This is a genomic window from Klebsiella sp. BIGb0138, from assembly GCF_004342285.1.
GTDB lineage: Bacteria > Pseudomonadota > Gammaproteobacteria > Enterobacterales > Enterobacteriaceae > Klebsiella.
In genome coordinates this window covers 1-109,598 of record NZ_SMCV01000015.1, presented here as the reverse complement: position 1 = coordinate 109,598, position 109,598 = coordinate 1, and the positions used below count along the sequence as shown (strand labels likewise).

The window sequence follows — 109,598 nt, the reverse complement described above, 5'->3', positions numbered from 1 at the left end:
AGAGACTTGGTATTCATTTTTCGTCCGAAGACGTTAAGAATCCATGTCACTTTGAGTGCCCACACAGATTGTCTGATAAATTGTTAAAGAGCAGTTGCGACGCGCTTTAGCGCTCTGTCGCGAGGTGGCGTATATTACGCTTTCCTCTTGCAGAGTCAACCCTGAATTTCAGGATTTTTTCTCTGCCGACCCGGCTTACTCTGTGAACTCGTTCACATGTGCCGTGTCAGTGGGAGCGCATTATAGGGATCCCAGTTTTTTGCACAAGCCTTTTATCGATCTTTTTTTTCAAGTGATGGTTTTTCACCCTTTTCGTCGCGTTATTGTCCAGTTTGCTCAATTTTCACCACAATAAAGGGTTGCAGATGGCGGAAAAAGCCACCAAAGTCTTCGTACAACTCCGGTTTATTGAGGTAATCATGTCCGCCAATTTACGTCCTTATAAAGATTTATTCCCACAAACAGGCCTGCGGGTGATGATCGATGCCACCAGCGTGGCAATCGGCGATGTCAGAATGGCTGATGATGTCAGTATCTGGCCACTGGTCGCCATTCGCGGCGATGTTAACTATGTGGAAATCGGTGCCCGTACCAATATTCAGGACGGTAGCGTTCTGCACGTTACGCATAAATCTGCTTATAACCCGCAAGGCAATCCACTGATCGTTGGCAACGATGTCACCGTCGGTCATAAGGTGATGCTGCATGGCTGCACTATCGGCGATCGGGTGCTGGTAGGGATGGGTTCCATTTTGCTGGATGGCGTAGTGGTAGAAGATGATGTCATGATTGGCGCCGGCAGCCTTGTACCGCAGAACAAGCGGCTGGAAAGCGGCTATCTCTATTTTGGCAACCCGGTTAAGCAAATCCGCCCCCTGACGGAAGCGGAGCGGGCGGGACTGCTCTATTCAGCAAACAACTATGTGCAATGGAAAAACGATTATCTGGCTCAGGAGAACCAAACCCAGCCTTGATCGTCCTCCTGCTGCTCGCGGATCAATTCGTCAGCCTCTTCTTCCAGATCCCAGCGATGCTCGCGAAACACGGCCAGCCACTGCGTGGGATCTTCCCCCCCAAAGCGCTGGCCTAATATTTCACCTTTGATAGCGCAGGTGAGTTGCATACCATTAACCAGCACCGGGAAGGTGACGCATTGCCGCCCGGCATCCCACTCTTCACGGTCAGGAAACTGAATGGCCTGATTCACGTATTCAGTTCCTTGTGCAACGCATGAATCACCGGCGCAATATCCGGCAGAACGCCATGCCACAGCAGCACCGCGTGGGCAGCCTGGGCCACCAGCATCCCTAACCCATCAGCACACATTTTAGCTCCGTGCTCCTGGCACCAGCTCAAAAACGGCGTATTGCCCTTCTGATAAAACATGTCATAGCAATAGACATGCGGGCCGATTAAAGGGGACGGGATGGCCGGCACTTCACCACCAATACCGCTGGAGGTCGCATTAATAATGAGATCGAACTCGAGCCCGGCCAGCGACGCCATTTCCACGGCACAAACGCTACCGGTATGGGCAAACAGCGTTGCCAGCTGATGCGCACGGGAGCTGGTGCGGTTGACGATAGTGACCGCGCAATCCAGCGATAAAAGCGGCAGCAACACGCCGCGCGATGCGCCACCGGCGCCAATAAGCAATACCCGGCAACCCGGTTTAATAAAACCAAGCCGCTCCAGATCGCTCAGTAGCCCAATACCATCGGTATTGTCCCCCAGCAAACGCCCGTCTTCCAGCCGCTTGAGAGTATTGACCGCCCCCGCCAACGCCGCTCGTTCGGTCAGTTCATCCGCGCGGGAAAACGCCTCTTCCTTGAACGGGACGGTAACGTTGGCCCCCTTTCCCCCTTCAGCAAAGAAAGTATTCAGCGTACTGGTAAATTCATCCAGCGGTGCCAGTATGCGCCCATACGGGTGTGTAATTTGCAACTGCTGCGCAAAGTGCTGGTGAATAGCGGGGGACTTACTGTGGGCGATCGGGTTTCCGAAGACTGCGTAGGTTTCCATAACTTATCCCTGGCGAAAGAGTTCGCCCGTCAGGGCATCGCGAATTTCAGACGGGTTTTGACGACCGCCCGTTGCACCATCGACCACCGGGAAACCGGCGCCGAACTGAGCCTGCACTTCGGCAGTAGTACGGCAAGGTGGCTGGCCGGACAGATTCGCGCTGGTTGAGACCAGCGGTTTACCATAGGCCTTGCACAGTTCAACCACCAGCGGATGATCGCTCACGCGAACCGCCAGGGAGTCAAAGCGCCCGGTCAACCAGCGCGGCGTCGTGGCGCGAGCCGGGAAGACAAAGGTCACCGGCCCCGGCCAGCAGGAGAAAATTACGGCTCGTTGTTCATCGCTGAGCTGCGAATCATCAATATAGGGTGTCAGCTGTTCAAAGCTGGCGGCGATCAGAATCAGTCCCTTATCAACGGGGCGCTGTTTGAGCTCAAGCAGGCGCATAACCGCCGTTTCGCTGTCAGGATCGCAGCCAACGCCAAAAACGGCTTCCGTCGGATAGGCGATGACATGTTCATTATGCAAAACCGCCACGGCATGGGCGACGGTTTCTGAGTGCAGGTTATTATTCACTGATTTGTTCCGCCGGGATCGGCTTTCCACATTGTTTACTGGCACAGAAGCGTCTGACGCCCTGCGCCGTTTTCTTTTCGATTAATAGCGGATAATGGCATTCCGGGCATTCACCCGCTACCGGTGTGAAGTTGATAACGAACTGGCAATCGGGGTAACGATCGCAGGAATGAAAGGTTTTTCCGAAACGGGAACGGCGCTGGACCAGCTGCCCCTGGCCACACTGCGGACACGCAATCGCCGTTTCATCGGGCTTATCAATAGTTTCAGTATGTTCACATTCCGGATAACGGCTACAGCCAATGAACATACCAAAGCGCCCCTGGCGTAGCACCATTACAGCGCCGCAGGACGGGCACTCTTGCCCCTCCAGCACTTTTACGATATGTCCGTCCGCCTGACTTTTCAGAGGACGGACATAGTCACAGTCCGGATAGTGGGAGCAGCCGAGAAACGGCCCGTGTTTCCCGGAGCGGATTACCAGTTCAGCCCCGCACTGCGGGCAGGGCTCGTTTTTACGCACCGAAAACAGTGCTGATTTGGTCATAACAACTCGATGTTGCTGCAATAAGATTAATGCAGCATACCTTCATTTACTTCGAAGAGTAATTCTTCCATTTGCTGATAGGCATTTTCGCAGCCTGGAATATTAAACAGTACCATCAGGATCACCCATTTCAGGTCCTCCAGATCGAATTCTGCTGTATCCAGCGCCAGCACGCGCTCAATCACCATTTCTCGCGTTTCGAGGTTCAACACCTGAATTTGCTCGAGGAATAGCAAAAATCCTCGGCAACTGGCATCCAGACGCAGGCACTCTTCTTCGGTGTAAATCCGCAAAGAGAGCGGGTCAGAAGCAAGCTGCATGGGTGCGACGAGACCTTCCTGATAATCAGCCAGTTTCTCGAGCCACATCAGCGCATTATAGATATCTTCCCGATCGAATCCTGCATCGGTCAGATCCCGGGTCAGTCGATCCTGATCCACACGCATTTCTGCTTCGTTTTGGATGTAAGTCTCAAACAAATACATCAGTACGTCGAACATGGCTTGCCCTCCTTAATCGGACATAGCCGCCGGGTACAGCTGCGATCCAGCCTGCTAACTCCAGTTCAAGTAGCTGAGCTACGGTCACTGGCACAGATTGGCCGGCACGTTCAGCGACAACGTCAACAGGTGTTACCTCATCTCCTACGTTAGCCAGGAGCTCTGGAAATGGCAATGCTACAGGAGGCTGATCCATGCAATTATTTCTGTTGTCAGGCACATCCGGGAGCCATCTCAGCACCTGCTGACAATATTCAACGATATCTTCCGCGGAAGTGACGGGAATGGCGCCTTGCTTCATTAACCAATGTGGCCCCTCGGAACCAGGACTCCCCACGGGTCCAGGCAGTGCAAAAACGTCTCGTCCTTGATCCAATGCGCAGCGTACGGTCACCAGCGAGCCGCTTTTCAACGCCGCCTCGATCACCAGCACCCCCATGCTGAGCCCGCTGATGATCCGGTTACGACGCGGGAAGTTCCCCGGCAGAGGAGAGGCGGCCAGAGGGAACTCAGAAAGCAATGCGCCTCCGCTCTCCACGATCTGTTGTGCTAATGCGGTATGGCGACGCGGATAAACCGAGCCCAGTCCATTCCCGAGCACGGCAACGGTTTTCCCGTTTGCCTCAAGCGCCCCCCGGTGAGCGACGCCATCAATACCGATCGCCAGACCGCTGGTAATTGTTATACCGTGATGTGCCAGGATGGCGCTGAACTGTTTACCCCAATGTGCCCCATACCAGGAATGTGAACGGCTGCCGACAATAGCCAGCTGCACACTGCTCAGAACAGCCAAATCCCCGCGAACCAGCAGCGCGCCAGGATAATCGCTAATCGCGCGCAGCTGCGGGGGATAGCGGGAGTCATCCGCCAGCAGCAGATGGTGTTCAGGCTGCTCCAGCCACACTAATGTCGAATCGATATCATGTTGGCTGCAGCTCAGAAATTGCGTCGCCTGCGCCACACTCAGCCCGCAGGTACGCAACATTTCACTATCAAGCGCAGGGGCTGTACACATCCGCCGGGCAGCCATCACCATATTGTCGCCGTACAGGTTATTCACCATCATCAGGCGCAGCCAAATCTCTGTGGGCGTCATCCTTATCCCCCTGCCATAAGCGGCTTTGACAATCTTTGCGATTGGACAGCGAGACTGTCAATTGCAGGGGGTTTTGTCTAGAATAGAGGTAATAATCTTATCAACTCCTGAATACGACTCTGGATCTTTATGGCAGTTTTGCAAGTGTTACATATCCCGGACGAGCGCCTTCGCAAAGTCGCTGAACCGGTTAAAGAAGTGAATGCGGAAATTCAGCGTATCGTCGATGATATGTTCGAGACGATGTACGCCGAAGAAGGTATTGGTCTGGCTGCAACGCAGGTGGATATCCATCAGCGCATTATCGTCATCGATGTTTCCGAAAACCGTGAACAGCAGCTGGTATTAATTAACCCGGAACTGTTGGAAAAAGACGGTGAGACGGGCATTGAAGAGGGCTGCTTATCCATTCCGGAACAGCGTGCGCTGGTGCCGCGTGCTGAAACCGTGAAGATTCGCGCATTGAATCGTGAAGGACAGTCCTTTGAGCTGGCAGCTGATGGCCTTCTGGCTATCTGCATCCAGCATGAAATGGATCACCTGGTAGGCAAACTATTTATCGATTATCTGTCGCCGCTGAAACAACAGCGTATTCGCCAGAAAGTTGAAAAACTGGATCGTTTGCGTACGCGTGCCTGAGGACAAGGACTAACGTGCCACAATCACTACGTATTATCTTTGCGGGAACCCCCGATTTTGCAGCGCGTCATCTTGATGCGCTGTTGTCGTCCGAGCACCAGGTGGTTGGCGTGTTTACTCAGCCCGATCGCCCTGCCGGTCGCGGCAAAAAGCTGATGCCCAGCCCGGTCAAAGTCCTCGCAGAAGCTCATAATTTGCCGGTATTCCAGCCCGCATCTTTGCGCCCGCAGGAAAACCAGCAGCTGGTTGCCTCGCTTAATGCCGATGTCATGGTCGTCGTGGCCTATGGGCTCATTCTGCCAGAGGCGGTTCTCGATATGCCGCGTCAGGGTTGCATCAACGTCCACGGTTCTTTGTTGCCCCGCTGGCGTGGTGCTGCGCCGATTCAGCGTTCACTCTGGGCGGGTGATGCCGAAACCGGCGTCACCATCATGCAGATGGATGTCGGTCTGGATACCGGTGATATGCTGTATAAACTCTCCTGCCCCATCACTTCGGAAGATACCAGCGCCAGTCTGTATGACAAACTGGCCGCTCTCGGCCCACAAGGGTTGCTGGAAACCCTGGCCCAGGTAGCAAGCGGGGTCGCTCAGCCTGAAGTCCAGGATGAAGCCTTAGCCACTTATGCTGAGAAGCTCAGTAAAGAAGAAGCCCGTCTCGACTGGTCACTTTCCGCAGCACAGCTTGAGCGCTGCATCCGGGCGTTCAACCCATGGCCAATGAGCTGGCTGGAAATTGATCAACAACCGGTGAAAGTCTGGCAGGCATCCGTCATCGCCGACACCAGCAGCGCTGAGCCTGGCACAATTGTCGCCGCCGGCAAGCAAGGTATCCAGGTTGCAACCGGCAATGGCATTCTGAACCTGGAATCGCTGCAGCCTGCGGGTAAAAAAGCGATGAGCGCTCAGGATCTGCTAAATTCTCGTCGGGAGTGGTTTATCCCCGGTAACCGTCTTTCCTGACGGTCGTCACTTCTAAAGCCCGGATTTACCGGGCATTTTTATTTTTGCGGTTATGAAAAAAAATCTTAATTTACGCAGTCTGGCGGCGCAAGCCGTTGAGCAGGTTGTCGAACAAGGACAGTCACTCAGCAACGTTCTTCCGCCGTTACAGCAAAAAGTGGGTGAAAAGGACAAAGCGCTGCTGCAGGAACTTTGCTTTGGCGTCCTGCGTACTCTTAGCCAACTGGAATGGCTGGTTAACAAGCTGATGGCTCGCCCGATGGCCGGCAAACAGCGCACCATTCACTATTTGATTATGGTGGGATTTTATCAGCTGCTGTACACCCGCATTCCCCCCCATGCCGCGCTGGCTGAGACCGTGGAAGGCGCGGTAGCCATCAAGCGCCCGCAGCTGAAAGGGCTGATCAACGGTGTTTTACGTCAGTTTCAGCGTCAGCAGGAAACATTGCTGGCTGAATTTGCCCAAAGCGACAGCCGTTTTCTCCATCCGGCATGGCTGCTCAAGCGTCTGCAGAAATCCTGGCCACAGCAATGGCAGGCGATTGTGGAAGCTAATAACCAGCGTCCACCGATGTGGCTGCGGGTTAACCGTCATCACCATTCGCGCGATGAGTGGCTTAAGCTGCTGGCAGAGGCCGGTTTACAAGGTTTTGCCCATCCTGATTATCCCGATGCTGTTCGCCTGGCAACGCCAGCGCCCGTTCATGCATTACCCGGTTTCGACCAGGGCTGGGTCACTGTACAGGATGCGTCAGCCCAGGGCTGCATGCGCTATCTGACACCGGAAAACGGAGAGAGAATCCTCGATCTTTGTGCCGCCCCCGGGGGCAAAACGACGCATATTCTGGAAGTCGCACCGCAGGCGAGCGTGCTGGCGGTAGATATTGATGAGCAGCGCCTGTCCCGCGTCTACGATAATCTGAAACGCCTCGGCATGAAGGCGCAGGTTAAACAAGGCGATGGCCGCTATCCAGCCCAATGGTGCGAGGATGAACAATTCGACCGGATTCTGCTCGATGCTCCCTGCTCGGCGACCGGAGTTATCCGTCGTCACCCGGATATTAAATGGTTACGACGCGATCGCGATATCGCTGAACTGGCCCAGCTACAGGCGGAGATTCTCGATGCAATATGGTCACACCTGAAACCTGGCGGAACCCTGGTCTATGCGACCTGTTCCATCCTCCCGGAAGAAAACAGCCAGCAGATTGCCGCCTTCCTGAAGCGGACGCCTGATGCGGAACTCAGCACCACCGGCTCGCCTGAACAACCCGGCGTGCAAAATTTGCCTGGGGCAGAAGAAGGTGATGGCTTCTTTTACGCTAAGCTGATCAAACATCGGAAATAATGGATCACAGCTGATGAAGATTATTATTCTGGGCGCCGGACAGGTAGGCGGAACTCTCGCGGAAAACCTCGTCGGAGAGAACAACGACATCACCTTAGTCGACACCAATGGTGACCGCCTGCGCAGCCTGCAGGATAAATTTGACCTTCGTGTGGTCCAGGGACACGGTTCTCATCCCCGTGTTCTACGCGAAGCCGGTGCCGATGATGCGGATATGCTGGTGGCGGTAACCAGTTCAGATGAAACCAATATGGTGGCCTGCCAGGTCGCCTATTCTCTGTTTAATACGCCTAATCGTATCGCCCGCATTCGTTCTCCGGACTACGTACGTGACGCCGAAAAACTGTTCCATTCAGAAGCGGTGCCTATCGACCATCTGATTGCACCGGAACAGTTAGTTATCGACAGTATCTACCGGCTTATTGAGTACCCTGGCGCACTGCAGGTGGTTAACTTTGCCGAGGGGAAAGTCAGCCTGGCGGTCGTGAAAGCTTACTATGGCGGCCCCCTGGTCGGTAATGCGCTCTCGACAATGCGCGAGCATATGCCGCATATCGATACCCGCGTAGCCGCTATTTTCCGTCACGACAGGCCTATTCGCCCGCAGGGTTCAACGATTGTTGAAGCCGGGGACGAAGTGTTCTTTATTGCCGCCTCGCAGCACATCCGTGCCGTAATGAGCGAACTGCAACGTCTCGAAAAACCCTATAAACGCATCATGCTGGTTGGCGGTGGAAACATCGGCGCGGGGCTCGCCCATCGGCTGGAGAAGGATTACAGCGTTAAGCTTATCGAGCGCGATCAACAACGTGCCGCTGAGCTGGCCGAGAAACTGCAAAATACCATCGTCTTTTATGGTGACGCCTCGGATCAGGAGTTACTGGCGGAAGAGCATATCGATCAAGTCGATCTGTTCATTGCCGTCACTAACGATGACGAAGCGAACATCATGTCCGCCATGCTAGCCAAGCGAATGGGCGCCAAAAAAGTGATGGTGTTGATTCAGCGGAAAGCGTATGTCGATCTGGTTCAGGGGAGTGTTATTGATATTGCGATCTCGCCTCAGCAAGCCACCATTTCTGCGCTGCTCAGCCATGTGCGTAAAGCCGATATTGTTGGCGTCTCTTCCCTGCGCCGCGGGGTAGCGGAGGCCATCGAAGCGGTTGCCCACGGCGATGAGAGTACCTCGAGGGTAGTGGGCCGCTCGATCGATGAGATCAAGCTGCCACCTGGGACGATCATTGGCGCCGTCGTGCGTGGCAATGATGTGATGATCGCCAATAATAATCTGCGTATCGAACAGGGCGATCATGTCATTATGTTTTTGACCGACAAAAAATTTATATCCGACGTCGAACGTCTTTTCCAGCCGAGTCCTTTCTTCCTGTAATTGCTTTCGGGCGCCTATATGGCGCCCATTTTCATTACCCTTTATTTATCAATGGATAATATTTTTTAGCAATTATTCAACAGCAATGGAAAATAGAAATACATTTGATAAACTTATCCTGTCAGCTGGTTCAAGGAGAGTAGAATGAGTATTTTAAAAGAGTTTCGCGACTTCGCGATGCGCGGGAATGTTGTTGATTTGGCAGTGGGTGTCATCATTGGTGCGGCTTTCGGTAAAATTGTATCGTCTTTAGTTGCCGATATTATTATGCCGCCGCTTGGTCTGCTCATTGGCGGAATTGATTTTAAATCGTTCGCCTTCACCTTACGCGATGCCCAGGGCGATGTCCCGGCTGTCGTGATGCACTACGGGGTATTTATTCAGAACGTCTTTGATTTCGTGATCGTGGCATTTGCCATTTTCATGGCCATCAAACTGATGAATAACCTGAACCGTAAAAAGCAGGAGGCCCCAGCTGAGCCGCCGGCGCCGACGAAAGAAGAAGTGCTGTTAAGTGAGATTCGTGACCTGTTGAAAGAACAGAATAACCGTTCTTAATCAAACGACAGAAAGCAGAAAGCCAGTGGTAAAAAAGTGAATCACTCTTTTGCCACTGGCCTCCCGGTCATTCCGACCTGCATGTTTATCTTTACGCTGGTAGCTTCCTTTCCCCTTCCGATTTTTCTCAACTCTTTGTCTGAATAACGGGTCATGCAACAGTGCTTCGATGGCATTATCTTTTATTTGCCCTTTCGTATGCTGATAGCGACTCATCGTTTCTCCTGGTAGTAAATGAAATCGACGCGAGTGTAGATCCGCGCGGTGAAAAAATCAACGCCCTGTAGCGCCACTGCTGGCCCCCTGTTCAAGCGCCTCGAGAATAGAGCAATACACGCTGCTGTGAGCGCTGCCGCAACATGCATCGTTGAGTCTTTGTAAGGAGCGCCGCATCGTCTGTAATTCTTTAATCCGCGCTTCAACTTCACTCAGCCGCGCCTGTACGATGCCTTTTGATTCCTGGCAGGTATGATGTTCAGGATCGACACGGATCGAAAGCAGTTCGCGGATCGCTTCCAGAGTAAAGCCCAACTGCCGGGCATAGCGGATAAAACGCAGGCGCTGAAGATCGTTATCGGTATAGAGGCGAAATCCCCCTTCGGTACGCACGTCATGAGCCATCATCTGCTGCTTTTCATAGTAGCGGATGGTATCAGGCGTTACATCAGCAAGCTTCGCCAGTTCACCAATACGGTACATGCTTACTCCTTATCAATCTTAGTGTGAAGCCTGTCGGCATATTCGCCGCGCAGAAAGTCGGTATTAAGTCCGGCCTGACGCAGCTTGAGCTCAAGCAGGGCAAGTCGACGGCTAAGTTCGGCGTATTGTGGGTCATCTGGACGCACGGCTTTAAGTAAATCAACCAGCGCCACCGCTTCTTTACGCTGCTCAAGTTCGGGAGGTAAACAGCCGGCGTTTTTGAGCAACCGATAGCCGGCGCGTAATTCAGGCGGTATATTGAGGTCGTCATCCAACGTTAGCGGTTCGCCGCGGCCAGGAAGATCGTCGAAATCGCCTTTGCTTTGGGCATCAAGGATATGGCGTTCTGCCCACTGATCCAGTAACCACATAATACGCCTCCGGGAATGAACAAAAAGAATACAGATATTGTAGTGAAGCAGGGATAACGAGGATATAAAAAAACCCGCCGAGGCGGGTTTTTTTACGTTACTACAGATTACTCTGCAGCAGCTTCTGCTTTCAGCTCAGCACGATCAACCAGCTCGATGTATGCCATCGGCGCGTTGTCGCCTGCACGGAAGCCACACTTCAGAATGCGAGTGTAACCACCGGCGCGGCTCGCGAAACGCGGGCCCAGCTCGTTAAACAGTTTTGCCACGATCTCGTTATCACGAGTACGGGCGAATGCCAGACGACGATTAGCTACGCTATCAGTCTTGGCAAGAGTAATCAGCGGCTCAACTACGCGACGCAGTTCTTTCGCTTTCGGCAGGGTCGTCTTGATGATTTCATGACGAACCAGCGAACCAGCCATGTTACGGAACATAGCCTGGCGATGGCTGCTGTTGCGGTTCAGTTGACGACCACTCTTACGATGGCGCATGACCTTATCCTTCTCAGTAAAACCTTAACCTGTGATCCGGTTACTCGTCAGCAATGCTTGCCGGTGGCCAGTTTTCCAGGCGCATGCCCAGAGACAGACCACGTGAAGCCAGCACGTCTTTAATCTCAGTAAGAGATTTTTTACCCAGGTTCGGCGTTTTCAGCAACTCAACCTCGGTACGCTGTACCAGATCACCGATATAGTGGATAGCTTCTGCCTTGAGGCAGTTAGCAGAGCGGACAGTCAATTCGAGATCGTCAACAGGGCGCAGCAGGATCGGATCGAATTCTGGTTTCTCTTCTTTCACTTCCGGCTGACGTACATCACGTAAGTCAACGAAAGCTTCCAGTTGTTCTGCCAGGATGGTAGCCGCACGACGAATCGCCTCTTCAGGATCGATTGTGCCGTTGGTTTCCATTTCGATGACCAGCTTGTCCAGGTCGGTACGCTGTTCTACACGCGCTGCTTCAACATTGTAGGCAATACGCTCTACCGGGCTGTAGCATGCGTCGACCAGCAGACGGCCGATTGGGCGCTCATCTTCTTCCGAATGAATTCGGGCAGAAGCCGGCACATAACCGCGACCGCGCTGAACTTTGATACGCATGCTAATCGCAGCGTTCTCATCGGTCAGGTGGCAGATCACATGTTGCGGCTTGACGATTTCGACATCACCGTCATGGGTAATGTCGGCTGCGGTCACAGGGCCAATGCCAGATTTATTCAAAGTAAGGATAACTTCATCTTTACCCTGAACTCTCACCGCAAGCCCTTTCAGGTTGAGCAGGATTTCAAGGATATCTTCCTGAACGCCTTCTTTGGTGCTGTACTCGTGCAGTACACCATCAATCTCAACCTCGGTCACCGCGCAACCCGGCATCGATGAGAGCAGAATACGGCGCAGTGCGTTACCCAGAGTATGGCCAAAGCCACGCTCTAAAGGCTCAAGGGTCACCTTGGCGTGCGTCGAACTCACTTGCTCGATATCGACCAGGCGCGGTTTTAGAAACTCTGTCACAGAACCCTGCATTGTGTCCTCTCTTTGGTACTAAGCTTTACTTGGAGTAAAGCTCGACGATCAGGTGTTCGTTAATGTCCGCAGACAGATCAGAACGTTCCGGCTGACGCTTGAACGTACCTTCCATCTTGCCAGCATCAACTTCCAGCCAGGTTGGCTTTTCACGCTGCTCAGCCAGCTCCAGAGCGGCTTTCACGCGAGATTGCTTTTTCGCTTTCTCACGAATGCTAACAACGTCGTTCGCTTTAACCTGATAAGAAGCAATGTTAACAACACGACCGTTTACCATGATAGCTTTGTGGCTAACCAGCTGACGTGATTCAGCACGAGTCGCGCCGAAGCCCATACGGTATACAACGTTGTCCAGACGGCCTTCCAGCAGAGCCAACAGGTTTTCACCGGTGTTGCCTTTCAGACGAGCTGCTTCTTTATAGTAGTTACGGAACTGACGCTCCAGCACACCGTACATACGGCGAACTTTTTGCTTTTCACGCAACTGCACACCATAGTCAGACAGACGCGGCTTACGCGCACCGTGCTGGCCAGGAGCTTGTTCAATTTTACACTTGGTATCGATCGCGCGAACGCCAGACTTAAGGAACAGGTCTGTGCCCTCACGACGGCTCAGCTTGAGCTTAGGACCCAAATATCTTGCCATTTTCTTTCTCCAACAATCCTAGAAACGAACGCGTTATACGCGACGTTTTTTCGGCGGACGACAACCGTTATGAGGGATCGGAGTCACATCAGTAATATTAGTGATGCGGAAACCAGCGGCGTTCAGTGCACGAATGGTAGATTCGCGACCCGGACCCGGACCTTTGACCATAACTTCCAGATTCTTGATGCCGTATTCTTTTACGGCTTCAGCGCAACGCTCTGCTGCAACCTGAGCTGCGAACGGAGTGGATTTGCGAGAACCACGGAAACCGGAACCACCGGCTGTTGCCCAACCCAGTGCGTTACCCTGACGATCGGTAATGGTAACGATGGTGTTGTTAAAAGAAGCATGGACATGAGCCACGCCATCAGAGACTTGTTTTCTTACACGCTTACGTGCACGAACTGGTGCCTTTGCCATTATTCAATCACCCCGATTATTTCTTGATCGGTTTACGCGGACCCTTACGGGTACGTGCGTTGGTCTTAGTACGCTGACCGCGAACCGGAAGACCACGACGATGGCGTAAACCACGATAGCAACCAAGGTCCATCAGACGCTTGATGCTCAGGGTGATTTCACGGCGCAGATCACCTTCAACGACAAATTTACCTACTGCTTCACGCAGGGATTCAATTTGTTCTTCAGACAGCTCACTGATCTTAACATTTTCAGCGATACCCGTGTCAGCACAGATGGCTTTAGAACGGGTCTTGCCGATACCGAAAATAGCAGTTAACGCGATTACGGTATGTTTCTGATCAGGAATGTTAATGCCTGCTATACGGGCCACTATGCACTCCTACTATTTAATATGTACGCACCATGCTGAAAAGCCCGTTTTCAGGATACTCAAATGGAAACGTACAGACATACAAAAGATTGGCTGGCTAATCTAGCCAGCTCAATCCAACTTTGCAAGAAAAATATGCGAAAAAATCAGCCTTGGCGCTGTTTATGCTTTGGCTCGGCACTGCAAATCACGCGGATGACGCCATCACGCTTAACGATTTTGCAGTTACGGCATAATTTCTTGACGGAAGCACGAACTTTCATTTTTACTCTCCGTAACTTCTCGGGCGACCAATTATCGGCCGTAGCCTTTCAGGTTCGCCTTCTTCAATGCAGACTCGTACTGACTTGACATCATCAGAGTTTGCACTTGAGCCATAAAGTCCATAATCACAACGACAACAATAAGCAGCGAGGTTCCACCAAAGTAGAACGGCACTTTCATTGCATCACGCATGAACTCCGGGATCAGGCAGATAAAGGTAATGTATAACGCACCAACCAAAGTCAGGCGAGTCATTACTTTATCGATATACTTCGCCGTTTGCTCTCCCGGACGAATTCCTGGTACAAATGCACCGGACTTCTTCAGGTTATCTGCTGTTTCACGTGGGTTGAAAACCAACGCCGTATAGAAGAAACAGAAGAAGATGATTGCAGACGCATAGAGTAACACATAAAGCGGTTGCCCAGGCTGCAAATACAGCGAAATTGTTGTCAGCCAGTTCCAACCGGTACCGCCCCCGAACCATGACGCGATGGTCGCTGGGAACAGAATAATACTGGAAGCGAAGATTGCCGGGATGACCCCTGCCATATTCACTTTCAGCGGTAAATGTGTGCTCTGTGCAGCATAGACGCGACGACCCTGTTGACGCTTAGCGTAGTTCACCACAATGCGGCGTTGACCACGTTCAACGAATACAACAAAGAAAGTCACGGCAAATACTAATACTGCAACCAACAGCAACAGGAGGAAGTGCAGGTCGCCTTGACGCGCTTGCTCGATAGTGTGGGCGATGGCTGGCGGGAGACCCGCAACGATACCAGCGAAGATAATGATCGAGATACCGTTACCGATACCACGTTCAGTAATCTGTTCGCCGAGCCACATCAGGAACATGGTTCCTGTGACCAGACTTACAACAGCGGTGAAATAGAATGCAAAGCCTGGATTCATCACCAGGCCCTGCATACCAGGCATATTCGGCAGACCGGTAGCAATACCGATCGACTGGAATATCGCCAGCACCAGAGTACCGTAGCGGGTGTACTGGCTGATCTTACGACGACCAGACTCCCCTTCTTTCTTCAGCTCTGCTAACGGCTGATAAACAACCGTCAGCAGCTGGACTATGATCGATGCCGAAATATACGGCATGATACCCAAAGCAAAGATAGAAGCACGGCTGAGAGCACCACCAGAGAACATGTTGAACATTTCAATGATGGTGCCTCGCTGTTGCTCAAGCAGTTTGGCAAGTACAGCGGCATCAATACCAGGGATCGGAATAAAAGAACCAATACGGAACACAATCAGCGCACCGATAACAAACAGAAGTCTGCGTTTCAGTTCGCCAAGTCCACCTTTGGCACTTTGAAAATCTAATCCCGGTTGCTTAGCCATCTGCTACTTATTCCTCAATTTTACCGCCAGCAGCTTCGATAGCAGCACGAGCACCTTTAGTCACGCGCAGGCCACGAACAGTTACCGGACGAGCTACCTCGCCAGAAAGGATCACTTTCGCGAACTCAATCTGAATACCGATAATGTTAGCTGCTTTCAGCGTGTTCAGGTCGACTACATCGCCTTCTACGTGGGCCAGATCAGACAGACGAACTTCTGCAGTGATCATAGCTTTACGAGAAGTGAAGCCGAATTTCGGCAGACGACGGTACAGAGGCATCTGACCACCTTCGAAACCGCGACGTACGCCACCGCCAGAACGAGAGTTCTGACCTTTGTGACCACGACCACCGGTTTTACCGAGGCCAGAACCGATACCACGACCCAGGCGTTTACCCGCCTTTTTGGAGCCTTCGGCCGGAGACAGAGTATTTAAACGCATCTCTTACTCCTCAACTTTAACCATAAAGGAAACCGCGTTGACCATACCACGAACGGCAGGAGTATCCTCGCGTTCTACGGTGTGACCAATACGACGCAGACCCAGGCCAAGCAGCGTTGCCTTGTGTTTCGGCAGACGACCGATTGCACTGCGGGTTTGAGTAATTTTAATAGTCTTTGCCATGGTTTATTTCCCCAGAATTTCTTCAACGGATTTACCACGCTTGGCAGCGACCATTTCTGGAGAATTCATATTTTCCAGGCCATCAATAGTTGCACGAACCACGTTGATCGGGTTGGTGGAACCATATGCTTTAGCCAGAACGTTATGAACTCCAGCAACTTCCAGAACGGCGCGCATTGCACCACCGGCGATGATACCGGTACCTTCGGAAGCTGGCTGCATGAATACACGAGAACCCGTGTGAACACCTTTAACCGGGTGCTGCAGGGTGCCGTGGTTCAGCGCGACGTTAATCATATTGCGACGGGCTTTTTCCATCGCTTTCTGGATCGCTGCTGGAACTTCACGCGCTTTACCGTAACCAAAACCTACGCGGCCATTACCGTCGCCAACTACAGTCAGAGCTGTGAAGGAGAAAATACGACCACCTTTAACGGTTTTAGATACGCGGTTAACCGCGATCAGCTTTTCCTGCAGTTCGCCAGCTTGTTTTTCGATGTGAGCCATCTTACACCTCTACCTTAGAACTGAAGGCCAGCTTCACGGGCAGCATCTGCCAGTGCCTGGACACGACCATGATATTGGAACCCGGAACGGTCAAAGGAAACATCTTTGATGCCTTTTTCCAGAGCGCGTTCAGCAACAGCTTTACCCACAGCTGCAGCCGCGTCTTTGTTACCGGTGTACTTCAGTTGTTCAGCGATAGCTTTTTCTACAGTAGAAGCAGCTACCAGAACTTCAGAACCGTTTGGTGCAATGACCTGTGCGTAAATATGACGCGGGGTACGATGTACAACCAGGCGAGTTGCACCCAGCTCCTGGAGCTTGCGGCGTGCGCGGGTCGCACGACGGATACGAGCAGATTTCTTATCCATAGTGTTACCTTACTTCTTCTTAGCCTCTTTGGTACGCACGACTTCGTCGGCGTAACGAACACCCTTGCCTTTATAAGGCTCAGGACGACGGTAGGCGCGCAGATCTGCTGCAACCTGACCGATCACCTGCTTATCAGCGCCTTTCAGCACGATTTCAGTTTGAGTCGGGCATTCTGCAGTGATACCGGCCGGCAGCTTATGCTCAACAGGATGAGAGAAACCTAAAGCCAGGTTTACTACATCCCCTTTGACCGCTGCACGATAACCTACACCAACCAGCTGAAGCTTTTTAGTGAAGCCTTCGGTAACACCGATAACTACTGAGTTAAGCAGGGCACGCGCGGTACCAGCCTGAGCCCAACCGTCTGCGAAACCATCACGCGGACCGAAGGTCAGTGCATTATCTGCATGTTTAACTTCAACAGCATCGTTGAGAGTACGAGTCAGCTCGCCATTCTTACCTTTGATCGTAATAACCTGACCGTTGATTTTTACATCAACGCCGGCAGGAACAACGACCGGTGCTTTAGCAACACGAGACATTTTTTCCTCCGATTAGGCTACGTAGCAGATAATTTCGCCACCAAGACCAGCCTGGCGCGCTGCACGATCAGTCATAACACCTTTAGAGGTAGAAATAACTGCGATACCCAGACCCGCCATAACTTTAGGCAGCTCATCTTTACGTTTGTAGATGCGCAGACCTGGGCGGCTGACACGCTGAATGCTTTCTACAACAGCTTTACCCTGGAAATACTTAAGAGTCAGTTCCAGTTCCGGCTTGATGTCGCCTTCAACTTTAAAATCTTCAATAAAGCCTTCTTCCTTCAGCACGTTGGCAATTGCCACTTTCAGCTTGGAGGAAGGCATGGTGACCGCAGCTTTATTCGCGGCCTGACCGTTACGGATACGGGTCAGCATATCCGCGATCGGATCTTGCATGCTCATCTGTCTTTACTCCCGTGATTCAATTGGTGACAATTACCAGCTAGCCTTTTTCAGACCCGGGATTTCACCGCGCATGGCGGCTTCACGGACCTTGATACGGCTCAACCCGAACTTCCGCAGGAAACCATGCGGACGACCTGTTTGACGGCAGCGGTTACGCTGACGAGACGGGCTGGAATCACGCGGCAGAGTCTGCAGCTTGAGAACAGCATTCCAACGATCTTCGTCGGTTGCGTTCACATCAGAGATGATAGCTTTCAGTTCAGCGCGTTTAGCGAAGAATTTATCAGCTAAAGCCACGCGCTTTACTTCGCGTGCTTTCATTGATTGCTTAGCCATTAAGTAACCCTACCTTACTTGCGGAACGGGAAGTCAAAGGCAGCCAGCAGAGCGCGGCCTTCTTCATCAGATTTCGCAGTAGTGGTAATGGTAATATCCAAACCACGAACGCGGTCGACTTTATCGTAGTCGATTTCTGGGAAGATGATCTGCTCACGGACACCCATGCTGTAGTTACCACGACCGTCGAAAGACTTGGCGGACAAGCCACGGAAGTCACGGATACGCGGTACAGCAATAGTGATCAGGCGCTCAAAGAACTCCCACATGCGTTCGCCACGCAGAGTTACTTTACAGCCGATCGGATAGCCCTGACGGATTTTGAAGCCTGCAACTGATTTGCGTGCTTTGGTGATCAACGGCTTTTGACCGGAGATTGCTGTCAGGTCAGCTGCTGCGTTATCCAGCAGTTTCTTGTCAGCGATCGCTTCACCAACACCCATGTTCAGGGTGATCTTCTCGACCCGAGGGACTTGCATGACAGAATTGTAGTTAAACTCAGTCATGAGTTTCTTAACTACTTCGTCTTTGTAGTAATCATGCAGTTTCGCCATCGTACTACTCCAAATTACTTGATAGTTTCGCTGTTAGACTTGAAGAAACGGACTTTTTTGCCGTCTTCGAATCTAAAGCCTACACGGTCAGCCTTGCCGGTTGCCGCATTGAAGATTGCAACGTTAGAAACCTGAATAGCAGCTTCTTTTTCAACGATGCCGCCTGGTTGGTTCAGAGCCGGAACCGGCTTCTGGTGTTTCTTAACCAGGTTGATACCTTCAACAATGAGCTTGCCGGAAGACAAGACATTCTTAACTTTACCGCGTTTACCTTTATCTTTACCGGTTAACACGATAACTTCGTCATCACGACGGATTTTCGCTGCCATGATTCGCTCCTTAGAGTACTTCTGGTGCCAGAGAGATAATTTTCATGAACTTCTCGGTACGAAGCTCACGAGTTACCGGCCCAAAAATACGCGTACCGATGGGCTGCTCGCTGTTATTGTTCAGAATAACGCATGCATTACCATCGAAGCGAATGACAGAACCGTCCGGGCGACGAACACCCTTCTTGGTGCGCACCACTACCGCCTTCAGCACATCACCTTTTTTGACCTTACCACGCGGAATTGCTTCCTTGATGGTGATCTTGATGATGTCGCCTACGCCTGCGTAGCGACGGTGCGAGCCACCCAGAACCTTGATACACATTACGCGACGTGCACCGGAGTTGTCGGCGACGTTCAGCATAGTCTGTTCTTGGATCATTTTAGTGCTCCGCTAATGTCAACTACTACTGAGACCCAAAATCGGGCCGTTAAAAATCCCCATATCGAGGGCGCGGCATTATAACACCGGAAATCGGATATGGGTAGAAAAAATAAACGGCTCATCGCTGAGCCGTTTATTCGTTGAGAATGCAGGCTCTATTACAGAACCGCTTTCTCTACAACGCGAACCAGCGTCCAGGACTTAGTCTTGGACAGCGGACGGCATTCGTGGATTTCGACCACGTCACCGATACCGCATTCGTTGTTCTCGTCATGTACGTGCAGTTTGGTCGTACGCTTGATGAATTTACCGTAGATCGGGTGTTTCACAAAACGTTCGATAGCAACAACGATGGATTTCTCCATTTTATTGCTAACTACGCGACCTTGCAGAGTACGGATTTTATCGGTCATTACGCACCCGCCTTCTCAGTCAGTAAAGTCTTAACGCGTGCAACATCGCGACGCACTTGCTTCAGCAGATGAGTCTGTTGCAGCTGGCCACTCGCAGCCTGCATACGCAGGTTGAACTGCTCACGCAGCAGGTTCAGCAGCTCAGCGTTCAGCTCTTCAACGCTTTTTTCACGCAGCTCTTTTGCTTTCATTACATCACCGTCTTAGTTACAAAGGTGGTTTTGATAGGCAGTTTCGCTGCTGCCAGGCCGAAGGCTTCACGGGCCAGCTCTTCCGGTACGCCGTCCATTTCATAAAGGACTTTACCCGGCTGAATCAAGGCAACCCAGTACTCCACGTTACCTTTACCTTTACCCATACGAACTTCCAGCGGCTTCTCGGTGATCGGTTTGTCCGGGAATACACGGATCCAGATCTTACCTTGACGCTTAACTGCACGGGTCATAGCACGACGTGCTGCTTCGATCTGACGTGCAGTCAGACGACCACGGCCAACAGCTTTCAGACCGAAAGTGCCGAAGCTAACATCCGTACCCTGCGCCAGACCACGGTTGCGGCCTTTGTGCACTTTACGGAATTTTGTACGCTTTGGTTGTAACATCAGCGACGCTCCTTATTTACGGCCTTTACGCTGCTGCTTTTTAGGTTGAGCAGCCGGTTCCGGTTGTTCAACAGCAGCCATACCACCCAGGATCTCGCCTTTGAAGATCCATACCTTAACGCCGATTACACCGTAAGTGGTGTGCGCTTCAGAGGTGTTGTAGTCGATGTCAGCACGCAGAGTGTGCAGCGGTACGCGACCTTCACGGTACCATTCGGTACGTGCGATTTCCGCGCCGCCCAGACGGCCGCTAACTTCAACTTTAATACCTTTAGCGCCCAGACGCATTGCGTTCTGTACAGCACGCTTCATCGCACGACGGAACATAACGCGACGTTCCAGCTGAGAAGTGATGCTGTCAGCAACCAATTTAGCGTCCAGTTCTGGCTTACGAACTTCGGCGATATTGATCTGTGCAGGAACGCCAGCGATATCCGCGACGACCTTGCGCAGTTTTTCTACGTCTTCACCTTTCTTACCGATAACGATGCCCGGGCGAGCAGTGTGAATGGTCACACGGATGCTCTTAGCCGGACGCTCGATAACGATACGAGATACGGACGCTTTAGCCAGTTCTTTAGTCAGGAACTGACGTACTTTAAAATCGCTGTCCAGGTTGTCAGCGAATTCTTTGGTGTTCGCGAACCAGGTAGAGTTCCATGGTTTGACAATACCCAGGCGAATACCATTAGGATGTACTTTCTGACCCATTGCTAGTCTCCAGAGTCTCAGCGATCGGACACAACCACAGTGATGTGGCTGGTGCGCTTCAGGATGCGATCTGCACGACCTTTCGCACGCGGCATAATGCGCTTCATGCTCGGGCCTTCGTCTACGAAAATTTTCGCAACTTTCAGATCGTCAATGTCAGCGCCATCGTTGTGTTCAGCGTTAGCAATGGCAGATTCCAGTACCTTCTTGACCAGTACAGCAGCTTTCTTGTTGGTGTAGGTCAGAATATCCAGGGCCTGCGACACTTTCTTACCGCGAATCAGGTCAGCGACAAGGCGAACCTTCTGAGCAGAAGAACGAGCATGGCGATGTTGAGCTAAAGTTTCCATCTCTTCCTCCTACCTTATTTCTTCTTCGCTTTTTTATCAGCAGCGTGGCCGCGATAAGTACGAGTCGGTGCGAATTCACCCAGTTTGTGACCAACCATTTCGTCGGAAACAAAAACTGGAACGTGCTGACGACCATTATGGACAGCGATGGTCAAACCGATCATGTTAGGAAAGATCGTTGAACGACGGGACCAAGTGCGCAGGGGCTTCTTGTCTCCGCTTTCCACCGCTTTCTCTACCTTCTTCAGCAAGTGCAGGTCAATAAAAGGACCTTTCTTGAGAGAACGTGGCATGGCTTATCCTCTAAAATTATTTGCTACGGCGACGTACGATGAATTTATCAGTACGCTTGTTGCTGCGGGTCTTCTTACCTTTGGTCTGCAGGCCCCACGGGGATACCGGGTGCTTACCAAAGTTACGACCTTCACCACCACCATGTGGGTGGTCGACTGGGTTCATCGCAGTACCGCGAACGGTAGGACGAACACCACGCCAGCGTGCAGCACCTGCTTTACCCAGTACGCGCAGCATATGCTCAGCATTGCCAACTTCGCCCAGAGTAGCGCGGCAGTCTGCTTCGACTTTACGCATTTCACCAGAACGCAGACGCAGGGTGACATAAGCACCGTCACGAGCAACGATCTGAACGTAAGTACCAGCGGAACGAGCCAGCTGACCGCCTTTACCTGGTTTCATTTCTACGTTGTGAACGGTAGAACCAACCGGGATATTGCGCATCGGCAGGGTGTTGCCTGCTTTGATTGCAGCATCAACGCCAGACTGAATCTGGTCGCCAGCTTTCAGGCCTTTAGGGGCCAGGATGTAACGGCGCTCGCCATCTTTGTACAGAACCAGCGCGATGTTCGCGGAACGGTTCGGATCGTACTCAAGACGCTCAACAACTGCCGGGATACCATCTTTGTTGCGTTTGAAGTCAACAATACGGTAAGCCTGCTTGTGGCCACCACCGATATGACGGGTGGTGATACGGCCATTGTTGTTACGACCACCGGATTTGCTGTTTTTTTCCAGCAACGGAGCAAAAGGTTTGCCCTTGTGCAGCTCAGGGTTAACCACTTTAACAACGTGGCGACGACCCGGAGATGTCGGTTTACATTTAACAACTGCCATTGTATTACTCCTCCGACTTACTCAGCGCCGCCAACGAAGTCCAGATTCTGGCCTTCTTTCAGGGTGACGTAAGCTTTTTTCCAGTCGCTACGACGACCGATACGCTGTCCGTGACGTTTAACTTTCCCTTTAACGACCAGGGTGTTAACGACTTCGACTTCGACTTCAAACAGTTTCTGCACAGCAGCTTTGATTTCTGCTTTGGTCGCGTCTTTAGCAACTTTGAGAACGATGGTGTTTGTTTTTTCCATCGCAGCAGACGCTTTTTCAGAAACGTGCGGTGCGCGCAGCACCTTCAGCAGACGTTCTTCACGAATCATGCCAGCATCTCCTCAACTTGCTTAACAGCATCAGCAGTCATTACGACTTTGTCGAAGGCGATCAGGCTAACCGGGTCGATACCAGTTGCATCGCGTACGTCAACCTTGTGCAGGTTGCGCGCAGCCAGGAACAGGTTTTCGTCCAGCTCACCGGTGATGATCAGCACATCTTCCAGAGCCATGTCTTTCAGTTTCTGTGCCAGCAGCTTAGTTTTAGGCGCTTCAACAGAGAACTTCTCGACAACGATCAGACGATCCTGACGTACCAGTTCGGACAGAATGCTTTTCAGCGCGCCGCGGTACATCTTTTTGTTAACTTTTTGACTGTGGTCCTGCGGACGCGCAGCGAAGGTTACGCCACCAGAACGCCAGATCGGGCTCTTGATAGAACCTGAACGCGCACGGCCGGTACCTTTCTGGCGCCACGGCTTTTTGCCTGAACCAGTTACTTCAGCACGAGTCTTCTGAGCACGAGTACCCTGACGAGCACCAGCTGCATAAGCAACAACAACCTGGTGTACCAGCGCTTCGTTGAAATCACGACCGAAGGTAGTTTCGGAAACAGTCAGCGCGCTCTGCGCGTCTTTCAATACTAATTCCATTGCTATCTCCTCACGCCTTCACAGCTGGTTTAACGATCAGGTCGCTACCGGTTGCACCCGGGACAGCACCTTTAACCAGCAGCAGGTTGCGCTCAGCGTCAACACGTACTACGTCCAGGCTCTGAACGGTGACACGCTCATTACCCAGCTGACCTGCCATTTTCTTGCCTTTGAACACTTTGCCCGGAGTCTGGTTCTGACCGATAGAACCCGGAACGCGGTGAGACAAGGAGTTACCGTGAGTCGCGTCCTGGGTACGGAAGTTCCAGCGCTTAACGGTACCAGCAAAACCTTTACCTTTAGAGGTACCGGTTACGTCAACTTTTTTAACGTCAGCAAACAGTTCAACGCTAATGCTCTGACCTACGGTGAATTCTTCGCCGTCAGCAAGACGGAATTCCCACAGACCACGGCCAGCTTCTACGCCAGCTTTAGCGAAGTGACCAGCTTCCGGCTTGGTTACACGGTTAGCTTTTTTAGCACCGGTGGTAACCTGAATTGCGCGGTAACCATCGTTAGCCAGGTCTTTGACCTGAGCAACACGGTTTGCTTCAACTTCGATTACGGTTACTGGGATAGATACGCCATCTTCAGTGAAGATGCGGGTCATGCCCACTTTTTTACCGACTAAACCAATCATTGTTTCAACCTCTCAATCGCTCGATGACCTGATTAACCCAGGCTGATCTGCACGTCTACACCGGCAGCCAGATCCAGACGCATCAGAGCATCAACGGTTTTCTCAGTTGGCTCAACGATGTCAACCAGACGCTTGTGAGTGCGGATTTCGTACTGATCGCGCGCATCTTTGTTGACGTGCGGAGAAATCAGAACGGTAAAGCGCTCTTTGCGGGTCGGCAGCGGGATCGGACCACGGACCTGCGCACCAGTGCGCTTGGCAGTCTCGACGATTTCCGCGGTTGATTGATCGATCAGACGATGATCAAACGCTTTAAGACGGATACGGATTCTTTGGTTCTGCATGAGACCAGAGCTCCAATTATTTATAGACGAAATGGTTACTCCTCATACCCATTACGATTGATGGGAGAGTGTAACCGTTCTTACATAGTTCCCCAATTGGGAACATTGTTTGATAGCCAAAAGCACTACCAGGGTTCATATCGAACCGGCCTGCCAATTTTGGCAGGCCCGCGCATTATACGCAAATTCAGACCCGAAGCAAGTGCTGCGTAGAAAATCGGCAATCATTTTTGCGTACGCCGGCGAGCGGGGACTGTCGCTGATGGAAAACAGGTAAACACCGTGGATGGTCTCTCGCAATAGTGGGCTCTGCTCTTTGCCGCCGCCCCCCTTTCTCCATCACACTCTGCACATGCGACCTCACGCCAGGAGCCCCCACAGATATGACTCTCCCCTTCTTACTCTTCTACAGCGGATTATCATTGGCGCTCTGCTGGTGCGATCTGCGCGACGGGGTACTTCCCGACCGCCTGACCTGTCCCCTGCTCTGGGGCGGGCTGCTTTATTATCTTTGTCTCGACCCGGCGCACCTCGAGCTTGCCGCCTGGGGCGCTATTGGCGGCTATCTGGCTTTTGCATGCCTCTACTGGCTCTACCGTGGGATCCGCGGCTATGAAGGGTTAGGCTATGGTGATGTGAAATTACTGGCGGCGCTCGGCGCATGGCATGGCTGGCGGGTACTGCCGCAGCTGGTGCTGATGGCCACGCTTCTGGCCGGCGGGGTAATAGTGTTGAGGGTTATTTTCGCCAGGACCCGCAGGTCATTGAGCAACCCGCTGCCGTTTGGCCCTTTTTTGGCTGCAGCGGGTTTTTGGTGTGAGTGGCAAACGCTGGTCAGTCAGCCACTTTGATCTGCGACTGAAGATAGTTTTGCAGCCCAATTTTACCAATCAGCTCCAGTTCGGTCTCCAGCCAGTCAATATGGCCTTCCTCGTCAGTGAGGATTTCAATGAGCATATCACGGCTGACATAGTCGTGGACGCTGTCGGCGTAAGCGATAGCTTCGCGCAGATCTTTTGCGCCTTCCAGTTCCAGTCTCAGATCCGATTGCAACATCTCTTCGACATCTTCACCGATGCCCAGTCTTCCGAGATCCTGCAGGTTGGGGATGCCTTCAAGAAATAAAATGCGCTCGATGTATTTATCGGCGTGTTTCATTTCATCGATGGACTCATGATATTCAACATCGTTGAGGCGCATCAGGCCCCAGTTTTTGAACATTCTGGCATGAAGAAAGTACTGATTTATCGCGACAAGCTCATTTCCCAATAATTTATTGAGATAACTTATGATTTTGACATCACCTTTCATTATATAGTCCCTCCGCTTCCACTTATTGAAGCGTAGTTCGGGCTATATAGATGTCAAAGAAAAGCCTGAGCGCTTAGGCGATCTCCTGGTATTCCGGCATGCGGGTTAATTCATCTTCCATAATCTCGCGGGCGACACGGACGCACTTACCGCATTGATTTCCAACAGGAATGAACTTTCGCAATTGCTGAAAAGATTGAGGATGAAATTGACGTACGGCCTGACGAATTTTTTTATCGTTTACACCATTACACAAACAAACGTACATACCGACTCCCGTTCAATTTATGCTCAAAAGTGTAAATGAGAATAGTTATGATTACAATAGTCGGTTTATTAAATATTCGTAGCTGAGCACTTTTATAGTATTAACGCAGTGCTGATCAATACCAAATTGCAGGCAGCAAAAAGGGCGCCTGAGCGCCCTTTTTAATTCAGAACTAACGGATTAGCTCAGAACTTTAGCAACAACGCCCGCGCCAACGGTACGGCCGCCTTCACGGATTGCGAAACGCAGACCATCGTCCATCGCGATCGGGTGAATCAGGGTAACAACCATTTTGATGTTGTCGCCCGGCATGACCATCTCTACGCCTTCCGGCAGTTCGATGGTGCCAGTCACGTCAGTTGTACGGAAGTAGAACTGCGGACGGTAGCCTTTGAAGAACGGAGTATGACGGCCGCCTTCGTCTTTGGACAGGATATAAACTTCAGATTCGAATTTGGTGTGCGGCTTGATGGAACCCGGCTTAGCCAGTACCTGACCACGTTCGATTTCTTCACGTTTGATACCACGCAGCAGAACACCAACGTTCTCACCCGCACGGCCTTCGTCCAGCAGTTTGCGGAACATTTCAACGCCGGTACAGGTAGACTTAGCAGTCTCTTTGATACCAACGATTTCAACTTCTTCACCCACTTTGATGATACCGCGCTCTACACGACCGGTAACAACGGTACCACGACCGGAGATGGAGAATACGTCTTCGATCGGCAGCAGGAACGGCTTGTCAATCGCACGCTCTGGTTCCGGGATGTAGGAATCCAGGAAGCCAGCCAGTTCAACGATTTTCGCTTCCCACTCTGCGTCGCCTTCCAGCGCTTTCAGAGCGGAACCACGGATGATCGGAGTGTCGTCGCCCGGGAAATCGTACTGAGACAGCAGTTCACGAACTTCCATCTCAACCAGTTCCAGCAGCTCTTCGTCATCAACCATGTCGCATTTGTTCAGGAACACGATGATGTACGGAACGCCTACCTGACGACCCAGCAGGATGTGCTCACGGGTCTGCGGCATCGGGCCGTCAGTCGCAGCAACAACCAGGATCGCGCCATCCATCTGAGCAGCACCGGTGATCATGTTTTTAACATAGTCGGCGTGGCCCGGGCAGTCTACGTGTGCGTAGTGGCGAGTCGGGGTGTCATATTCAACGTGGGAAGTGTTGATGGTGATACCACGAGCTTTTTCTTCCGGCGCGTTATCGATCTGGTCGAATGCGCGAGCAGAACCACCGTAGGTTTTAGCCAGAACGGTAGTGATTGCAGCGGTCAGAGTAGTTTTACCATGGTCAACGTGGCCGATAGTACCGACGTTGACGTGCGGTTTTGTACGTTCAAATTTTTCTTTAGACACGGCTATATTCCTTACTATAGCGCTCTCCCCATCAGGAGAGAGCACGGGATTTTGGTTTTAACCCTACGGCTTATTTACCACGGGCTTCAATTACGGCCTGAGCAACGTTGTTCGGCGCGTCATCATACTTCAGGAACTCCATGGAGTAAGAAGCACGACCTTTGGTCAGAGAACGCAGCTGAGTTGCATATCCGAACATTTCAGACAGCGGAACTTCAGCGTGAATCACAACGCCAGTCACGTTGGATTCTTGACCACGCAGCATACCACGACGACGGCTAAGGTCACCGATGACGTCACCAGTGTTCTCTTCCGGAGTTTCTACTTCAACCTTCATGATCGGCTCAAGCAGAACTGGTTTCGCTTTCTTAAAGCCATCTTTGAAGGCAATAGAAGCGGCCAGTTTAAACGCCAGTTCAGAGGAGTCAACGTCGTGGTAAGAACCGAAGTGCAGACGCACACCGAGGTCAACTACCGGGTAACCCGCCAGCGGACCAGCTTTCAGCTGTTCCTGGATACCTTTATCAACGGCCGGGATGTATTCGCCAGGAATTACACCACCTTTGATGTCGTTGATGAACTCGTAACCTTTCGGATTTGAGCCCGGCTCCAGTGGGTACATGTCGATCACAACGTGACCATACTGACCGCGACCACCAGACTGCTTGGCGTGTTTACCTTCGATATCGGTAACTTTCGCGCGAATCGCTTCGCGGTAAGCAACCTGAGGTTTACCGACGTTCGCTTCAACGTTGAATTCACGCTTCATACGGTCAACGATGATGTCGAGGTGCAGCTCACCCATACCGGCGATAATAGTCTGGTTAGATTCTTCGTCAGTCCATACGCGGAAAGACGGGTCTTCTTTAGCCAGACGGCCCAGAGCCAGACCCATTTTTTCCTGGTCAGCTTTGGTTTTCGGTTCAACGGCGATGGAGATTACCGGCTCAGGGAATTCCATACGCTCCAGAATGATCGGCGCATCTGGGTTACACAGGGTATCACCAGTAGTGACGTCTTTCAGACCGATAGCTGCAGCGATGTCGCCCGCGCGAACTTCTTTGATCTCTTCACGTTTGTTAGCGTGCATCTGAACGATACGACCGAAACGCTCACGTGCAGATTTCACGGAGTTCAGGATGGTATCACCAGAGTTAACCACACCGGAGTACACACGGAAGAAGGTCAGGTTACCCACGAACGGGTCGGTAGCAATTTTAAATGCCAGAGCAGCAAACGGCTCTTCATCGCTAGCGTGACGTTCGGCCGGCGTGTCTTTACCGTCGTCCAGAATACCGTTGATCGCAGGAACATCAACCGGGGATGGCAGGTAATCAATTACCGCATCCAGCATCGCCTGCACACCTTTGTTCTTGAACGCAGAACCACAGGTTACCAGGATGATTTCATTGTTCAGAACGCGCTGACGCAGAGCTTTCTTGATCTCTTCTTCAGTCAGTTCTTCACCACCCAGGTATTTCTCCATCAGCTCTTCAGAAGCTTCTGCAGCGGACTCGATCAGGTTCTGGTGCCATTCTTCAGCCAGTTCCTGCATGTCTGCCGGGATATCTTCATAAGTGAAGGTGACGCCTGCGTCTTCTTCGTTCCAGTTGATGGCTTTCATTTTCACCAGGTCAACAACACCGGTGAAACCTTCTTCAGCACCAATTGCCAGCTGCAGCGGAACCGGGTTCGCGCCCAGACGGGTTTTGATCTGACCAACAACTTTCAGGAAGTTCGCACCCATGCGGTCCATTTTGTTAACGAACGCAATGCGCGGAACTTTATATTTGTTTGCCTGACGCCATACGGTTTCAGACTGCGGCTGAACACCACCAACTGCGCAGTAAACCATTACTGCACCATCAAGAACACGCATGGAACGTTCTACTTCGATAGTGAAGTCAACGTGCCCCGGGGTGTCGATGATGTTAACGCGATGCGGTTCATACTGCTTAGCCATACCAGACCAGAATGCAGTAGTCGCTGCGGAGGTGATGGTAATACCACGCTCCTGCTCCTGCTCCATCCAGTCCATGGTTGCTGCGCCGTCATGAACTTCACCGATTTTGTGGTTTACACCGGTGTAGAACAGAATACGTTCGGTAGTAGTGGTTTTACCGGCGTCGATGTGCGCACTGATACCGATGTTACGGTAGCGTGCGATGGGTGTTGTACGAGCCATTTGATTCCTCGTTTGTTTCTTTAGGCGTTCAGTTAAGTTATCCAGCACGGGCGACTTACCTGAAGCGCCCGCCTGGTGACTATGACTCCGAAGGGATTACCAACGGTAGTGTGCGAACGCCTTGTTGGCTTCTGCCATGCGGTGAACGTCTTCACGTTTCTTAACTGCAGTACCTTTGTTGTCTGCAGCATCAGAAAGTTCGTTCGCCAGACGCAGAGCCATGGATTTATCACCACGTTTACGAGCAGCTTCTACGATCCAACGCATTGCCAGGGCATTACGACGAACCGGACGGACTTCAACTGGAACCTGGTAAGTAGAACCACCTACGCGGCGGGACTTAACTTCGACGGTCGGACGAACGTTGTCCAGAGCGACTTCGAAAGCTTCCAGTTCATTTTTACCAGAGCGCTGAGCCAGGGTCTCCAGCGCGCTGTATACGATTGCTTCTGCAGTAGATTTTTTACCATCTACCATCAGGATATTGACGAATTTTGCCAGCAGTTCTGATCCGAACTTAGGATCTGGAAGGATTTTACGCTGACCAATGACGCGACGACGTGGCATGGAAATACTCCGTTGTTAATTCAGGATTGTCCAAAACTCAAAGAGTTTAGTTTGACATTAATTTAAAACGTTTGGCCTTACTTAACGGAGAACCATTAAGCCTTAGGACGCTTCACGCCATACTTGGAGCGAGCTTGCTTACGGTCTTTAACGCCGGAGCAGTCAAGCGCACCACGAACGGTGTGGTAACGAACACCCGGAAGGTCTTTTACACGACCGCCACGGATCAGGATCACGGAGTGTTCCTGCAGGTTGTGACCTTCACCACCGATGTAGGAGGTGACTTCGAAACCGTTAGTCAGACGAACACGGCAAACTTTACGCAGTGCGGAGTTCGGTTTTTTAGGAGTGGTAGTATATACGCGAGTACATACGCCACGTTTCTGCGGGCAGGCTTCCAGTGCAGGCACGTTGCTCTTTGCAACTTTGCGTGCGCGTGGTTTGCGTACCAGCTGGTTAATTGTTGCCATTAAATAGCTCCTGGTTTTAGCTTTTGCTTCGTAAACACGTAATAAATCGCCTCATGTAATATGAGGACGCAGAATTTTAGGGCGGTGCCGAAAAGGTGTCAAGAAATATACAACGATCCCGCCATTACCAGGACAACTGACCTGGATGTTTGACCGATAGTCTGACGAAATCAGTATAGCCAACCCTGACGACACTGTCCGCAATTTGACCAGCCAGCCCGCGGGCATTGATATCGTCCTGCAGAGCATGAATGGTTATGGGGGCAGACTGCAGGATTTCAAGGAACTGTCCACCGGCGATAGCCGCGATGACGCCATCGGAAAGCAGCAGAAGATCGTCACCATCCTTGACCAGGCGCAGCATTGCGCGCAGATCGGTATGCCACGGGGAAGTGCTGAGAGTGTGGAGCATTCAGGCCTCAGAAACGCAAGATCACATTGAAATCATCGAGTCGGGCGCGCAGCGCTTCGGGTTCCAGCCACGCGGCATCAACCACCAGTGCGGCGGAAGGGCTCAGGCCGCGTTCACGGGCCGAAGCGGCGCACATCCAGCACTGTTCAATATCATACAGCGGCAGAAGCTTAAAGGTGGCGATATAGTCGCGCGCAAGCACCGTCGATGGTTGCTGCCCCGCCAGAATCTGGAATACCCCATCGCCGACAAAGAAAACGCCGAGCTCATCGGTCAGGGCTGAGGTTGCCAGCAGCGCATCCAGACCTTCCCTACCCGCGGCGCTCCCGTGAGGGGCGGAAGTAAAAACAAAGGCTACGCGTTTCATCAGAACTGCACCATCCGATCGCAGGTTAACGAGGCTTCAGCCAGCGCGCCCAGGCCGCTCAGCGTGAATCCAGGTTGCAGGTTATGACCCGCTAAGCCCAGTTGCCTGGCTTCCCGCTCATCGGTCACCCCGCGGCGCAACGCTGCCGCCACGCAGATGTGCAACGCAACCGCATGCTCGTCATGCAGCCGCTGCCAGGCGCGTACCAGGTCGAACTCATCGCTGGCTGGCGCCGTCAGCTGGTTGGCGTTGTAGACGCCTTCGCGATAGAAGAACACGCAGCTTAACTCGTGCCCCTCCTGGACAACCGCCTGGGCAAACTGCCAGGCGCTGCTGGCCTGCTGCGTACCGTAGGCCGGCCCCGTCACCGTGATGGCAAAACGCATTACTTATCGAGCCCCTGGAAATCGCCGCTCTTGAACTGGCGGATATAGAGGTACACCGTGTGTTTAGAGATATTCAGCCGATCGGCGACCTGGTTGATGGCGTCTTTGATATCAAAGATCCCTTTCTCGTAGAGGTTCAGCACAATCTGACGATTTTTAGCATTATTGGACACGTTGCGATCGGCATTCACTTCTTCAATCGTGAATTCCAGCGTTTGTGCGACCAGGTCGTCGACAGACGAGGCAAAGTTGACCTGAGAGTTCACCTCCGGCGTTTCCGGCGGAATAAAGGTGCTCATTATCTGGGAGAACGGGACATCAAGATTCATGTTGATGCACAGCAGGCCGATCACCCGATGTTCGCGGTTGCGAATCGCGATCGTCACAGACTTCATCAGGACGCCGCTTTTGGCGCGCGTAAAGTAGCATTTGGACACGCTGCTATCGGCGCCCGTCATATCATGCAGCATACGCAGTGCGAGATCGGTGATAGGCGAGCCGATTTGACGACCGGTATGTTCACCGTTGGCGATGCGGATAGCGGAGCATTTCAGATCCTGTAAAGAATGCAACACGATCTCACAATGGGAACCAATGAGCATCGCTAACCCGTCCACCACCGCTTCATAGGATTTTAGGATATCGAAGTCGGTCTGGTCGAAAGGACGTTGATCCAGCAGGTCAAGCTCACTGGTTTCGTTGGTTAAAAGCGACCTGGACATGAAAAAAAGCACTCCTTTTCAGGAGCCTGTCATTTTTTACACCAAACCGTTCAAGGTGCGTTGAGGCGGCAAGTCTGAGACAAATTCGTCAATAACGAATTTGACCAGCCGGCGGCTGGTTGCGGTAAGAGACAAGGTTATCTCTTATCCATTCCCAGGGCTGATTCCAGTGGGTTGCCGGAATAAGCGGATGCAGCCAACGTAGGGGCAGCTTGAAGGATGAAGTGTAGCTTGTCAGGGCAGGCTCATCATCATTATTAAGATTAAGCTATCTAAAGTAATACAGCGCTTGAGGCACTTTCCAGTTTTAATTATATCTGCCCCAAATAAAAAAGCCGCCGCCTGTAAGGGCGGCGGCTTAAACCAGATTACTTCTTAGCGTCTGCGCCTTGTGCTTCAGCGGCGGCTTCCGGCTTGGCATCGGCTTTCGGTGCCGGTTTGATATCCAGCAGTTCTACGTCGAAGACCAGCGTGGAGTTAGCCGGAATACCCGGTACGCCGGTTTTGCCGTAAGCCAGATCCGGCGGAATCACCAGCTGGATTTTCCCGCCTTTCTTGATATTTTTCAGGCCTTCGGTCCAGCCTGGGATCACGCCATCCAGACGGAAGGAGAGCGGCTCGCCACGGGTGTAGGAGTTGTCGAACTCTTTACCGTCAATCAGCGTACCTTTGTAGTTCACGACCACCGTATCGCTGTCTTTCGGCGCATCACCGGTACCTTCTTTCTCAACTTTGTACAGCAGGCCGGATTTAGACGTTTTCACGCCCTTCTGTTTCGCGAAGGTGTCGCGATAGGCTTTGCCTTTAGCATCGTTCTCAGAAGCGTCTTTTTCCATTTTCTGCTGGGCAGCGGTTTTTACGCGAGTCTCGAAGGTTTGCAGAGTCTGTTCGATCTCCTGGTCGGACAGCTTGCTCTTATTAGCAAAAGCGTCCTGTACGCCCGCGATCAGCTGATCTTTATCCAGCTTGATGCCCAGTTTTTCTTGTTCAGTCAGGGAGTTTTCCATGTAACGTCCCAGGGATGCACCTAGCGCATAAGCGGATTTTTGATCGTCATTTTTAAATGCCGCTTTGCTATCCGTTGCAGGGGCCGTCTTCGCAGCAGTATCAGCCGCAAAGGTCAGCGGTGCATTCAGGGCGACAGCCATCGTGGTCGCCAGCAGCGTTACTTTAAACAGTGATTTCATCCATTTCTCCAGGGCCGGGGCATCTCACCCCAGGTTATCTTAAAAAGCAAAAAACGTACTATAGAACGTTGCAGGACAAATCTACATACGGACCTTCCTGAATATCGCCACTTTTCAGACTATTTTTGTATAAATTAGTTTCCTGTCTTACGTTACCTTACTGCACGGATGGTGAAAGTTCAGTAGAATCCGCCCGCGAGATAAGACAGAAGAGGTTACTCATGCACAACAGTACACTGGAGAGTCGCCTGGCGGAGCTGGAAAGCCGGCTGGCGTTTCAGGAAATCACCATTGAAGACCTCAACAAGACCGTCACCGCCCATGAGATCGAAATGGCGAAGATGCGGGAACATATGCGACTGATGGTTGAAAAATTGAAAGCCACCCAATCATCGCACATCGCATCACAGGCTGAAGAAACACCCCCTCCGCATTATTGAGATTGAGGCGTAAAAAAAGCGGGTTTCCCCGCTTTTTTATATCCGGCAGCGCTACCTCTACCGGATTGCATACCCTAAAAATTTCGAGTCACAGGCAGGCGGCAGCTTAACAATCCCCGCAAGCATAGCGAACTATGTCACCGGCGGCTGAAAGCAAAGCCTACGCGCCTGCGGCTTGAAAGACGACGGGTATTAGTGGCAGCCGCAGCCGCCGTTACCACAACCGCCTTTACCATGTTCGTGACCGTGGTCGTGATCATGGCCGTGACCGCCGCAGCAACCATCATGATCGTGGTCATGATCGTGGCCGTGGGCACCGTGGACGTGGCCGTGCTCCAGCTCTTCCGCCGTCGCTTCGCGAATTGCGACCACTTCAACGTTGAACTTCAGGTTCTGGCCAGCCAGCATGTGGTTACCGTCAACCACCACGTGGTCGTCATCAACTTCGGTGATTTCAACCGGAACCGGACCCTGGTCGGTTTCCGCCAGGAAACGCATACCGACCTGCAGTTCATCAACGCCCATGAAGACGTCTTTAGGAACACGCTGAACCAGGTTTTCGTCGTACTGGCCGTACGCATCGTTAGCGCCGACTTCGACGTCAAATTTGTCGCCCACTTCATGACCATCCAGCGCGTTTTCCAGGCCGGAAATCAGGGAGCCGTGACCATGCAGGTAGTCCAGCGGCGCGCTTACCGGAGACTCATCAACCAACACACCGTCTTCTGTACGTACCTGATAGGCCAGGCTGACCACCAGGTCTTTTGCTACTTTCATGATATCTCCTGAGCATGGGAAGAATAGTGGCGCAGATTGTAGCGGAATTCTGCAGCCGTGTACCCTCTAGCTTAAAAAAAGGCGGCCGATAACGCTAGTCCGGATGAAAAATGCCAATCACCTGCTCATCTTTGCGTACGTGCTCGCGCGCCTCTTTATCCGCCTCGCGCATCTGGTGGCCACACTTAACACACTCAACAATATCGACATTATTCTCACGCCACATCGCCAGTGAATCCTGCGCCTGGCACGCCGGACACTTTGCGCCGGCAATAAAACGTTTACGCACTGCCATAATCATTTGACCCTTTATTCAAACTCATCCCAGCCGTCAAGCTGCCTGCTCTCTTTCTGCATCTCGCGCTGGAAAATCTCTTCCAGCTCCCGGCGAGCTTCCCGGACGCGTGATACCTGCAGAGTATCAGTATTGACCGGCATTAACTCACGAAGCATTCGCATATCCAGCCGACGAAAGTGCAGCTGCGCACGCTGCGCCTGGTGTGGATGCATACCTACGCTAATCAACGCCTTACGCCCCAGCTCTAACGCACTGGAAAACGTTTCACGTGAGAATTGCACGACGCCGGCCTGCAGCAGCTCATGGGCCTCAACGCGACCACGCGCGCGCGCCAGGATATTCAGATGCGGGAAATGCTGCTGGCACATCTCCACCAGCTTCATGGTATCTTCCGGCTCGTTACAGGTGATAACGATCGACTGCGCATCTTCCGCTCCCGCCGAGCGCAGCAGCTCCAGCTGCGTCGCGTCGCCAAAATAGACTTTATAGCCATACTTGCGCATCAGGTTAACCGCACTGATATCGCGCTCCAGCACGGTAATACGCATTTTATTGGCCATCAACAAACGGCCGATTACCTGCCCGAAGCGGCCAAACCCGACAATAATGACCTGCGGTTTATCGTCTTCGACCCACGGGACCTCATCTTCCTCCTCCGACGGGTTAAAGCGCCGGGAGAGGACGTTATCGATGAGTGTCATCAGCAACGGCGTGGTCATCATCGACAGCGTAACCGTCACCAGCAACAACGCCATCTGATCGTTTTCAAAGAGCCGCAGCGAGGCGGGCATCGAGAATAGCACAAAGGCGAATTCGCCCCCCTGGCTCAACACTCCGGCAAACTGCATCCGTTCCGAGCTCCGCAGACCATATACCCGCGCCAGGACATACAGCACCAGGCTTTTTACCGCCACCAGCGCGGCGACGCTAGCCGCCACCCAAAGTAAATGGGTGTACAGCACGCCCAGATTCAACGCCATCCCGACGGAGATAAAGAATAACCCGAGCAACAGCCCTTTAAACGGCTCAATGGCGATCTCCAGCTCGTGGCGATATTCACTCTCAGCCAACAGGACGCCGGCGATAAAGGTGCCCAGCGCCATCGACAGGCCGAGCGCATCCATAAACAGAGCCGAACCCAGCACCAGCAGCAGCGTCGCGGCGGTAAATACCTCGCGAACGCCGGAAGCGGCGATAAAACGGAACACCGGTCGGAGCAGGTAACGGCCGCCAACCAGCATGCCTGCGAAGGCCAGCACCTTCATCCCAATCTTAACCCAATCAAAATGGTCGTCGCCGGAACCGGCTAACAGCGGTACCAGAGCCAGGGCAGGAATTACGGCAAGATCCTGAAACAGCAGCACCGAAAACCCCAGTTGCCCGGATTCGCTACGGCTCATTCCTTTCTCGCGCATCAGCTGCAGCGCCATCGCCGTTGACGACATCGCCAGGCCAATACCGCCAACCACCGCCGCTTGCCAGGTAAAACCGGTGAGGATCAGCAGGCCGCCGAGGATCCCCGCGCTTAATACCACCTGCGCCGCCCCGACGCCAAAGATAGAACTTCTCAGGCGCCAGAGTTTCGCCGGGTTGAGCTCAAGCCCGATGATAAACATCAGAAACACGACGCCCAGTTCGGAGAAATGCAAAATCTCATCGACATCGCTGATAAATCCCAGCCCCCACGGGCCAATCGCAATACCGGCCAGCAGATAGCCTAACACCGCGCCGATGCCGAGCCTGGCGGCCAGCGGCACCGCAACCACGGCAGAAAACAGAAATAGCACTCCAGCTAACAGCAGATCAGCTCCCGCCATTATTCCCTCCTGCCGCGATGGGGTTAGCCAGCCAGTCACGATAAGCACGCGCATGGCTTTTCAGGTCGTCAGGCGATTGCCGACGGGCCCAGTAGACAATAATCGGGCTCATCCAGTGCATCCGGCACATGCCGGCGGTCAGTTCAAAAGGACGCAGAATATCGTTCATTGGATAACGGTTGGCGTCACGTCGGTAGGCGCTCTCCGGCTCCCCGGTAGTAATCACGCTGCGCCAGTACTTTCCCGCGAGCTGATTCCCTCCGGCGCCGCTGGCAAAGCCGCGGGTCAGGACTCTGTCCAGCCACTCTTTCAGCAGCGCCGGACAGCTCCACGTATAGAGCGGATGCTGAAAAACGATCACCTCATGCTGACGCAGGAGATCCTGCTCATGGGCAATATCGATAAAAAAATCTGGGTAGTGCGCATAAAGGTCGTGCACGGTGACGTTTGGCAACTGTAATGCCGGTTCAAGTAAAACCCGGTTGGCCACGGAATCCTGAGATTCTGGGTGGGCATACAGCAGCAAAACCTTCGCTGTCTGAGACATCATTCCCCTCCCGAATGTCTTCTGGTGGCCTGTATAACGGCTGCGTCCCGACGCAACCAGAATGACTTTGTGTATCGTCTTCGTTTTGGGCTACCATTGCGGCCCGGTGGAGCAACTTGCTGCCACATTACATTATCATAATGACAAACTAACATAGTCAGAACATACGGCGCCTTATGATTGTTTTCTCCTCGTTACAAATTCGTCGCGGCGTACGGGTCCTTCTGGACAACGCCACCGCCACCATCAACCCTGGACAGAAGGTCGGTCTGGTGGGTAAAAACGGCTGCGGTAAATCCACGCTGCTATCGCTTTTGAAAAACGAGATTAGCGCCGACGGCGGCAGTATGACCTTTCCGGGCACCTGGCAACTGGCGTGGGTGAATCAGGAAACCCCGGCCCTGGCGCAGCCGGCCATTGAGTATGTCATCGACGGCGATCGCGAATACCGCCAGTTCGAGGCCGATTTACATCAGGCCAATGAGCGTAATGATGGCCATGCCATCGCGACGGTGCACGGTAAGCTGGATGCCATCGATGCCTGGACCATCCGCGCGCGCGCGGCCAGCCTGCTGTACGGACTCGGCTTCAGCAATGAACAGCTCGAACGCCCGGTCAGCGACTTTTCCGGCGGCTGGCGTATGCGCCTGAACCTTGCGCAGGCGCTGATTTGCCGCTCCGATCTGCTGCTGCTTGATGAACCAACCAACCACCTCGATCTCGACGCGGTCATCTGGCTGGAAAAATGGCTTAAAGGCTATACCGGCACGTTGATTCTGATCTCGCACGATCGCGACTTCCTCGATCCGATCGTTGATAAAATTATTCATATCGAACAGCAAACGATGTTCGAATACACCGGCAACTACAGCTCGTTTGAAGTGCAGCGCGCCACCCGCCTGTCACAGCAGCAGTCAATGTATGAAAGCCAGCAGCTGCGCGTCGCCCATCTGCAAAGCTACATTGACCGTTTTCGCGCCAAAGCCACCAAGGCCAAGCAGGCGCAAAGCCGTATTAAGATGCTGGAGCGCATGGAGCTTATCGCCCCGGCGCACGTTGATAACCCGTTCCACTTTAGCTTCCGCGCTCCGGAGAGCCTGCCCAACCCGCTGCTGAAAATGGAAAAGGTCAGCGCCGGTTATGGTGAGCGTATCATTCTGGATTCCATCAAGCTGAATCTGGTCCCCGGTTCGCGGATCGGGTTGTTAGGCCGCAACGGTGCCGGTAAATCAACGCTGATCAAGCTGCTGGCCGGTGAACTCCAGCCGCTGCACGGTGAGATTGGCCTGGCGAAAGGCATCAAGCTTGGCTACTTTGCCCAGCATCAGCTGGAGTTCCTGCGGGCGGACGAATCGCCATTGCAGCATCTGGCGCGGCTGGCGCCGCAGGAGCTGGAGCAGAAGCTACGCGACTACCTCGGCGGTTTTGGCTTCCAGAGTGACAAGGTCAACGAAGAGACGCAGCGCTTCTCCGGCGGTGAAAAAGCGCGTCTGGTGCTGGCGTTAATCGTCTGGCAGCGCCCTAACCTCCTGCTGCTGGATGAACCGACCAACCACCTCGACCTCGATATGCGCCAGGCTTTAACCGAAGCGCTGATTGATTTCGAAGGCGCGCTGGTGGTGGTCTCGCACGATCGCCATCTGATACGTTCCACCACCGACGATCTCTACCTCGTACACGACGGTAAAGTCGAACAGTTCGATGGCGACCTCGAGGACTATCAGCAGTGGCTCAGCGATTCGCAAAAGCAGGAAAGCCCGTCGTCAGAAGCCGTAAAAGATAACGGCAACAGCGCTCAGGCCCGTAAAGACCAGAAGCGCCGGGAAGCCGAACTGCGGACCCTCACCCAGCCGCTACGCAAAGAGATTGCCCGCCTCGAAAAAGAGATGGATAAGCTTAACGCCCGGCTCGCCGAGGCAGAAGAGAAGTTAGGCGACAGCGGCCTGTATGACGCCTCCCGCAAAGCGGAGCTGACCGCCTGTCTGCAGCAGCAGGCCAGCGCGAAATCCGGGCTGGAAGAGTGCGAAATGGCCTGGCTGGATGCCCAGGAGCAGCTGGAACAGATGCTGATGGAAGGCTGAGGCGGCCTATGCTAAGACAAGAGTTTAAACGCAACGGCGCGGTTTATGGCAGCGCGCCGTTATTGGCCCCTGCCAACGACCGCCACTCATCTGCGAAGAGGAATTGCCATGGTTAAAAAAACGCTTATCTCCCTCTCACTCCTTTGCGCCCTGAGCCATACCGCCTTTGCCGCCTACACCGGGAGTGAATTAAAGAATAAAGAAAATGTCATCGCTTTTTATAATAAGGCGCTGAACGATAAAGACTTTGATGCCGCTAAAACCTACCTCGGCAAGGAGTATATCCAGCACAACCCCGGTGCGCAGAACGGACCCGAAGGCTTTCGCCAGTTTATCGCCTTTCTGAAAGATAAGTTCCCGAACTCCCATAGCGAAATTAAGCGGGTGATTGTCGACGGCGACTATGTGGTTCTGCACGTTGCCTCCACCGGTCGCGAGCCAGGAGTGACCCGCGCGATAATCGATATTTTCCGCCTCGATGCGCAAAACAAGATCGTTGAGCACTGGGACGTTATCCAGACCGTTCCGGAAAAAACGGCCAGCGGTAACAGCATGTTTTAAGCCCATCGCGCAGCCATCTTTCGTCAGATGGCTGTTTCTCCGGCGCGGTTCTCCGCCATAGCCTGCAGGGCGTTATCGCCCTGATAAACGCAATACAGGCGTGGCAACTGGCGGCTAATCAACGTGGTCACCTGATGAAAACGCGGTGGCATTTTTTGCAAACTGCAGGAGATCGCTTTCGACAGTACAGGTTTGATCTCTCCCGGCAGAGCGACCCGCAACCTGTAGACTCCCGGCGGCGTTAATTACTGACAGCGCGCACGCCAGTCATCACCCGGCTCAATTTCGTGTAACCTATAGCGCTGGCGACAAGACCACATATCGTCTAACCTGCGCACTTCATGCGCGGTATAATGTTCTCAAGTTTCTTAATTGCTCTGGTGCTATGGTTGAAATCACCCCTACAGAAATGACTCCCCCCGCCGATGATTCGCGCGAGTTTCACCCGATGCGCGGCGTGGGCAATCGTCATCTGCAAACCATGCTGCCACGCCTGATCCGCCGTAAGCTAGGCTTCACGCCGCACTGGCAGCGTCTCGAGCTGCCGGACGGTGATTTTGTCGATCTGGCGTGGAGCGAAAACCCCGTTCAGGCGCAGCACAAACCGCGGCTGGTCGTGTTTCATGGTCTGGAAGGCAGCTTGCATAGCCCGTATGCCCACGGCCTTATTCATGCGGCGATGCAGCGCGGCTGGCTCGGCGTGGTCATGCATTTTCGCGGCTGTAGCGGCGAACCTAACCGTAACAACCGCATCTATCATTCAGGCGAAACCGAGGATGGCACCTGGTTCCTGCACTGGCTGCGCCGCGAGTTCGGCGTCGTCCCTACCGCCGCGGTCGGTTATTCGCTGGGGGGGAATATGCTGGGCTGCCTGCTGGCCAAAGAAGGGGATAACGTTCCGCTCGATGCGGCGGTGATCGTATCGGCCCCCTTCATGCTGGAAGCCTGCAGCTACCATATGGATAAGGGCTTCTCCCGGGTCTATCAGCGCTACCTGCTTAACCTGCTAAAGGCCAACGCCGCGCGTAAGCTAAAGGCTTATCCTGGCTCACTGCCGGTTGATTTACGTCAGCTTAAAGGCATGCGCCGTATCCGTGAGTTTGACGATATGATTACCGCCAAAATTCACGGTTTTGCGGATGCGCTGGACTACTACCGCCAGTGCAGTGCGATGCCGCGCTTAAGCGATATCACCAGGCCGACGCTGATCATTCACGCCAAGGACGATCCTTTTATGGATCACCACTCCATCCCGCCGCAGGAACGGCTGCCGGCTAATGTGGAATATCAGCTGACGGAGCAAGGCGGCCACGTCGGGTTTGTCGGCGGCACGCTACGCAAGCCGGAAATGTGGCTGGAAAAACGGATTCCGGACTGGTTAACCCGTTGGTTAGGAGCACAAAAATGATTATTCCCTGGCACGATCTGGATCCCGAAACGCTGGATAACCTGATCGAAAGCTTTGTGTTGCGCGAAGGCACCGATTATGGTGAACATGAACGCTCGCTGGCGGATAAAGTCGCCGACGTCAAACAACAATTGAGAAGCGGAGAAGCCGTGCTGGTGTGGTCAGAACTGCACGAGACGGTCAACATCATGCCCCGCAAGCAGTTTCACGGCTAAGGCGGCGCCACACCATCGTTTAATCTGGGAGTTGTTATGTCTGCCAAACATCCGGTGATTGCCGTCACAGGCTCCAGCGGCGCGGGAACCACGACCACCAGCCTCGCCTTTCGTAAAATCTTCGCGCAGCTGAACCTGCGCGCCGCCGAAGTAGAAGGCGATAGCTTTCATCGCTATACCCGCCCGGAAATGGACATGGCGATCCGCAAAGCGCGCGATCAGGGAAAGCACATCAGCTATTTCGGTCCGGAAGCGAACGACTTCAGCCTGCTCGAAAATACCTTTCTCGAATACGGGCGCAACGGCACCGGCCAGTCGCGGAAATATCTGCATACCTATGATGAAGCGGTGCCGTGGAATCAGGTGCCAGGTACGTTTACGCCATGGCAGCCGCTACCGGAACCTACCGATATCCTGTTTTATGAGGGCCTGCACGGTGGCGTGGTAACGCCGCAGCACAACGTGGCACAGCATGTCGACCTGCTGGTCGGCGTAGTGCCGATCGTCAATCTGGAGTGGATTCAGAAGCTGATCCGCGATACCAGCGAACGCGGCCATTCCCGTGAAGCGGTGATGGACTCCGTGGTGCGTTCGATGGAAGACTATATCAACTTCATCACCCCGCAGTTCTCGCGTACCCATATCAACTTCCAGCGCGTCCCCACCGTCGATACTTCCAACCCGTTTGCGGCGAAAGGCATCCCGTCGCTGGATGAAAGCTTTGTGGTGATTCATTTCCGCAATCTGCAGGATATCGATTTCCCGTGGCTGTTAGCGATGCTGCAGGGGTCGTTTATCTCGCATATCAATACGCTGGTGGTGCCGGGCGGAAAGATGGGGCTGGCAATGGAGCTCATCATGGCGCCGCTGGTCGAACGGCTGATGGAAGGGAAGAAAATCAGTTAACCACGTTAAAAAACCCCGGGCGCCTGGCGCTAAGCGGGGTTTTCGTCCTTCACTCACGGCTCCCGGATAAGGCGTTTGCGCCGCTCTCCGGGAAAGGCTGCTTAGCCTTCCACCACTTCATAGGTGTGGGTGATATTCACCGCTTTTTGCAGCATCAGCGCCACCGAGCAGTATTTCTCCGCCGACAGGTCCACCGCACGAGCGACGGCCGCCTCTTTCAGCTCATTTCCGGTGACGATAAAATGCATGTTGATATGGGTAAACAGGCGCGGCGCCTCTTCCCGGCGTTCAGACGTCAGCTTCACTTCACAGTTGCTCACATTGTGACGCCCTTTCTGCAAAATCGACACCACATCGATCGCGCTGCATCCGCCCGCCGCCATCAGCACCATCTCCATCGGGCTTGGCGCTTTATCCCCGGAGTTACCGTCCATCAGAACCTGGTGGCCTGACGCGGACTCTCCGATGAAGGTTAACCCTTCAACCCATTTCACACGAGCTTGCATAAAATTTAACTCCAAGGTTGCAATTTTCCTGACAGATTACGCGCACATAACAATTCTCGCAACGGAAGGCGACCTGCGTCATGCTGAAGCGAGACACCAGGAGACATGCGGCGAAAGCTATGCTAAAACAGTCGGGATGCTACAGTATTACATTGATGTACTGCATGTATGCAGAGGAGTTCACATTACAGGCTGAAGAAAACTCACCAGCCGTTTCCCAGGCATAGGGAAACAATACGATTGCATGCCCGGATGCCGTGTAGTGTCGGCACCCGGAGATAGCTTATAACAGAGGATAACCGCGCATGGTGCTTGGCAAACCGCAAACAGACCCTACCCTCGAATGGTTCTTGTCTCATTGCCATATTCATAAGTACCCATCTAAAAGCACGCTGATCCACCAGGGTGAAAAAGCAGAAACGTTGTACTACATCGTCAAAGGCTCTGTGGCTGTGCTCATCAAGGATGAAGAGGGTAAAGAGATGATCCTCTCTTACCTCAACCAGGGCGATTTCATCGGTGAATTAGGCTTGTTTGAAGAAGGCCAGGAGCGTAGCGCCTGGGTACGTGCGAAAACCGCATGTGAAGTGGCCGAAATCTCCTACAAAAAATTCCGTCAGCTGATCCAGGTAAACCCGGATATTCTGATGCGTCTGTCATCGCAGATGGCTCGTCGTCTGCAGGTAACCTCAGAAAAAGTGGGTAACCTCGCCTTCCTCGACGTTACCGGCCGTATCGCTCAGACGCTGCTGAACCTGGCGAAACAACCGGACGCCATGACCCACCCGGACGGGATGCAAATTAAAATTACCCGTCAGGAAATCGGTCAGATCGTGGGCTGTTCCCGTGAAACCGTTGGCCGTATTCTGAAGATGCTGGAAGATCAGAATCTGATCTCTGCGCACGGTAAAACCATCGTCGTTTACGGTACCCGTTAAGTCGATAAAACGGCGTGTTGTACCCACAATACGCCGTTTTTGTTTCCCCTCGATGTGGCGCAGGCTGATTTACCACCCGGAAGTCAACTATGCACTGCGGCAAACGCTGGTGCTGTGCTTGCCTGTCGCAATCGGACTCCTGCTCGGTCATTTACAACAGGGTCTGCTGTTCTCGCTGGTGCCTGCCTGTTGCAACGTCGCCGGTCTGGACACGCCGCATAAGCGCTTTTTTAAACGCCTGATCGTCGGCGGCTCCCTGTTTGCCGGCTGTAGTCTGGTCGTCCAGCTGCTGCTGCAGCAGGATATCCCGTTACCGTTAATTCTCAGCGGCCTGGCGCTACTCCTTGGCGTCACGGCAGAAATCAGCTCCCTGCACGCCAGACTCTTGCCCGCCTCGCTGATTGCCGCGATCTTCACTCTGAGCCTTGCCGGGAATATGCCTGTCTGGGAGCCGCTGCTGATCTATGCTCTCGGCACGTTGTGGTACGGCCTGTTTAACTGGTTTTGGTTCTGGCTTTGGCGCGAACAGCCGCTACGTGAATCGCTAAGCCTGCTCTATCGCGAGCTGGCCAACTACTGCGAAGCCAAATACAGCCTGTTGACTCAGCATATCGATCCGGCCACCTCGCTGCCGCCGCTGCTCATCCGCCAGCAGAAGGTCGTGGACCTGATCACCCAGTGCTATCAGCAGATGCATATGCTGGCGGCAAATCAACACAATGACCACAAACGCCTGCTGCGGGCGTTTCAGGTGGCGCTGGATCTTCAGGAACATATCTCCGTCAGCCTGCATCAGCCCGAAGAAGTACAAAAGCTGGTGGAACGCAGCCATGCGGAAGCGGTGATTCGCTGGAATGCGCAAACCGTTGCCGCCCGCCTGCGGGTACTGGCGGATGACATCCTTTATCATCGTTATCCGCAGCGCTTTAATATGGACAAGCAAATCGGCGCGCTGGAGAAAATCGCCTCGCAGCATCCCGATAACCCGGTCGGGCAGTTCTGCGCCTGGCACTTTAGCCGTATTGCCCGGGTGCTAAGAACCCAGCGCCCGCTGTATGCCCGTAATCTGATGGCCGATAAAGAACGCCGTCTGCCGTTACTGCCGGCGCTGAGGAACTACCTCTCGTTGAAATCGCCGGCGCTGCGCAACGCCGCGCGCATCTGCGTCATGCTCACCGCCGCCAGCCTGATGGGTAGCGCCCTGAACCTGCCCAAACCCTACTGGATTCTGATGACGGTGCTTTTCGTCACCCAAAACGGCTACGGCGCGACGCGGGTGCGTATTGTTCATCGGGCGGCGGGTACCCTCGCCGGGCTGGCGATTGCCGGCCTGACGCTGCACTTTCACGTTCCGGAAGGCTATACGCTGACCGCGATGCTGATCGTCACGCTGCTGAGCTATCTGATTATTCGTAAGCATTATGGCTGGGCGATGGTGGGCTTTACCGTCACCGCGGTGTATACCCTGCAGCTGCTGACGCTAAACGGTGAACAGTTTATTGTCGCCAGACTTATCGATACCCTCATCGGCTGTCTTATCGCCTTTGGCGGAATGGTGTGGCTGTGGCCGCAGTGGCAAAGCGGGCTGTTGCGTAAAAATGCCCATGACGCGCTGGAGGCCGATCAGGATGCCATCAGGCTTATCCTGAGCGACGACCACCAGGCACCGGCACTGGCCTATCAGCGCATGCGCGTCAATCAGGCGCATAACTCGCTGTATAATTCGTTGAACCAGGCGATGCAGGAACCGGGTTTTAACGCGCAATACCTCGACGACATGAAACTGTGGGTCACCCACAGTCAGTTTATTGTCGAGCATATCAACGCGATGACCACCCTCGCCCGCGAGCACAACATGCTGACCCCGGAGCTGGCCCGGCGTTATCTGGAATCCTGTGAGATTGCGCTCCAGCGCTGTCAACAGCGGCTGGACTCTGACGGTCCCGGCAGCGCGGGCGATGTCAATATTATGGAGTCGCAGAATGCGGAAGTGCCCCATGGCCCGTTAAGCACCATGGAGCAGCATCTGCAGCGGATCCTCGATCATCTGAACACTATGCACACCATCTCCTCGGTGGCATGGCGTCAGCGTCCGCATCATGGCATCTGGCTACGCGCGGTTAAGCGCTAAGTACCCGCTGTACCGCCTGAGCGAAACGGGCCATCCCTTCGGCAATATCGTTTTCGTCAATCACCAGTGAAGGAACAAAGCGCATCACGTCAGGCCCGGCGTTTAATACCATCACCCCGGCATCCGCCGCCGCATAGAGGAAATCGCGGGCCCGGCCTTGATGCTGCGGCTTAAGCTCGGCGCCAATCAACAGCCCCATCCCGCGGATGTCGCTGAACAGATCAAACTGCGCGTCAATCTGCTGCAGGTGCTGCACAAACAGCGCGTGCTTCGCGTTGACGCCTTCCAGCACCTCAGGGGTATTGATCAGATCGAACGCCGCCCCGGCCACGGCGCAGGCCAGCGGGTTACCGCCGTAGGTCGAACCGTGGGAGCCGGCATGGAACGCGCTGGCGATGTCGTTTGTCGTCAGGACGGCGCTAATCGGGAAACCGCCGCCCAGCGCTTTGGCGCTGGTGAGGATATCCGGCGTCACGCCGTAATGCATATACGCGAACAGCGAACCGGTACGCCCCATGCCGCACTGCACTTCATCAAACACCAGCAGCGCCTGGTGCTCATCGCACAGCTCGCGCAGCCCCTTAAGGAACTCCGGCGTCGCGGCCATCACCCCGCCTTCCCCCTGAATTGGCTCAACCACTACCGCACAGGTATGGTCGTCCATCACCGCTTTCACCGCATGCAGATCGTTAAACGGCACGTGGACGATATCCGCCGGTTTCGGGCCGAAGCCATCGGAATATTTGGGCTGCCCGCCCACGGAGACCGTAAACAGCGACCGGCCGTGGAAGGCGTTATGGAAGGCGATGATTTTGGTCTTATACGGACTGTGGCGGGTAATGGTGTAATGGCGCGCCAGCTTGAATGCGGTTTCGTTGGCTTCGGTGCCGGAGTTCATAAACACCACGCGTTCGGCAAAGGTGGCATCGACCAGCTTGCGCCCGAGGCGCAACGCCGGTTCGTTGGTAAAAACGTTGCTGGTGTGCCACAGGGTTTCGCCCTGCTCATGCAGCGCCGCGACCAGAGCCGGATGACAATGACCTAATGCCGTCACCGCAATCCCGCCCGCGAAATCAACGTACTCTTTGCCCTGCTGATCCCATACGCGGCTACCTTTACCTTTTACCGGGATGAATTCTGCAGGTGCATAAATCGGCAGAATAACTTCATCGAATGTGGCGCGGGTAATTACCGGTTGCTCAGTTGCCATGTCATGCCATCCTTCTTCGTTATGCAGTCATTATTGTGATAATCTACTCACAAAATATGCATAAAAAATCAATCAATGGCAACTACAAATCACCGGTTGAGGAAGTTTGCCAGCAGCTGATGCCCCTGCTCGCTAAGAATGCTCTCCGGGTGGAACTGTACCCCTTCGAGATCCCACTCACGGTGGCGGATCGCCATAATCTCACCGCTGTCGCTGCGGGCCGTGACCTCAAAGCAATCCGGGAGCGTCGCCGGGTCAATCAACAGCGAGTGGTAGCGGGTAACGGTCAGCGGATTATTCAGCCCCTGGAATACCCCTTGCCCGTTGTGGTGAATGGGCGAGGTCTTGCCGTGCATCACTTTGGCTGCCCGCACGATCGTGGCGCCAAAGACCTGGGCGATGGCCTGGTGACCAAGGCACACCCCCAGCAGCGGAATCTGGCCGGCATAGTGTGCAATCACCGCCAGGGAGATACCTGACTCATCCGGGGTGCACGGACCTGGCGAGATCACGATTTTCTCCGGCGCCAGCGCCGCTATCTCCTCGAGCGTCAGCTCATCATTACGCCTGACCAGCACCTCGGCACCCAGTTCGCAGAAGTACTGGTACAAATTCCAGGTGAAAGAGTCATAGTTGTCGATAAGCAGGATCATGGTGGCTCCGGAAAAAACAAAACCGGGCTATTCTACTCAGATTCGCACGCTTCGCTTACCACTTTGCTAAAGATCCGTTCGAGAGGTTGTGGATCGCCCATCGCCCCCAGCTGATTAGCCTGGCTCCAGGCGTCGGGATCGATATCGCGCCAGTCGAGTACAAAGCCGGCGTGCAGGGCCAGCTGTTCAAAGAAAATCCGCTGCGCCAGGCCGCTCCCCAGGCGGAACGGATGCAGGACATTGATTTCGCCGTAGTACCAGCTCAGACGCTCAACGAACCCATCGCGAGTAAGCCCGCTGAGGTAATTCTCCTCTTCAAGCGCGCGCATCAGCGCATTGCCCTCTTTTTCTATCCACGCAAAATGGCAAAAAGGGGTGTCGCCCCGGTAAATATCGACTTCTCTGAAGCGCCCCGCCCAGTCAAAAATATCCTGATAAAGCTGATGATGGATGAAACAGAGATAGGGCAACCCGCGCACGCGCGGCCCCAGCGCCAGCGTTGCCGCCCGCAGGGAGGTGAATTCCCACGCCGCCTCCTCCAGACGCTGGGCCTGACGAATGCCAAGGCGGTTGCGCATCACGTTAAGAGCGGGATAAAGATAAGGGTCGCGATCGTCGCCGTATTTATTGCTCATAGCGCCTCCTCAGCTCAGCAAGATGCGCCAACGCCAGCTCGGCGCTCAGCGTTACCAGCGGGATCGCCACGCCCTCCAGGCGACGGCTGGCCTGAAAATTCACATTGCGGGTCTGTTCCCAGAGTTGGGATTTTTGCTTATCGGTGAGTGAACGCATGGTCGCCTCCCTTATCGTCCCCCGTTTGCCACAAGTATAAGCAGCAATTTCAGGTTACGCAGAGCGGCCAGCAGCGCGGGCGATGTCGCCCGCGCGCAGAGAGGAGATTACGGCAGAACTTTCGCTGACAGGATCACGACGGGTTTGGACGGTACATTCTGGTACGGCCCCACGTTGTGCGTCTGCACCTGAGAAATTTTATCCGCCACGTCCATCCCCTTCACCACTTTGCCGAAGACCGCGTAGCCAAAATCACGCTGTCCGTGGTCAAGGAAGGCGTTGTCCGCAATGTTGATAAAGAACTGGCTGGTGGCGCTGTCCTGATCGGCGGTCCGCGCCATGGCGATCGTGCCGCGGGTATTACGCAGGCCGTTATCAGCTTCGTTTTTAATCGGCGGGTTCGGCTGCTTTTGCTGCATCTGTTCATTAAAGCCGCCGCCCTGCACCATGAAGCCTGGGATCACGCGATGGAAGGTGGTGTTGTTATAGAAGCCGCTGTTAACGTACTTGAGGAAGTTATCCACGGAAATCGGTGCTTTCTGGCTATTTAACTCCAGCTCAATATTGCCCGCAGACGTCGTCAGCAGCACGTGCGGATCGCCCTTCGCTGCCATAGCCGGAGAGAAAGCTGAAATAGCGAAAACGGCTACCACCGCCGCCAGAGTTGATTTGAGCATGGGAATTCCTTAACGGAGCAGAATAAAAAGCAAGTGCCTTGATTCTAAAGAGCCTTTGCATCCTGGGCCAGCCTTTTACCTAATTTTACGTAGCTGAAATAGTTGTTACCAGACGCTCATTCATCTATTCGCAAGATAAAAGCGATCTGCATCACATTAATCTATGCAAATAATGACACATTGCATAATAAACGTTTGCTTACATCACTCGAATGAATAAAATCTGTCCGCCCTGGCGCAGTCAATGCGCTTTACATTTTTATTCACAGGCCAGTCATGACTAACAGCAACCGTATCAAGCTCACATGGATTAGCTTTTTCTCCTACGCCCTCACCGGCGCGTTGGTGATCGTCACCGGGATGGTGATGGGGAACATCGCCGATTATTTCCATCTGCCCGTCTCCAGTATGAGCAACACCTTTACATTCCTCAACGCCGGTATCCTGATCTCTATCTTCCTGAACGCCTGGCTGATGGAGATCGTGCCGCTGAAAACTCAGCTGCGTTTTGGCTTTATCCTGATGGTGCTGGCCGTTGCCGGGCTGATGTTCAGCCACAGTCTGGCCCTGTTCTCCGCGTCCATGTTCGTGCTGGGGCTGGTCAGCGGGATCACCATGTCGATCGGGACTTTCCTGATCACCCATATGTATGAAGGCCGTCAGCGCGGCGCGCGTCTGCTGTTCACCGACTCCTTCTTCAGCATGGCGGGAATGATCTTCCCGATGGTCGCCGCCTTCCTGCTGGCGCGCAGCATTGAGTGGTACTGGGTATATGCCTGCATTGGCCTGGTTTATGTGGCCATTTTTATTCTGACTTTTGGCTGTGATTTTCCGGTACTGGGTAAAAAAGCGCAGCACGACAGCCAGCCGGTGGTGAAAGAAAAATGGGGCATCGGCGTGCTGTTCCTGTCCATCGCCGCGCTGTGCTACATCCTCGGCCAGCTGGGCTTTATCTCCTGGGTACCGGAGTATGCCAAGACGCTGGGTATGAGCCTTGCCGATGGCGGTAAGCTGGTCAGCGATTTCTGGATGTCGTACATGATTGGCATGTGGTCATTCAGCTTCATCCTGCGCTTCTTCGATCTGCAACGTATTCTGACGGTGCTCGCTGGCCTGGCAACGGTGCTGATGTACCTGTTTATCAACGGTTCGCCGGAGCATATGCCGTGGTTTATCCTGACCCTCGGCTTCTTCTCCAGCGCTATCTACACCTCGCTCATCACCCTCGGTTCGCTGCAAACCAAAGTCGCCTCGCCGAAACTGGTGAACTTTGTCCTGACCTGCGGCACCATCGGCACGATGCTGACCTTCGTGGTGACCGGCCCGATCGTTGCCGCCAGTGGCCCGCTGGCAGCACTGCACACCGCCAACGGTCTCTACGCCGTCGTCTTTATCATGTGCATTATTCTCGGCTTTGTCTCTCGCCACCGCCAGCACAACGCGGCAGCGGCCTCTCACTAAACCTGTGGCCCCTTTGCATCAGCAAAGGGGCTATTGCGCGTAAAGAACAGCTCCTCTCCCCCGCGGTCAGTCTGGATCCACGTCTGTGCCAGCTGCGTAGTGGCAATCACTCTTCCCTGACGAATCGACCAACGCACCGGCACCTGGCAACGTACCGCTTCAAAACCATTTTCCGCCGGCAGAATAATCAGGTTCGCCGGATGACCCGTGACAATGCCGTAATCGCTCAGGCCAAAGGTACGGGCGCTGTTATCGGTAATCAGCTTCAGGCCATCGTTAATCTGCTGATAGCCCATCAGCTGGCAGACGTGCAGCCCCATATGCAGCACCTGCAGCATATTACCGGTGCCGAGCGGATACCACGGGTCAAACACGTCATCGTGGCCGAAGCAGACGTTAATCCCCGCCGCCATCAGCTCTTTCACCCGGGTAATCCCGCGCCGCTTCGGATAATCGTCAAACCGCCCCTGAAGATGAATGTTCACCAGCGGGTTGGCGACAAAGTTGATTCCCGCAAGCTTCAGCAGACGAAACAGCCGTGAAGTGTAAGCGCCGTTATAGGAGTGCATCGCCGTGGTGTGGCTGGCCGTGACCCGTGGGCCAATCCCCTCTTTTAACGCCAGCGCCGCCACCGTTTCGACAAAGCGCGACTGCTCATCGTCGATTTCATCGCAGTGAATGTCCAGCGGTCGCTGGTATTGCTGCGCCAGACGGAAGGCAATATGCAAAGATTCAACGCCATACTCGCGGGTGAATTCAAAGTGAGGAATCGCTCCCACCACGTCGGCCCCAAGCCGTAGCGCCTCTTCAAGCAGCGCCTCCCCATCGGGGTAGGATAAAATCCCCTCCTGGGGGAAGGCGACGATCTGCAGGTCTACCCACGGCGCGACCTCCTGCTTGACTTCCAGCATCGCCTTTAATGCCGTCAGCGTCGGGTCAGAGACGTCAACATGGGTGCGGACATACTGAATTCCGTTGGCAATTTGCCACTTCAGGGTTTTCCACGCCCGGGCTTTCACATCCTCGTGACTCAGCAGCGCTTTACGTTCCGCCCAGCGTTCAATGCCCTCAAACAGCGTTCCGGACTGGTTCCAGCGGGGTTCACCGGCGGTTTGCGTCGTATCCAGGTGAATATGCGGCTCAATAAACGGCGGGATAGCCAACCCGCCGCGGGCGTTAAGCACTTCATAACTTTCGCTGTGCGCTGCGCCCATCGGAGTGATATCGCCAAAACAGCCTTTATCTATTGCTATCTGCCATAACCCGTCGCGATCCGGCAGGCGTACGTTCTGAATCAACCAAAGCGGAACTGCTGTCATCGTGATGACTCCCGTTAAAAGTACCGATTTTTCACTCCGGACATACGACTTTCCTCTCGTTCATTTTGTACACAAAAGCAACAAAAAGGAAAAGCGTGAGTTTTCCATAACTTATAAAAATCCAGAAAAATCATAGCCATACCCATTAAGTGGTAGGCCGGAGTGAAATTGATTTGTATCAATAAGCCTCCTGGCTGAATCGTTAAGGTAGGCGGTAATAGAAAAGAAATCGAGGCAAAAATGAGCAAAGTCAGAATCGCTATTATCGGTAACGGCATGGTTGGCCATCGCTTTATCGAAGAGCTTCTTGATAAGGCGCCTGCCGGACAGTTCGACATTACCGTGTTCTGTGAAGAACCCCGTATCGCTTACGACCGCGTCCACCTGTCGTCTTACTTCTCCCATCACACCGCCGAAGAACTCTCGCTGGTCCGTGAAGGTTTTTACGAGAAACATGGCGTTAAAGTCCTGATCGGTGAACGCGCTATTACCATTAACCGCCAGGAGAAAGTCATTCACTCCAGCGCGGGACGTACCGTATTTTACGACAAGCTGATCATGGCAACGGGGTCTTATCCGTGGATCCCGCCGATCAAAGGCGCAGACACTCAGGATTGTTTCGTCTACCGCACCATTGAAGATCTGAACGCTATCGAAGCCTGCGCCCGTCGCAGCAAACGCGGCGCCGTGGTCGGCGGCGGTCTGTTAGGTCTCGAAGCCGCCGGCGCGCTGAAAAACCTCGGCGTCGAAACCCACGTGATCGAATTTGCCCCAATGCTGATGGCTGAGCAGCTCGACAACATGGGTGGCGAGCAGCTGAAGCGTAAAATCGAAAGCATGGGCGTAAAGGTTCATACCAGCAAAAATACCAAAGAGATTGTCCAGCAGGGCAGCGAAGCGCGCAAAACCATGCAATTCGCCGACGGTAGCGAGCTGCAGGTCGATTTTATCGTCTTCTCCACCGGTATCCGCCCACGTGATAAGCTGGCCACCCAATGCGGTCTGGCGGTCGCTCAGCGCGGCGGTATCGTGGTGAATGATACCTGTCAAACTTCTGACCCGGACATCTATGCCATCGGCGAGTGCGCCAGCTGGAATAACCGCGTCTATGGTCTGGTGGCACCGGGCTATAAAATGGCGCAGGTCACCGTCGATCATCTCCTCGGCAACGACAACCGCTTTACCGGGGCGGACCTCAGCGCCAAGCTGAAGCTGCTCGGCGTCGACGTTGGCGGTATTGGCGATGCCCATGGCCGTACGCCAGGCGCGCGTAGCTACGTCTATCTTGATGAAAGCAAAGAAGTCTATAAACGTCTGATCGTCAGTGAAGACAACAAAACCCTGCTCGGCGCGGTACTGGTCGGGGATACCAGCGACTACGGCAATCTGCTGCAGCTGGTGCTGAACACCATCGAACTGCCGGAAAACCCGGACTCGCTGATCCTGCCGGCCCACGCAGGCAGCGGCAAACCGGCGATTGGCGTCGATAAACTGCCGGACAGTGCGCAGATCTGTTCCTGCTTCGACGTCACCAAAGGTATGCTGATTTCCGCGATCAACAAGGGCTGCCATACCGTCGCCGCGCTGAAAGCAGAAACCAAAGCCGGAACCGGCTGCGGCGGCTGTATCCCGCTGGTGACCCAGGTACTCAACGCCGAACTGGCGAAACAGGGGATCGAAGTCAACCATAACCTGTGTGAGCACTTCGCCTATTCTCGTCAGGAGCTGTTCCACCTTATTCGCGTGGAAGGCATTAAAAGCTTCGAAGAGCTGCTGGAAAAACACGGTAAAGGCTACGGCTGCGAAGTGTGTAAGCCGACCGTCGGCTCCCTGCTGGCCTCCTGCTGGAATGAGTACATCCTTAAGCCGCAGCATACGCCGCTGCAGGATACTAACGATAACTTCCTCGCCAATATCCAGAAAGATGGCACCTATTCGGTCATTCCGCGTTCCGCTGGCGGCGAAATTACGCCGGAAGGCCTGCTGGCCGTAGGCCGCATCGCCCGCGAATATAACCTCTACACCAAGATCACCGGTTCACAGCGTATCGGCCTGTTCGGCGCGCAAAAAGACGATCTGCCGGAAATCTGGCGTCAGCTGATTGAAGCGGGTTTTGAAACCGGCCACGCCTATGCGAAAGCGCTGCGTATGGCCAAAACCTGCGTCGGTAGCACCTGGTGCCGTTACGGCGTGGGTGACAGCGTGGGCTTCGGCGTCGAGCTGGAAAATCGCTACAAAGGGATCCGAACCCCGCACAAAATGAAGTTTGGCGTCTCCGGCTGCACCCGTGAATGTGCGGAAGCGCAGGGGAAAGATGTCGGCATTATCGCTACCGAGAAAGGCTGGAACCTGTACGTCTGCGGTAACGGCGGGATGAAACCTCGCCACGCCGATCTGCTGGCCGCCGACCTCGATCGTGAAACGCTGCTCAGATATCTCGATCGCTTCATGATGTTCTACATCCGCACCGCCGATAAGCTGACGCGTACCGCGCCGTGGTTAGACAACATGGAAGGCGGTATCGATTACCTGCGTAGCGTCATTATCGACGACAAGCTGGGCCTCAACGCGCATCTGGAAGAAGAGCTGGCGCGCCTGCGTGATGCTTTCGCCTGCGAATGGAGCGAAACGGTCAACAACCCGGCGGCGCAAACCCGCTTCAAACACTTTATCAACAGCAACCTGCGCGACCCAAATGTGCAGATTGTCGCGGAACGCGAGCAGCATCGCCCGGCCACGCCGTACGAACGTATCCCGGTCACTCTGGTGGAGGAAAACGCATGAGCCAGTGGATAAACATCTGCAAGATTGACGATATCCTGCCGGCAACCGGCGTCTGCGCGCTGCTTGGTCAGCAACAGGTCGCCCTGTTCCGGCCTTACCATGACGATCGGGTCTTTGCGATCGACAATATTGACCCCTTCTTCAACGCCAGCGTACTGTCACGCGGCATCATTGCCGAACACGACGGTGACCTGTGGGTCGCCAGCCCGCTGAAAAAGCAGCGCTTTCGCCTGCGTGACGGCCGGTGCATGGAAGATGAAAGCCACTCCGTTGCCCATTTCGAGGCTCGCGTGAAAGACGGCACCGTTCAGCTGAAGGCATGATGCCCTGAGGTTCCCGCCGCGCCACGGCGGGAACCATATTCTCTTCTTATGCCAACTAAGCGGTAGGCAGCCGAAAATTCATATATTGTGCCAACCCTCTGCTGTTATGCTACGACCGCTTACCCTCTCCCACTGCTTTACTGCGAGGACGTTCCGTGGATCACTTACCTATTTTCTGCCAATTGCGCAACCGCGACTGCTTACTGGTCGGCGGCGGTGACGTTGCCGAACGCAAAGCGCGTCTGCTGCTGGATGCCGGGGCCAGATTAACGGTCAATGCGCTGGACTTCTCGCCGCAGTTCCAGGTGTGGGCGGATTCGCAGATGCTGACGCTGGCAAAAGGCCGGTTTAACCCCGCGCTCCTCGACGCCTGCTGGCTGGCTATCGCCGCCACCGATGATGAAGAGGTAAACCAGCAGGTCAGCGACGCCGCAGAGGCGCGACGGATATTCTGCAACGTGGTGGATGCGCCGCAGCAGGCCAGCTTTATTATGCCGTCCATTATCGATCGCTCGCCGCTGATGGTGGCCGTATCATCCGGCGGCACCTCGCCGGTGCTGGCACGACTGCTGCGGGAGAAGCTGGAATCCATTCTGCCGCTCCATTTAGGCCAGCTCGCGCACTATGCCGGCCAGCTGCGTTCGCGGGTGAAACAACAGTTTGCGACGGTTGGCGAACGTCGACGTTTCTGGGAGAAGTTGTTCGTCAACGACCGCCTGGCGCAGTCGCTGGCCAACGAAGACCGCCAGGCCGTTGCCGATACCACCGAACAGCTGCTGACAGAACCGCTGGATCATCGCGGCGAAGTGGTGCTGGTTGGCGCCGGCCCCGGCGACGCCGGGCTGTTGACCCTCAAAGGGCTGCAGCAGATTCAGCAGGCGGACGTCGTGGTGTATGACCGCCTGGTTTCCGACGATATTATGAATCTGGTGCGTCGCGACGCCGATCGGGTTTTCGTCGGTAAACGCGCCGGCTACCACTGCGTGCCGCAGGAAGAGATCAACCAGATTCTGCTGCGTGAAGCTCAGAACGGACGTCGCGTGGTGCGCCTGAAAGGCGGCGACCCCTTTATCTTCGGGCGCGGCGGCGAAGAGCTGGAAACCCTGTGCAACGCCGGCATCCCCTTCTCGGTGGTGCCGGGGATTACCGCCGCTTCCGGCTGTTCGGCCTATTCCGGTATTCCGCTCACCCATCGCGATTTCGCCCAGGGCGTGCGCCTGGTCACCGGACACCTGAAAACCGGCGGCGAGCTGGATTGGGCCAACCTGGCGGTAGAAAAGCAGACCCTGGTGTTTTATATGGGGCTCAATCAGGCGCCGGCGATCAGAGAGCAGCTCATCGCTCACGGCATGGCGGCAGATATGCCGGCAGCCATTGTGGAAAACGGCACGGCGGTCAGTCAAAAAGTGGTGGTCGGTACGCTCGATCGGCTGGATATTCTGGCGCAACAGATGGCCAGCCCGGCGCTGATTATCGTCGGCCGGGTGGTCAGCCTACGCGATAAGCTCAACTGGTTCTCACATCACTGACGGCGTTGTCCGCATACAGGCCGGCAAACGCCAGATAGCAAAAGGGCGGGATTCACCCCGCCCTTGTTGTTACCGGTACGCCTTTCGCTTACGGTTTCGCGACAAAGCCGATCGCTTCGTATACCGCTTTCAGCGTTTGAGAGGCACGGGCGCTGGCTTTTTCGGCGCCGTCTCTCATCACCTGGTTAAGGAACGCTTCGTCGTTACGGAAGCGGTTATAACGCTCCTGCAGCTCCAGCAGCATACCGGAGACCGCATCGGCAACTTCGCCTTTCAGGTGGCCATACATTTTACCTGCAAAATGCTGCTCCAGCTCCGCAATGCTCTGGCCGGTAACGCCGGAAAGAATATCCAGCAGGTTGGAGACGCCGGCCTTATTCTGCTGGTCGTAGCGCACAACCGGCGGCTCGTCGGAGTCGGTCACGGCACGCTTAATCTTTTTCACCACCGATTTCGGATCTTCCAGCAGGCCAATCACGTTATTGCGGTTGTCGTCCGACTTGGACATCTTTTTCGTCGGCTCAAGCAGGGACATCACGCGGGCGCCGGATTTAGGAATAAACGGCTCAGGAACTTTAAATACGTCGCCGTAGATGGCATTGAAGCGCTGCGCGATATCGCGGCTCAGCTCCAGGTGCTGTTTCTGATCTTCGCCAACCGGAACCTGGTGAGTCTGATACAGCAGAATGTCCGCCGCCATCAGCACCGGGTAGTCGAACAGGCCGGCATTGATGTTTTCGGCATAGCGCGCGGACTTGTCTTTAAACTGCGTCATGCGGCTCAGTTCGCCGAAATAGGTATAGCAGTTCAACGCCCACCCTAGCTGCGCGTGCTCCGGCACGTGTGACTGCACAAAAATCGTGCTTTTTTGCGGGTCGATACCGCAGGCCAGATACAGCGCGAGCGTATCCAGCGTCGCTTTACGCAGCTGCTGCGGGTCCTGGCGGACGGTAATCGCATGCTGGTCAACGATGCAGTAAATACAGTGATAGTCATCCTGCATGTTTACCCATTGACGCAGCGCACCCATATAGTTGCCAATGGTCAATTCACCTGAGGGCTGTGCGCCACTAAAAACGATGGGCTTAGTCATTTTTCAATTCCTGATTTTCACTGTACGGTAGCCCGAGAGCGGGCAAAAGTTCATTAAATTGGTCGAAGATATAGTCCGGTTCGCTGAGCGCAATCGACTCACCGTAGTTATAACCGTAGGTCAGGCCGATTGAGCAGCAGCCCGCCGCTTTGGCCGCCTGAATATCATTGCGTGAATCGCCGACGAACAGCAGCTCATCGGGCGCCAGCCCCAGTTTCTGCGCCACCAGCAGCAGCGGCTCCGGATGCGGCTTTTTGTTCTGCACATCATCGCCGCCGATCACGACGCTAAAATATTTAGCGATATCCAACGCTTCCAGCATCGGCGCGACGAACGGCGTCGGTTTGTTGGTCACCAGCGCCAGCGGCAGACCTTTCGCATGCAGGGCGCCGAGCGTATCGGCCACCGCCGGGAACAGGAAGCTTCCCTCCTCCGCGGCCTCGGCATAGAACCGGTCAAACAGTTTACGCAGCAGCGTGAGCTGCTCTGCCTGCGGGATATCATCATGATCGACAGAAGGTTTGCCCATCGCAGCGCGCTGCGTTGCGCGTTCCTGACGCGCCCAGTCCAGCGCGCGCGCCATCAGAACATCCGCACCGTTGCCGATCCAGGTGACAACACGCGCCTCACCCGCCACCGGCAGCTCCAGCGCATAGAGGGCGCTATCGACCGCGGCGGTCAAACCCGGCGCGCTGTCTACCAGGGTGCCGTCAAGGTCAAAGGCGACGCCGCGAACAGAGAGTAATTTATCCATGACTAACCTTTGCTAATTCACTGCGCATAAGATCGATAACCTGTTTATAGTCCGGCTGGCCGAAAATCGCCGAACCGGCGACAAACATATCCGCGCCCGCCGCCGCAATATCGGCAATGTTGCTGGCCTTCACGCCGCCGTCGACCTCCAGGCGAATATCGTAACCCGACGCATCGATGCGCTGACGGACTTCGCGGAGTTTATCCAGGGTCTGCGGAATGAAAGACTGGCCGCCAAAACCGGGGTTTACGGACATCAGCAGAATGACATCCAGCTTATCCATCACGTAATCAAGGTAGCTCAGCGGCGTGGCGGGATTAAACACCAGACCTGCTTTACAGCCCTGCTCTTTGATTAGCTGCAGGCTGCGGTCGACATGTTCGGAAGCTTCCGGATGGAAGGTAATGATGCTGGCGCCCGCCGCGGCGAAATCAGGGATGATGCGATCGACCGGCTTCACCATCAGATGCACATCGATAGGGGCGGTGATGCCATAGTCGCGTAGCGCTTTGAGCACCATAGGGCCGATGGTCAGATTCGGCACGTAGTGGTTGTCCATGACGTCAAAGTGCACGACATCGGCACCCGCTGCCAACGCTTTGGCGGTATCTTCACCCAGACGGGCAAAATCAGCCGACAGAATCGAAGGGGCAATCAAATACTGCTTCATCCGCATCTCCTTGAATTATTTAGTCTTGGGCGGACGGTAAAGAGCCAGAAGCTCGTCCACCTTCTTTCGGGTACCACCGTTGCTGCTGATACTGCGTCGCACTTTGACGACGTGCAGTTTCGCCTGACGATACCATTCGCGCGTGAGCGCCGTATCGTGGTTGGAAATCAGAACCGGAACCCGCTGTTCGAGCAGGCCTTCCGCCAGCTGCGCCAGATGGGCCTGCTGCTCGGAGTTAAAGCTGTTCGTATGATAAGCCGTAAAATTGGCAGTGGACGACAGCGGCGCATACGGCGGGTCGCAATAGACCACCGACGAACCATCTGCTCGCGCCATGCTGTCGGCATACGACTCGCAGTAGAAGTACGCATTCTGCGCCTTCTGGGCAAAATGATACAGCTCGGCTTCGGGGAAGTAGGGCTTCTTATAACGGCCGAACGGTACGTTAAACTCACCGCGCAGATTGTAGCGACACAGGCCATTGTAGCCATGACGATTCAGGTACAGGAATAGCACCGCACGACGCAGCGGATCCTGGCTTTGGTTGAATTCAGCACGGAACTGGTAGTATTGCTCTGCCGCGTTGTTCTCGGGCGTAAACATTTCACGCGCCGCGCTAACATACTCATCCGTCCGCGATTTGACGATGTTGTAAAGACCGATCAGATCGCTGTTAATGTCCGCCAGAATATAACGAGAAAAGTCGGTATTGAGAAATACCGACCCTGCGCCCACAAAGGGCTCAATCAGACAATCGCCCTGCGGCAAGTGTTTTTTTATATCGTCAAGCAGGGGGTATTTCCCCCCTGCCCATTTCAGAAAAGCGCGATTCTTTTTCATGCTGCCTAACTAATTACACATTCTCCGGCTGTGGAGAAAGCTCCGACAGCACCCTGCGCTTAAGACTACACCGCGCTTATTTCAGGTCAGCCTGGACCTGATGCAGCGGTTTTGCCCACGGGTTTTTCGCCTGCACGTCAGCTGGCAGAGTGGCGACAGCACGTTTCGCTTCATCTTTCGAAGCGTAAATGCCGCTGACCAGTACATACCATGGCTGACCGTTACGGGTGGTCTCGTAGACAACATACTTATCCAGCTTCTCTTTCTTCGCCCAGCTATTCAGATTGTTATAGTTGGAGGAGCTGCTGAGCTGCAGGGTATAGTTGCCAGACGGCGCAGACTTCATCGAGCTCACATCGCCGGTGGTTTTACCGCCAGCGACAGCCGCTGGCGCCGCAGTCGCTGCGCTCGCCGTAGCCGCAGGCGTCGCCGAAGCAGCAGGTGCAGTCGCAGCAGCAGGTGCAGCAGGTGCAGCAGGTGCAGCAGGTTTAGTCTGTGCGGTTGCCACAGGCTTGCTCGGCTGAGCGACAGGCGCTTTCGCAGGGGCGGCGACGGTGCTTTCAACACCTTTCGGCTGTACCGGCTTCGCTTCAACAGGCGCTTTCGCTACCGGCTTCGGCTCAATGACCGTGTGCTTACGCTCTACCGGACGCGGAGCGGCGGCAGTCTGGCGCTCAGCGGTGGCCTGACGCGGAGCGGTACCGTTGCGGACAGGGGCAACGGTCGCAGGCTCGGTCGGCAACGTGGAGTTCGCCACCGCGCTGTCAATCTGGCCCTGCTGTTGCGTCAGCGCATTATTCAGATCGCCCTGCACCTCAACGCGCTGCTGTCCTTCCGGCTCAGCCACGGTCTGACCCTGAGTCGGGTTAGAGGCAATCGGCGGCAGCGAAACGTCCTGCTGCGGATTGTTAGCCGCGGTCTGGTCCTGAGCGGCAGGTTGACCATTACCATCAGACCCATCGCCTGAGAGGTTAATGCTCTTCTCGCCTGATGCGGTTTGTTCACTGGAGGAGGATGGCGACTTAAGTGCGGAACCGATGCCCACGATCAGCAACAGCAGCACGAGAATCCCCACCCCCATCATAATATACTGGCGCGAGGCTGGCTTCGCGGGCGCTTTCTTACGCTTACGCGGACGGCGCTCGACCTGTGGCTCTTCGGACTCGTCATCCTCTGCAGACTCTACGTCCTCTTCATACTCTTCTTCATCGCGCTCACGGCGTGCCTTGCTGGCGCGCGTCGGACGGCTGTCGTCCGCCTCAAGATCGACATCATCAAAATTGATCTGCGGATCGCTATCACGCTCGGAAGACTGACGGGAACGACCAGTTCGACGATCGTTGCGATCGGCTTTCAGATCGTCTTCTGGTTTGAATTCATCCATTTAACACCCCACTAAAAGGCTTATGCTCACGACTATTGCATGTCACCTGAAATGATAACGCCGCGCGAACGCGGCTAGACCTTCTTATTGTTGCGCTAGCTGAGTATCAGCGATCGCGCCAAGAACTACATCATGCGACACTCCGCCGCGGACTTCGCTTTTCCCTATTGCGAGCGGTAGCACCAGTCGCATTTCGCCCGCCAGTACCTTTTTATCACGCATCATGTGGGGCAGATACGCTTGTGCCGTCATTTCCTGCGGCCCACGTACCGGCAAGCCCGCACGCTGCAGCAGCGTGATGATACGCTGCGTATCCTGAGCGCTGAACTGCCCTAATCGTTCGGAGGTGTGTGCGGCCATCACCATCCCGGCAGCGACGGCTTCACCATGTAACCAGTTACCGTAGCCCATTTCAGCTTCAATCGCATGACCAAAAGTATGCCCAAGATTGAGTAAAGCACGTAACCCGGTTTCACGCTCGTCGGCGGCAACAACTTCGGCTTTCAGCTCACAACAACGACGAATACAGTACGCCATCGCCTTCTCATCCAGCGCCATCAGCGCATCGATGTTGCTTTCCAGCCAGTTGAAGAATTCACCGTCGAGGATAATGCCGTATTTAATGACTTCGGCCAGCCCGGAAGAGAGTTCACGTGGCGGCAACGTCCTGAGACAGTTAAGATCGACGACCACGGACACGGGCTGCCAGAAGGCACCAATCATGTTTTTACCGAGGGGATGATTGACGGCCGTTTTGCCGCCAACCGAGGAATCTACCTGCGACAACAGGGTAGTTGGAACCTGGATAAACCGTACGCCACGCTGATAGCTGGCTGCAGCAAAACCGGTTAAATCACCGACGACGCCGCCGCCGAGCGCCACCAGGGTGGTGTCACGGCCGTGCGGTTTTTGCAGCAGAGCGGTAAAAACGGTATCCATCACCGTCAGGCTTTTATACTGCTCGCCGTCGGGTAGAATGACACTGTCTACGTTGACTCCCGCCTGCTCCAGCACGGAACGGACGTTATCCAGATAAAGCGGCGCCAGCGTCTCATTGGTGACCAGCATAACCTGGTCGCCTGATTTCAGTGGCTGGAAGGAAGCTGGATCGTTAAACAAACCAGCCGCGATGGTAATCGGGTAACTACGTTCCCCGAGGGTTACAGTAAGCCTCTCCATAACGCGACGTCCACCTCAGTTGCTTTATTACTCTGACGCTCTTTATTAAGCCAGAATCAATTGCTTTCCAGCATATGAATAATCTGGTTTGCCACCACTTTCGCGCTCTGATCGTCGGTACGGATAGTGACGTCAGCAATCTCTTCATACAATGGGTTGCGTTCGTCAGCCAACGCTTCAAGGACTTCGCGAGGCGGCGCTTCAACTTGTAATAGAGGACGCTTTTTATCACGCTGCGTACGGGCAAGCTGCTTTTCGATCGTTGTTTCCAGGTAGACCACCACGCCGCGGGCGGAGAGACGGTTACGCGTTTCACGGGATTTTACAGAGCCGCCGCCAGTCGCCAGCACAATTCCCTGTTTTTCCGTCAACTCATTGATGATCTTTTCTTCACGGTCGCGGAAGCCGTCTTCACCTTCGACATCGAAAACCCAGCCCACATCTGCGCCAGTGCGTTTCTCAATCTCTTGATCAGAATCGTAAAATTCCATATTGAGCTGTTGGGCTAACTGGCGCCCAATAGTGCTTTTGCCGGCACCCATAGGCCCAACCAGAAAGATATTGCGTTTCTCTGCCATTTTTTCGGTACTACTAAGACTATTCGTTAATGGTAAACCCGCTTTGCGAACACCCAGCGCAGCAGGACATGAACTGAAACCTCATATGCAATAGAGCGAGAGTCAGACTAAAAATTATCTCAATACTCAGGCAGGTTTGGCAACTGAATATACTCGTCATTATGCAAACTACCTCGCCGTCGGCTGCACTTATCCGCCTCCGGATGCATAGTTATCTATGTTTCCGGGGGGAGACCAGCTTACCGCCTCGACGCATCCTGAATGATCTTGTGGATAAATCACCGGACAAAAAGGGAGGATTGATGCCGAACCCGACTCTCAAATCGGTACCCCTTGTATGCTAAATCCGTCCCCACGTCAAACACCTGAAACGTGTTTAGCAAGAAAAAGGGCTTAATTCACTGCCAGAATTCGTGGGGTAATGAAGACAACCAGTTCACGCCGTTCATTATCTTTACCGTCCCGACGAAACAGCTGGCCGAGGAGCGGGATATCGCCAAGCAGCGGAATACTGTCGCGGGCAGATTTCTTTTTTTGCGAAAATATGCCGCCCAGAGCCAGCGTTTCACCGCTTTTTACTTCCACCTGCGTCTCAATTTCCTGTTTATCGATGGCTAGCACCTCGCCATTTTCCTGTTTCAGGACCTGGCCGGGCGTATTTTCGCTAATCCTCAGCTTCAGGCGCACGCGATTCTGCTGCAGCACCGTAGGCGTTACCTCCATTCCCAGTACCGCCTCTTTAAACTCAACCGCCGTGGCGCCGCTTTCGCCGCTGGAGACCTGGTAGGGAATTTCGCTACCCTGCTTGATGCTGGCGGGCTGCATATGGGAAGCCAGCAGTCGCGGGCTGGCGATGATTTCCACCTGCTGCTTTTGCTCCAGCGCCGAAAGCTCAAGCTCCAGCAATCGCCCGCTCAGGCGGCCGATATTAAACCCCACGCGAGTGCTGGCATCGGTCACCGCCTGCTGGCTGCTTAAGGTCGTCAGCTTACCGGAAGCCGGCGCGCTGCTGGCCTCGGCCATGCTCCATTTCACCCCCAGTTCACGCAGGCTGGTTTCACTCATGGAGACGATATGTGCCGCCAGCTCGACCTGCCCGACCGGCAGATCCATCTCCTGGGCCCACGCTGTCAGCGCCGACAGATGAGCGGCATCGTCGAGAATGAACAGGCGATTGGTGCGTTTATCCACCGTCAGGCTTCCCCGCGGGCTGAGTAACTTATCCCCGGCCTTTGCCAGCTCGCTCGCATCGGCATACTGCAGCATCACGCTCTGCCGCTGCAAAGGCAGATTCTGCAATTGCTTCGCGCGCGCCGCCTCTTGTTGCGCCTGCCGCGTATTTTGCCAGGCCAGCGTATGCACATGCAGCACCGTGCCCTGCTGGCTAAACATCAGCCCGGCGCTATCAATCACCGACCGTAGCGCCTGCTGCCAGGGAACATTTTTCAGCTGTAGCGAGACCGTGCCGCTGACATCCGGCGCCACCACCAGATTCATTTGCTGAATCTCCGCCAGGCTCTGCAACACCTGGGCGACCGGAACTTCATCGACCATCAACGATACCGGTTGATCATTTTTTGCCGCCGTGACCAGCCCAGGCAGCAGAAACAGCAGGCTTATCCATCGCACCATTTTTATCGCCCTCCGCACGCAGCCACGCCCAATGCAGCGGCTCGCATTCCGGCCCTGTCGTTATTTCGATTTTCTCCGTCGTCAGCTGACGGATCCGCCAGCCGGCCGGCAAAGACTCACCGCCCCTCACCCGGCGCCATTTCCCGCCGGGGTCTCGTAGAAGACCGACCCAGCGCTGCGGATTTCCCACCGCCCCGCCGTAATGCCATTGCGCCAGCTGCGCCGTCTGACAGCGATCCTCCGGCGGCAGGAAAGGATCGCGATCGTCAGCCAGCAGGGAAAGCGGCAGCAGCCATAGCAAATACCAGCCCTTACTCCGCATCTTCGGCCTCCAGCTGTAGCGTCAGCTGCAGGGTGCCCTTTTCAGGGCGCAGCGAAAACGCCGTTGCGCGCATCCCGCAGTCAGCCAGCCAGGAAAACAGCGCCGGTACCGCCTGCCAGCGCACTGCCAGTAACATCTCTCCGCTTCTTCCCGCGGGACGCCAGGCCATTAGCGTCGCGCCAGCAACCGGCAGCGTAATGGGGGAAAATATTGGCGTCTTCGGCTCATCAGCGATATCGCTTTGTAAAGCAGCCTGCAGCGGTATCAGCCTGAGCCACTGCTGGCGCAGGCCAGGATGCCCATCGCCGGCAAGCGGCGGAGACGGCGCTGACAGCCAGAAATCGCCAGCGATCAGCAATACCAGAATGAGCGGCAGCGCGACTCGCCCACCGCGTACCGAGGCAGCGGCCGCCAGCCAGCGTTCAATGTATGCCTTCATCGGCGCCATCTCCGGCCAGGGAAAAACTAAACTGCCAGCGCCCCTGCGCATCGCGACGCGTTTCACCGGCTGTGGCGGGCCGAAAACCCATGACCTGACTCAGCCCCTTCTCCAGGCTCGCTAAGGCCTGCAGATTCAACGCCAGTCCCTGTAACGTCAGGGCATTGTGCTGGTACTCCAGCCGGGTTAACCAGGCGTGGTCCGGAAGGCGCGTCGCGATAATCCGTAATCTTGGCTGCCAGGCAGCGGTCAGCGCTCTCTTCTGCTGTCGCAGACGTCGCTGTTCGAGCTGCTGCCGTTGTTCCCGCATCACGCTTTCACGCTGCCGGAGCGCGGAATAAAGCTGGCTTTCGCCCGCAGATCTCGCCGCAGCGAGCACCTCATCAGCATGACGCGTCGCCCGGTTTGCCAGCGCGATGGTCGACAGCGCCAGCAGGAACCCGACGGCATACAGCAGCCCGATACGGCGCTGCTGGCGTCGGCGCGTTGCACGCCATGGGAGAAAATTGATTGCTCTGGTCATGATGAATGACGCCCTAACGCCAGGCCAAGCGCAATGGCAAAGCGCTCGCCGCTGCGGGGAAGCGGTGGCTGCAGACGGTGAATCACGCTCCAGGGATCAAAACAGGGTTCAGCGGCCGAACGATCGCTACAAAGCCAAAGGGGCCCGACGTTTATCAATGATGAAAGTTGAGACGCGGAGGGGGCTTCAGCACATGCCGCGCTGCCCCATCCCTCCAGGGTTGCCCACAGCCAATGCGGGCCATTGCGCCAGGCCAGACCTGGCGAGTCGGAGGGTAGCCAGGGTAAAAACGCGGCGAGCGCGCTGGCATCAGGAACAATGGCCACGACCTTCAGCGTTAAGCGCTCTGCGAGCTGACGCAGCCGGTCAATATCCGGACGCTGCGCCGCGGTGACCCGCCACTCTTTGTCTGCCGGGGCGGCGGTATAATCGACGCACAGTGCGGAAGCGGGCATTTCCAGCTGCTGCGACATCACGCTGGCTATCCACGTCGCCTGTTCGCTCTCGCTCAGCGCGAGCTGAGGACGCGGCAGCCTTTTTTGTAACGTGCGTCCGGCCGGAAACGCAATGCTCACCCGATGCTGCAGCGGCAGCTCTCGCCGCCAGCTCTGCAACGCTTTAGCCAGCGCCGCGACATCGACCACCATCCCCTGACGTACGATCCCGGGCGCGAGGGGGATATGCCACCAGCGGCACAACGCCCAACGGGAACGCGCGTAGCGCAGCGCCACCAGAAACACCGCATCCTGCTGAATATGCATTCCTATTCGCCAGTTACTGAAAGCCATGCTTACGATCTCCTTGTCCGCCATTACGGCTCGACTCTATCAATGCACCAGGCTTGCCTTTATACTACCGCGCGTTTGTTTATAAACTGCCCAAATTAAACTAGATGGGAAATCTCCGGTGAAGTTCGTAAAGTATCTATTGATCCTTGCAGTCTGTTGCGTTCTGCTGGGTGCAGGCTCGATTTTTGGCCTTTATAAATATATTGAGCCGCAGCTCCCCGACGTCGCGACCTTGAAGGATGTGCGCCTGCAGATCCCGATGCAGGTCTATAGCGCGGATGGCGAGCTTATCGCGCAATATGGCGAGAAACGCCGTATTCCCGTCACCTTGCAGCAAATGCCGCCTGAACTGGTAAAAGCGTTTATTGCCACCGAAGACAGCCGTTTCTATGAACATCATGGCGTCGATCCGGTCGGTATCTTCCGTGCAGCCAGCATCGCCATGTTCTCTGGCCATGCTTCACAGGGCGCCAGTACGATCACGCAACAGTTAGCGCGTAACTTCTTCCTGAGTCCGGAGAAGACGCTGATGCGTAAGATCAAAGAAGCTTTCCTGGCGATCCGGATCGAGCAGTTGCTGAATAAAGACGAAATCCTTGAGCTGTACCTGAATAAAATCTATCTCGGCTACCGCGCCTATGGCGTCGGCGCAGCGGCGCAGGTCTATTTTGGTAAATCTGTCGACCAGCTTAGCCTGAGCGAAATGGCGGTGATTGCCGGTCTGCCCAAAGCCCCCTCGACGTTTAACCCGCTGTACTCGCTGGACCGGGCGACCGCTCGTCGCAACGTCGTGCTGGCGCGGATGTTGAGCGAAGGCTATATCACGCAAACCGAGTACGATCGCGCGCGTAGCGAAGCGATCGATGCGCGTTACCATGCGCCGGAAATCGCCTTCTCCGCACCTTATCTCAGCGAAATGGTCCGTCAGGAGATGGTCAGCCGCTACGGGGAACAGGCGTATGAAGATGGCTACCGCGTTTACACCACCATCACCCGCAAAAACCAGCAGTCTGCACAGCAGGCGGTACGCAATAACGTGCTGGATTACGATATGCGCCACGGCTATCGCGGCCCGGCGAACGCGTTGTGGAAGGTGGGCGAGACGCCATGGGATAACGCCAGAATCATCGCCTCGCTGAAAAACCAGCCCAGCTACGGCCCGCTCTCACCGGCCGTCGTGACCTCGGCGAATGCGCAGGAAGCGGTCGCATTGTTAAGTAACGGAACGTCGGTGGCGCTGAATATGGAGGGAGTCCGCTGGGCGCGACGCTTTATCTCCGATACTCAACAGGGCGCCACGCCGCGTAAAGTGACCGATGTCCTGCAGGCCGGACAGCAGATTTGGGTTCGCCAGGTGGGCAGCAGCTGGTGGCTATCGCAGGTACCGGATGTGAATTCGGCGCTGGTTTCCATCAACCCGCAAAACGGCGCTATTATCGCGCTGGTCGGGGGGTTCGATTTTAATCAGAGTAAATTCAACCGTGCGACGCAGGCCCTGCGCCAGGTAGGTTCCAACATTAAGCCCTTCCTCTACACGGCGGCGATGGATAAAGGTTTAACCCTGGCGAGTATGTTGAACGACGTTCCGATTTCGCGCTGGGATGCCGGTGCCGGTTCTGACTGGCGGCCGAAAAACTCACCGCCGCAGTATGCTGGCCCTATTCGTCTGCGTCAGGGGCTGGGGCAATCGAAAAACGTGGTGATGGTTCGCGCCATGCGCGCGATGGGCGTGGATTACGCCGCGGAATACCTGCAGCGCTTCGGCTTCCCGGCACAAAATATCGTCCATACCGAATCCCTCGCGCTGGGCTCCGCTTCCTTTACGCCGCTGCAGGTTGCCCGAGGCTACTCGGTGATGGCCAACGGCGGCTTCCTGATTACGCCGTTCTTTATCAGCAAGATTGAGAACGATCAGGGCGGAGTGCTGTTCGAAGAAAAACCGAAAGTTGCCTGTCCGCAGTGCAACTCGCCGGTGATTTACGGCGATACGCCGAAATCCAACGTGCTGGAGGATAAAGATGTCGAAGACGTCGCCACCTCTGAGACGCCACAAAATGCGGCCGTGCCGCCACAGCCGCAGCTTGAACAGGCCAACCAGGCGCTGGTCGCCCAAACCGGCACCCCGGAATACGCGCCGCATGTGATTAACACGCCGCTGGCCTTCCTGATTAAGAGCGCGCTGAACAGCAACATCTTCGGCGAGCCCGGCTGGATGGGTACCGGCTGGCGTGCCGGCCGCGATCTGCAACGCCACGATATTGGCGGTAAAACCGGCACCACCAACAGCTCGAAAGATGCGTGGTTCTCCGGCTATGGCCCGGGGGTCGTCACTTCGGTGTGGATTGGTTTTGACGATCATCGTCGCGATCTGGGACGGACCACCGCATCCGGCGCCATTAAGGATCAGATCTCCGGTTACGAAGGGGGGGCAAAAAGCGCCCAGCCGGCCTGGGATGATTTTATGAAACGCGTTCTGGAAGGTGTGCCGGAAGAGCCATTAACGCCGCCGCCTGGCGTGGTGACGGTCAATATTGACCGCAGTACCGGCCAGCTGGCAAACGGCGGTAACAGCCGCGCCGAATACTTCATTGATGGCACTCAGCCAACTCACCAGGCGGTACATGAAGTGGGGACGACCATCACCGATGGCGGTGGCGAAACCCACGAACTGTTCTGACAAAAAAAGCGCCTGCGGGCGCTTTTTCTTTTTCCGTCATTCCGGCCGCGGCAATTACCTTACCGGGGCGACAGCCGCCCCTGCGCCATGAGCCACTCGCGCAGCAGGAACAGCGCGCTGACATTCCGGGCCTCATTAAAATCTTCTTCATCCAGCAGCGTCATCAGCTGCGACAGCGGCCAGCGCACCTGCGGTAAAGGTTCCGGCTCATCACCCGGCAGCGATTCCGGATACAGATCTTCCGCCACCAGAATATTCATCTTACTGGAGAAGTACGATGGCGCCATGCTCAGTTTTTTCAGGAACGTTAGCTTATGCGCGCCGAAGCCGACTTCTTCTTTCAGCTCGCGGTTCGCGGCTTCCAGCACGGTTTCACCCGGGTCAATCAGCCCTTTAGAGAAACCTAACTCATAGGATTCCGTGCCAACGGCATATTCCCGAATCAGAATGATATGGTCGTCGACAATCGGCACAATCATCACGGCTTCACGCGTAGAAGGCCGCATGCGTTCATAAACGCGACGCACGCCGTTGCTGAACTCCAGGTCCACGCTTTCAACGTTAAAAAGACGCGAACGCGCTACCGTTTCAACATTGAGAATGGTGGGTTTTTGTAATGATTTGCTCATTGTTATCGATCTATGCTGTGATTCCAGAAGTCATTGTGCGATACGCAGCACGGTTTCGGCAATTCAATTCGCTACTAATTTACATAGTTGTAACTTTAGCCAATAAAGTGGAAGAATCATAAAGATAAAAAAGTCAATAGGTTGAAATGTATTTGAGAATTTACCGATTCCTGCATTTTAACGTTTTTGATAAGCTTGTATGCTGCTGTATCGCACAACAAATTTTCCCGTATTTACACGACATCTGCCGATAGCAAACCGCAGGTTCACGCTAAGTGTTAATAGCAACCAACGACACCTGTAAGATAAGAAAAGAATAACTATGATGGGATGGGCATGGGCACCTTTCTGATTTCTTTCACAGCTCTGCTAATCTGCGCATTGCTTATCGGGTGGTGGTATCGATCGCATGCCAGACGTCGCCGCCTCCCCTTATTGCATGCCTTTAGCGACGCCACGACGCGCAAGCTTTCCGTAGAGGAACGTCGCGCGGTAGAGAAGTACCTCGAAGGTCTCAACCGCGCTCAGCAGGTGCCGGCATCGGGGGCCAGCGTTGCGCCTGCCGAACTGACGCTGACGGCGCAGAGCGAGACCGTCTTTACGGTCACCCGCGCCATCACCCGTTACGGCATTACCACTGACGACCCGAACAAATGGCGCTACTTCCTCGACTCGGTGGAAGTCCATCTGCCACCGTTCTGGGAACAGCATATCAATGATGAAAACAGCGTCGAACTGATCCCGACCGATAGCCTGCCGTTAGTGATTGCGCTCAACGGCCACATGCTCAGCGACTACCCGCAGGAGGCGCGGAGCTACGCGCTTGAGCGAGCGTCGGCAACCCAGGCCTCAATCCGTGGGGAAGAGAGCGAACAGATCGAGCTGCTGAGTATTCGCCAGGAGACCCATGAAGAACACGCCCTCAGCCGACCGGACGGTCTACGGGAAGCGGTCTTTATCGTTACCGCGTTCCTGCTGTTCTACTTCAGCCTGATAAGCCCCTATGTGTTTACTCCGTGGCTGCTGGGCGGAGGGCTGGTGCTGCTGGCGGCAGGGCTGTGGGGCATCTATGCGCCACCAAGTAAAACCGCGCTCCGCGAGATCCACTGTCTGCGCGGCATGCCCAAACGCTGGGGCCTGTTTGGTGAAAACGACCAGGAGCACATCAATAACATCTCCTTAGGTATCATCGACCTTATCTACCCACGTCACTGGCAGCCGTGGATCGCTCAGGACCTCGGCCAGCAGACGGATGTCGATATCTATCTCAATCGCCACGTCGTCCGTCAGGGGCGTTTCTTGTCGTTGCATGATGAGGTTAAACACTTCCCCCTGCAGTACTGGCTACGGAGCGCCATCATCGCCACGGGCGCGCTGCTGGTGGTCGTGATGCTGTGGGCCAGCGTGCCGCTGAATATGCCGTTTAAATTCACCCTCTCATGGTTGAAGGGGGCGCAAACGATTGAAGCCACGACCGTTGCCCAGCTCGAAAAGTCGCAGGTTCGGATCGGCGATACGCTGCGCCTGAAGGGGACCGGGATGTGTAATATCCACTCTCCGGACACCTGGACTGCGAAAGAGAATTCGCCGTTTATGCCGTTTGATTGCTCGCAAATCATCTGGAATGATGCGCCTCCCCTGCCGCTGCCGGAGTCCGACGTCGTCAGTAAAGCCACCGCGCTTATGCAATCTGTTCAGCGTCAGCTGCATCCTGACCCGGACGATGATTCACATGTCAGCCCGGCGCTGCGCTCGGCGATTCAGAAGTCAGGGATGGTGCTGCTGGATGATTTTGGCGATATCGTCATTAAAACCAATAATCTGTGCGCGGCGGCGGACGATTGTACCCGCCTGAAAAACGCGCTGGTGAATCTCGGCAATACCCGCAACTGGGACTCCCTGACCAAACGCGCCAGCTCAGGCAAACTGGATGGCGTCAACGTGCTACTGCGCCCGGTGAGCGCGGAGTCGTTGGAAAACCTGGTGACCACGTCGACGGCCCCGTTCGTGATTCGCGAAACGTCGCGCGCGGCGCAGGCGCTGAACAGCCCTGCTCCCGGTGGTTTCCTGATTGCCAGCGATGAAGGCAGCGACCTGGTGAGTCAGCCGTGGCCGACCATCAGCCTGTATGATTATCCGGCTCATGAGCAGTGGGGCGAACTACAGCGGCTGGCCGGCATGCTGATGCACACCCCGTTCCACGCCGAAGGGATCGTCACCAATCTCTATACCGACGCCAACGGCACGCAGCACATTAATCTGCACCGCATTCCCGATCGTTCTGGCCTGTGGCGCTATCTGGGTACGACGCTGCTGCTGCTGACCATGCTGGGCTGCATGTCCTATCACGGTATCCTCGCGATTCGCCGCTACCAGCGCCATCGTCAGCGGATGGAAGATATTGAGAAGTATTATGAAAACTGTCTGAACCCGGTTCTCATCCCCTCGCTGGATAATCAAGAGTAATTCCCTGCGCGATGGGGTGTGATACCCTGTCGCGCATTTCCCCTCGCTGGAGACTCACCATGCACTTTGATATCGCCTGGCAAGAGGTTGATACCGTTCTGCTGGATATGGATGGCACCCTGCTCGACCTCGCTTTCGACAACTATTTCTGGCAAAAGCTGGTTCCGGAGACCTGGGGGGCCGCGCGTGGGCTCAACCTGCAAGAAGCCAAAGCGGCCATGCACCAGGAGTATCACGCGGTGCAGCATACGCTAAACTGGTACTGTCTGGACTACTGGAGCGAGCGTCTGAATTTGGATATTCGTGCGATGACCAGCGAGCAGGGGCCGCGAGCGGCGCTGCGTGAAGATACCGTGCCGTTTCTTGACGCGCTCAAAGCCAGCGGCAAGCGGCGCATCCTGCTGACCAACGCTCACCCGCATAACCTGGCGGTGAAGCTTAAGCATACCGGTCTCGACGCACACCTTGATTTATTGCTTTCCACCCACACATTTGGTTATCCGAAAGAAGATCAGCGCCTGTGGCGCGCGGTGGCGGATGAAACCGGCTTCGATGCGCGCAAAACGCTCTTTGTCGATGATAGTGAAGCGATCCTGGATGCCGCGGCGCAATTTGGCATCCGCTATTGCCTGGGCGTCACCAATCCGGATTCCGGGCTGGCGGAAAAAAGCTATGCCCGCCACCCCGGGCTGAACGATTACCGGCGTCTGATCCCTTCTCTGACCCCAAAGGAGAGGCCATGAAAGAACAGCCCGTCGAGGCCATCAGGCTGGACAAATGGCTTTGGGCAGCCCGCATTTATAAAACCCGTGCGCTGGCGCGCGAGATGATTGAAGGCGGTAAGGTGCACTATAACGGACAGCGCACTAAGCCGGGTAAAGTCGTCGAACCGGGCGCCACCCTGACGCTACGCCAGGGGAATGACGAACGCACCCTGTTGGTCAAAGGCATCACCGGGCAGCGCAGGCCAGCCAGCGAAGCCGTCGCCCTCTATGAAGAGACGGCAGAGAGCATTGAAAAACGCGAGAAAATGGCGCTGGCGCGCAAAATGAACGCGCTAACCATGCCGCATCCCGACAGACGTCCGGACAAGAAAGAGCGCCGCGACCTGATGAGATTTAAACACGGCGACAGTGAATAACCGCCTATACCTGTAGGCGCGCGGTTGCCCGCAAGAGAGACTATTATGACTCAACACGATCAATTACATCGTTATCTGTTTGAAAACTATGCCGTACGCGGTGAACTGGTTACCGTATCGGACACCCTGGAACAGATTCTGGCTAACCATAGCTACCCGCAGCCGGTCAAAACCGTGCTGTCTGAGCTGCTGGTGGCCACCAGCCTGCTAACCGCCACGCTGAAGTTTGCCGGCGATATCACCGTGCAGCTGCAGGGCGACGGTCCCCTGTCTCTGGCGGTGATCAACGGGACCAACCAGCAGCAGCTGCGCGGCGTAGCGCGGATTCAGGGCGACATTCCGGAAGATGCGGATCTGAAAACGCTGGTCGGTAACGGTTACCTGGTCATCACCATCTCTCCGGATGAAGGTGAGCGCTATCAGGGCGTGGTGGGTCTGGAAGGCGAAACGCTGGCCGCCTGTCTGGAAGATTACTTCCAGCGTTCTGAACAGCTGCCGACGCGTCTGGTCATTCGTACCGGCGAGCATGAAGGTAAACCGATGGCCGGCGGAATGCTGCTGCAGGTCATGCCGGCGCAAGAAACCCAGAGCGCTGATTTCGAGCATCTGGCGACCCTGACTGAGACGATCAAAGCCGAGGAGCTGTTCACCCTGTCGGCGACCGATGTCCTGTGGCGTCTGTACCACGAAGAAGAGGTGACCGTTTACGATCCGCAGAACGTGGAATTTAAATGCACCTGCTCCCGCGAGCGCTGCGCGGGTGCGCTGAAAACGCTGCCGGACGAAGAGATCGACAGCATTCTGGCCGACGAAGGTGAAATTGATATGCACTGCGATTACTGCGGCAATCATTATCTCTTCAATGCGATGGATATCGCCGAGATCCGCAATAACGCCTCTCCGGCCGATCCTCAGGTTCACTGATTTCCATGCCCGCCGGGCAACGCGGCGGAGGTTTTCTGCCTCCGCCGCGACCGGCGTCAACTATTTCCTCGCGAGATGAATCGATTTTCACTGAAAGAGTTACGTAATTTTCTTTCAAGAAAGCGATTACATTCACATTTCGGCAGTTTTTTTAATTACTTTTTAACCAATAAGAAACATCTATACCCACCAACAGCCATTTTCCTGAGATAATCGCGCATGTTTCGTGACAGGAGTCACCGTGTTTTTCGTAAGTAAGGCGTTTGTCGAGATACGTAAATCTATGAGCCTGGTCGCGGTCTGTACCCCGGAAGAACCCCTACAATTTAAAGCAGTATATATTATTGGCTAAGGAGCAGTGACATGCGCGTTAATAATGGTTTAACCCCGCAGGATCTCAAGGCTTATGGTATCAACGACGTCCAGGATATCGTTCACAATCCCAGCTTCGATACGTTGTATCACGAAGAACTCGACCCCACCCTGGAAGGGTATGAACGTGGCATACTGACCAATCTTGGCGCCATCGCCGTCGATACCGGTATTTTTACCGGTCGTTCGCCGAAAGATAAGTATATCGTTCGTGACGATACCACCCGCGATACCGTGTGGTGGTCAGATAAAGGCAATGGCAAGAACGACAATAAACCGCTCTCTCAGGAAACCTGGCAGCATCTGAAAGGACTGGTCACCCGTCAGCTCTCCGGCAAGCGTCTGTTCATCGTTGACGCGTTCTGCGGCGCAAACGCCGACACGCGGCTGAGCGTACGCTTCATTACCGAGGTGGCCTGGCAGGCGCACTTCGTCAAAAACATGTTCATCCGCCCTTCCGATGAAGAGCTGGCTCACTTTGCTCCGGACTTTATCGTCATGAACGGCGCAAAATGCACTAACCCCCAGTGGCAGGAACAGGGTCTGAACTCTGAGAACTTCGTCGCCTTCAACCTGACCGAGCGTATCCAGCTGATCGGCGGGACCTGGTACGGCGGCGAAATGAAGAAAGGAATGTTCTCGATCATGAACTACCTGCTGCCGCTGCAGGGTATTGCATCGATGCACTGCTCGGCAAACGTCGGCGAAAAAGGCGATGTTGCGGTGTTCTTCGGTCTTTCCGGTACCGGCAAAACCACTCTCTCCACCGATCCGAAACGTCGCCTGATTGGTGATGACGAGCACGGCTGGGATGACGATGGCGTCTTCAACTTCGAAGGCGGTTGCTATGCGAAGACCATTAAGCTTTCCGAAGCCGCCGAGCCTGATATCTATCACGCCATCCGCCGCGATGCGCTGCTGGAAAACGTCGTGGTTCGTCCTGACGGCAGCGTGGATTTCGACGATGGCTCGAAAACCGAGAATACCCGCGTCTCCTACCCGATCGACCATATCGAGAACATCGTTAAGCCGATTTCAAAAGCCGGCCATGCGACCAAAGTCATCTTCCTGACCGCGGATGCCTTCGGCGTGCTGCCGCCGGTATCGCGTCTGACCGCTGACCAGACGCAGTACCACTTTCTCTCCGGCTTTACCGCCAAGCTGGCCGGCACCGAGCGCGGCGTCACCGAGCCGACGCCAACCTTCTCTGCCTGCTTCGGCGCAGCCTTCCTGTCGCTACACCCGACGCAATATGCAGAAGTGCTGGTGAAACGCATGCAGGCTTCCGGGGCGCAGGCCTATCTGGTTAACACCGGCTGGAACGGCACCGGCAAACGTATCTCGATTAAAGATACGCGCGCCATCATCGACGCAATCCTCGATGGCTCACTGGACGACGCGGAAACCTTCACCCTGCCGATGTTCGATTTGCAGATTCCTGTCGAACTGCCGGGTGTGGATACGCATATTCTCGATCCGCGTAACACCTATGGTTCGCCGGAGCAGTGGCAGGAAAAAGCCGATCAGCTGGCGAAGCTGTTCGTGGAAAACTTCGAGAAATATACCGATACGCCTGCGGGCGCGGCGCTGGTTGCGGCCGGTCCGAAGCGCTAACCGACGGACGTAAAGAAAAAGCCGGGCAACGCCCGGCTTTTTTATGCCCGCCATCCCGCCGATCCGGATATCAGCGCTTGCGGCTGCGGACAGGACCGTGAAGCAGGCGGATTAACTCTCTTTACCCGGCTTCGCCGGGGTCAGCGCACGCTGGACCGGAATCGGCAGCCAGGCGCGAATCAACAGCCCACCCCGTTCGCTGGAGCCAATCTCCAGGCGGCCGTTATGGTTATCAATAATACGCTGTACAATCGCCAGCCCCAGACCGGTACCGCTGGTGCTACGGGCGCTGTCGCCGCGGACAAACGGCTGGAACAGATACTCACGCTGTTCCGGCTTAATCCCGGGGCCATCATCCTCGACCTGGAACCAGGCGCTGCTCGCTTCGCTGCCGCTGCTGACCTTAATCCAGCCGTTACCATACCGGGCGGCGTTGACCACCATATTGGCCAACGCACGCTTGATCGACAGCGGATGGATCCGCAGTGGAATCTCTCCCGCCTGCAGGTCGGTGGCAATCTCCCGCTCGTAACCGCTCTCCGCCGCGATGACTTCGCCCAATACCGAGTTCAGGTCCGCCAGCTCCATCGGCATCTCCTGCCCGGTACGCAGGTAATCAATAAACTGCTCGATGATGGCGTTACACTCTTCGATGTCTTTGTTAATCGACTCGGCGAGGTAACCATCTTCTTCCCCCATCATCTCCGTCGCCAGGCGAATACGCGTCAGCGGCGTACGCAGATCGTGGCTCACCCCGGCCATTAACAGGGTACGGTCGTCGGCCAGCTGTTTTACCCCCGCGGCCATATGATTGAAGGCCCGGGTCACCGAGCGAACCTCTGATGCCCCGTATTCCCGCAGCGGCGGCGGAATAATGCCTCGCCCGACCTGCAGCGCGGCATGTTCAAGATCGACCAGAGGCCGGTTCTGAATACGGATAAACAGCCAGGCGCCGCCAATCGCCAGCAGCATAATCGCCAGGGTATAGCGGAACAGCGGCGAGAAATCGCCCTGGTGGATTTCCGTCAGCGGCACCCGCACCCAAATATTGGGCGACAGCCAGGTTTTCAACCACACCACGGGGGAGCTTTTATTCACCTCGACCCGTACTTCGGTGGGCCCACCGAGCTGGTGCGCCATCTGCTGACTTAAAAACTCATAATGCTGCGCCCAGCGCAGGCCTGCATCTTCCGCCGCTTCATTGGAATAGAGCGAAATGCCCAGCTCGCGATAAATCTCGCGCCGAAACGCCGGCGGCACCACCAGCTGGGTGCCGTCTTCAAGCTGCAGTTTATCGGTCATCAGCATACGGACTTCGTAGGCCAGCACCTTATTAAACTGCTGAAGACTCGGCAGGATCGCAAAATTCAGCACCACCAGATAGGTCGTCACCAGGCTGACAAACAGCAAGGTGACAATCAATAACAGGGTGCGAGCAAACGAGCTGCGCGGCGAAAAGCGCACGCGTTTCATGCCTTAGCGCCGTCCGGCACGAATACGTAACCAAGCCCCCACACGGTCTGGATATAACGTGGGTGCGCCGGATCCTCTTCAACCATCCGCCGCAGGCGGGAGATTTGCACGTCAATGGAGCGCTCCATCGCCGAATATTCACGACCGCGGGCGAGGTTCATCAGCTTATCGCGGGACAGCGGCTCACGCGGGTGGCTGACCAGCGCTTTCAGAACCGCAAACTCCCCGCTGGTAAGCGGCATAGGCTCATCTTCACGGAACATCTCGCGAGTGCCGAGATTGAGTTTGAATTTACCAAAGGCAATCACCGCCTCTTCCTGCGACGGCGCGCCCGGCAGCTCATTCGCCTGACGACGCAGCACGGCACGGATACGGGCCAACAGCTCACGCGGGTTGAACGGTTTCGGGATATAGTCATCCGCGCCAATTTCGAGGCCGACGATACGGTCAACCTCCTCCCCTTTCGCCGTCACCATAATGATCGGCATCGGGTTACTCTGGCTACGCAGACGACGGCAAATGGAGAGGCCATCTTCGCCCGGCAGCATCAAATCCAGCACCATCAGGTGGAAGGACTCACGGGTCAACAGGCGGTCCATCTGTTCGGCGTTTGCGACGCTTCGAACCTGGAAGCCTTGCTCGGTCAGATAACGCTCGAGCAGCGCACGCAGGCGCATGTCGTCGTCGACAACCAGAATCTTATAATTCTCTTGCATTGTTTATACTCCCAAAGGTTCACTGCAATTGTCAGTGCGTATTCTCAAAAAAGCCCGGGTCGCCGACCAGCTAAATCTGGTATATATTCCAGGCTAAATTGTTACAAAGCATATTTAACAGCAGCTTAAGTATACATTTAATCATAAGACACATTATTTATCCTGTCGGTATTATTACGTATGACAAACCGTGCGCAACCGCACAACATCCTGCGCAATACCCGACGCTCAGAAGGTAGAACGATTAATGAAAACGCCGCTGATTACCCGTGAAGGGTATGAAAAACTGAAAAAAGAGATGGACTACTTGTGGCGTGAAGAACGTCCCGAGGTCACCAAAAAAGTGACCTGGGCCGCCAGCCTCGGCGACCGCAGCGAAAATGCCGACTATCAGTACAATAAAAAGCGCCTGCGTGAAATTGACCGCCGGGTACGCTATCTGACCAAATGCCTGGAAAACCTGAAGATCGTCGATTACTCCCCGCAGCAGGAAGGAAAAGTGTTCTTCGGCGCCTGGGTTGAAATCGAAAACGATGACGGAGATACCAGGCGCTTTCGCATTGTCGGCTACGATGAAATCTTCGGGCGCAAAGACTACATCTCCATCGACTCGCCGATGGCCCGCGCGCTGCTGAAAAAAGAGGTTGGCGATCTGGCGGTGGTCAATACGCCCGCCGGTGAAGCGAGCTGGTACGTGAATGCCATCGAATATGTGAAATAAGACGTCCGGAACAATCTGAGAGCCTCGTGCGGCGACTGGCATTTTGCCGTGCCAGTCCGTATAACTATTCCCTGATTTTCGATCCACAAGATGAAATAAACATGATGAATGATTCGCTCTGCCGCATTATTGCGGGTGAACTTCAGGCCAGGGCTGAACAGGTAGAAGCTGCCGTTCGCCTGCTTGATGAAGGGAACACCGTGCCGTTTATCGCACGCTATCGTAAAGAAGTCACCGGCGGTCTGGATGACACGCAGCTGCGTAATCTGGAAACCCGCCTCGGCTATCTGCGTGAACTGGAAGACCGCCGTCAGTCGATTCTCAAATCGATCGGCGAACAGGGCAAACTGACCGACGCGCTGGAAAAAGCGATTACCACCACGCTGAGCAAAACCGAGCTCGAAGATCTGTACCTACCGTATAAACCGAAGCGCCGCACCCGTGGGCAAATCGCTATTGAGGCCGGGCTGGAGCCGCTGGCGGATCTGCTGTGGAACGAGCCGTCCCACGAGCCGGAAGTTGAAGCCGCGAAGTTTATCGCCGCCGACAAGGGCGTCGCCGATACCAAAGCCGCTCTCGATGGCGCGCGTTACATTCTGATGGAACGTTTCGCCGAAGACGCCGCCCTGCTGGCAAAGGTTCGCGACTATCTGTGGAAGAATGCGCATCTGGTCGCCAGCGTGGTGAACGGCAAGGAAGAGGAAGGGGCAAAATTCCGCGACTACTTCGATCACCATGAGCCGATAGCCAGCGTCCCTTCACACCGCGCGCTGGCCATGTTCCGCGGCCGCAACGAAGGCATACTGCAGCTCGCCCTGAATGCCGATCCGCAGTTTGACGAGCCGCCGAAAGAGAGCTATTGCGAACAGATCATTATCAACCACCTGGGCCTGCGCCTGAACAACGCCGCGGCGGATAGCTGGCGCAAAGGGGTGGTGAGCTGGACATGGCGCATCAAGGTACTGATGCACCTGGAGACCGAGCTGATGGGCACCGTGCGTGAACGCGCGGAAGACGAAGCGATTAACGTCTTTGCCCGCAACCTGCACGACCTGCTGATGGCCGCACCTGCCGGGTTACGCGCCACCATGGGTCTCGATCCGGGGCTGCGTACCGGGGTGAAAGTCGCCGTCGTGGATGGCACCGGCAAGCTGGTCGCCACCGATACCATCTACCCGCATACCGGCCAGGCGGCTAAAGCGGCGGCGGCCGTCGCTGCGCTGTGTGAGAAACACCACGTTGAGCTGGTAGCGATCGGTAACGGTACCGCCTCACGCGAAACCGAACGCTTCTTCCTCGATGTGCAGCAGCAGTTCCCGAAAGTCACCGCGCAGAAAGTGATCGTCAGCGAAGCCGGGGCATCGGTCTACTCGGCTTCTGAACTGGCGGCCCTCGAGTTCCCGGACCTCGATGTTTCTCTGCGCGGCGCGGTGTCGATCGCGCGGCGCCTGCAGGATCCGCTGGCCGAGCTGGTCAAAATCGATCCGAAATCTATCGGCGTGGGCCAGTACCAGCACGATGTCAGCCAGACGCAGCTGGCGCGTAAGCTGGATGCGGTTGTCGAAGACTGCGTTAACGCCGTCGGCGTCGATCTGAATACCGCCTCGGTACCGTTGCTCACCCGCGTCGCGGGTCTGACGCGGATGATGGCGCAAAATATCGTCGCCTGGCGCGATGAAAACGGCCAGTTCCAGAATCGTCAGCAGCTGCTGAAAGTCAGCCGCCTCGGCCCCAAAGCCTTCGAACAGTGTGCGGGCTTCCTGCGCATCAACCACGGCGATAACCCGCTGGACGCCTCCACCGTTCACCCGGAGGCCTATCCGGTGGTGGAGCGCATTCTGGCGGCAACTGAACAGGCGTTAAAAGAGCTGATGGGCAACAGCAGCGAGCTACGCAACCTGAAAGCGGCCGACTTCACCGATGACAAATTCGGCGTACCGACCGTTTCTGACATCATCAAAGAGCTGGAAAAACCCGGCCGCGACCCGCGTCCGGAGTTTAAAACCGCGAAGTTTGCCGATGGCGTGGAAACCATGAATGACCTGCTGCCGGGCATGGTGCTGGAGGGCGCGGTCACCAATGTGACCAACTTTGGCGCCTTTGTCGATATCGGCGTCCACCAGGATGGCCTGGTGCATATTTCGTCGCTGTCGAATAAATTCGTCGAAGATCCGCATACCGTGGTCAAAGCTGGCGATATCGTGCAGGTTAAAGTCATGGAAGTCGATCTGCAGCGTAAACGTATTGCGCTGACCATGCGTCTGGATGAACAGCCCGGTGAGGGCAACGCGCGGCGCGGCGGCGGTAACGAGCGTGCGCAGGGCAACCGCCCGGCGGCGAAAGCGGCGAAACCCCGCGGGCGCGAGACGCAGGCGGGCGGCAATAGCGCGATGATGGATGCGCTGGCGGCGGCAATGGGTAAAAAACGCTAATCCTTTCTCAGCCCCTCATTACGGGGGGCTATTTTTCGCTCCCTGCAACAATAACGCCCGGACTGTTGTTATATTCCGCTAACCGGGGAATAAAATCGCGTAAATAACAGAGTGATTAAAGCTTCATTCCATTAACCAATGAAACCTTCTTTAAACATTTATTGAAATAATTAATTTCAAAATTATTCCCCCCGGCAGCACAGACCTTGAGTCATATCAAAAAAACGGTGAATTCCCGGCCAAAGCGGCTTATTTCCCGCATAATACATTGATGATAAAAACCATTCTCATTATCATTATTCGTAGTAAATATATATTCTTCTCCGTTGGCTTGACTCCCCGGTGCTGTGCGATTGCCGCACAGGGTAAACTCTCGCTCAGTTAGCGATTACAAGTAGGTCCTATGCGATTCACTCCTGATAGTGCGTGGAAAATTACGGGTTTCTCTCGCGATATTAGCCCGGCTTATCGCCAGAAACTGTTATCTCTTGGAATGCTGCCAGGCTCTTCTTTTAATGTGGTCCGCGTGGCGCCGCTTGGCGATCCTGTTCATATCGAAACCCGGCGCGTTAGCCTGGTATTACGTAAAAAAGATCTCGATTTAATAGAACTGGAAGCGGTTGCACAATAACGTCAGGTTCGGCACTCAGAGTTTGAAATATGAAAAAATTAACCATTGGTTTAATTGGTAATCCTAATTCCGGCAAGACCACATTATTCAACCAGTTGACCGGCGCTCGTCAGCGTGTAGGCAACTGGGCGGGAGTCACCGTCGAGCGCAAAGAAGGGGCTTTCACCACCACCGACCACCAGGTCACGCTGGTAGACCTGCCGGGTACCTACTCGCTGACCACCATCTCTTCCCAGACCTCGCTGGATGAGCAGATCGCCTGTCACTACATCCTCAGCGGCGATGCGGACATGCTGATTAATGTCGTCGACGCCTCTAACCTCGAGCGCAACCTCTATCTGACTCTTCAACTGCTGGAGCTGGGCATTCCCTGCATCGTGGCCTTGAATATGCTGGATATTGCCGAGAAGCAAAAAATCCGTATCGATGTTGACGCCCTTGCCGCCCGCCTTGGCTGCCCGGTTATTCCGCTGGTGTCCACCCGTGGCCGCGGGATCGAAGCCTTGAAAATGGCCGTCGATCGCCATCAGCAAAATACAACGCTCGAGCTGGTGCACTATCCGCAGCCGCTGCTGCGCGAAGCGGAAAAGCTGGCGCAGGTGATGGCTCAGGAGATCCCGCCGCGTCAGCGCTGCTGGCTGGGTCTGCAGATGCTGGAAGGCGATATCTACAGCCGCGCCTATGCCGGCGACGCCGAACATAAGCTGGATGCGGCCCTCGCCAGCCTGAGCGCCGATATTGACGATCCGGCCCTGCATATTGCCGATGCCCGCTACCAAAGTATTGCCGCCATCTGCGACGCCGTCAGCAACACGCTGACCGCAGAGCCAAGCCGCTTCACCACCGCGATGGATAAAATCATCCTTAATCGCGTCCTGGGGCTGCCTATCTTTCTGTTTGTCATGTACCTGATGTTTTTACTGGCGATCAATATCGGCGGCGCACTGCAGCCTATTTTTGACGCCGGTTCCGTCGCTATCTTTATCCACGGTATTCAGTGGCTGGGCTATACCCTGCATTTCCCGGACTGGCTGACCGTTTTTCTCGCCCAGGGGATTGGCGGCGGTATCAACACCGTGCTACCGCTGGTGCCACAAATCGGCATGATGTACCTGTTCCTCTCCTTCCTCGAAGATTCCGGCTATATGGCGCGGGCGGCCTTCGTCATGGACCGTTTGATGCAGGCGCTGGGCCTGCCGGGGAAATCTTTCGTACCGCTGATTGTCGGCTTCGGCTGCAACGTCCCGTCGGTGATGGGGGCACGGACGCTGGATGCACCGCGTGAACGTCTGATGACCATCATGATGGCGCCGTTTATGTCCTGCGGCGCGCGCCTGGCGATCTTCGCCGTCTTCGCCGCCGCTTTCTTTGGACAAAACGGAGCGCTGGCGGTTTTCTCCCTGTATCTGCTCGGCATCGTGATGGCGATCCTTACCGGCCTGATGCTTAAACACACCATCATGCGCGGCGAAGCCTCGCCGTTTGTGATGGAACTGCCGGTCTATCACGTACCGCATATCAAAAGCCTGATTATCCAGACGTGGCAACGCCTGAAAGGCTTCGTGCTGCGCGCCGGTAAAGTTATCGTGATCGTCAGTATTTTCATCAGCGCCCTGAACAGCTTCTCGCTCGGCGGCAAGCTGGTGGACAACATCAACGATTCGGCGCTGGCCTCCGTCAGCCGTCTGATTACCCCGGTGTTTAAACCGATTGGCGTGCATGAAGACAACTGGCAGGCCACCGTCGGGCTATTTACCGGCGCGATGGCAAAGGAAGTGGTCGTCGGCACGCTGAACACGCTCTATACCGCCGAAAACATTCAGAACGAAGCGTTTAATCCGCAGGAATTCCACCTCGGTGACGAACTGCTGGCCGCGGTGGATGAAACCTGGCAGAGCCTGAAAGACACCTTCAGCCTGAGCGTACTGGCTAACCCGATTGAAGCCAGCAAGGGCGATGGTGAAATGGAAACCGGCGCCATGGGCGTGATGAGCAGCAAATTCGGCAATGCCGCCGCCGCATACAGCTATCTGATTTTCGTACTGCTCTATATTCCGTGTATCTCGGTGATGGGGGCCGTCGCTCGCGAATCCAGCCGCGGCTGGATGTCATTCTCTATCCTGTGGGGGCTGAACATCGCCTATTCACTGTCGACGCTGTACTACCAAACCGTAAGCTTCAGCCAGCATCCACGCTATAGCCTGGTGTGCATTCTGGCGGTAGTGCTGTTCAACGTGGTGGTCTTTGGCCTGCTGCGTCGGGCCCGTAGCCGGGTGGACATCTCGCTGCTGGCGACGCGCAAAACCCCCTCATCCTGCTGCCAGAGCCCGGCGGGTGATTGCCACTAAGGAGTCATGATGGCGTCATTGATTGAAGTACGCGATATGCTGGCTCTGCAAGGGCGTATGGAAGCAGAGCAGCTCAGCGCCCGCCTGCATACGCCGCAGCCGCTGATCGACGCCATGCTGAGCCGTCTGGAAGCCATGGGTAAAGCGGTGCGCCTCGCGGAAGACCGGGACGGCTGTCTGTCCGGCAGTTGTAAAAGCTGCCCGGAGGGAAAAGCCTGTTTACGGGAATGGTGGGCGCTGCGCTAAGCCTGTGGAATGGGAAAACCAAAGCGGGTCCTGAGACCCGCTTTTTCGTTTTTCTTTCCGGCAATCACCACATAATAATAATACTTGCCGCCCAGCGCATCCGCCTTCTCCATCAGGTTGTTTTTACAGCTCACGGGGACGACTGAAATCATTTCCCTCCGTGGCCACCTGAGTATTGCTACGAGCAGGATCGTTGTCACAGCTCGCTAACCAGCATTGTTCAGCCTGTTTTTCAGCGCCAGCAGCGTCTCGCAAAACGCCTGCGGGTGCGAAATAAAGGGGGCATGGGACGCTTTTGCAAAGACCATCGATTCGCTGTGCGGCCACCGCTCATCCAGCAGCGGCACGATTTTTCGCGGCACCAGGCCGTCCAGTCGGCCATACAGGCGCAGGAACGGCACGGTTAAGGCCGCCAGCGGCTGGCGTAAATCGGCGGTTTTGAGGATCTCCAGCCCGCCATTCAACGCTTCCGCGGACGGCATCGGTAAGGACAGCACGGTGTTTTTCAACGCCCGGGCATCCTGGCGCGCGCTGTCGCTTCCCATCGTTTGCAGCGCCAGAAAACGCTCCACGGTGCGCTGAAAATCTTCGCTCAACTGCTGCTGAAAACCGCTCAACACTTCCGCTTTAATACCGGGCCAGTCGCCCTCGGCGCCAAAGCAGGGAGAAGAGGCGACGGTCACCAGCCCCTGCACCCGCTCAGGGTGACGCAGGGCGACCTGGCTGGCGACCAGACCACCGAGACTCCAGCCCAGCCAGATAGCCTGCTCCGGCGCTTTATTCAGCACCTGCTGCGCCATCTCTTCCAGTGACAAGGCGCCAAAACCGCGGCTGCGACCATATCCCGGCAGGTCGACCAGATGCAGCGTAAAGTGGGAAGCCAGTTCCGGCGTCACGCTATCCCATACTTTGGCATTCAGCCCCCATCCGTGCAGCAGCACAAGATGACAATTTCCTTCGCCGGTGGTTTGCCACCAGATGTCGTTCATCAGTTACTGTTCTCTTTCTACCTGACATGAGGGGAAATATGCTAACAGCACACAGCTTATGCTGGCTATGCCAAATGCCGCTGGCCATCGCCGGCTGGGGGATCTGCTCCCGATGCGCCGCCTCCCTGACCCACCCGCTCCCGCTCTGTCCGCAGTGCGGCCTGCCTGCGGCAGTCGGCATGCTTCCCTGCGGGCGCTGTTTACAGCAGCCGCCGCCATGGCAGCGGCTGGTGGCGGTAAATGGCTATCAGCCGCCGCTGAGCGGTTTGATCCACCAGCTGAAATTTTCTCGCCGCCCCGAGCTGGCGCCAGCGCTGGCGCGGCTACTGTTGCTGCGCGTTCGCCAGAGCACAGGCTTACCCCGGCCAGACCGGCTGGTCAGCGTACCGCTGTGGCAACGTCGCCAGTGGCGGCGAGGCTTCAATCAAAGCGATCTGTTGTGCCGCCCGCTGGCGCGCTGGCTGCGCTGCGCATGGCACAATGATGCGCTCCGCCGGAACCGACGCACCGCGACCCAGCATCAGCTCTCAGCGCGATTGCGCAAACAGAACCTGAAAAATGCCTTTCAGCTTGAAATACCGGTTCAGGGCCACCATATCGCCATTGTGGATGATGTCGTCACAACCGGAAGCACCGTCGCTGAAATTTCCCGCCTGCTTTTGCGAAACGGCGCCGCGACGGTTCAGGTATGGTGTGTGTGCCGTACCTTGTAGACCCCTGCTGATGGGCGTATTATAACCCAGTAAAATAGTCAACTATTAGGCCAACGCTATGATCCGTATTTCCGATGCTGCACAAGCGCACTTTGCCAAACTTCTGGTAAATCAGGAAGAAGGGACACAAATTCGCGTATTTGTGATTAATCCCGGCACCCCAAACGCTGAGTGCGGCGTATCCTACTGCCCACCGGATGCGGTGGAAGACACCGACACAGCGCTGAAGTTTGAGCAACTGACTGCGTATGTCGACGAACTCAGCGCGCCGTACCTGGAAGACGCTGAAATTGACTTCGTTACCGATCAGCTGGGTTCACAGCTGACGCTGAAAGCGCCAAATGCCAAGATGCGCAAAGTCTCCGATGACGCGCCGCTGATGGAGCGCGTGGAGTATATGCTGCAATCGCAGATCAACCCGCAGCTGGCCGGTCACGGCGGGCGCGTTACGCTGATGGAAATCACGGAAGACGGTCTGGCAATTCTGCAGTTTGGCGGCGGCTGTAACGGCTGCTCGATGGTCGATGTGACCCTGAAAGAAGGGATCGAGAAGCAGCTGCTGAACGAATTCCCGGATCTGAAAGGCGTGCGCGATCTGACCGAGCACCAGCGCGGCGAGCACTCCTACTACTAAGCCTGAGCGCGACCGCTTCCCCTTCGTCAAGCCCGGCGGTGCTTCATCCGCCGGGCCGCCCTTCTGATGTTACCGCACAACATTTACCGCTAAACGACCCGGCAAAAACCGGGGAAAGAGTATGACTTAAGTCTCATATTTAAAATTTTCCCCGGGCGGGTGATTCTCAACCTGCATATGTTACCCGTATCATCCCTTTCAGGCACCGCTGCTACAAAAATAGCCAGCTATCCTTTCTCTTAAGAGTGATAGTCGATTTTATGGCGCCATACCGTTGAAATCCTCAGCTGGATCCAACGAAAACAGATTGAAATTTGACGTTACCCATAACAAATGAAAGGCCAGGTAAATTATGCCATTAGTCATCGTTGCTATCGGGGTTGCCCTGCTATTGCTGCTGATGATCCGTTTCAAAATGAACGGCTTCATCGCACTGGTTCTGGTGGCACTTGCCGTCGGACTTATGCAAGGTATGCCTCTGGATAAAGTTATTGTCTCCATCAAAAACGGCGTGGGGGGCACGCTCGGCAGTCTTGCGCTGATCATGGGCTTTGGCGCTATGCTGGGTAAGCTGCTGGCGGACTGCGGCGGCGCGCAGCGAATTGCCACGACGCTTATCGCCAGGTTTGGTAAAAAACACATTCAATGGGCCGTGGTGCTGACCGGTTTTACCGTCGGCTTTGCGCTGTTCTATGAAGTGGGCTTCGTCCTGATGCTGCCGCTGGTGTTCACCATCGCCGCCTCCGCCCGCATCCCTCTGCTGTACGTCGGCGTTCCGATGGCCGCAGCGCTCTCGGTGACCCACGGCTTCCTGCCGCCGCACCCGGGCCCAACGGCGATTGCCACCATCTTCCACGCCGATATGGGTAAGACCCTGCTGTACGGCACAATTCTGGCTATCCCGACGGTTATCCTTGCCGGTCCGGTGTTCGCCCGCTTCCTGAAAGGCATCGATAAGCCGATTCCGGAAGGGCTGCATAACCCGAAAACCTTCACCGAAGAAGAGATGCCGGGCTTTGGCGTCAGCGTCTGGACCTCACTGGTACCGGTGATCCTGATGGCGATGCGTGCCGTTGCCGAGATGATCCTGCCAAAAGGCCACGCCTTCCTGCCGATTGCCGAGTTCTTCGGCGACCCGGTGATGGCGACCCTGATTGCGGTCCTTATCGCCCTGTTCACCTTTGGCCTCAACCGCGGCCGCTCGATGGAGCAGATCAACGACACGCTGACCTCGTCGATCAAAATCATCGCCATGATGCTGTTGATCATCGGCGGCGGCGGCGCCTTCAAGCAGGTGCTGGTGGATAGCGGCATGGATAAATACATCGCCTCTATCATGCATGAATCCAATATGTCCCCGCTGTTTATGGCCTGGTCTATCGCTGCGGTACTGCGTATTGCGCTCGGTTCTGCGACCGTTGCCGCCATCACCGCCGGCGGGATTGCCGCACCGCTGATTGCCACCACCGGCGTCAGTCCGGAACTGATGGTTATTGCCGTCGGCTCCGGGAGCGTTATCTTCTCTCACGTTAACGATCCGGGCTTCTGGCTGTTTAAGGAATACTTCAACCTGACTATCGGGGAAACCATTAAGTCGTGGTCGGTGCTGGAAACCATCATCTCAGTCTGCGGCCTGGTGGGCTGTCTGCTGCTGGGAATGGTCGTGTAAGATTGCGGGCATAAAAAAGCCGGGTCAGCATCACGCGACCCGGCTTTTTTTATTCCGTTTACCCGGATAACGGCGCCAGCCCCCGCTCAGCAAAAGGCGAGCGGGGAAATTCACAGCGCTTATCTCTTCTTGCCGACCTTCGCTGCCGCTTTCCGCCGCTTATCCAGATCCTTAATCAGCTTGTTCACCTGCTCATCGGCAAACATCTGCTCAAGAGTGGTGGAAAGCTTGCGTCGCCAGTTCGGATACTCGGTGCTGGTGCCCGGAATGTTGACCGGGGAGGCCATCTCCAGCCAGTCTTCCGGCTGCAGACCCAGCAGCGCGCTATTGCTGTCGGCGATATAACGCTGCATTCCGCGATTCAGGGTCGCGGTCATCGCCATCAGCGAGGCGTTATGCCCGGCGCGTTTAGGCAGGCAGCCGTATTGATGCAGCGCATCCAGCAGCCCCTGCTTCGCCCGTTCGCGATCCTGATACAGGCCGCGCAGCACCCCCTCATCCGGATACAGGCCTAACGATTTCCCCAGCGTCAGGTCGCCGCTTTCCCAGTATCCGCGCAGCGTCGGCAGGTCATGCGTTGTCGCCACCGCCATGGATTGCTCCGGATAGGTCTGCGGCGCGCGGAAGGTCTTCTCATGATCGTTTTCGAAATAGAGGACCTTGTAGGAATAGACGCCGCTCTTACGCAGCTTGCCGACAATTTCCACCGGCACGGTACCCAGATCTTCGCCGATCACCATGCAGCGATGACGCTTACTCTCCAGCGCCAGAATCGACAGCAGGTCATCTACCGGATACTGCACATAGGCGCCGCGATCGGCCGTTTCACCATAGGGAATCCACCACAGGCGCAGAACCGACATCACATGGTCAATACGCAACGCGCCGCAGTTTTGCATGTTGGCGCGCAGCAGCTCGATAAACGGCTCATAGGCGCGCGCTACGATGATATGCGGATCCATCGGCGGCAGGCCCCAGTTCTGTCCCAGCGGGCCAAGAATGTCCGGCGGCGCCCCCACGGAGGCTTTCAGACAATACAGCTCGCGGTCGCACCAGGTTTCCGCCCCCCCTTCAGCAACCCCCACGGCCAGGTCGCGGTACAGACCAATCGGCATCGCGTCGTGCTGGCTGGTATGCCAGCATTCGGCGAACTGGGAATACGCCAGCCACTGTAGCCAGAGATAGAAGCTCACCTCATCCGCCTGTTCCGTGCAGAACGCTTTGACTTCCGGGCTGCTGATATCCTGGTACGCCTTCGGCCATGCCGGCCAGCCCCAGCGCAGCGGATCCTGCTGCACCTGCCAGGCGTGCAGCGCATCAAACGCCGCCTGCCAGTACAGGCTTTCGCCTTCGCGAAGCACGAACTGACGGAACGCCGTCATCGCCTCATCGTTACGGGCGGAAAATCCTTTCCAGGCCATGCGCAGCGCGGTCATTTTCAACGCGGTCACGGCGGTATAATCCACATCATCGGTCTGACGTGCGGCCTCCAGCGCCCGCTGCGTCGCCGGGGATTGCCACCAGGCCTGCGCCTCTTTGCTCAGGCGAAAATCGTCGACGGCGTTTACGTCAATATAGATAACGTTGAGCCAGCGGCGGGAAGAGGGACTATAGGGACTGGCGCTCTCCGGGTTGGCCGGATAGAGCGCATGAATCGGGTTAAGGCCAATAAACGACCCGCCGCGCTGAGCGATTTCCGGCAGCATCGCCCGTAAATCGCCAAAATCGCCAATCCCCCAGTTCTTCTCCGAGCGCAGCGTATACAGCTGAACGCAGGCGCCCCATAGCTTTTTGCCCTCTTTCAGCGCCTGCGGCTCGTAGCAGCGTACGGGGGCCACAATCACCCGGCAATGCCAGCGCTCCCCGTCATCGGTGAGGGTCAACGTGTGATAGCCCTCCGGCAGTTTGGCGGGCAGCGGCAGCGTTTCACCGCCGCTGACTTTGCCCTGATACTGCTTCCCCTCCTCAGTGGTAAGGAGCCACTGGTAGTCCCCGCGGCCGGCCACCGGCAGCGACATTTTTTTACCGTGGGTGAAAACCTGCACCGCCGCAAGCGGGTCCACCGCCACTTTCGTGGCGGTTGTCGTACGATGCATAGCATCAAGCAGACGCTTTTTCGTCGCCGCAGCAATCGACTGCGGCTTCCCGTGGGCGTTGATGTAGTCCGGACTTATCCCCGCCGCCAGCGCGGCGTTATCAAGGCGTTTTGTCTCCATCGGCCTGTCCTTAGCGTTTTGCCTGCCAGATACGTTGTTGATAATCGCGAATTGAGCGGTCGGAGCTAAACATGCCGCAACGGGCGGAATTCAGAATCGCCGCCCGCGTCCAGGCCTCCTGATCACGGTACAATTCATCGACCTGCTTCTGCGCCGCCACGTAGGCAGCAAAATCCGCCAGCACCAGATACGGGTCGCCGCCTTTCAGCAGGCTGTGCAGCATTTGATCGAAGGCATGCTTGTCGCCATCGCTGTACTTACCGCTTTCCAGCTCTTTCAGCAGCGCATCCAGCAGCTTGTCTTTCTTACGCCATTTCAGCGGATCGTAGCCTTTGGCTTTCAAGGCTTTCACCTGTTCCACGGTATTGCCGAAGATAAAGATGTTTTCCTCGCCGACCTGTTCGGCGATTTCCACGTTCGCCCCGTCCAGCGTACCGACGGTCAACGCGCCGTTCAGCGCCAGCTTCATATTGCCGGTACCGGAAGCTTCTTTACCCGCCGTGGAGATCTGTTCTGAGATATCCGCCGCCGGAATCAGCATTTCCGCCGCGGAGACGCAGTAATCCGGCAGGAACACCACTTTCAGCTTGTCGCCAACCAGCGGATCGTTATTCACCGCTTGCGCGACTTTATTGATGGCCAAAATAATATTCTTCGCCAGATAGTAGCCCGGCGCCGCCTTCGCCCCAAACAGGAACACGCGCGGCAGGCGGTCGGCCTGCGGGTTTTCGCGAATCTCTTTGTACTGCGCCAGGATGTTCAGCAGGTTGAGGTGCTGACGTTTGTACTCGTGCAGACGCTTAATCTGGATATCGAAAATCGCCTGCGGGTTGATTTCAATACCGGTACGCGCCTTCACAAACTCCGCCAGACGCACTTTATTCGCCTGCTTAATGTCGCGCCAGGTCTGCCGGAACGACGCGTCATCGGCGTATTTTTCCAGGTTAATCAGCCGATCGAGATCGTTAGCCCACTCTTTCTTCAGCGTTTTATCAAACAGCGCCGCCAGCGCCGGGTTGCACTGTTTGATCCAGCGGCGCGGCGTAATACCGTTGGTGACGTTATGGAATTTATTCGGCCACAGCTGGTGATATTCCGGGAACAGATCCTTCACCACCAGGTCGGAGTGCAGCGCCGCGACGCCGTTGACCGCAAAGCCGCTGACCACGCACATGTTGGCCATGCGTACCTGTTTATCGTACACCACGGCCAGTTTCGCCCATACCTGCTTATCGCCAGGCCAGGTTTGATCGACCTGTTTCTTAAACCGATCGTTAATCTCTTTAATGATCTGCATGTGACGCGGCAGCAGCGCTTTCACCAGTTTCTCATCCCAGCACTCCAGCGCTTCAGGCATCAACGTGTGGTTGGTGTAAGCGAAGGTTTTGCTGGCGATCGCCCAGGCATCGTCCCAGCTTAGCTGGTGCTCATCCAGCAGCACGCGCAGCAGTTCAGGGATGGCGATGGTCGGGTGGGTGTCGTTCAACTGGATCACTTCGTAATCCGCCAGCTCCGCCAGCTTACGTCCCGCCAGGTGATGGCGACGCAGAATATCGGCAACCGAACAGGCGCACTGGAAATACTGCTGCATCAAACGCAGCTTTTTCCCGGCCTGGTGGTTATCGTTCGGATAGAGCACTTTTGTCAGTTTTTCTGCGTCAATGCCCTGCTGCTCAGCGCGCAGGAAATCGCCGTCGTTGAATTTTGTCAGGTTAAACGGATGCGCGTGCGTCGCCTGCCACAGACGCAGCGGCTGCGCCACGTTATTGCGATATCCCAGCACCGGCAGATCCCAGGCTTCGCCGGTGATCACAAAGGCCGGTTGCCAGAGTCCATCTTTACTCACCTTACCGCCGAGCCCGACCTGAACGTCCAGCCGATCGTTATGACGGAACCACGGGTAGCGGCTACGCCCCCAGTCATCCGGCGCTTCGACCTGCTGGCCATCCTCGAAAGACTGGCGGAACAGACCGTACTGATAATTCAGGCCATAGCCGGTTGCCGACTGGCCTACGGTAGCCATCGAGTCGAGGAAACATGCCGCAAGACGGCCCAGACCACCGTTGCCTAACCCCGGATCGATCTCCTCTTCCAGCAGATCGGTCAGGTGGATATCATAGGCTTTCAGCTCATCGCTCACCCCCTGATACCAGCCCAGGTTCAGCAGGTTGTTACCGGTCAGACGGCCAATCAAAAACTCCATCGAGATGTAGTTAACATGACGTTGTCCTTTGACCGGTTCGGCGACCGGCTGAGCGGCCAGCAGCTCGGCAAGAGCGCCGCTCACGGCACGCCACCACTGACGCTGAGTCATCTCAGAAGCGGACTGTAAGCCAAGGTGCTGCCACTGACGCGTCAGTGCAGCCTGAAACCGATCTTTATTAAAAGAAGTCTGTGACATAAGAAATCCGGGTCCTTTACTAAAACGTTGGCGTTAGTGTGCCGACCTCCTGCAGCGACGTCCTCATCCCGGCGGGGATTAGGTAGGGAGGAGCAGCAGGGATGAGCGAAAAGTGTGATCCTGACCACTATAACGGTAACCGAGCGCGAAAAATATGCTGAAAAAATCACCGTTTCGAAACACGATGTTGCCAACCGCCAGTGCGCAAAAATTATGTTACAGACCGAGACAGAGGGTTAAATAAAATACCCTCGCGCAATTATCAGCAAATAAAAACAAGCGTTGTCTAAAAATAACCCTGATTGCTGACAAAAATACCTTGAATCGATGATTTATAAGATTTTACTGACATTAACTTAATAAAAACATACAACTACGAAAAACTGGAGTGGCACTGATTTTCGCCTACCCGAAACGCGGTGAAACCCAGAAGCCACGCGCACTGGTACCGGTTTTATAAAGCAGGTGTTGTAATTTTGAATTTGTGAGCTGGTGCAAATTCAAGAGCATAAAAATCGGACATAACTTGCAATAATTTTCAATATCGCCGACCTTATTAGTTATTAATTACGAAGCGCAAAAAAAATCGCAAATCCTCTCTTGCACAGCGAAATGATTAACTATGTTGATTCCGTCTAAATTAAGTCGACCAGTCCGCCTTGAACACACCGTGGTTCGCGAGCGACTCCTGGCGAAACTTTCCGGCGCCAACAATTACCGTCTCGTGTTGGTCACCAGCCCGGCTGGGTACGGCAAGACCACGCTCATCTCTCAATGGGCGGCGGGGAAAAATGAACTCGGGTGGTTCTCGCTGGATGAAGGCGATAACCAACAGGAGCGTTTTGCCAGTTATCTGATCGCCTCTATTCAGCAGGCGACCGGCGGCCACTGCGTCGCCAGCGAAACCATGGTGCAAAAACGCCAGTATGCCAGCCTGCCCTCGCTTTTCGCACAGCTGTTCATTGAGCTTGCCGACTGGCAGCGTCCGCTGTTCCTGGTGATTGACGATTATCATTTGATCAATAACCCGGTGATCCATGACGCAATGCGCTTCTTCCTCCGCCATCAGCCGGAAAATATGACCCTGGTGGTGCTGTCGCGTAACCTGCCGCAGCTGGGTATCGCCAACCTGCGCGTACGCGATCAGCTGCTGGAGATCGGCAGCCAACAGCTGGCGTTTACCCATCAGGAAGCCAAACAATTCTTCGATTGTCGTCTGGCCTCGCCCATTGAGGCGGACGACAGCAGCAGGCTGTGCGACGACGTCGCCGGCTGGGCCACGGCGCTGCAGCTGATCGCCCTCTCTGCCCGTCAGAATAACTCCTCCGCGCAACACTCCGCTCGTCGCCTTGCCGGAATTAACGCCAGCCATCTTTCCGATTACCTGGTGGATGAGGTGCTGGATAATGTCGACGCCCGCACCCGCAACGTGCTGCTGAAGAGCGCGCTGCTGCGCTCAATGAACGATGCGCTCATCGTGCGTGTGACCGGAGAAGAGAACGGTCAGATGCAGCTGGAAGAGATTGAACGGCAGGGGCTGTTCATGCAGCGAATGGACGACTCCGGCGAGTGGTTCCGCTATCACCCGCTATTCGGCAACTTCCTGCGCCAGCGCTGCCAGTGGGAGCTGGCGACCGAATTACCGGAAATTCACCGCTCGGCCGCCGAAGGCTGGATGGCGCTGGGCTTCCCCAGCGAAGCGATCCACCACGCGCTGGCCGCCGGCGACGCGAAAATGCTGCGTGACATTTTGCTCAATCACGCCTGGGGAATGTTCAACCACAGCGAACTGGGGCTGCTCGAGCAGTCGCTGGCGGCGCTGCCGTGGTCCAATCTGCTGGAAAACCCGCGGCTGATTCTGCTGCAGGCCTGGCTGATGCAGAGCCAGCATCGCTACAGTGAAGTCAACACCCTGCTGGCCCGCGCCGAGCAGGAGATGGATGTGAAGATGGATACCGCGATGCACGGCGATTTCAACGCCCTGCGGGCGCAGGTGGCCATTAATGCCGGCGATCAGGAAGAGGCCGAGCGCCTGGCGATGGTGGCATTAGAAGAGCTGCCGCTGGCCAGCTACTACAGCCGCATCGTCGCCACCTCGGTCCACGGCGAAGTGCTGCACTGCAAAGGCCAGCTGAGTAAATCGCTGGCGGTGATGCAGCAAACGGAACAGATGGCCCGCCGCCACGATATCTGGCACTACGCGCTGTGGAGCATGATCCAGCAAAGCGAGATTCTGTTTGCTCAGGGTTTCCTGCAGGCCGCGTGGGAGGTTCAGGAAAAAGCGTTCCAGCTGATCCGCGAACAACACCTCGAACAGCTGCCGATGCATGAATTTCTGCTGCGCATTCGTGCCCAGCTGCTGTGGGCCTGGGCGCGGCTGGACGAAGCGGAGGCGTCGGCGCGTAATGGGATGAATGTCCTCGCAACCTATCAACCGCAACAGCAGCTGCAGTGTCTGGCATTAATGGTGCAATGCTCGCTGGCGCGCGGCGATCTGGATAACGCCCGCAGCCATCTGAATCGCCTGGAAAACCTGCTCGGTAACGGCAACTACCATAGCGATTGGGTGTCGAATGCCGATAAAGTCCGGGTGATCTACTGGCAGATGGTCGGCGATAAAGCCGCGGCGGCCAACTGGCTGCGCCAGACGCCGAAACCCGAATTCGCCAATAACCATTTCCTGCAAAGCCAGTGGCGCAACATCGCCCGGGCGCAGATTCTGCTGGGTGATTTCGACTCGGCGGAAATGGTACTGGAAGAGTTGAACGACAATGCCCGCTCTCTGCGTTTGATGAGCGATATTAACCGCAACCTGCTGCTGCTCAACCAGCTTTACTGGCAGGCGGGGCGCAAGAGTGAAGCGCAAAAAGTCCTGCTGGAGGCGCTCGCGCTGGCCAACCGCACCGGGTTCATCAACCACTTTGTTATTGAAGGCGAAGCCATGGCGCAGCAGCTACGTCAGCTGATTCAGCTGAATACGCTGCCGGAGCTGGAACAGCACCGCGCCCAGCGTATCCTGCGCGATATCAACCAGCATCATCGCCACAAGTTTGCCCATTTCGATGAAGGTTTCGTCGAGCGCCTGCTCAGCCATCCGGAAGTTCCGGAGCTGATTCGCACCAGCCCGCTGACCCAGCGTGAATGGCAGGTATTAGGCCTGATCTATTCCGGTTACAGCAACGAGCAGATCGCCGGTGAGCTCGACGTCGCGGCGACAACCATTAAAACCCATATTCGTAACCTGTACCAAAAGCTGGGAGTCGCCCACCGCCAGGATGCGGTTCAGCATGCCCAGCGGTTGCTTAAAATGATGGGATACGGCGTCTGACGCCGTTTAGCACAGCTCCAGCTGAAGGTTGTTATCCGTAATCACCTTCAGTACACCTGTCGGCGGCATCACATCGGTGTAGACCGCGTCGACCATGCTGATGCTGCCCATATTCACCATCGCGTTCCGGCCGAATTTCGAATGGTCCACCACCAGCATCACGTGACGTGAGTTTTCGATAATCGCGCGTTTGGTGCGAACCTCATGGTAATCAAACTCCAGCAGCGAACCGTCGCTATCCACGCCGCTGATACCGAGAATGCCGAAATCGAGGCGGAACTGGGAGATAAAATCCAGCGTCGCTTCGCCAATAATACCGCCGTCCCGGCTGCGCAGTTCGCCGCCCGCCAGAATAATGCGGAAGTCCTCTTTCACCATCAGCGTGGTGGCGACGTTAAGGTTGTTGGTGACGATACGCAGATCGTTATGCTCAAGCAGCGCGTGCGCGACCGCTTCCGGCGTGGTGCCGATATCAATAAATAGCGTGGCGCCATCGGGGATCTGGCTGGCCACTTTACGGGCGATACGCTCTTTTTCCTGAGTCTGGGTGGCCTTCCTGTCATGCCAGGAGGTATTCACCGAACTGGAAGGCAGCGCCGCCCCGCCGTGGTGACGCAAGATCATCTTCTGTTCGGCAAGGTCATTCAGGTCACGACGAATGGTCTGTGGGCTGACGGCAAACTGCTCGACCAGCTCTTCCGTACTGACATATCCCTGTTTTTTTACCAGCTCGATAATGGCGTCATGACGTTGTGTTTGTTTCATGAAATATCCCTGGGATTATAAGACTCGTAGAAAGGCGCGAGCGTTGCAGACCGCCTGATGAGGAGTCTCTATGTTCGCTTTCGCACATGTTGCGTATCGACAAACGCCATCGCCAGCCCGGTCAGCAGACCCGCCACGTGCGCGCCGTTCGCAATCGACATGCCGAAAACATCAAACCATCCAGCAATTAACCATACTAAAGAGAAGAGTATCAAGCCGCGCTGCAGATAGACGCCGCTTTGCGGATCCCGCTCTCCCCGCAGCCAGACGTAGCCCATCAGCGCATACACCACGCCGGACAAACCGCCAAACCAGGGGCCGCTAAATTGATGCTGCACAAACCCGCTCAACAGGGCGCTAATGACGGTAATCACCACCAGCTTGCCGGTACCGATGCGTTTTTCCACCGCCCCGCCGAGGTACCACCACCATAACAGGTTAAACAGAATATGCATCAGCGAGAAGTGCATGAAAGCATGGCTAAAGTAGCGCCAGACTTCAAACTTTAATGATGGGTCATACGGCCAGGCCAGCAGCAGCATTACCGGCTGGTCGCCGAGAATATTTTGCAGCGCAAAGACCGCAATACAGACGAGCAGAATCGCCCATGTAAACGGCCCGGCGTTGTGGCGCAGGGTGGCAAAAAAGGGAAAGCGCTGGTAGCGCAGGCCGCTATTGGTGTGCCCGGATTGCCAGCTGGCCGCCAGATAGCGCGGGTCGGCGGGGTTTTCCAGAAAACGCGTCAGTTCAGCCTGCACCCGCCCCGCCTGGCTCTCATCCGCCAGCCAGACGTCGCTCTGATCATGCTGCTGAATGGTCAGGATAATACCCTGCGTCGCCATGTAGTCGACAAACGCCTGGGCCACGCGCGGGTTAGCAAAAGAGGTAATCATTAACATACAGCGGATCGCTTATTCCACACAAAGGGGGCTAGTATATACTCTAACGCATGCGAGTTGCAGGACGCGAAGGCCTGTTACAAGCCGTGTTCGACTTCCGCCGGGAAATGACGATGCCACGCATCGAACCCGCCATCTACGCTGTAAACCTTGTCATAGCCCTGCTGCAGCAGGTACTGCGCGGCGCCTTTACTGCTATTGCCGTGGTAGCACATCACCATCACGGCGGTCGCAAAGTCGTTATCCCGCATAAACGCGCCCAGCGTATCGTTGGTCAGATGAAACGCACCCGGCGTATGTCCCATCGCATAGCTTTGCGGGTCGCGGATGTCCACCAACACTGCCATCGCCTGCTGCAGCTTCTGGTGCGCTTCTTCTACGTTGATACATTCAAAGTGATCCATGTGCTCTGTTCTCTATATATAGCGGAGTGATATTGCTGGCGGGTAACCGGCCATGATTCTACTGTCTAGTTTACCGTCAGACGGGAAATAAACGCCAATATGTTACATGCATCACTCTGAAATGTTTTTTTGATGTTACCAAAGGCGCGTTTGTTTGCTATATTGAGCGATATCGAACATTTGTGAGCTTAAACGAAAGTGCCAGAGGTAGCGAACGTGGAAACCAAAGATCTGATTGTGATAGGGGGAGGCATCAACGGTGCCGGTATCGCGGCAGACGCCGCCGGGCGTGGTTTATCCGTACTGATGCTGGAAGCGCGCGATCTCGCCTGCGCCACCTCCAGCGCCAGTTCGAAGCTGATTCACGGCGGGCTGCGCTACCTCGAACACTACGAATTCCGTCTGGTCAGCGAGGCGCTGGCCGAGCGCGAGGTGCTGTTAAAAATGGCGCCGCATCTCGCCTTCCCGATGCGCTTTCGCCTGCCGCATCGCCCGCACCTGCGTCCGGCGTGGATGATCCGTATTGGTCTGTTTATGTACGACCATCTGGGTAAACGCACCAGTTTGCCCGGCTCAACCAGCTTGCGATTTGGCGCAGAATCGGTACTAAAACCTGAAATTGTGCGCGGTTTCGAATATTCCGACTGCTGGGTCGACGATGCGCGTCTGGTACTGGCTAACGCGCAAATGGTGGTGCGTAAAGGCGGTGAGGTGCGTACCCGCACCCGCGCCATCTCCGCGAAACGCGAAAACGGCCTGTGGATCGTCGAGGCGGAAGATATCGACAGCGGCGAGAAATTTACCTGGCAGGCGCGTGGCCTGGTCAACGCCACCGGTCCCTGGGTCAAACACTTCTTTGACGAAGGCATGCACCTGCGCTCGCCGTACGGTATTCGCCTGATTAAAGGCAGCCACATCGTGGTACCGCGGGTACATACCCAGAAGCAGGCCTATATTCTGCAAAACGAAGACAAGCGTATTGTATTCGTGATCCCGTGGATGGATGAGTTCTCGATCATCGGTACCACCGACGTGGAATACAACGGCGATCCGCAAAAAGTGGCGATCGATGACCAGGAGATCGGCTACCTGCTGAATGCCTATAACGCGCACTTCAAAAAGACGCTGTCCCGCGATGATATCGTCTGGACCTACTCCGGCGTTCGCCCGCTGTGCGATGACGAATCGGATTCACCGCAGGCCATCACCCGTGATTACACCCTGGATATTCATGATGAACAGGGTCAGGCTCCGCTGCTGTCGGTATTTGGCGGTAAGCTGACGACCTATCGTAAGCTGGCCGAGCATGCGCTGGAAAAACTGACGCCATACTACAAAGGCATCGGCCCGGCCTGGACCAAAACCGCGGTGCTGCCCGGCGGCGATATCGACGGCGATCGTGACGATTACGCCGCAAAACTGCGCCGCCGCTTCTCCTTCATCAGCGAGTCAATGGCGCGGCATTACGCCCGCACCTACGGCAGCAACAGCGAGCTGCTTCTCGCGCAGGCCACATCGCTGGCCGATCTCGGCGAAGATTTTGGCCATGAGTTTTACGAAGCCGAGCTGCAATACCTGGTAGAGCATGAATGGGTACGCAGCCTCGATGACGCGATCTGGCGCCGCACCAAGCAGGGGATGTGGCTGAGCAAGGAGCAGCAGGCGCGGATTAGCGAATGGCTGGCGCAGCACGTGGGAAAGTCTGAACTTTCTCTGGCCTCGTAAGCCACGCGGCGAACGGCAAAGTGCGATAAAAAACGGGGCCCTCGGGCCCCGTTTTGTCTGTGCGCTCTGCTACAGCCTAACCGGATCGATATGCCAGATATGGTCGGCGTACTCCTGAATCGTACGGTCAGATGAGAAATAGCCCATATTAGCGATATTGAGCATCGCTTTGGTGGCCCACTCCTCCGGGTGACGATACAGCTCATCCACCTTATCCTGACAATCCACATAGCTGCGGAAATCCGCCAGTACCTGATAGTGGTCGCCAAAGTTGATCAGCGAGTCCAGCAGGTCACGATAGCGCCCCGGCTCCGCCGGGCTGAACAGACCGGTGCCGATCTGCGTCAGCGCCTGGTGCAGTTCCTGATCCTGCTCGTAGTAATCCCGCGGCTTGTAGCCGTTACGGCGCAGCGCCTCCACCTCTTCCGCGGTATTACCGAAGATAAAGATATTCTCCTCGCCGACGTGCTCCTGCATCTCGACGTTGGCCCCGTCGAGAGTACCGATGGTCAACGCCCCGTTGAGGGCGAACTTCATGTTGCTGGTCCCGGAGGCTTCCGTTCCCGCCAGCGAGATCTGCTCGGAGAGGTCCGCTGCCGGAATGATCAGCTGGGCCAGGCTGACGCTGTAGTTCGGGATAAATACCACTTTCAGCTTGTCGCCAATCTGCGGATCGTTATTGACCACCGCCGCCACGTCGTTAATGAGATGAATAATGTGCTTGGCCATGTAGTAAGCCGAAGCCGCTTTGCCGGCAAAGATATTCACCCGCGGTACCCACTCCGCGTCAGGATCGGCCTTAATGCGGTTATAGCGGGCAATAACGTGCAGCACGTTCATCAGCTGGCGTTTGTACTCATGGATACGCTTAATTTGGACATCAAACAGCGCTTTTGGATTCACCACCACGTTAAGCTGCTGAGCGATAAAGTTCGCCAGCCGCTGTTTGTTCTCCAGCTTCGCCTGACGCACCGCCAGATTCACCGTCGGGTAATCGATATGCTGCTCCAGCTCCTGCAGCTGGCTTAAATCGGTGCGCCAGGTGCGACCGATATTCTCATCCAGCACCTTCGACAGCGGCGGGTTCGCCAGCGCCAGCCAGCGCCGCGGCGTGACGCCGTTGGTCACGTTAGTGAAGCGCATCGGGAAAATTTTCGCAAACTCGGCAAACAGCGACTCCACCATCAGCCTCGAGTGCAGCTCGGAGACGCCGTTCACCTTATGGCTCACCACCACCGCCAGCCAGGCCATCCGTACGCGGCGCCCGTTGGACTCATCGATAATCGACGTACGCCCCAGCAGCGCGGTATCGTTGGGATACTGCTCCTGCAGCGTCTTGAGGAAATAATCATTGATCTCGAAGATAATCTGCAAATGACGCGGCAGGATTTTCCCCAGCATATCGACCGGCCAGGTCTCCAGGGCTTCGCTCATCAGCGTATGGTTGGTGTAAGAGAAGACCTGACAGGTCACTTCAAACGCCTCATCCCAGCTAAACTTGTGTTCGTCAATCAGCAGGCGCATCAGCTCCGGAATCGACAGTACCGGATGGGTATCGTTGAGGTGAATCGCAATTTTGTCCGCCAGGTTGGCGAAGGTTCGATGCAGCTGATAATGGCGGCTGAGGATATCCTGCACCGTAGCGGAGACGAGGAAATACTCCTGGCGCAAACGCAGCTCGCGCCCGGAATAGGTCGAGTCATCCGGGTACAGCACCCGGGATACGTTTTCGGAGTGGTTTTTATCTTCGACCGCCGCGAAGTAGTCGCCCTGGTTAAATTTCCCGAGGTTGATCTCGCTGCTGGCCTGTGCGCTCCACAGGCGCAACGTGTTGGTGGCGTCGGTATCGAAACCAGGGATAATCTGGTCATAGGCTTCGGCGAGAACCTCTTCGGTTTCAACCCAGCGCGCGTGTTTTCCTTCCTGCTGAATACGCCCGCCGAAGCGAACTTTGTAACGGGTGTTATGGCGCTCAAATTCCCACGGGTTACCGTATTCCAGCCAGTAATCCGGCGACTCTTTCTGCCGCCCGTCGACGATGTTTTGCTTAAACATCCCGTAGTCGTAGCGAATGCCGTAACCCCGACCCGGCAGACCTAGCGCCGCCAGAGAGTCGAGGAAGCAGGCAGCCAGCCGCCCGAGCCCGCCGTTGCCCAGTCCCGGGTCATTCTCTTCATCGATCAGCTCTTCAAGATTCAGCCCCATCTCTTCCAGCGCGCTGTTCACATCCTCATAGATACCCAGCGATAACAAGGCATTAGAGAGAGTACGGCCAATCAGAAACTCCATCGACAGATAGTAAACCTGACGAACTTCCTGTGAAAGCTGGGCGCGATTAGAACGCAGCCAGCGCTCCACCATACGGTCGCGAACGGCAAACAGCGTGGCGTTGAGCCACTCATGCTTGTTGGCGATAGCCGGATCTTTGCCGATGATAAACATCAACTTATAGGCAATAGAGTGCTTTAACGCCTCAACGCTCAGCGTGGGTGATGCGTAGCTAAAGGGTACATTCATCGCAATGACTCCTGTGGTTACATCAAGCGTTGATAAAGTTCGCGATACGAGTGCGCTGCCACCTGCCAGCTAAAATCCATATTCATCGCCTGACGTTGCACATAACGCCAGAGCGACGGGCGCGACCACAGCACGAATGCGCGCCGAATCGCCCGCAGTAGCGAGAGGGCGTTGCTGTCTTCAAACACAAAACCGCTGGCCAGGCCATCGGCCAGGTTTTCCAGTGAACAGTCGGTCACGGTATCCGCCAGCCCGCCGGTGCGCCGCACCAGCGGCAGCGTGCCGTACTTCAGGCCATACAGCTGCGTTAAGCCGCAGGGTTCAAAGCGGCTGGGGACCAGAATCACGTCGGCGCCGCCCATAATGCGGTGGGAAAAGGCTTCGTGATAACCAATCTGTACGCCCACCTTACCCGGGTGTTCGGCGGCCGCGGCGAGGAAGCCTTCCTGCAGTACCGGATCGCCCGCCCCCAGCAGCGCCAGCTGCCCGCCCTGCTCCAGCAGGCCCGGCAGCGCTTCAAGCACTAAATCCAGCCCTTTCTGGCTGGTCAGACGGCTGACCACGGCGAACAGCGGGGCCTTGTCGTCCACTTTTAGCCCCATCGCAATTTGCAGCTGACGCTTGTTCTCCGCCTTATCTTCAAGACAGTCGCGGTCATAGCGCGCCGCCAGCAGCAGGTCGCTTTCCGGGTTCCAGATGTTGCCGTCCACGCCGTTCAGAATCCCCGATAGCCGCCCTTCATGCTGGCGCTGGCGCAGCAGTCCCTCCATTCCGTAGGCAAACTGCGGCTCGGTGATCTCGCGAGCGTAGGTCGGGCTGACCGCCGTAATATGGTCGGCATAATAAAGGCCCGCCTTGAGGAAGGAGAGCTGGCCGTTGAACTCCAGACCATGCATGTTATAGAACGACCATGGCAGTTCGATCTCGTTCATGTGCCAGGAGTAGAACATCCCCTGATAGGCCAGATTGTGTACCGTAAAGACCGATTTAGCCGGGTGTCCGCGCGCCGCCAGATAGGCCGGCGTCAGGCCGGCATGCCAGTCGTGGGCATGGACGACATCAGGACGCCAGAAGGGGTCCAGCCCGCAGGCCATTTCGCTGCCTACCCAACCCAGCAGCGCAAAACGCAGCACGTTGTCGGTGTAAGCATGTTGATGGGTATCGTGATAGGGGCTCCCTGGACGGTCATAGAGATGCGGGGCATCAATGAGATAGATCCCCACGCCGTTAAAATGACCAAACAGCAGCGTCATGCGCCCGGCGAAGGTCTCCCTGCGCGTCACGACCTGCGCATCGGTTACGCCGCGCCGAATATCCGGGAACGCCGGCAGCAGCACGCGCGTATCAATCCCCTCAGCGATTTGCGCCGCAGGCAGCGCGCCGATTACATCCGCCAGACCGCCGGTTTTTAACAGCGGGAACATCTCTGAACATACATGTAAAACCTGCATTATCGCTCCTGTTTATGCCCCAACTTCCGCAACATATCGCGTGTAACCAGCACGATACCTTCCTCTGAGCGGTAGAACCGACGCGCATCCTCTTCCGCGTGTTCACCGATCACCATCCCTTCCGGAATCACACAGGCGCGATCGATCACGCAGCGGCGCAGGCGACATGAACGCCCCACCCACACGTCTGGCAATAAGACTGCCGAATCAATGTTACAGAATGAGTTCACCCGCACGCGCGGGAACAGCACCGACTGCACCACCACGGAGCCGGAGATAATACAGCCGCCGGAAACCAGCGAGTTCAGCGTCATGCCGTGACTCCCGGAGCGGTCCTGCACGAACTTGGCCGGCGGCAGCGACTCCATATGGGTTCGAATCGGCCAGTCCTGATCATACATATCCAGCTCCGGCGTCACCGAGGCCAGGTCAAGGTTCGCTTTCCAGTAGGCTTCCAGCGTCCCCACGTCACGCCAGTACGGTTCGGCATCCGGGTCGGACTGCACGCAGGAGAGTGGGAAAGGATGTGCATAAGCCATGCCAGCTTCGGTTATCTTCGGAATGATATCTTTGCCGAAATCATGGCTGGAGTTTTCGTCGTTATCATCCTCGGCCAGCAGCTCATAAAGATAATCGGCATCAAAGACATAGATACCCATACTGGCCAGCGATTTGCTGGCATCGCTCGGCATCGCCGGCGGGGTGGCCGGTTTTTCGACGAACTCGATAATTTTATCGCTCTCATCTACCGCCATGACGCCAAACGCGGATGCCTCTTCAATGGGCACCGGCATACAGGCCACGGTGCAGCGCGCCCCTTTTTCGACATGGTCGATCAGCATGCGCGAGTAGTCTTGCTTGTAGATATGGTCACCGGCGAGGATCACCACATATTCCGCCTTGTATCGGCGAATGATATCGAGGTTTTGGGTCACCGCGTCTGCCGTACCGCGATACCAGTTTTCACCATGCACGCGCTGCTGCGCCGGCAGCAAATCGACGAACTCGTTCATCTCTTCGCTAAAGAACGACCAGCCGCGCTGAATATGCTGTACCAGGGTGTGTGATTGGTACTGGGTGATCACGCCGATGCGACGAATACCTGAGTTAATGCAGTTAGATAATGCGAAATCGATTATGCGAAACTTACCGCCAAAATGGACGGCCGGTTTGGCACGCTTAATCGTTAAATCTTTCAGCCGGGTACCGCGTCCGCCCGCAAGAATCAACGCCACGGTTTTGATGGGCAGCTGACGCGCCAGCATCAACGGATCGTTCTTTTCTAGCCTAACCATGATTAACTCCTTTTTACATCCCAGCCTTCCCGTCCTTCTCACCGCGCAGCCGCCGCGAGTGCAACCGGAAGCTTCAGGGCTTACGACCTTTGAAATACGCACACTCCGTGCGCGGGCCCATGCCAGACAGCCATGATGACCGGATTGTCCTCTCCGGCGAAAGGAGGAACGGCGTGCCATTCCCCCACGGGTAATGCCATATTCGCCACCTCCGGGGTGGTATTCAGCGTTATCAACCAGCGGTCGGAGAGCAGTATTTGCATGCGCGCGGCGCCGTGCTGCCATTCGTCGGCCGTTAACGGTTGCCCATGCTGGTTGAGCCAGAGAACGTTGCCGTCCCCTTCCTGCCACCAGCGATTGTCGGTTAACGCCGGTATGCAGCGCCGCAAATGAATGAGCGCGGCGGTAAATGCGGTCAGCCCGCGGTTTGCCTGCCGCCAGTCAAGCCAGGTCAATGCATTGTCCTGGCAGTACGCATTGTTGTTGCCATGCTGGCTATGGCCGTGTTCGTCACCGGCCAGCAGCATCGGCGTGCCCTGCGCCAGCAGCAGCGTGGTCAGGAGGGCATGGATGCTGTCCCGCCGCCGCTCAATCACGTCAAGACTGCCGCCTAATCCCTCTATACCATGATTGCTGCTGTAGTTATTGTTAGTGCCATCGCGATTCTCTTCACCGTTCGCCTCATTATGCTTCTGATTGAAACAAACGCAGTCGCGCAGGGTAAACCCGTCGTGGGCGGTCACCAGATTCACCGCCGCCGCAGGCTGACGCCCGTTACGCTGAAAGACATCGCTGGAGGCGGCAAAGCGCCGGGCGAATTCGCCCAACGACACATTCTGCTGCAACCAGAAGCGCCTTGCGACGTCGCGGAAATGGTCATTCCATTCGGCAAACAGCGGTGGAAAATTACCGACCTGATAGCCCCCGGCGCCAATATCCCAGGGCTCCGCAATCAGCTTCACCCCGGACAGCCGCGGATCGTTACGGATCGCCTCAAACAGCGGCGCATCCTGACGAAACTCCGGCGTACGCCCCATCACCGAGGCCAGATCGAAGCGAAAACCATCGACGTGGCACTCATCGACCCAAAAGCGCAGACACTGGCGGGCATACTCCACCACCCCGGGGTGGCTGAGGTTGAGCGTATTCCCGCAGCCGGTCCAGTTGTAGTAATCGCCATCGTCTCTCAACCAATAATAGATACGGTTATCGATCCCGCGCAGCGAAAAGGTCGGCCCTTCCAGATCAATTTCCGCGCTGTGGTTCAGCACCACATCGAGGATCACTTCGATCCCCGCGGCGTGCAGCGCCTTCACCGCATCGCGAAACTCATCCAGCGCGCGCGCTGGCGCGCTGGCATAGCGCGGATCGAGCGCGAACATCGCCAGCGGGTTGTAGCCCCAGTAGTTACTCAACCCCATGCGCTGCAGGCGCGGTTCGCTGGCGAACTGCGCCACCGGCATCAGCTCCAGCGCCGTAATGCCAAGGGTGGTGAAATAATCGATCATCACCGGATGACCGAGCGCTTTATAGGTTCCGCGAATCGCCTCTGGCAGGTCGGGGTGCAGCCAGGTCAGCCCTTTAACATGCGCTTCATAGATAACCGTCTGGCCCCACGGCGTCCGCGGCGGGGCGTCGTTCTGCCAGTCATAATGCAGATCCACGACCTGCGATTTCGGCGCGATCGCCGCGCTATCGCGGTTGTCGGGATGCGGGTCACCGCCGTGGAGCCGCTCATCATCAGGCAGCTCGCCATCGACCCGATGACAGCACGGATCGAGCAGCAGTTTCGCCGGGTTAAAGCGATGCCCCTGCGCCGGATCCCACGGCCCATGAACGCGATAGCCGTAGCGTAATCCTGGACCGGCGCCGGGTAGCCAGCCGTGCCAGATATCGCCGCTGCGCGCGGGGAGATCGAAGCGTTGCTCGTTCCCTTGCGCATCGAACACGCAGAGTTCCACTCGTTCGGCATGGACGGAAAAGAGCGTGAAGTTCACCCCCTTACCATCATAGCTGGAGCCCAACGGCGCGGGCTTTCCTGCCGCGAGTATCGTCATTGCGCCTCCCGCACCAGCCAGATTGTCGCCAGCGGCGGCAGCGTCACCGACAGCGAATGCTCCCGCCCGTGGCTGGCGATCGCCTCGCTTGCCACACCGCCGCCGTTGCCGGTATTACTCCCGTGGTAGTGCATCGAGTCGGTGTTCAGCTCTTCACGCCAGCGCCCCGGCTGATTAACCCCGAAGCGATAGCCGTGACGCGGCACCGGCGTGAAGTTGCTCGCCACGATTATCTCGTTCCCGGCCTTATCGCGACGGACAAAGATAAACACCGACCGTTCATGGTCATCGACAACCAGCCACTCAAAGCCGTACGGGTCAAAGTCCAGCTCGTGCAGCGCCTTATGATGACGATAGGTATGGTTCAGATCGCGCACCAGACGCTGCACCCCGTGATGCCAGTTGTCGCCCCCTTCCAGCAGATGCCAGTCGAGGCTGGCGTCGTGGTTCCACTCCCGCCCCTGGGCGAATTCGTTGCCCATAAACAGCAGTTTTTTCCCCGGGAAGGCGAACATCCAGCCGTAGTAGGCGCGCAGGTTGGCGAACTTCTGCCACGCATCCCCGGGCATGCGGTCAAGAAGCGATTTTTTACCGTGGACCACTTCATCATGCGACAGCGGCAGGACGAAGTTCTCGGTGTAGTTGTAGAGCATGCCGAAGGTCATCTTGTCGTGATGATGCCGGCGATAGATCGGGTCGAGCTGCATATAGTCGAGGGTGTCGTGCATCCAGCCGAGGTTCCATTTGAACCAGAAGCCGAGGCCGCCCGTCGACGCAGGACGCGAGACGCCGGCAAAATCGGTGGATTCCTCCGCCATGGTCACCGCCCCCGGCGTCTGCTCGCCCAGCACCCGGTTGGTATT

121 protein-coding genes and 1 pseudogene are annotated in these 109,598 nt (G+C 55.5%); 35 read left to right on the top strand and 87 right to left on the bottom strand.

The window, feature by feature from the left end; all coding sequences use genetic code 11:
- The first annotated feature begins 419 nt into the window (after window positions 1–419).
- On the top strand, window positions 420–974 hold the full coding sequence (locus tag EDF73_RS25070; protein ID WP_132731676.1) for a gamma carbonic anhydrase family protein: 555 nt from the start codon (window positions 420–422) through the stop codon (window positions 972–974).
- On the opposite strand, the gene EDF73_RS25065 is transcribed toward EDF73_RS25070, so the two are convergent.
- From EDF73_RS25065 to dprA, 6 genes are read right to left on the bottom strand one after another with little or no spacing between them, the layout of a single operon-like run.
- Entirely contained in the window at window positions 950–1,207 is a 258-nt protein-coding gene (locus tag EDF73_RS25065; protein WP_132731675.1) for a DUF1488 domain-containing protein, read from the bottom strand. The genes EDF73_RS25070 and EDF73_RS25065 overlap by 25 nt on opposite strands.
- Entirely contained in the window at window positions 1,204–2,022 is an 819-nt protein-coding gene (gene aroE / locus EDF73_RS25060) for a shikimate dehydrogenase (RefSeq protein ID WP_132731674.1), read from the bottom strand. Before aroE ends, EDF73_RS25065 begins: the two co-directional genes overlap by 4 nt.
- Window positions 2,023–2,025: 3 nt before the next feature.
- The gene (tsaC, locus tag EDF73_RS25055; protein ID WP_132731673.1) at window positions 2,026–2,598 is read right to left on the bottom strand and encodes an L-threonylcarbamoyladenylate synthase type 1 TsaC; all 573 of its coding nucleotides are present in this window, start codon (window positions 2,596–2,598) and stop codon (window positions 2,026–2,028) included.
- Window positions 2,591–3,145, bottom strand: coding sequence for a type I DNA topoisomerase (locus EDF73_RS25050; RefSeq protein ID WP_132731672.1), 555 nt, complete (start codon window positions 3,143–3,145; stop codon window positions 2,591–2,593). The genes tsaC and EDF73_RS25050 overlap by 8 nt, the downstream gene beginning before the upstream one ends.
- Before the next feature lie 26 nt (window positions 3,146–3,171).
- Entirely contained in the window at window positions 3,172–3,645 is a 474-nt protein-coding gene (smg, locus tag EDF73_RS25045) for a DUF494 family protein Smg (protein ID WP_100686337.1), read from the bottom strand.
- Complete coding sequence (gene dprA / locus EDF73_RS25040) at window positions 3,617–4,741, bottom strand: DNA-protecting protein DprA (RefSeq protein ID WP_132731671.1); 1,125 nt, start codon at window positions 4,739–4,741, stop codon at window positions 3,617–3,619. The genes smg and dprA overlap by 29 nt, the downstream gene beginning before the upstream one ends.
- Before the next feature lie 129 nt (window positions 4,742–4,870).
- Between dprA and def the strand changes: the two genes are divergently transcribed.
- The 5 genes from def (at window position 4,871) to mscL (ending at window position 9,638) form a co-directional block, all read left to right on the top strand.
- Complete coding sequence (def, locus tag EDF73_RS25035; protein WP_132731670.1) at window positions 4,871–5,380, top strand: peptide deformylase; 510 nt, start codon at window positions 4,871–4,873, stop codon at window positions 5,378–5,380.
- Window positions 5,381–5,394: 14 nt separating this feature from the next.
- Window positions 5,395–6,342 (top strand): methionyl-tRNA formyltransferase, encoded by a 948-nt coding sequence (fmt, locus tag EDF73_RS25030; RefSeq protein ID WP_132731669.1) that lies wholly within the window; start codon window positions 5,395–5,397, stop codon window positions 6,340–6,342.
- A gap of 52 nt (window positions 6,343–6,394) precedes the next feature.
- Window positions 6,395–7,690 (top strand): 16S rRNA (cytosine(967)-C(5))-methyltransferase RsmB, encoded by a 1,296-nt coding sequence (gene rsmB / locus EDF73_RS25025; RefSeq protein WP_132731668.1) that lies wholly within the window; start codon window positions 6,395–6,397, stop codon window positions 7,688–7,690.
- A 13-nt stretch (window positions 7,691–7,703) separates the two neighbouring features.
- The gene (trkA, locus tag EDF73_RS25020; RefSeq protein WP_132731667.1) at window positions 7,704–9,080 is read left to right on the top strand and encodes a Trk system potassium transporter TrkA; all 1,377 of its coding nucleotides are present in this window, start codon (window positions 7,704–7,706) and stop codon (window positions 9,078–9,080) included.
- A 144-nt stretch (window positions 9,081–9,224) separates the two neighbouring features.
- Window positions 9,225–9,638, top strand: a complete 414-nt coding sequence (gene mscL, locus EDF73_RS25015) for a large-conductance mechanosensitive channel protein MscL (RefSeq protein ID WP_132731666.1) — start codon at window positions 9,225–9,227, stop codon at window positions 9,636–9,638.
- On the opposite strand, the gene EDF73_RS25010 is transcribed toward mscL, so the two are convergent.
- The 31 genes from EDF73_RS25010 to rpsJ form a co-directional block, all read right to left on the bottom strand.
- Window positions 9,639–9,854, bottom strand: coding sequence for an alternative ribosome-rescue factor A (locus EDF73_RS25010; protein ID WP_132731665.1), 216 nt, complete (start codon window positions 9,852–9,854; stop codon window positions 9,639–9,641).
- A gap of 57 nt (window positions 9,855–9,911) precedes the next feature.
- The gene (gene zntR, locus EDF73_RS25005; protein WP_132731664.1) at window positions 9,912–10,337 is read right to left on the bottom strand and encodes a Zn(2+)-responsive transcriptional regulator; all 426 of its coding nucleotides are present in this window, start codon (window positions 10,335–10,337) and stop codon (window positions 9,912–9,914) included.
- A gap of 2 nt (window positions 10,338–10,339) precedes the next feature.
- Window positions 10,340–10,708: a DUF1992 domain-containing protein gene (locus tag EDF73_RS25000; protein ID WP_132731663.1), complete on the bottom strand. Its 369-nt coding sequence runs from the start codon at window positions 10,706–10,708 to the stop codon at window positions 10,340–10,342.
- Between the two features lie 107 nt (window positions 10,709–10,815).
- Window positions 10,816–11,202, bottom strand: a complete 387-nt coding sequence (gene rplQ / locus EDF73_RS24995) for a 50S ribosomal protein L17 (protein WP_004868344.1) — start codon at window positions 11,200–11,202, stop codon at window positions 10,816–10,818.
- Window positions 11,203–11,242: 40 nt separating this feature from the next.
- A complete protein-coding gene (gene rpoA, locus EDF73_RS24990) occupies window positions 11,243–12,232 on the bottom strand; it encodes a DNA-directed RNA polymerase subunit alpha (protein ID WP_002919219.1) in 990 nt (329 codons plus the stop codon).
- Between the two features lie 25 nt (window positions 12,233–12,257).
- Window positions 12,258–12,878 carry a 30S ribosomal protein S4 gene (gene rpsD / locus EDF73_RS24985; RefSeq protein WP_004868345.1) on the bottom strand — a complete coding sequence of 207 codons (621 nt, stop codon included), beginning with the start codon at window positions 12,876–12,878 and terminating at the stop codon, window positions 12,258–12,260.
- A 33-nt stretch (window positions 12,879–12,911) separates the two neighbouring features.
- The gene (gene rpsK / locus EDF73_RS24980) at window positions 12,912–13,301 is read right to left on the bottom strand and encodes a 30S ribosomal protein S11 (protein WP_004138423.1); all 390 of its coding nucleotides are present in this window, start codon (window positions 13,299–13,301) and stop codon (window positions 12,912–12,914) included.
- Between the two features lie 16 nt (window positions 13,302–13,317).
- Window positions 13,318–13,674 carry a 30S ribosomal protein S13 gene (gene rpsM, locus EDF73_RS24975; RefSeq protein WP_004868349.1) on the bottom strand — a complete coding sequence of 119 codons (357 nt, stop codon included), beginning with the start codon at window positions 13,672–13,674 and terminating at the stop codon, window positions 13,318–13,320.
- A 146-nt stretch (window positions 13,675–13,820) separates the two neighbouring features.
- A complete protein-coding gene (gene rpmJ / locus EDF73_RS24970; protein WP_000868187.1) occupies window positions 13,821–13,937 on the bottom strand; it encodes a 50S ribosomal protein L36 in 117 nt (38 codons plus the stop codon).
- A gap of 31 nt (window positions 13,938–13,968) precedes the next feature.
- Window positions 13,969–15,300 (bottom strand): preprotein translocase subunit SecY, encoded by a 1,332-nt coding sequence (gene secY, locus EDF73_RS24965; protein ID WP_132731662.1) that lies wholly within the window; start codon window positions 15,298–15,300, stop codon window positions 13,969–13,971.
- Between the two features lie 7 nt (window positions 15,301–15,307).
- Window positions 15,308–15,742, bottom strand: coding sequence for a 50S ribosomal protein L15 (gene rplO / locus EDF73_RS24960; RefSeq protein WP_004868352.1), 435 nt, complete (start codon window positions 15,740–15,742; stop codon window positions 15,308–15,310).
- A gap of 3 nt (window positions 15,743–15,745) precedes the next feature.
- Entirely contained in the window at window positions 15,746–15,925 is a 180-nt protein-coding gene (gene rpmD / locus EDF73_RS24955) for a 50S ribosomal protein L30 (protein ID WP_001140434.1), read from the bottom strand.
- 3 nt (window positions 15,926–15,928) lie between these two features.
- Window positions 15,929–16,432, bottom strand: a complete 504-nt coding sequence (rpsE, locus tag EDF73_RS24950; RefSeq protein WP_004106339.1) for a 30S ribosomal protein S5 — start codon at window positions 16,430–16,432, stop codon at window positions 15,929–15,931.
- Window positions 16,433–16,446: 14 nt separating this feature from the next.
- Window positions 16,447–16,800, bottom strand: a complete 354-nt coding sequence (gene rplR / locus EDF73_RS24945) for a 50S ribosomal protein L18 (protein ID WP_000358960.1) — start codon at window positions 16,798–16,800, stop codon at window positions 16,447–16,449.
- A gap of 9 nt (window positions 16,801–16,809) precedes the next feature.
- The gene (gene rplF / locus EDF73_RS24940; RefSeq protein WP_041142965.1) at window positions 16,810–17,343 is read right to left on the bottom strand and encodes a 50S ribosomal protein L6; all 534 of its coding nucleotides are present in this window, start codon (window positions 17,341–17,343) and stop codon (window positions 16,810–16,812) included.
- Between the two features lie 12 nt (window positions 17,344–17,355).
- Window positions 17,356–17,748 (bottom strand): 30S ribosomal protein S8, encoded by a 393-nt coding sequence (gene rpsH, locus EDF73_RS24935; protein ID WP_004106343.1) that lies wholly within the window; start codon window positions 17,746–17,748, stop codon window positions 17,356–17,358.
- A 33-nt stretch (window positions 17,749–17,781) separates the two neighbouring features.
- Complete coding sequence (gene rpsN / locus EDF73_RS24930; protein WP_002919667.1) at window positions 17,782–18,087, bottom strand: 30S ribosomal protein S14; 306 nt, start codon at window positions 18,085–18,087, stop codon at window positions 17,782–17,784.
- Window positions 18,088–18,101: 14 nt separating this feature from the next.
- Window positions 18,102–18,641, bottom strand: a complete 540-nt coding sequence (gene rplE, locus EDF73_RS24925) for a 50S ribosomal protein L5 (RefSeq protein WP_001096202.1) — start codon at window positions 18,639–18,641, stop codon at window positions 18,102–18,104.
- Window positions 18,642–18,655: 14 nt separating this feature from the next.
- Window positions 18,656–18,970, bottom strand: a complete 315-nt coding sequence (gene rplX, locus EDF73_RS24920; protein ID WP_004106345.1) for a 50S ribosomal protein L24 — start codon at window positions 18,968–18,970, stop codon at window positions 18,656–18,658.
- 10 nt (window positions 18,971–18,980) lie between these two features.
- A complete protein-coding gene (gene rplN / locus EDF73_RS24915) occupies window positions 18,981–19,352 on the bottom strand; it encodes a 50S ribosomal protein L14 (RefSeq protein ID WP_002919748.1) in 372 nt (123 codons plus the stop codon).
- Window positions 19,353–19,513: 161 nt separating this feature from the next.
- A complete protein-coding gene (gene rpsQ / locus EDF73_RS24910; RefSeq protein ID WP_004868357.1) occupies window positions 19,514–19,768 on the bottom strand; it encodes a 30S ribosomal protein S17 in 255 nt (84 codons plus the stop codon).
- Window positions 19,768–19,959, bottom strand: a complete 192-nt coding sequence (rpmC, locus tag EDF73_RS24905; RefSeq protein WP_004868359.1) for a 50S ribosomal protein L29 — start codon at window positions 19,957–19,959, stop codon at window positions 19,768–19,770. The genes rpsQ and rpmC overlap by 1 nt, the downstream gene beginning before the upstream one ends.
- On the bottom strand, window positions 19,959–20,369 hold the full coding sequence (gene rplP / locus EDF73_RS24900; RefSeq protein ID WP_002919759.1) for a 50S ribosomal protein L16: 411 nt from the start codon (window positions 20,367–20,369) through the stop codon (window positions 19,959–19,961). Before rplP ends, rpmC begins: the two co-directional genes overlap by 1 nt.
- Window positions 20,370–20,381: 12 nt before the next feature.
- Window positions 20,382–21,080 carry a 30S ribosomal protein S3 gene (rpsC, locus tag EDF73_RS24895; RefSeq protein ID WP_002919766.1) on the bottom strand — a complete coding sequence of 233 codons (699 nt, stop codon included), beginning with the start codon at window positions 21,078–21,080 and terminating at the stop codon, window positions 20,382–20,384.
- 17 nt (window positions 21,081–21,097) lie between these two features.
- Window positions 21,098–21,430: a 50S ribosomal protein L22 gene (gene rplV, locus EDF73_RS24890; protein WP_002919773.1), complete on the bottom strand. Its 333-nt coding sequence runs from the start codon at window positions 21,428–21,430 to the stop codon at window positions 21,098–21,100.
- A 14-nt stretch (window positions 21,431–21,444) separates the two neighbouring features.
- On the bottom strand, window positions 21,445–21,723 hold the full coding sequence (rpsS, locus tag EDF73_RS24885) for a 30S ribosomal protein S19 (protein WP_001138115.1): 279 nt from the start codon (window positions 21,721–21,723) through the stop codon (window positions 21,445–21,447).
- 16 nt (window positions 21,724–21,739) lie between these two features.
- Window positions 21,740–22,561 (bottom strand): 50S ribosomal protein L2, encoded by an 822-nt coding sequence (gene rplB, locus EDF73_RS24880; protein ID WP_002919786.1) that lies wholly within the window; start codon window positions 22,559–22,561, stop codon window positions 21,740–21,742.
- A 17-nt stretch (window positions 22,562–22,578) separates the two neighbouring features.
- Window positions 22,579–22,881 (bottom strand): 50S ribosomal protein L23, encoded by a 303-nt coding sequence (gene rplW / locus EDF73_RS24875; protein ID WP_004868363.1) that lies wholly within the window; start codon window positions 22,879–22,881, stop codon window positions 22,579–22,581.
- A complete protein-coding gene (gene rplD / locus EDF73_RS24870) occupies window positions 22,878–23,483 on the bottom strand; it encodes a 50S ribosomal protein L4 (protein ID WP_000424395.1) in 606 nt (201 codons plus the stop codon). Before rplD ends, rplW begins: the two co-directional genes overlap by 4 nt.
- A gap of 10 nt (window positions 23,484–23,493) precedes the next feature.
- Window positions 23,494–24,123, bottom strand: a complete 630-nt coding sequence (gene rplC / locus EDF73_RS24865; RefSeq protein WP_004868374.1) for a 50S ribosomal protein L3 — start codon at window positions 24,121–24,123, stop codon at window positions 23,494–23,496.
- A gap of 32 nt (window positions 24,124–24,155) precedes the next feature.
- A complete protein-coding gene (gene rpsJ / locus EDF73_RS24860) occupies window positions 24,156–24,467 on the bottom strand; it encodes a 30S ribosomal protein S10 (protein ID WP_001181005.1) in 312 nt (103 codons plus the stop codon).
- Between the two features lie 383 nt (window positions 24,468–24,850).
- Between rpsJ and EDF73_RS24855 the strand changes: the two genes are divergently transcribed.
- A complete protein-coding gene (locus EDF73_RS24855; RefSeq protein ID WP_132731661.1) occupies window positions 24,851–25,318 on the top strand; it encodes an A24 family peptidase in 468 nt (155 codons plus the stop codon).
- Here the strand turns inward: EDF73_RS24855 and bfr are convergent.
- The 11 genes from bfr to fkpA form a co-directional block, all read right to left on the bottom strand.
- Entirely contained in the window at window positions 25,302–25,778 is a 477-nt protein-coding gene (gene bfr / locus EDF73_RS24850) for a bacterioferritin (RefSeq protein WP_132731660.1), read from the bottom strand. The genes EDF73_RS24855 and bfr overlap by 17 nt on opposite strands.
- Window positions 25,779–25,851: 73 nt before the next feature.
- Window positions 25,852–26,046 (bottom strand): bacterioferritin-associated ferredoxin, encoded by a 195-nt coding sequence (gene bfd, locus EDF73_RS24845; RefSeq protein ID WP_132731659.1) that lies wholly within the window; start codon window positions 26,044–26,046, stop codon window positions 25,852–25,854.
- A gap of 180 nt (window positions 26,047–26,226) precedes the next feature.
- On the bottom strand, window positions 26,227–27,411 hold the full coding sequence (gene tuf / locus EDF73_RS24840; RefSeq protein WP_132731658.1) for an elongation factor Tu: 1,185 nt from the start codon (window positions 27,409–27,411) through the stop codon (window positions 26,227–26,229).
- 70 nt (window positions 27,412–27,481) lie between these two features.
- Window positions 27,482–29,596, bottom strand: coding sequence for an elongation factor G (gene fusA / locus EDF73_RS24835; RefSeq protein WP_132731657.1), 2,115 nt, complete (start codon window positions 29,594–29,596; stop codon window positions 27,482–27,484).
- 96 nt (window positions 29,597–29,692) lie between these two features.
- Window positions 29,693–30,163, bottom strand: coding sequence for a 30S ribosomal protein S7 (gene rpsG / locus EDF73_RS24830; protein WP_004106370.1), 471 nt, complete (start codon window positions 30,161–30,163; stop codon window positions 29,693–29,695).
- 95 nt (window positions 30,164–30,258) lie between these two features.
- On the bottom strand, window positions 30,259–30,633 hold the full coding sequence (gene rpsL / locus EDF73_RS24825) for a 30S ribosomal protein S12 (RefSeq protein WP_002920115.1): 375 nt from the start codon (window positions 30,631–30,633) through the stop codon (window positions 30,259–30,261).
- Between the two features lie 124 nt (window positions 30,634–30,757).
- Window positions 30,758–31,045: a sulfurtransferase complex subunit TusB gene (tusB, locus tag EDF73_RS24820; RefSeq protein WP_132731656.1), complete on the bottom strand. Its 288-nt coding sequence runs from the start codon at window positions 31,043–31,045 to the stop codon at window positions 30,758–30,760.
- Window positions 31,046–31,052: 7 nt separating this feature from the next.
- The gene (gene tusC / locus EDF73_RS24815; protein WP_132731655.1) at window positions 31,053–31,412 is read right to left on the bottom strand and encodes a sulfurtransferase complex subunit TusC; all 360 of its coding nucleotides are present in this window, start codon (window positions 31,410–31,412) and stop codon (window positions 31,053–31,055) included.
- Complete coding sequence (tusD, locus tag EDF73_RS24810) at window positions 31,412–31,798, bottom strand: sulfurtransferase complex subunit TusD (protein WP_132731654.1); 387 nt, start codon at window positions 31,796–31,798, stop codon at window positions 31,412–31,414. Before tusD ends, tusC begins: the two co-directional genes overlap by 1 nt.
- On the bottom strand, window positions 31,798–32,520 hold the full coding sequence (locus EDF73_RS24805; RefSeq protein ID WP_004868391.1) for a transcriptional regulator: 723 nt from the start codon (window positions 32,518–32,520) through the stop codon (window positions 31,798–31,800). Before EDF73_RS24805 ends, tusD begins: the two co-directional genes overlap by 1 nt.
- A 368-nt stretch (window positions 32,521–32,888) precedes the next feature.
- Window positions 32,889–33,707: an FKBP-type peptidyl-prolyl cis-trans isomerase gene (gene fkpA, locus EDF73_RS24795; RefSeq protein ID WP_132731653.1), complete on the bottom strand. Its 819-nt coding sequence runs from the start codon at window positions 33,705–33,707 to the stop codon at window positions 32,889–32,891.
- A gap of 221 nt (window positions 33,708–33,928) precedes the next feature.
- Between fkpA and EDF73_RS24790 the strand changes: the two genes are divergently transcribed.
- Window positions 33,929–34,147: a protein SlyX gene (locus EDF73_RS24790; RefSeq protein ID WP_132731652.1), complete on the top strand. Its 219-nt coding sequence runs from the start codon at window positions 33,929–33,931 to the stop codon at window positions 34,145–34,147.
- A gap of 192 nt (window positions 34,148–34,339) precedes the next feature.
- Here the strand turns inward: EDF73_RS24790 and slyD are convergent, their stop codons facing one another.
- From slyD to kefG, 4 genes are all read right to left on the bottom strand, one after another.
- Window positions 34,340–34,924 (bottom strand): peptidylprolyl isomerase, encoded by a 585-nt coding sequence (gene slyD, locus EDF73_RS24785; RefSeq protein WP_132731651.1) that lies wholly within the window; start codon window positions 34,922–34,924, stop codon window positions 34,340–34,342.
- 94 nt (window positions 34,925–35,018) lie between these two features.
- A complete protein-coding gene (locus EDF73_RS24780; protein WP_013364433.1) occupies window positions 35,019–35,219 on the bottom strand; it encodes a YheV family putative zinc ribbon protein in 201 nt (66 codons plus the stop codon).
- Window positions 35,220–35,233: 14 nt separating this feature from the next.
- On the bottom strand, window positions 35,234–37,039 hold the full coding sequence (gene kefB / locus EDF73_RS24775) for a glutathione-regulated potassium-efflux system protein KefB (protein WP_132731650.1): 1,806 nt from the start codon (window positions 37,037–37,039) through the stop codon (window positions 35,234–35,236).
- Window positions 37,026–37,589 (bottom strand): glutathione-regulated potassium-efflux system ancillary protein KefG, encoded by a 564-nt coding sequence (gene kefG / locus EDF73_RS24770; protein WP_132731649.1) that lies wholly within the window; start codon window positions 37,587–37,589, stop codon window positions 37,026–37,028. The genes kefB and kefG overlap by 14 nt, the downstream gene beginning before the upstream one ends.
- Before the next feature lie 173 nt (window positions 37,590–37,762).
- On the opposite strand from kefG, the gene EDF73_RS24765 reads away from it, so the two are divergent.
- Complete coding sequence (locus EDF73_RS24765) at window positions 37,763–39,667, top strand: ABC transporter ATP-binding protein (RefSeq protein ID WP_132731648.1); 1,905 nt, start codon at window positions 37,763–37,765, stop codon at window positions 39,665–39,667.
- 108 nt (window positions 39,668–39,775) lie between these two features.
- Window positions 39,776–40,228: an ester cyclase gene (locus EDF73_RS24760; protein ID WP_132731647.1), complete on the top strand. Its 453-nt coding sequence runs from the start codon at window positions 39,776–39,778 to the stop codon at window positions 40,226–40,228.
- 23 nt (window positions 40,229–40,251) lie between these two features.
- Here the strand turns inward: EDF73_RS24760 and EDF73_RS24755 are convergent, their stop codons facing one another.
- The gene (locus tag EDF73_RS24755) at window positions 40,252–40,449 is read right to left on the bottom strand and encodes a hypothetical protein (protein WP_132731646.1); all 198 of its coding nucleotides are present in this window, start codon (window positions 40,447–40,449) and stop codon (window positions 40,252–40,254) included.
- Window positions 40,450–40,613: 164 nt separating this feature from the next.
- On the opposite strand from EDF73_RS24755, the gene EDF73_RS24750 reads away from it, so the two are divergent.
- Genes EDF73_RS24750 through EDF73_RS24740 form a run of 3 tightly spaced genes read left to right on the top strand, consistent with a single transcriptional unit; the run spans window position 40,614 to window position 42,757 of the window.
- On the top strand, window positions 40,614–41,636 hold the full coding sequence (locus tag EDF73_RS24750) for a hydrolase (protein WP_132731645.1): 1,023 nt from the start codon (window positions 40,614–40,616) through the stop codon (window positions 41,634–41,636).
- Complete coding sequence (locus tag EDF73_RS24745) at window positions 41,633–41,851, top strand: YheU family protein (RefSeq protein ID WP_132731644.1); 219 nt, start codon at window positions 41,633–41,635, stop codon at window positions 41,849–41,851. Before EDF73_RS24750 ends, EDF73_RS24745 begins: the two co-directional genes overlap by 4 nt.
- A 36-nt stretch (window positions 41,852–41,887) precedes the next feature.
- Window positions 41,888–42,757 carry a phosphoribulokinase gene (locus EDF73_RS24740; RefSeq protein WP_132731643.1) on the top strand — a complete coding sequence of 290 codons (870 nt, stop codon included), beginning with the start codon at window positions 41,888–41,890 and terminating at the stop codon, window positions 42,755–42,757.
- 101 nt (window positions 42,758–42,858) lie between these two features.
- Here EDF73_RS24740 and EDF73_RS24735 read toward each other — a convergent pair whose 3' ends face one another.
- Window positions 42,859–43,263, bottom strand: a complete 405-nt coding sequence (locus EDF73_RS24735; protein ID WP_132731642.1) for an OsmC family protein — start codon at window positions 43,261–43,263, stop codon at window positions 42,859–42,861.
- Between the two features lie 305 nt (window positions 43,264–43,568).
- On the opposite strand from EDF73_RS24735, the gene crp reads away from it, so the two are divergent.
- Window positions 43,569–44,201 carry a cAMP-activated global transcriptional regulator CRP gene (crp, locus tag EDF73_RS24730; RefSeq protein ID WP_000242758.1) on the top strand — a complete coding sequence of 211 codons (633 nt, stop codon included), beginning with the start codon at window positions 43,569–43,571 and terminating at the stop codon, window positions 44,199–44,201.
- A 52-nt stretch (window positions 44,202–44,253) separates the two neighbouring features.
- Window positions 44,254–46,332: a YccS/YhfK family putative transporter gene (locus tag EDF73_RS24725; RefSeq protein WP_132731641.1), complete on the top strand. Its 2,079-nt coding sequence runs from the start codon at window positions 44,254–44,256 to the stop codon at window positions 46,330–46,332.
- Here EDF73_RS24725 and EDF73_RS24720 read toward each other — a convergent pair.
- The 5 genes from EDF73_RS24720 to ppiA form a co-directional block, all read right to left on the bottom strand.
- Entirely contained in the window at window positions 46,322–47,542 is a 1,221-nt protein-coding gene (locus EDF73_RS24720; RefSeq protein ID WP_132731640.1) for an aspartate aminotransferase family protein, read from the bottom strand. The genes EDF73_RS24725 and EDF73_RS24720 overlap by 11 nt on opposite strands.
- A gap of 89 nt (window positions 47,543–47,631) precedes the next feature.
- Window positions 47,632–48,195: an aminodeoxychorismate synthase component 2 gene (gene pabA, locus EDF73_RS24715; RefSeq protein ID WP_132731639.1), complete on the bottom strand. Its 564-nt coding sequence runs from the start codon at window positions 48,193–48,195 to the stop codon at window positions 47,632–47,634.
- Window positions 48,196–48,227: 32 nt separating this feature from the next.
- Window positions 48,228–48,830 carry a putative adenosine monophosphate-protein transferase Fic gene (locus EDF73_RS24710; protein WP_132731638.1) on the bottom strand — a complete coding sequence of 201 codons (603 nt, stop codon included), beginning with the start codon at window positions 48,828–48,830 and terminating at the stop codon, window positions 48,228–48,230.
- Window positions 48,820–48,987: a YhfG family protein gene (locus EDF73_RS24705; RefSeq protein WP_132731637.1), complete on the bottom strand. Its 168-nt coding sequence runs from the start codon at window positions 48,985–48,987 to the stop codon at window positions 48,820–48,822. The genes EDF73_RS24710 and EDF73_RS24705 overlap by 11 nt, the downstream gene beginning before the upstream one ends.
- A 107-nt stretch (window positions 48,988–49,094) precedes the next feature.
- Window positions 49,095–49,664, bottom strand: a complete 570-nt coding sequence (gene ppiA / locus EDF73_RS24700; RefSeq protein WP_004868429.1) for a peptidylprolyl isomerase A — start codon at window positions 49,662–49,664, stop codon at window positions 49,095–49,097.
- Window positions 49,665–49,940: 276 nt separating this feature from the next.
- Between ppiA and tsgA the strand changes: the two genes are divergently transcribed.
- A complete protein-coding gene (gene tsgA, locus EDF73_RS24695) occupies window positions 49,941–51,125 on the top strand; it encodes an MFS transporter TsgA (RefSeq protein ID WP_132731636.1) in 1,185 nt (394 codons plus the stop codon).
- Here the strand turns inward: tsgA and EDF73_RS24690 are convergent.
- Window positions 51,122–52,444 (bottom strand): cytosine deaminase, encoded by a 1,323-nt coding sequence (locus EDF73_RS24690; RefSeq protein WP_132731635.1) that lies wholly within the window; start codon window positions 52,442–52,444, stop codon window positions 51,122–51,124. The genes tsgA and EDF73_RS24690 overlap by 4 nt on opposite strands.
- A 240-nt stretch (window positions 52,445–52,684) precedes the next feature.
- Here EDF73_RS24690 and nirB point away from each other — a divergent pair, with 240 nt between their 5' ends.
- The 3 genes from nirB to cysG all read left to right on the top strand — a co-directional run bounded on the left by nirB (window position 52,685) and on the right by cysG (window position 57,080).
- A complete protein-coding gene (nirB, locus tag EDF73_RS24680; protein ID WP_132731633.1) occupies window positions 52,685–55,228 on the top strand; it encodes a nitrite reductase large subunit NirB in 2,544 nt (847 codons plus the stop codon).
- A complete protein-coding gene (gene nirD / locus EDF73_RS24675; protein ID WP_132731632.1) occupies window positions 55,225–55,551 on the top strand; it encodes a nitrite reductase small subunit NirD in 327 nt (108 codons plus the stop codon). The genes nirB and nirD overlap by 4 nt, the downstream gene beginning before the upstream one ends.
- 155 nt (window positions 55,552–55,706) lie before the next feature.
- Entirely contained in the window at window positions 55,707–57,080 is a 1,374-nt protein-coding gene (gene cysG, locus EDF73_RS24670) for a siroheme synthase CysG (protein ID WP_132731631.1), read from the top strand.
- 88 nt (window positions 57,081–57,168) lie between these two features.
- Here the strand turns inward: cysG and trpS are convergent, their stop codons facing one another.
- From trpS to EDF73_RS24600, 12 genes are all read right to left on the bottom strand, one after another.
- Window positions 57,169–58,173 (bottom strand): tryptophan--tRNA ligase, encoded by a 1,005-nt coding sequence (gene trpS, locus EDF73_RS24665; protein ID WP_132731630.1) that lies wholly within the window; start codon window positions 58,171–58,173, stop codon window positions 57,169–57,171.
- Complete coding sequence (gene gph, locus EDF73_RS24660; protein ID WP_132731629.1) at window positions 58,166–58,927, bottom strand: phosphoglycolate phosphatase; 762 nt, start codon at window positions 58,925–58,927, stop codon at window positions 58,166–58,168. The genes trpS and gph overlap by 8 nt, the downstream gene beginning before the upstream one ends.
- A complete protein-coding gene (gene rpe, locus EDF73_RS24655; RefSeq protein ID WP_132731628.1) occupies window positions 58,920–59,597 on the bottom strand; it encodes a ribulose-phosphate 3-epimerase in 678 nt (225 codons plus the stop codon). Before rpe ends, gph begins: the two co-directional genes overlap by 8 nt.
- Window positions 59,598–59,612: 15 nt before the next feature.
- Entirely contained in the window at window positions 59,613–60,437 is an 825-nt protein-coding gene (gene dam, locus EDF73_RS24650) for an adenine-specific DNA-methyltransferase (RefSeq protein WP_132731627.1), read from the bottom strand.
- Between the two features lie 76 nt (window positions 60,438–60,513).
- Complete coding sequence (gene damX / locus EDF73_RS24645) at window positions 60,514–61,821, bottom strand: cell division protein DamX (protein ID WP_132731626.1); 1,308 nt, start codon at window positions 61,819–61,821, stop codon at window positions 60,514–60,516.
- Between the two features lie 84 nt (window positions 61,822–61,905).
- A complete protein-coding gene (gene aroB, locus EDF73_RS24640; RefSeq protein WP_132731625.1) occupies window positions 61,906–63,000 on the bottom strand; it encodes a 3-dehydroquinate synthase in 1,095 nt (364 codons plus the stop codon).
- A 56-nt stretch (window positions 63,001–63,056) separates the two neighbouring features.
- Entirely contained in the window at window positions 63,057–63,578 is a 522-nt protein-coding gene (aroK, locus tag EDF73_RS24635) for a shikimate kinase AroK (protein ID WP_004868452.1), read from the bottom strand.
- 393 nt (window positions 63,579–63,971) lie between these two features.
- On the bottom strand, window positions 63,972–65,210 hold the full coding sequence (gene hofQ / locus EDF73_RS24620) for a DNA uptake porin HofQ (protein ID WP_132731624.1): 1,239 nt from the start codon (window positions 65,208–65,210) through the stop codon (window positions 63,972–63,974).
- The gene (locus EDF73_RS24615; RefSeq protein WP_132731623.1) at window positions 65,149–65,532 is read right to left on the bottom strand and encodes a HofP DNA utilization family protein; all 384 of its coding nucleotides are present in this window, start codon (window positions 65,530–65,532) and stop codon (window positions 65,149–65,151) included. The genes hofQ and EDF73_RS24615 overlap by 62 nt, the downstream gene beginning before the upstream one ends.
- Complete coding sequence (locus tag EDF73_RS24610; RefSeq protein WP_132731622.1) at window positions 65,522–65,971, bottom strand: hypothetical protein; 450 nt, start codon at window positions 65,969–65,971, stop codon at window positions 65,522–65,524. Before EDF73_RS24610 ends, EDF73_RS24615 begins: the two co-directional genes overlap by 11 nt.
- Window positions 65,955–66,494 (bottom strand): PilN domain-containing protein, encoded by a 540-nt coding sequence (locus EDF73_RS24605; protein WP_132731621.1) that lies wholly within the window; start codon window positions 66,492–66,494, stop codon window positions 65,955–65,957. The genes EDF73_RS24610 and EDF73_RS24605 overlap by 17 nt, the downstream gene beginning before the upstream one ends.
- The gene (locus tag EDF73_RS24600) at window positions 66,491–67,282 is read right to left on the bottom strand and encodes a pilus assembly protein (RefSeq protein ID WP_132731620.1); all 792 of its coding nucleotides are present in this window, start codon (window positions 67,280–67,282) and stop codon (window positions 66,491–66,493) included. Before EDF73_RS24600 ends, EDF73_RS24605 begins: the two co-directional genes overlap by 4 nt.
- A 118-nt stretch (window positions 67,283–67,400) precedes the next feature.
- On the opposite strand from EDF73_RS24600, the gene mrcA reads away from it, so the two are divergent.
- The gene (gene mrcA / locus EDF73_RS24595) at window positions 67,401–69,959 is read left to right on the top strand and encodes a peptidoglycan glycosyltransferase/peptidoglycan DD-transpeptidase MrcA (protein ID WP_132731619.1); all 2,559 of its coding nucleotides are present in this window, start codon (window positions 67,401–67,403) and stop codon (window positions 69,957–69,959) included.
- Window positions 69,960–70,018: 59 nt separating this feature from the next.
- Here the strand turns inward: mrcA and nudE are convergent, their stop codons facing one another.
- Window positions 70,019–70,594 carry an ADP compounds hydrolase NudE gene (gene nudE / locus EDF73_RS24590; RefSeq protein WP_207896685.1) on the bottom strand — a complete coding sequence of 192 codons (576 nt, stop codon included), beginning with the start codon at window positions 70,592–70,594 and terminating at the stop codon, window positions 70,019–70,021.
- 330 nt (window positions 70,595–70,924) lie between these two features.
- On the opposite strand from nudE, the gene EDF73_RS24585 reads away from it, so the two are divergent.
- The 5 genes from EDF73_RS24585 to pckA all read left to right on the top strand — a co-directional run bounded on the left by EDF73_RS24585 (window position 70,925) and on the right by pckA (window position 77,105).
- Window positions 70,925–73,054 carry an intracellular growth attenuator family protein gene (locus EDF73_RS24585; protein ID WP_132731617.1) on the top strand — a complete coding sequence of 710 codons (2,130 nt, stop codon included), beginning with the start codon at window positions 70,925–70,927 and terminating at the stop codon, window positions 73,052–73,054.
- Between the two features lie 59 nt (window positions 73,055–73,113).
- Window positions 73,114–73,797: a GMP/IMP nucleotidase gene (gene yrfG / locus EDF73_RS24580; protein WP_132731616.1), complete on the top strand. Its 684-nt coding sequence runs from the start codon at window positions 73,114–73,116 to the stop codon at window positions 73,795–73,797.
- Window positions 73,794–74,195, top strand: a complete 402-nt coding sequence (gene hslR / locus EDF73_RS24575) for a ribosome-associated heat shock protein Hsp15 (protein WP_132731615.1) — start codon at window positions 73,794–73,796, stop codon at window positions 74,193–74,195. Before yrfG ends, hslR begins: the two co-directional genes overlap by 4 nt.
- A 45-nt stretch (window positions 74,196–74,240) precedes the next feature.
- A complete protein-coding gene (hslO, locus tag EDF73_RS24570) occupies window positions 74,241–75,119 on the top strand; it encodes an Hsp33 family molecular chaperone HslO (RefSeq protein WP_132731614.1) in 879 nt (292 codons plus the stop codon).
- A gap of 363 nt (window positions 75,120–75,482) precedes the next feature.
- A complete protein-coding gene (gene pckA / locus EDF73_RS24565; protein WP_132731613.1) occupies window positions 75,483–77,105 on the top strand; it encodes a phosphoenolpyruvate carboxykinase (ATP) in 1,623 nt (540 codons plus the stop codon).
- A gap of 111 nt (window positions 77,106–77,216) precedes the next feature.
- On the opposite strand, the gene envZ is transcribed toward pckA, so the two are convergent.
- The gene (gene envZ, locus EDF73_RS24560) at window positions 77,217–78,578 is read right to left on the bottom strand and encodes a two-component system sensor histidine kinase EnvZ (protein WP_132731612.1); all 1,362 of its coding nucleotides are present in this window, start codon (window positions 78,576–78,578) and stop codon (window positions 77,217–77,219) included.
- Entirely contained in the window at window positions 78,575–79,294 is a 720-nt protein-coding gene (ompR, locus tag EDF73_RS24555; protein ID WP_006177890.1) for a two-component system response regulator OmpR, read from the bottom strand. The genes envZ and ompR overlap by 4 nt, the downstream gene beginning before the upstream one ends.
- Window positions 79,295–79,541: 247 nt before the next feature.
- Here ompR and greB point away from each other — a divergent pair, with 247 nt between their 5' ends.
- The 5 genes from greB to feoC all read left to right on the top strand — a co-directional run bounded on the left by greB (window position 79,542) and on the right by feoC (window position 85,672).
- Window positions 79,542–80,015 (top strand): transcription elongation factor GreB, encoded by a 474-nt coding sequence (greB, locus tag EDF73_RS24550; RefSeq protein WP_132731611.1) that lies wholly within the window; start codon window positions 79,542–79,544, stop codon window positions 80,013–80,015.
- A 101-nt stretch (window positions 80,016–80,116) separates the two neighbouring features.
- Window positions 80,117–82,447 (top strand): Tex family protein, encoded by a 2,331-nt coding sequence (locus tag EDF73_RS24545; RefSeq protein ID WP_132731610.1) that lies wholly within the window; start codon window positions 80,117–80,119, stop codon window positions 82,445–82,447.
- A 403-nt stretch (window positions 82,448–82,850) separates the two neighbouring features.
- Window positions 82,851–83,078, top strand: a complete 228-nt coding sequence (feoA, locus tag EDF73_RS24540) for a ferrous iron transporter A (RefSeq protein ID WP_132731609.1) — start codon at window positions 82,851–82,853, stop codon at window positions 83,076–83,078.
- Between the two features lie 29 nt (window positions 83,079–83,107).
- The gene (feoB, locus tag EDF73_RS24535; RefSeq protein WP_132731608.1) at window positions 83,108–85,426 is read left to right on the top strand and encodes a Fe(2+) transporter permease subunit FeoB; all 2,319 of its coding nucleotides are present in this window, start codon (window positions 83,108–83,110) and stop codon (window positions 85,424–85,426) included.
- 9 nt (window positions 85,427–85,435) lie between these two features.
- The gene (feoC, locus tag EDF73_RS24530; protein WP_132731677.1) at window positions 85,436–85,672 is read left to right on the top strand and encodes a [Fe-S]-dependent transcriptional repressor FeoC; all 237 of its coding nucleotides are present in this window, start codon (window positions 85,436–85,438) and stop codon (window positions 85,670–85,672) included.
- Here the strand turns inward: feoC and EDF73_RS27540 are convergent.
- Window positions 85,669–85,809 (bottom strand): annotated as a pseudogene (locus tag EDF73_RS27540) (hypothetical protein); the annotation flags it as partial. The gene feoC and the pseudogene EDF73_RS27540 sit on opposite strands and share 4 nt — an antisense overlap.
- 69 nt (window positions 85,810–85,878) lie before the next feature.
- Window positions 85,879–86,661 (bottom strand): pimeloyl-ACP methyl ester esterase BioH, encoded by a 783-nt coding sequence (bioH, locus tag EDF73_RS24525; RefSeq protein WP_132731607.1) that lies wholly within the window; start codon window positions 86,659–86,661, stop codon window positions 85,879–85,881.
- 38 nt (window positions 86,662–86,699) lie between these two features.
- Here bioH and gntX point away from each other — a divergent pair, with 38 nt between their 5' ends.
- From gntX to gntT, 3 genes are all read left to right on the top strand, one after another.
- The gene (gntX, locus tag EDF73_RS24520; RefSeq protein ID WP_132731606.1) at window positions 86,700–87,374 is read left to right on the top strand and encodes a DNA utilization protein GntX; all 675 of its coding nucleotides are present in this window, start codon (window positions 86,700–86,702) and stop codon (window positions 87,372–87,374) included.
- A gap of 58 nt (window positions 87,375–87,432) precedes the next feature.
- Complete coding sequence (gene nfuA / locus EDF73_RS24515) at window positions 87,433–88,008, top strand: Fe-S biogenesis protein NfuA (RefSeq protein WP_132731605.1); 576 nt, start codon at window positions 87,433–87,435, stop codon at window positions 88,006–88,008.
- A 352-nt stretch (window positions 88,009–88,360) separates the two neighbouring features.
- Window positions 88,361–89,677: a gluconate transporter gene (gene gntT / locus EDF73_RS24510; RefSeq protein WP_132731604.1), complete on the top strand. Its 1,317-nt coding sequence runs from the start codon at window positions 88,361–88,363 to the stop codon at window positions 89,675–89,677.
- Between the two features lie 119 nt (window positions 89,678–89,796).
- Here the strand turns inward: gntT and malQ are convergent, their stop codons facing one another.
- Window positions 89,797–91,893, bottom strand: a complete 2,097-nt coding sequence (gene malQ, locus EDF73_RS24505) for a 4-alpha-glucanotransferase (RefSeq protein WP_132731603.1) — start codon at window positions 91,891–91,893, stop codon at window positions 89,797–89,799.
- A gap of 10 nt (window positions 91,894–91,903) precedes the next feature.
- Entirely contained in the window at window positions 91,904–94,294 is a 2,391-nt protein-coding gene (malP, locus tag EDF73_RS24500; RefSeq protein WP_132731602.1) for a maltodextrin phosphorylase, read from the bottom strand.
- A gap of 622 nt (window positions 94,295–94,916) precedes the next feature.
- Here malP and malT point away from each other — a divergent pair.
- Window positions 94,917–97,622, top strand: coding sequence for an HTH-type transcriptional regulator MalT (malT, locus tag EDF73_RS24495; RefSeq protein WP_132731601.1), 2,706 nt, complete (start codon window positions 94,917–94,919; stop codon window positions 97,620–97,622).
- Window positions 97,623–97,628: 6 nt separating this feature from the next.
- Here malT and EDF73_RS24490 read toward each other — a convergent pair whose 3' ends face one another.
- The 3 genes from EDF73_RS24490 to glpE form a co-directional block, all read right to left on the bottom strand.
- The gene (locus EDF73_RS24490) at window positions 97,629–98,387 is read right to left on the bottom strand and encodes a DeoR/GlpR family transcriptional regulator (RefSeq protein WP_132731600.1); all 759 of its coding nucleotides are present in this window, start codon (window positions 98,385–98,387) and stop codon (window positions 97,629–97,631) included.
- 68 nt (window positions 98,388–98,455) lie between these two features.
- Complete coding sequence (glpG, locus tag EDF73_RS24485) at window positions 98,456–99,286, bottom strand: rhomboid family intramembrane serine protease GlpG (RefSeq protein ID WP_132731599.1); 831 nt, start codon at window positions 99,284–99,286, stop codon at window positions 98,456–98,458.
- A 77-nt stretch (window positions 99,287–99,363) separates the two neighbouring features.
- Window positions 99,364–99,690, bottom strand: coding sequence for a thiosulfate sulfurtransferase GlpE (gene glpE / locus EDF73_RS24480; RefSeq protein WP_132731598.1), 327 nt, complete (start codon window positions 99,688–99,690; stop codon window positions 99,364–99,366).
- 216 nt (window positions 99,691–99,906) lie between these two features.
- Here glpE and glpD point away from each other — a divergent pair, with 216 nt between their 5' ends.
- A complete protein-coding gene (glpD, locus tag EDF73_RS24475; protein ID WP_132731597.1) occupies window positions 99,907–101,415 on the top strand; it encodes a glycerol-3-phosphate dehydrogenase in 1,509 nt (502 codons plus the stop codon).
- A gap of 69 nt (window positions 101,416–101,484) precedes the next feature.
- On the opposite strand, the gene glgP is transcribed toward glpD, so the two are convergent.
- The 5 genes from glgP to glgB all read right to left on the bottom strand — a co-directional run.
- The gene (gene glgP / locus EDF73_RS24470) at window positions 101,485–103,932 is read right to left on the bottom strand and encodes a glycogen phosphorylase (protein ID WP_132731596.1); all 2,448 of its coding nucleotides are present in this window, start codon (window positions 103,930–103,932) and stop codon (window positions 101,485–101,487) included.
- A gap of 17 nt (window positions 103,933–103,949) precedes the next feature.
- Window positions 103,950–105,383, bottom strand: coding sequence for a glycogen synthase GlgA (gene glgA, locus EDF73_RS24465; protein WP_132731595.1), 1,434 nt, complete (start codon window positions 105,381–105,383; stop codon window positions 103,950–103,952).
- On the bottom strand, window positions 105,383–106,678 hold the full coding sequence (gene glgC / locus EDF73_RS24460) for a glucose-1-phosphate adenylyltransferase (RefSeq protein ID WP_132731594.1): 1,296 nt from the start codon (window positions 106,676–106,678) through the stop codon (window positions 105,383–105,385). Before glgC ends, glgA begins: the two co-directional genes overlap by 1 nt.
- An 80-nt stretch (window positions 106,679–106,758) precedes the next feature.
- The gene (glgX, locus tag EDF73_RS24455; protein WP_132731593.1) at window positions 106,759–108,735 is read right to left on the bottom strand and encodes a glycogen debranching protein GlgX; all 1,977 of its coding nucleotides are present in this window, start codon (window positions 108,733–108,735) and stop codon (window positions 106,759–106,761) included.
- The coding region (glgB, locus tag EDF73_RS24450; protein WP_132731592.1) for a 1,4-alpha-glucan branching enzyme at window positions 108,732–109,598 on the bottom strand (867 nt) is incomplete at its 5' end. The genes glgX and glgB, both read right to left, overlap by 4 nt.

Coding starts and splice junctions, on each gene's coding strand:
- EDF73_RS25070 (WP_132731676.1), top strand. CDS start 420: ATGTCCGCCAATTTACGTCCTTATAAAGATTTATTCCCACAAACAGGC.
- aroE (WP_132731674.1), bottom strand. CDS start 2,022: ATGGAAACCTACGCAGTCTTCGGAAACCCGATCGCCCACAGTAAGTCC.
- EDF73_RS25050 (WP_132731672.1), bottom strand. CDS start 3,145: ATGACCAAATCAGCACTGTTTTCGGTGCGTAAAAACGAGCCCTGCCCG.
- smg (WP_100686337.1), bottom strand. CDS start 3,645: ATGTTCGACGTACTGATGTATTTGTTTGAGACTTACATCCAAAACGAA.
- dprA (WP_132731671.1), bottom strand. CDS start 4,741: ATGACGCCCACAGAGATTTGGCTGCGCCTGATGATGGTGAATAACCTG.
- def (WP_132731670.1), top strand. CDS start 4,871: ATGGCAGTTTTGCAAGTGTTACATATCCCGGACGAGCGCCTTCGCAAA.
- rsmB (WP_132731668.1), top strand. CDS start 6,395: ATGAAAAAAAATCTTAATTTACGCAGTCTGGCGGCGCAAGCCGTTGAG.
- trkA (WP_132731667.1), top strand. CDS start 7,704: ATGAAGATTATTATTCTGGGCGCCGGACAGGTAGGCGGAACTCTCGCG.
- mscL (WP_132731666.1), top strand. CDS start 9,225: ATGAGTATTTTAAAAGAGTTTCGCGACTTCGCGATGCGCGGGAATGTT.
- EDF73_RS25010 (WP_132731665.1), bottom strand. CDS start 9,854: ATGAGTCGCTATCAGCATACGAAAGGGCAAATAAAAGATAATGCCATC.
- zntR (WP_132731664.1), bottom strand. CDS start 10,337: ATGTACCGTATTGGTGAACTGGCGAAGCTTGCTGATGTAACGCCTGAT.
- EDF73_RS25000 (WP_132731663.1), bottom strand. CDS start 10,708: ATGTGGTTACTGGATCAGTGGGCAGAACGCCATATCCTTGATGCCCAA.
- rplQ (WP_004868344.1), bottom strand. CDS start 11,202: ATGCGCCATCGTAAGAGTGGTCGTCAACTGAACCGCAACAGCAGCCAT.
- rpoA (WP_002919219.1), bottom strand. CDS start 12,232: ATGCAGGGTTCTGTGACAGAGTTTCTAAAACCGCGCCTGGTCGATATC.
- rpsD (WP_004868345.1), bottom strand. CDS start 12,878: ATGGCAAGATATTTGGGTCCTAAGCTCAAGCTGAGCCGTCGTGAGGGC.
- rpsK (WP_004138423.1), bottom strand. CDS start 13,301: ATGGCAAAGGCACCAGTTCGTGCACGTAAGCGTGTAAGAAAACAAGTC.
- rpmJ (WP_000868187.1), bottom strand. CDS start 13,937: ATGAAAGTTCGTGCTTCCGTCAAGAAATTATGCCGTAACTGCAAAATC.
- secY (WP_132731662.1), bottom strand. CDS start 15,300: ATGGCTAAGCAACCGGGATTAGATTTTCAAAGTGCCAAAGGTGGACTT.
- rplO (WP_004868352.1), bottom strand. CDS start 15,742: ATGCGTTTAAATACTCTGTCTCCGGCCGAAGGCTCCAAAAAGGCGGGT.
- rpmD (WP_001140434.1), bottom strand. CDS start 15,925: ATGGCAAAGACTATTAAAATTACTCAAACCCGCAGTGCAATCGGTCGT.
- rpsE (WP_004106339.1), bottom strand. CDS start 16,432: ATGGCTCACATCGAAAAACAAGCTGGCGAACTGCAGGAAAAGCTGATC.
- rplR (WP_000358960.1), bottom strand. CDS start 16,800: ATGGATAAGAAATCTGCTCGTATCCGTCGTGCGACCCGCGCACGCCGC.
- rplF (WP_041142965.1), bottom strand. CDS start 17,343: ATGTCTCGTGTTGCTAAAGCACCGGTCGTTGTTCCTGCCGGCGTTGAT.
- rpsH (WP_004106343.1), bottom strand. CDS start 17,748: ATGAGCATGCAAGATCCGATCGCGGATATGCTGACCCGTATCCGTAAC.
- rpsN (WP_002919667.1), bottom strand. CDS start 18,087: ATGGCTAAGCAATCAATGAAAGCACGCGAAGTAAAGCGCGTGGCTTTA.
- rplE (WP_001096202.1), bottom strand. CDS start 18,641: ATGGCGAAACTGCATGATTACTACAAAGACGAAGTAGTTAAGAAACTC.
- rplX (WP_004106345.1), bottom strand. CDS start 18,970: ATGGCAGCGAAAATCCGTCGTGATGACGAAGTTATCGTGTTAACCGGT.
- rplN (WP_002919748.1), bottom strand. CDS start 19,352: ATGATCCAAGAACAGACTATGCTGAACGTCGCCGACAACTCCGGTGCA.
- rpsQ (WP_004868357.1), bottom strand. CDS start 19,768: ATGACCGATAAAATCCGTACTCTGCAAGGTCGCGTAGTTAGCAATAAA.
- rpmC (WP_004868359.1), bottom strand. CDS start 19,959: ATGAAAGCAAAAGAGCTGCGTGAAAAAAGCGTTGAAGAGCTGAACGCT.
- rplP (WP_002919759.1), bottom strand. CDS start 20,369: ATGTTACAACCAAAGCGTACAAAATTCCGTAAAGTGCACAAAGGCCGC.
- rpsC (WP_002919766.1), bottom strand. CDS start 21,080: ATGGGTCAGAAAGTACATCCTAATGGTATTCGCCTGGGTATTGTCAAA.
- rplV (WP_002919773.1), bottom strand. CDS start 21,430: ATGGAAACTTTAGCTCAACATCGCCATGCTCGTTCTTCTGCTCAGAAG.
- rpsS (WP_001138115.1), bottom strand. CDS start 21,723: ATGCCACGTTCTCTCAAGAAAGGTCCTTTTATTGACCTGCACTTGCTG.
- rplB (WP_002919786.1), bottom strand. CDS start 22,561: ATGGCAGTTGTTAAATGTAAACCGACATCTCCGGGTCGTCGCCACGTT.
- rplW (WP_004868363.1), bottom strand. CDS start 22,881: ATGATTCGTGAAGAACGTCTGCTGAAGGTGCTGCGCGCACCGCACGTT.
- rplD (WP_000424395.1), bottom strand. CDS start 23,483: ATGGAATTAGTATTGAAAGACGCGCAGAGCGCGCTGACTGTTTCCGAA.
- rplC (WP_004868374.1), bottom strand. CDS start 24,123: ATGATTGGTTTAGTCGGTAAAAAAGTGGGCATGACCCGCATCTTCACT.
- rpsJ (WP_001181005.1), bottom strand. CDS start 24,467: ATGCAGAACCAAAGAATCCGTATCCGTCTTAAAGCGTTTGATCATCGT.
- EDF73_RS24855 (WP_132731661.1), top strand. CDS start 24,851: ATGACTCTCCCCTTCTTACTCTTCTACAGCGGATTATCATTGGCGCTC.
- bfr (WP_132731660.1), bottom strand. CDS start 25,778: ATGAAAGGTGATGTCAAAATCATAAGTTATCTCAATAAATTATTGGGA.
- bfd (WP_132731659.1), bottom strand. CDS start 26,046: ATGTACGTTTGTTTGTGTAATGGTGTAAACGATAAAAAAATTCGTCAG.
- fusA (WP_132731657.1), bottom strand. CDS start 29,596: ATGGCTCGTACAACACCCATCGCACGCTACCGTAACATCGGTATCAGT.
- rpsG (WP_004106370.1), bottom strand. CDS start 30,163: ATGCCACGTCGTCGCGTCATTGGTCAGCGTAAAATCCTTCCAGATCCT.
- rpsL (WP_002920115.1), bottom strand. CDS start 30,633: ATGGCAACAATTAACCAGCTGGTACGCAAACCACGCGCACGCAAAGTT.
- tusB (WP_132731656.1), bottom strand. CDS start 31,045: ATGCTCCACACTCTCAGCACTTCCCCGTGGCATACCGATCTGCGCGCA.
- tusC (WP_132731655.1), bottom strand. CDS start 31,412: ATGAAACGCGTAGCCTTTGTTTTTACTTCCGCCCCTCACGGGAGCGCC.
- tusD (WP_132731654.1), bottom strand. CDS start 31,798: ATGCGTTTTGCCATCACGGTGACGGGGCCGGCCTACGGTACGCAGCAG.
- EDF73_RS24805 (WP_004868391.1), bottom strand. CDS start 32,520: ATGTCCAGGTCGCTTTTAACCAACGAAACCAGTGAGCTTGACCTGCTG.
- fkpA (WP_132731653.1), bottom strand. CDS start 33,707: ATGAAATCACTGTTTAAAGTAACGCTGCTGGCGACCACGATGGCTGTC.
- EDF73_RS24790 (WP_132731652.1), top strand. CDS start 33,929: ATGCACAACAGTACACTGGAGAGTCGCCTGGCGGAGCTGGAAAGCCGG.
- slyD (WP_132731651.1), bottom strand. CDS start 34,924: ATGAAAGTAGCAAAAGACCTGGTGGTCAGCCTGGCCTATCAGGTACGT.
- EDF73_RS24780 (WP_013364433.1), bottom strand. CDS start 35,219: ATGGCAGTGCGTAAACGTTTTATTGCCGGCGCAAAGTGTCCGGCGTGC.
- kefB (WP_132731650.1), bottom strand. CDS start 37,039: ATGGCGGGAGCTGATCTGCTGTTAGCTGGAGTGCTATTTCTGTTTTCT.
- kefG (WP_132731649.1), bottom strand. CDS start 37,589: ATGATGTCTCAGACAGCGAAGGTTTTGCTGCTGTATGCCCACCCAGAA.
- EDF73_RS24765 (WP_132731648.1), top strand. CDS start 37,763: ATGATTGTTTTCTCCTCGTTACAAATTCGTCGCGGCGTACGGGTCCTT.
- EDF73_RS24760 (WP_132731647.1), top strand. CDS start 39,776: ATGGTTAAAAAAACGCTTATCTCCCTCTCACTCCTTTGCGCCCTGAGC.
- EDF73_RS24750 (WP_132731645.1), top strand. CDS start 40,614: ATGGTTGAAATCACCCCTACAGAAATGACTCCCCCCGCCGATGATTCG.
- EDF73_RS24745 (WP_132731644.1), top strand. CDS start 41,633: ATGATTATTCCCTGGCACGATCTGGATCCCGAAACGCTGGATAACCTG.
- EDF73_RS24740 (WP_132731643.1), top strand. CDS start 41,888: ATGTCTGCCAAACATCCGGTGATTGCCGTCACAGGCTCCAGCGGCGCG.
- EDF73_RS24735 (WP_132731642.1), bottom strand. CDS start 43,263: ATGCAAGCTCGTGTGAAATGGGTTGAAGGGTTAACCTTCATCGGAGAG.
- crp (WP_000242758.1), top strand. CDS start 43,569: ATGGTGCTTGGCAAACCGCAAACAGACCCTACCCTCGAATGGTTCTTG.
- EDF73_RS24725 (WP_132731641.1), top strand. CDS start 44,254: ATGTGGCGCAGGCTGATTTACCACCCGGAAGTCAACTATGCACTGCGG.
- EDF73_RS24720 (WP_132731640.1), bottom strand. CDS start 47,542: ATGGCAACTGAGCAACCGGTAATTACCCGCGCCACATTCGATGAAGTT.
- pabA (WP_132731639.1), bottom strand. CDS start 48,195: ATGATCCTGCTTATCGACAACTATGACTCTTTCACCTGGAATTTGTAC.
- EDF73_RS24710 (WP_132731638.1), bottom strand. CDS start 48,830: ATGAGCAATAAATACGGCGACGATCGCGACCCTTATCTTTATCCCGCT.
- EDF73_RS24705 (WP_132731637.1), bottom strand. CDS start 48,987: ATGCGTTCACTCACCGATAAGCAAAAATCCCAACTCTGGGAACAGACC.
- ppiA (WP_004868429.1), bottom strand. CDS start 49,664: ATGCTCAAATCAACTCTGGCGGCGGTGGTAGCCGTTTTCGCTATTTCA.
- tsgA (WP_132731636.1), top strand. CDS start 49,941: ATGACTAACAGCAACCGTATCAAGCTCACATGGATTAGCTTTTTCTCC.
- EDF73_RS24690 (WP_132731635.1), bottom strand. CDS start 52,444: ATGACAGCAGTTCCGCTTTGGTTGATTCAGAACGTACGCCTGCCGGAT.
- nirB (WP_132731633.1), top strand. CDS start 52,685: ATGAGCAAAGTCAGAATCGCTATTATCGGTAACGGCATGGTTGGCCAT.
- nirD (WP_132731632.1), top strand. CDS start 55,225: ATGAGCCAGTGGATAAACATCTGCAAGATTGACGATATCCTGCCGGCA.
- trpS (WP_132731630.1), bottom strand. CDS start 58,173: ATGACTAAGCCCATCGTTTTTAGTGGCGCACAGCCCTCAGGTGAATTG.
- gph (WP_132731629.1), bottom strand. CDS start 58,927: ATGGATAAATTACTCTCTGTTCGCGGCGTCGCCTTTGACCTTGACGGC.
- rpe (WP_132731628.1), bottom strand. CDS start 59,597: ATGAAGCAGTATTTGATTGCCCCTTCGATTCTGTCGGCTGATTTTGCC.
- dam (WP_132731627.1), bottom strand. CDS start 60,437: ATGAAAAAGAATCGCGCTTTTCTGAAATGGGCAGGGGGGAAATACCCC.
- damX (WP_132731626.1), bottom strand. CDS start 61,821: ATGGATGAATTCAAACCAGAAGACGATCTGAAAGCCGATCGCAACGAT.
- aroB (WP_132731625.1), bottom strand. CDS start 63,000: ATGGAGAGGCTTACTGTAACCCTCGGGGAACGTAGTTACCCGATTACC.
- aroK (WP_004868452.1), bottom strand. CDS start 63,578: ATGGCAGAGAAACGCAATATCTTTCTGGTTGGGCCTATGGGTGCCGGC.
- hofQ (WP_132731624.1), bottom strand. CDS start 65,210: ATGGTGCGATGGATAAGCCTGCTGTTTCTGCTGCCTGGGCTGGTCACG.
- EDF73_RS24615 (WP_132731623.1), bottom strand. CDS start 65,532: ATGCGGAGTAAGGGCTGGTATTTGCTATGGCTGCTGCCGCTTTCCCTG.
- EDF73_RS24610 (WP_132731622.1), bottom strand. CDS start 65,971: ATGAAGGCATACATTGAACGCTGGCTGGCGGCCGCTGCCTCGGTACGC.
- EDF73_RS24605 (WP_132731621.1), bottom strand. CDS start 66,494: ATGACCAGAGCAATCAATTTTCTCCCATGGCGTGCAACGCGCCGACGC.
- EDF73_RS24600 (WP_132731620.1), bottom strand. CDS start 67,282: ATGGCTTTCAGTAACTGGCGAATAGGAATGCATATTCAGCAGGATGCG.
- EDF73_RS24585 (WP_132731617.1), top strand. CDS start 70,925: ATGGGCACCTTTCTGATTTCTTTCACAGCTCTGCTAATCTGCGCATTG.
- yrfG (WP_132731616.1), top strand. CDS start 73,114: ATGCACTTTGATATCGCCTGGCAAGAGGTTGATACCGTTCTGCTGGAT.
- hslR (WP_132731615.1), top strand. CDS start 73,794: ATGAAAGAACAGCCCGTCGAGGCCATCAGGCTGGACAAATGGCTTTGG.
- hslO (WP_132731614.1), top strand. CDS start 74,241: ATGACTCAACACGATCAATTACATCGTTATCTGTTTGAAAACTATGCC.
- pckA (WP_132731613.1), top strand. CDS start 75,483: ATGCGCGTTAATAATGGTTTAACCCCGCAGGATCTCAAGGCTTATGGT.
- envZ (WP_132731612.1), bottom strand. CDS start 78,578: ATGAAACGCGTGCGCTTTTCGCCGCGCAGCTCGTTTGCTCGCACCCTG.
- ompR (WP_006177890.1), bottom strand. CDS start 79,294: ATGCAAGAGAATTATAAGATTCTGGTTGTCGACGACGACATGCGCCTG.
- greB (WP_132731611.1), top strand. CDS start 79,542: ATGAAAACGCCGCTGATTACCCGTGAAGGGTATGAAAAACTGAAAAAA.
- EDF73_RS24545 (WP_132731610.1), top strand. CDS start 80,117: ATGATGAATGATTCGCTCTGCCGCATTATTGCGGGTGAACTTCAGGCC.
- feoA (WP_132731609.1), top strand. CDS start 82,851: ATGCGATTCACTCCTGATAGTGCGTGGAAAATTACGGGTTTCTCTCGC.
- feoB (WP_132731608.1), top strand. CDS start 83,108: ATGAAAAAATTAACCATTGGTTTAATTGGTAATCCTAATTCCGGCAAG.
- feoC (WP_132731677.1), top strand. CDS start 85,436: ATGGCGTCATTGATTGAAGTACGCGATATGCTGGCTCTGCAAGGGCGT.
- bioH (WP_132731607.1), bottom strand. CDS start 86,661: ATGAACGACATCTGGTGGCAAACCACCGGCGAAGGAAATTGTCATCTT.
- gntX (WP_132731606.1), top strand. CDS start 86,700: ATGCTAACAGCACACAGCTTATGCTGGCTATGCCAAATGCCGCTGGCC.
- nfuA (WP_132731605.1), top strand. CDS start 87,433: ATGATCCGTATTTCCGATGCTGCACAAGCGCACTTTGCCAAACTTCTG.
- gntT (WP_132731604.1), top strand. CDS start 88,361: ATGCCATTAGTCATCGTTGCTATCGGGGTTGCCCTGCTATTGCTGCTG.
- malQ (WP_132731603.1), bottom strand. CDS start 91,893: ATGGAGACAAAACGCCTTGATAACGCCGCGCTGGCGGCGGGGATAAGT.
- malP (WP_132731602.1), bottom strand. CDS start 94,294: ATGTCACAGACTTCTTTTAATAAAGATCGGTTTCAGGCTGCACTGACG.
- malT (WP_132731601.1), top strand. CDS start 94,917: ATGTTGATTCCGTCTAAATTAAGTCGACCAGTCCGCCTTGAACACACC.
- EDF73_RS24490 (WP_132731600.1), bottom strand. CDS start 98,387: ATGAAACAAACACAACGTCATGACGCCATTATCGAGCTGGTAAAAAAA.
- glpG (WP_132731599.1), bottom strand. CDS start 99,286: ATGTTAATGATTACCTCTTTTGCTAACCCGCGCGTGGCCCAGGCGTTT.
- glpE (WP_132731598.1), bottom strand. CDS start 99,690: ATGGATCACTTTGAATGTATCAACGTAGAAGAAGCGCACCAGAAGCTG.
- glgP (WP_132731596.1), bottom strand. CDS start 103,932: ATGAATGTACCCTTTAGCTACGCATCACCCACGCTGAGCGTTGAGGCG.
- glgA (WP_132731595.1), bottom strand. CDS start 105,383: ATGCAGGTTTTACATGTATGTTCAGAGATGTTCCCGCTGTTAAAAACC.
- glgC (WP_132731594.1), bottom strand. CDS start 106,678: ATGGTTAGGCTAGAAAAGAACGATCCGTTGATGCTGGCGCGTCAGCTG.
- glgX (WP_132731593.1), bottom strand. CDS start 108,735: ATGACGATACTCGCGGCAGGAAAGCCCGCGCCGTTGGGCTCCAGCTAT.